The 115343-nt window shown below is 40.6% G+C and carries 102 protein-coding genes, 3 tRNA genes and 1 pseudogene (2 of these 106 only partly in view); 83 read left to right on the top strand and 23 right to left on the bottom strand.

Translation table 11 applies throughout. The annotated features are described in order from the left end of the window. On the bottom strand, nt 1–165 hold the 5' end (the start) of the coding sequence (locus tag TZ97_RS08670; protein WP_045760068.1) for a ParB/RepB/Spo0J family partition protein. The gene continues 597 nt to the left of window position 1, outside the view; the window shows 165 of its 762 coding nt (coding positions 1–165); the start codon lies at nt 163–165; its stop codon lies beyond the left edge, outside the window. A gap of 71 nt (nt 166–236) precedes the next feature. Continuing rightward, the gene (locus TZ97_RS08665; protein ID WP_045760067.1) at nt 237–1418 is read right to left on the bottom strand and encodes a S1C family serine protease; all 1182 of its coding nucleotides are present in this window, start codon (nt 1416–1418) and stop codon (nt 237–239) included. 204 nt (nt 1419–1622) lie between these two features. Here TZ97_RS08665 and rlmH point away from each other — a divergent pair, with 204 nt between their 5' ends. The 6 genes from rlmH to TZ97_RS08635 all read left to right on the top strand — a co-directional run bounded on the left by rlmH (nt 1623) and on the right by TZ97_RS08635 (nt 4867). Next, nucleotides 1623–2102 carry a 23S rRNA (pseudouridine(1915)-N(3))-methyltransferase RlmH gene (rlmH, locus tag TZ97_RS08660; RefSeq protein WP_045760066.1) on the top strand — a complete coding sequence of 160 codons (480 nt, stop codon included), beginning with the start codon at nt 1623–1625 and terminating at the stop codon, nt 2100–2102. A gap of 42 nt (nt 2103–2144) precedes the next feature. Continuing rightward, nucleotides 2145–2218 (top strand) — tRNA-Arg (locus TZ97_RS08655). A 349-nt stretch (nt 2219–2567) separates the two neighbouring features. After that, nucleotides 2568–3908, top strand: coding sequence for a sensor histidine kinase (locus TZ97_RS08650; RefSeq protein ID WP_045760065.1), 1341 nt, complete (start codon nt 2568–2570; stop codon nt 3906–3908). Then, a complete protein-coding gene (locus TZ97_RS08645) occupies nt 3905–4663 on the top strand; it encodes a response regulator transcription factor (RefSeq protein ID WP_003009229.1) in 759 nt (252 codons plus the stop codon). Before TZ97_RS08650 ends, TZ97_RS08645 begins: the two co-directional genes overlap by 4 nt. A 50-nt stretch (nt 4664–4713) precedes the next feature. Next, a tRNA-Glu gene (locus tag TZ97_RS08640) sits at nt 4714–4785 on the top strand. A gap of 8 nt (nt 4786–4793) precedes the next feature. Next, nucleotides 4794–4867 (top strand) — tRNA-Asn (locus TZ97_RS08635). Nucleotides 4868–4965: 98 nt separating this feature from the next. On the opposite strand, the gene TZ97_RS08630 is transcribed toward TZ97_RS08635, so the two are convergent. After that, the gene (locus TZ97_RS08630) at nt 4966–7533 is read right to left on the bottom strand and encodes a YfhO family protein (RefSeq protein ID WP_045760064.1); all 2568 of its coding nucleotides are present in this window, start codon (nt 7531–7533) and stop codon (nt 4966–4968) included. A gap of 49 nt (nt 7534–7582) precedes the next feature. Beyond that, entirely contained in the window at nt 7583–9208 is a 1626-nt protein-coding gene (locus TZ97_RS08625; RefSeq protein ID WP_045760063.1) for an ATP-binding cassette domain-containing protein, read from the bottom strand. Between the two features lie 205 nt (nt 9209–9413). Here TZ97_RS08625 and trpS point away from each other — a divergent pair, with 205 nt between their 5' ends. Then, nucleotides 9414–10442, top strand: coding sequence for a tryptophan--tRNA ligase (gene trpS / locus TZ97_RS08620; protein ID WP_045760062.1), 1029 nt, complete (start codon nt 9414–9416; stop codon nt 10440–10442). Nucleotides 10443–10585: 143 nt separating this feature from the next. Continuing rightward, the gene (gene guaB, locus TZ97_RS08615) at nt 10586–12067 is read left to right on the top strand and encodes an IMP dehydrogenase (protein WP_031574797.1); all 1482 of its coding nucleotides are present in this window, start codon (nt 10586–10588) and stop codon (nt 12065–12067) included. A gap of 45 nt (nt 12068–12112) precedes the next feature. On the opposite strand, the gene recF is transcribed toward guaB, so the two are convergent. Continuing rightward, nucleotides 12113–13207, bottom strand: coding sequence for a DNA replication/repair protein RecF (recF, locus tag TZ97_RS08610; RefSeq protein WP_031574793.1), 1095 nt, complete (start codon nt 13205–13207; stop codon nt 12113–12115). Then, nucleotides 13207–13569: a S4 domain-containing protein YaaA gene (yaaA, locus tag TZ97_RS08605; RefSeq protein ID WP_024054765.1), complete on the bottom strand. Its 363-nt coding sequence runs from the start codon at nt 13567–13569 to the stop codon at nt 13207–13209. The genes recF and yaaA overlap by 1 nt, the downstream gene beginning before the upstream one ends. Nucleotides 13570–13724: 155 nt before the next feature. Here yaaA and yfmF point away from each other — a divergent pair, with 155 nt between their 5' ends. From yfmF to TZ97_RS08565, 8 genes are all read left to right on the top strand, one after another. Continuing rightward, nucleotides 13725–14972 (top strand): EF-P 5-aminopentanol modification-associated protein YfmF, encoded by a 1248-nt coding sequence (gene yfmF / locus TZ97_RS08600; protein WP_045760061.1) that lies wholly within the window; start codon nt 13725–13727, stop codon nt 14970–14972. Nucleotides 14973–14980: 8 nt separating this feature from the next. Continuing rightward, a complete protein-coding gene (yfmH, locus tag TZ97_RS08595) occupies nt 14981–16255 on the top strand; it encodes an EF-P 5-aminopentanol modification-associated protein YfmH (RefSeq protein ID WP_045760060.1) in 1275 nt (424 codons plus the stop codon). 26 nt (nt 16256–16281) lie between these two features. Then, nucleotides 16282–16689 carry a helix-turn-helix domain-containing protein gene (locus tag TZ97_RS08590; protein WP_045760059.1) on the top strand — a complete coding sequence of 136 codons (408 nt, stop codon included), beginning with the start codon at nt 16282–16284 and terminating at the stop codon, nt 16687–16689. Nucleotides 16690–16720: 31 nt separating this feature from the next. After that, entirely contained in the window at nt 16721–17260 is a 540-nt protein-coding gene (gene pgsA / locus TZ97_RS08585; RefSeq protein ID WP_003009208.1) for a CDP-diacylglycerol--glycerol-3-phosphate 3-phosphatidyltransferase, read from the top strand. Then, nucleotides 17261–18085: an energy-coupling factor ABC transporter ATP-binding protein gene (locus TZ97_RS08580; protein ID WP_003010767.1), complete on the top strand. Its 825-nt coding sequence runs from the start codon at nt 17261–17263 to the stop codon at nt 18083–18085. Beyond that, nucleotides 18070–18912 (top strand): energy-coupling factor transporter ATPase, encoded by an 843-nt coding sequence (locus TZ97_RS08575; protein ID WP_021154152.1) that lies wholly within the window; start codon nt 18070–18072, stop codon nt 18910–18912. Before TZ97_RS08580 ends, TZ97_RS08575 begins: the two co-directional genes overlap by 16 nt. After that, nucleotides 18905–19702, top strand: coding sequence for an energy-coupling factor transporter transmembrane component T family protein (locus TZ97_RS08570; protein WP_045760058.1), 798 nt, complete (start codon nt 18905–18907; stop codon nt 19700–19702). Before TZ97_RS08575 ends, TZ97_RS08570 begins: the two co-directional genes overlap by 8 nt. A gap of 157 nt (nt 19703–19859) precedes the next feature. Continuing rightward, nucleotides 19860–20510 (top strand): LysM peptidoglycan-binding domain-containing protein, encoded by a 651-nt coding sequence (locus TZ97_RS08565; protein ID WP_003002250.1) that lies wholly within the window; start codon nt 19860–19862, stop codon nt 20508–20510. A gap of 24 nt (nt 20511–20534) precedes the next feature. Here TZ97_RS08565 and TZ97_RS08560 read toward each other — a convergent pair whose 3' ends face one another. Genes TZ97_RS08560 through sdaAB form a run of 3 tightly spaced genes read right to left on the bottom strand, consistent with a single transcriptional unit; the run spans nt 20535 to nt 22719 of the window. Then, nucleotides 20535–21164, bottom strand: coding sequence for an HAD hydrolase-like protein (locus TZ97_RS08560; RefSeq protein ID WP_045760057.1), 630 nt, complete (start codon nt 21162–21164; stop codon nt 20535–20537). Nucleotide 21165: 1 nt separating this feature from the next. Further along, nucleotides 21166–22038, bottom strand: coding sequence for an L-serine ammonia-lyase, iron-sulfur-dependent, subunit alpha (gene sdaAA, locus TZ97_RS08555; protein ID WP_045760056.1), 873 nt, complete (start codon nt 22036–22038; stop codon nt 21166–21168). Nucleotides 22039–22047: 9 nt separating this feature from the next. Then, entirely contained in the window at nt 22048–22719 is a 672-nt protein-coding gene (gene sdaAB / locus TZ97_RS08550; RefSeq protein WP_003002135.1) for an L-serine ammonia-lyase, iron-sulfur-dependent subunit beta, read from the bottom strand. A gap of 228 nt (nt 22720–22947) precedes the next feature. Here sdaAB and apf point away from each other — a divergent pair, with 228 nt between their 5' ends. The 12 genes from apf to rpsD all read left to right on the top strand — a co-directional run bounded on the left by apf (nt 22948) and on the right by rpsD (nt 35173). Beyond that, nucleotides 22948–23490 carry an aggregation-promoting factor gene (gene apf, locus TZ97_RS08545; protein ID WP_045760055.1) on the top strand — a complete coding sequence of 181 codons (543 nt, stop codon included), beginning with the start codon at nt 22948–22950 and terminating at the stop codon, nt 23488–23490. A 204-nt stretch (nt 23491–23694) separates the two neighbouring features. After that, nucleotides 23695–24816 carry a tRNA 2-thiouridine(34) synthase MnmA gene (mnmA, locus tag TZ97_RS08540; RefSeq protein WP_045760054.1) on the top strand — a complete coding sequence of 374 codons (1122 nt, stop codon included), beginning with the start codon at nt 23695–23697 and terminating at the stop codon, nt 24814–24816. Between the two features lie 137 nt (nt 24817–24953). After that, nucleotides 24954–25409 (top strand): NUDIX hydrolase, encoded by a 456-nt coding sequence (locus tag TZ97_RS08535; protein WP_021154145.1) that lies wholly within the window; start codon nt 24954–24956, stop codon nt 25407–25409. A gap of 8 nt (nt 25410–25417) precedes the next feature. Next, nucleotides 25418–27328, top strand: coding sequence for a tRNA uridine-5-carboxymethylaminomethyl(34) synthesis enzyme MnmG (gene mnmG / locus TZ97_RS08530; RefSeq protein ID WP_045760053.1), 1911 nt, complete (start codon nt 25418–25420; stop codon nt 27326–27328). A gap of 198 nt (nt 27329–27526) precedes the next feature. Then, a complete protein-coding gene (locus tag TZ97_RS08525) occupies nt 27527–29503 on the top strand; it encodes a DHH family phosphoesterase (RefSeq protein WP_045760052.1) in 1977 nt (658 codons plus the stop codon). Beyond that, nucleotides 29500–29952: a 50S ribosomal protein L9 gene (rplI, locus tag TZ97_RS08520; protein WP_003002156.1), complete on the top strand. Its 453-nt coding sequence runs from the start codon at nt 29500–29502 to the stop codon at nt 29950–29952. Before TZ97_RS08525 ends, rplI begins: the two co-directional genes overlap by 4 nt. Before the next feature lie 25 nt (nt 29953–29977). Beyond that, a complete protein-coding gene (dnaB, locus tag TZ97_RS08515; protein WP_014714093.1) occupies nt 29978–31336 on the top strand; it encodes a replicative DNA helicase in 1359 nt (452 codons plus the stop codon). Between the two features lies 1 nt (nt 31337). Continuing rightward, nucleotides 31338–31610 carry a Veg family protein gene (locus TZ97_RS08510; RefSeq protein ID WP_003009183.1) on the top strand — a complete coding sequence of 91 codons (273 nt, stop codon included), beginning with the start codon at nt 31338–31340 and terminating at the stop codon, nt 31608–31610. Nucleotides 31611–31820: 210 nt separating this feature from the next. Continuing rightward, nucleotides 31821–32579 carry an ABC transporter permease gene (locus TZ97_RS08505; protein ID WP_045760051.1) on the top strand — a complete coding sequence of 253 codons (759 nt, stop codon included), beginning with the start codon at nt 31821–31823 and terminating at the stop codon, nt 32577–32579. A 57-nt stretch (nt 32580–32636) separates the two neighbouring features. After that, nucleotides 32637–33632, top strand: a complete 996-nt coding sequence (locus TZ97_RS08500; RefSeq protein ID WP_045760050.1) for an ABC transporter substrate-binding protein — start codon at nt 32637–32639, stop codon at nt 33630–33632. After that, a complete protein-coding gene (locus TZ97_RS08495) occupies nt 33625–34356 on the top strand; it encodes an ABC transporter ATP-binding protein (RefSeq protein WP_045760049.1) in 732 nt (243 codons plus the stop codon). Before TZ97_RS08500 ends, TZ97_RS08495 begins: the two co-directional genes overlap by 8 nt. 205 nt (nt 34357–34561) lie before the next feature. Next, complete coding sequence (gene rpsD, locus TZ97_RS08490; protein WP_003002210.1) at nt 34562–35173, top strand: 30S ribosomal protein S4; 612 nt, start codon at nt 34562–34564, stop codon at nt 35171–35173. 189 nt (nt 35174–35362) lie between these two features. Here the strand turns inward: rpsD and TZ97_RS08485 are convergent, their stop codons facing one another. Then, nucleotides 35363–35896, bottom strand: a complete 534-nt coding sequence (locus tag TZ97_RS08485) for a TetR/AcrR family transcriptional regulator (protein ID WP_003001962.1) — start codon at nt 35894–35896, stop codon at nt 35363–35365. A gap of 133 nt (nt 35897–36029) precedes the next feature. Here TZ97_RS08485 and TZ97_RS08480 point away from each other — a divergent pair, with 133 nt between their 5' ends. After that, nucleotides 36030–38825 (top strand): YhgE/Pip domain-containing protein, encoded by a 2796-nt coding sequence (locus tag TZ97_RS08480; protein WP_045760048.1) that lies wholly within the window; start codon nt 36030–36032, stop codon nt 38823–38825. An 86-nt stretch (nt 38826–38911) separates the two neighbouring features. Here the strand turns inward: TZ97_RS08480 and TZ97_RS08475 are convergent, their stop codons facing one another. Together TZ97_RS08475 and TZ97_RS08470 are read right to left on the bottom strand one after the other, a co-directional pair. Continuing rightward, nucleotides 38912–39595, bottom strand: coding sequence for a DUF4947 domain-containing protein (locus TZ97_RS08475; protein WP_052690161.1), 684 nt, complete (start codon nt 39593–39595; stop codon nt 38912–38914). A gap of 89 nt (nt 39596–39684) precedes the next feature. Beyond that, a pseudogene (locus tag TZ97_RS08470) lies at nt 39685–40931 on the bottom strand (carbohydrate-binding domain-containing protein). Between the two features lie 214 nt (nt 40932–41145). Here TZ97_RS08470 and TZ97_RS08465 point away from each other — a divergent pair. The 11 genes from TZ97_RS08465 to TZ97_RS08415 all read left to right on the top strand — a co-directional run bounded on the left by TZ97_RS08465 (nt 41146) and on the right by TZ97_RS08415 (nt 51935). After that, nucleotides 41146–41925 (top strand): polyphosphate polymerase domain-containing protein, encoded by a 780-nt coding sequence (locus tag TZ97_RS08465; protein ID WP_045760046.1) that lies wholly within the window; start codon nt 41146–41148, stop codon nt 41923–41925. After that, nucleotides 41918–42601 carry a DUF4956 domain-containing protein gene (locus TZ97_RS08460; protein WP_045760045.1) on the top strand — a complete coding sequence of 228 codons (684 nt, stop codon included), beginning with the start codon at nt 41918–41920 and terminating at the stop codon, nt 42599–42601. Before TZ97_RS08465 ends, TZ97_RS08460 begins: the two co-directional genes overlap by 8 nt. Nucleotides 42602–42693: 92 nt before the next feature. Continuing rightward, nucleotides 42694–43953, top strand: coding sequence for a S41 family peptidase (locus TZ97_RS08455; protein WP_045760044.1), 1260 nt, complete (start codon nt 42694–42696; stop codon nt 43951–43953). 169 nt (nt 43954–44122) lie between these two features. Next, nucleotides 44123–44251, top strand: a complete 129-nt coding sequence (locus TZ97_RS08450) for a teichoic acid D-Ala incorporation-associated protein DltX (protein ID WP_003002102.1) — start codon at nt 44123–44125, stop codon at nt 44249–44251. Nucleotides 44252–44269: 18 nt separating this feature from the next. After that, on the top strand, nt 44270–45820 hold the full coding sequence (dltA, locus tag TZ97_RS08445; RefSeq protein ID WP_003002048.1) for a D-alanine--poly(phosphoribitol) ligase subunit DltA: 1551 nt from the start codon (nt 44270–44272) through the stop codon (nt 45818–45820). Next, the gene (gene dltB, locus TZ97_RS08440) at nt 45817–47070 is read left to right on the top strand and encodes a D-alanyl-lipoteichoic acid biosynthesis protein DltB (protein ID WP_045760043.1); all 1254 of its coding nucleotides are present in this window, start codon (nt 45817–45819) and stop codon (nt 47068–47070) included. The genes dltA and dltB overlap by 4 nt, the downstream gene beginning before the upstream one ends. A gap of 15 nt (nt 47071–47085) precedes the next feature. Further along, nucleotides 47086–47325 carry a D-alanine--poly(phosphoribitol) ligase subunit DltC gene (gene dltC / locus TZ97_RS08435; protein WP_003002265.1) on the top strand — a complete coding sequence of 80 codons (240 nt, stop codon included), beginning with the start codon at nt 47086–47088 and terminating at the stop codon, nt 47323–47325. Next, nucleotides 47318–48586 (top strand): D-alanyl-lipoteichoic acid biosynthesis protein DltD, encoded by a 1269-nt coding sequence (dltD, locus tag TZ97_RS08430; protein ID WP_045760042.1) that lies wholly within the window; start codon nt 47318–47320, stop codon nt 48584–48586. The genes dltC and dltD overlap by 8 nt, the downstream gene beginning before the upstream one ends. 251 nt (nt 48587–48837) lie before the next feature. Further along, nucleotides 48838–49065, top strand: coding sequence for a hypothetical protein (locus TZ97_RS08425; RefSeq protein WP_045760041.1), 228 nt, complete (start codon nt 48838–48840; stop codon nt 49063–49065). Between the two features lie 97 nt (nt 49066–49162). Next, entirely contained in the window at nt 49163–50917 is a 1755-nt protein-coding gene (gene aspS / locus TZ97_RS08420) for an aspartate--tRNA ligase (RefSeq protein ID WP_045760040.1), read from the top strand. Nucleotides 50918–50993: 76 nt separating this feature from the next. Beyond that, nucleotides 50994–51935, top strand: coding sequence for a YitT family protein (locus TZ97_RS08415; RefSeq protein WP_003009152.1), 942 nt, complete (start codon nt 50994–50996; stop codon nt 51933–51935). A 29-nt stretch (nt 51936–51964) separates the two neighbouring features. Here the strand turns inward: TZ97_RS08415 and pulA are convergent, their stop codons facing one another. The 6 genes from pulA to TZ97_RS08385 all read right to left on the bottom strand — a co-directional run bounded on the left by pulA (nt 51965) and on the right by TZ97_RS08385 (nt 59523). After that, nucleotides 51965–54040 (bottom strand): type I pullulanase, encoded by a 2076-nt coding sequence (gene pulA, locus TZ97_RS08410; RefSeq protein ID WP_045760039.1) that lies wholly within the window; start codon nt 54038–54040, stop codon nt 51965–51967. 8 nt (nt 54041–54048) lie between these two features. Beyond that, nucleotides 54049–55032: a LacI family DNA-binding transcriptional regulator gene (locus tag TZ97_RS08405; protein ID WP_013904333.1), complete on the bottom strand. Its 984-nt coding sequence runs from the start codon at nt 55030–55032 to the stop codon at nt 54049–54051. An 11-nt stretch (nt 55033–55043) separates the two neighbouring features. After that, nucleotides 55044–55856: a DUF1189 family protein gene (locus tag TZ97_RS08400; RefSeq protein ID WP_045760038.1), complete on the bottom strand. Its 813-nt coding sequence runs from the start codon at nt 55854–55856 to the stop codon at nt 55044–55046. 143 nt (nt 55857–55999) lie between these two features. Continuing rightward, nucleotides 56000–56842, bottom strand: a complete 843-nt coding sequence (locus tag TZ97_RS08395) for a sugar ABC transporter permease (RefSeq protein WP_021154117.1) — start codon at nt 56840–56842, stop codon at nt 56000–56002. 1 nt (nt 56843) lies between these two features. Continuing rightward, the gene (locus TZ97_RS08390) at nt 56844–58139 is read right to left on the bottom strand and encodes a sugar ABC transporter permease (RefSeq protein WP_023919930.1); all 1296 of its coding nucleotides are present in this window, start codon (nt 58137–58139) and stop codon (nt 56844–56846) included. 127 nt (nt 58140–58266) lie between these two features. After that, nucleotides 58267–59523 carry an extracellular solute-binding protein gene (locus TZ97_RS08385; protein ID WP_023919928.1) on the bottom strand — a complete coding sequence of 419 codons (1257 nt, stop codon included), beginning with the start codon at nt 59521–59523 and terminating at the stop codon, nt 58267–58269. A 449-nt stretch (nt 59524–59972) separates the two neighbouring features. Between TZ97_RS08385 and malQ the strand changes: the two genes are divergently transcribed. The 5 genes from malQ to nrdI all read left to right on the top strand — a co-directional run bounded on the left by malQ (nt 59973) and on the right by nrdI (nt 68564). Beyond that, a complete protein-coding gene (gene malQ, locus TZ97_RS08380) occupies nt 59973–61499 on the top strand; it encodes a 4-alpha-glucanotransferase (protein WP_045760037.1) in 1527 nt (508 codons plus the stop codon). 72 nt (nt 61500–61571) lie between these two features. Beyond that, nucleotides 61572–63830, top strand: coding sequence for a glycogen/starch/alpha-glucan family phosphorylase (glgP, locus tag TZ97_RS08375; protein ID WP_045760036.1), 2259 nt, complete (start codon nt 61572–61574; stop codon nt 63828–63830). A 486-nt stretch (nt 63831–64316) separates the two neighbouring features. Next, complete coding sequence (locus TZ97_RS08370) at nt 64317–67106, top strand: GbpC/Spa domain-containing protein (protein ID WP_045760035.1); 2790 nt, start codon at nt 64317–64319, stop codon at nt 67104–67106. A gap of 425 nt (nt 67107–67531) precedes the next feature. Further along, entirely contained in the window at nt 67532–68047 is a 516-nt protein-coding gene (locus TZ97_RS08365) for an ABC transporter permease (protein ID WP_045760034.1), read from the top strand. A gap of 61 nt (nt 68048–68108) precedes the next feature. Then, entirely contained in the window at nt 68109–68564 is a 456-nt protein-coding gene (gene nrdI / locus TZ97_RS08360; RefSeq protein WP_045760033.1) for a class Ib ribonucleoside-diphosphate reductase assembly flavoprotein NrdI, read from the top strand. 240 nt (nt 68565–68804) lie between these two features. Here nrdI and TZ97_RS08355 read toward each other — a convergent pair whose 3' ends face one another. After that, the gene (locus TZ97_RS08355) at nt 68805–69050 is read right to left on the bottom strand and encodes a hypothetical protein (RefSeq protein WP_045760032.1); all 246 of its coding nucleotides are present in this window, start codon (nt 69048–69050) and stop codon (nt 68805–68807) included. A 153-nt stretch (nt 69051–69203) separates the two neighbouring features. Beyond that, nucleotides 69204–70892 carry an arginine--tRNA ligase gene (argS, locus tag TZ97_RS08350; RefSeq protein ID WP_045760031.1) on the bottom strand — a complete coding sequence of 563 codons (1689 nt, stop codon included), beginning with the start codon at nt 70890–70892 and terminating at the stop codon, nt 69204–69206. A 104-nt stretch (nt 70893–70996) separates the two neighbouring features. Here argS and argR point away from each other — a divergent pair, with 104 nt between their 5' ends. Next, the gene (argR, locus tag TZ97_RS08345; protein WP_003009125.1) at nt 70997–71437 is read left to right on the top strand and encodes an arginine repressor; all 441 of its coding nucleotides are present in this window, start codon (nt 70997–70999) and stop codon (nt 71435–71437) included. A 109-nt stretch (nt 71438–71546) separates the two neighbouring features. Continuing rightward, on the top strand, nt 71547–74096 hold the full coding sequence (gene mutS, locus TZ97_RS08340) for a DNA mismatch repair protein MutS (RefSeq protein ID WP_045760030.1): 2550 nt from the start codon (nt 71547–71549) through the stop codon (nt 74094–74096). 35 nt (nt 74097–74131) lie between these two features. Here mutS and TZ97_RS08335 read toward each other — a convergent pair whose 3' ends face one another. Further along, nucleotides 74132–74587 carry a DUF3021 domain-containing protein gene (locus tag TZ97_RS08335; protein ID WP_045760029.1) on the bottom strand — a complete coding sequence of 152 codons (456 nt, stop codon included), beginning with the start codon at nt 74585–74587 and terminating at the stop codon, nt 74132–74134. Further along, the gene (locus TZ97_RS08330) at nt 74581–75021 is read right to left on the bottom strand and encodes a LytTR family DNA-binding domain-containing protein (protein ID WP_003009119.1); all 441 of its coding nucleotides are present in this window, start codon (nt 75019–75021) and stop codon (nt 74581–74583) included. The genes TZ97_RS08335 and TZ97_RS08330 overlap by 7 nt, the downstream gene beginning before the upstream one ends. Nucleotides 75022–75268: 247 nt before the next feature. On the opposite strand from TZ97_RS08330, the gene mutL reads away from it, so the two are divergent. From mutL to TZ97_RS08160, 35 genes are all read left to right on the top strand, one after another. Beyond that, complete coding sequence (gene mutL / locus TZ97_RS08325) at nt 75269–77212, top strand: DNA mismatch repair endonuclease MutL (RefSeq protein ID WP_045760028.1); 1944 nt, start codon at nt 75269–75271, stop codon at nt 77210–77212. A gap of 20 nt (nt 77213–77232) precedes the next feature. Beyond that, nucleotides 77233–77826 carry a Holliday junction branch migration protein RuvA gene (ruvA, locus tag TZ97_RS08320; protein WP_045760027.1) on the top strand — a complete coding sequence of 198 codons (594 nt, stop codon included), beginning with the start codon at nt 77233–77235 and terminating at the stop codon, nt 77824–77826. Next, nucleotides 77826–78395, top strand: a complete 570-nt coding sequence (locus TZ97_RS08315; protein ID WP_045760026.1) for a hypothetical protein — start codon at nt 77826–77828, stop codon at nt 78393–78395. Before ruvA ends, TZ97_RS08315 begins: the two co-directional genes overlap by 1 nt. A 3-nt stretch (nt 78396–78398) precedes the next feature. Continuing rightward, the gene (locus TZ97_RS08310) at nt 78399–78953 is read left to right on the top strand and encodes a DNA-3-methyladenine glycosylase I (RefSeq protein ID WP_045760025.1); all 555 of its coding nucleotides are present in this window, start codon (nt 78399–78401) and stop codon (nt 78951–78953) included. A gap of 97 nt (nt 78954–79050) precedes the next feature. Next, a complete protein-coding gene (locus TZ97_RS08305; protein WP_045760024.1) occupies nt 79051–80319 on the top strand; it encodes a competence/damage-inducible protein A in 1269 nt (422 codons plus the stop codon). A gap of 119 nt (nt 80320–80438) precedes the next feature. After that, nucleotides 80439–81584: a recombinase RecA gene (recA, locus tag TZ97_RS08300; RefSeq protein WP_003002082.1), complete on the top strand. Its 1146-nt coding sequence runs from the start codon at nt 80439–80441 to the stop codon at nt 81582–81584. 87 nt (nt 81585–81671) lie between these two features. Further along, nucleotides 81672–82070 carry a transcriptional regulator Spx gene (gene spx, locus TZ97_RS08295; RefSeq protein WP_003009108.1) on the top strand — a complete coding sequence of 133 codons (399 nt, stop codon included), beginning with the start codon at nt 81672–81674 and terminating at the stop codon, nt 82068–82070. Between the two features lie 134 nt (nt 82071–82204). Then, nucleotides 82205–82801, top strand: a complete 597-nt coding sequence (locus TZ97_RS08290) for an SP0191 family lipoprotein (protein WP_045760023.1) — start codon at nt 82205–82207, stop codon at nt 82799–82801. Nucleotides 82802–82924: 123 nt separating this feature from the next. Then, complete coding sequence (locus TZ97_RS08285) at nt 82925–83191, top strand: IreB family regulatory phosphoprotein (RefSeq protein WP_003002070.1); 267 nt, start codon at nt 82925–82927, stop codon at nt 83189–83191. Beyond that, nucleotides 83191–83610, top strand: coding sequence for a Holliday junction resolvase RuvX (gene ruvX / locus TZ97_RS08280; RefSeq protein WP_023919889.1), 420 nt, complete (start codon nt 83191–83193; stop codon nt 83608–83610). The genes TZ97_RS08285 and ruvX overlap by 1 nt, the downstream gene beginning before the upstream one ends. Nucleotides 83611–83632: 22 nt before the next feature. Beyond that, complete coding sequence (locus TZ97_RS08275) at nt 83633–83938, top strand: DUF1292 domain-containing protein (protein ID WP_003001941.1); 306 nt, start codon at nt 83633–83635, stop codon at nt 83936–83938. Nucleotides 83939–84247: 309 nt separating this feature from the next. After that, entirely contained in the window at nt 84248–85480 is a 1233-nt protein-coding gene (locus TZ97_RS08270; protein ID WP_045760022.1) for a bifunctional folylpolyglutamate synthase/dihydrofolate synthase, read from the top strand. A 76-nt stretch (nt 85481–85556) separates the two neighbouring features. Further along, nucleotides 85557–85967, top strand: coding sequence for an SP_0198 family lipoprotein (locus tag TZ97_RS08265; protein WP_045760021.1), 411 nt, complete (start codon nt 85557–85559; stop codon nt 85965–85967). 276 nt (nt 85968–86243) lie between these two features. Continuing rightward, on the top strand, nt 86244–87779 hold the full coding sequence (gene cls, locus TZ97_RS08260) for a cardiolipin synthase (RefSeq protein WP_021154090.1): 1536 nt from the start codon (nt 86244–86246) through the stop codon (nt 87777–87779). 171 nt (nt 87780–87950) lie between these two features. Beyond that, nucleotides 87951–89789: an MFS transporter gene (locus TZ97_RS08255; RefSeq protein ID WP_045760020.1), complete on the top strand. Its 1839-nt coding sequence runs from the start codon at nt 87951–87953 to the stop codon at nt 89787–89789. Between the two features lie 122 nt (nt 89790–89911). Continuing rightward, entirely contained in the window at nt 89912–92122 is a 2211-nt protein-coding gene (gene nrdD, locus TZ97_RS08250; protein ID WP_045760231.1) for an anaerobic ribonucleoside-triphosphate reductase, read from the top strand. An 11-nt stretch (nt 92123–92133) separates the two neighbouring features. Continuing rightward, nucleotides 92134–92274 carry a hypothetical protein gene (locus TZ97_RS10845; RefSeq protein WP_148130199.1) on the top strand — a complete coding sequence of 47 codons (141 nt, stop codon included), beginning with the start codon at nt 92134–92136 and terminating at the stop codon, nt 92272–92274. Between the two features lie 37 nt (nt 92275–92311). Continuing rightward, a complete protein-coding gene (locus TZ97_RS08245) occupies nt 92312–92812 on the top strand; it encodes a GNAT family N-acetyltransferase (RefSeq protein WP_045760019.1) in 501 nt (166 codons plus the stop codon). Between the two features lie 4 nt (nt 92813–92816). Beyond that, nucleotides 92817–93422, top strand: coding sequence for an anaerobic ribonucleoside-triphosphate reductase activating protein (gene nrdG / locus TZ97_RS08240; protein WP_045760018.1), 606 nt, complete (start codon nt 92817–92819; stop codon nt 93420–93422). A gap of 187 nt (nt 93423–93609) precedes the next feature. Next, the gene (gene cpsA / locus TZ97_RS08235) at nt 93610–95079 is read left to right on the top strand and encodes an LCP family glycopolymer transferase CpsA (protein ID WP_045760017.1); all 1470 of its coding nucleotides are present in this window, start codon (nt 93610–93612) and stop codon (nt 95077–95079) included. Beyond that, a complete protein-coding gene (cps4B, locus tag TZ97_RS08230; RefSeq protein WP_045760016.1) occupies nt 95076–95807 on the top strand; it encodes a capsular polysaccharide biosynthesis protein Cps4B in 732 nt (243 codons plus the stop codon). The genes cpsA and cps4B overlap by 4 nt, the downstream gene beginning before the upstream one ends. A gap of 44 nt (nt 95808–95851) precedes the next feature. Next, the gene (locus tag TZ97_RS08225) at nt 95852–96547 is read left to right on the top strand and encodes a Wzz/FepE/Etk N-terminal domain-containing protein (protein WP_045760015.1); all 696 of its coding nucleotides are present in this window, start codon (nt 95852–95854) and stop codon (nt 96545–96547) included. Between the two features lie 12 nt (nt 96548–96559). Continuing rightward, nucleotides 96560–97252, top strand: a complete 693-nt coding sequence (locus tag TZ97_RS08220) for a tyrosine-protein kinase (protein WP_045760014.1) — start codon at nt 96560–96562, stop codon at nt 97250–97252. A 19-nt stretch (nt 97253–97271) separates the two neighbouring features. Continuing rightward, nucleotides 97272–98648, top strand: coding sequence for a sugar transferase (locus TZ97_RS08215; RefSeq protein ID WP_045760013.1), 1377 nt, complete (start codon nt 97272–97274; stop codon nt 98646–98648). Between the two features lie 38 nt (nt 98649–98686). Next, nucleotides 98687–99859, top strand: a complete 1173-nt coding sequence (cps2T, locus tag TZ97_RS08210) for a beta 1-4 rhamnosyltransferase Cps2T (RefSeq protein ID WP_045760012.1) — start codon at nt 98687–98689, stop codon at nt 99857–99859. A 2-nt stretch (nt 99860–99861) separates the two neighbouring features. After that, on the top strand, nt 99862–101010 hold the full coding sequence (locus TZ97_RS08205) for a glycosyltransferase family 4 protein (protein ID WP_045760011.1): 1149 nt from the start codon (nt 99862–99864) through the stop codon (nt 101008–101010). A gap of 1 nt (nt 101011) precedes the next feature. Then, nucleotides 101012–101653, top strand: a complete 642-nt coding sequence (locus tag TZ97_RS08200; RefSeq protein WP_045760010.1) for a DUF1919 domain-containing protein — start codon at nt 101012–101014, stop codon at nt 101651–101653. Next, entirely contained in the window at nt 101650–102615 is a 966-nt protein-coding gene (locus tag TZ97_RS08195) for a DUF6625 family protein (RefSeq protein ID WP_045760009.1), read from the top strand. The genes TZ97_RS08200 and TZ97_RS08195 overlap by 4 nt, the downstream gene beginning before the upstream one ends. Further along, the gene (locus TZ97_RS08190) at nt 102615–103685 is read left to right on the top strand and encodes a glycosyltransferase family 2 protein (RefSeq protein ID WP_045760008.1); all 1071 of its coding nucleotides are present in this window, start codon (nt 102615–102617) and stop codon (nt 103683–103685) included. Before TZ97_RS08195 ends, TZ97_RS08190 begins: the two co-directional genes overlap by 1 nt. 32 nt (nt 103686–103717) lie before the next feature. Then, nucleotides 103718–104866, top strand: a complete 1149-nt coding sequence (locus tag TZ97_RS08185; protein WP_045760007.1) for a polysaccharide polymerase — start codon at nt 103718–103720, stop codon at nt 104864–104866. Nucleotides 104867–104868: 2 nt separating this feature from the next. Next, nucleotides 104869–106284 (top strand): flippase, encoded by a 1416-nt coding sequence (locus tag TZ97_RS08180; RefSeq protein ID WP_045760230.1) that lies wholly within the window; start codon nt 104869–104871, stop codon nt 106282–106284. Between the two features lie 10 nt (nt 106285–106294). Next, complete coding sequence (gene glf / locus TZ97_RS08175; RefSeq protein ID WP_045760006.1) at nt 106295–107395, top strand: UDP-galactopyranose mutase; 1101 nt, start codon at nt 106295–106297, stop codon at nt 107393–107395. Next, the gene (locus tag TZ97_RS08170; RefSeq protein WP_045760005.1) at nt 107392–108384 is read left to right on the top strand and encodes a stealth family protein; all 993 of its coding nucleotides are present in this window, start codon (nt 107392–107394) and stop codon (nt 108382–108384) included. Before glf ends, TZ97_RS08170 begins: the two co-directional genes overlap by 4 nt. Nucleotides 108385–108394: 10 nt before the next feature. Then, entirely contained in the window at nt 108395–109447 is a 1053-nt protein-coding gene (locus TZ97_RS08165) for a sugar transferase (RefSeq protein ID WP_045760004.1), read from the top strand. A gap of 146 nt (nt 109448–109593) precedes the next feature. Then, a complete protein-coding gene (locus TZ97_RS08160; RefSeq protein ID WP_045760003.1) occupies nt 109594–112365 on the top strand; it encodes a GBS Bsp-like repeat-containing protein in 2772 nt (923 codons plus the stop codon). A 26-nt stretch (nt 112366–112391) separates the two neighbouring features. Here TZ97_RS08160 and TZ97_RS08155 read toward each other — a convergent pair whose 3' ends face one another. After that, complete coding sequence (locus tag TZ97_RS08155) at nt 112392–113255, bottom strand: RluA family pseudouridine synthase (protein WP_045760002.1); 864 nt, start codon at nt 113253–113255, stop codon at nt 112392–112394. Nucleotides 113256–113358: 103 nt separating this feature from the next. Here TZ97_RS08155 and pbp2a point away from each other — a divergent pair, with 103 nt between their 5' ends. Next, on the top strand, nt 113359–115343 hold the 5' portion of the coding sequence (gene pbp2a / locus TZ97_RS08150; RefSeq protein ID WP_045760001.1) for a penicillin-binding protein PBP2A. Its footprint extends 250 nt past the window's final position; only the first 1985 of its 2235 coding nucleotides appear in the window; the start codon lies at nt 113359–113361; its stop codon lies off the right edge, out of view.

Raw genomic sequence — 115343 nt, 5'->3', positions numbered from 1 at the left:
TTCAAAACCAATTATTGGAGATTTTCTGACAATAATGGGTTGAATTAAGCCATTTTCTTTGATTGACTGAGCCAGTTCTTCTAATTTTTCTTGATCAAATACTTTTCTTGGTTGGAAAGGATTGGTTCGAATGTCCTTTACCGCTATTTTTTCTAATTTTTCCATCTTATAAATAGAATAACACACCTTTACAAATTCGTAAAGGTGTGTTTACAAGTATGTCAAGAAAGTGAACGTTAATCGCTCAGATCCTCAGTTGATTTTGTCAACTTGATAGAAGTTGTTTGTTGTTTTCCATCACGATAGAATGTGACCTTGATCGTATCATTGATTTGGTGAGAATAGAGGGCGGATTGTAAATCTGCCGTTGACTCGATATCTGTATCATCGATCTTTGTGATGACATCATAACGTTGCAATTTATCTGAAGCAGGCATATTTTCAAGTGTTGAACGAACCAGTACTCCTCCAGAGATTTTTTCAGGAAGTTTTAATTGGCTTAAATCAGAAGTTGAAAGGTTGGATAAATCCATCATTTGGATTCCAAGAGCTGGTCGAACTACTTTTCCTTTTTCTTCTAGTTGCTTGATAATATTGACAACATCATTTGCAGGAATTGCAAATCCCATTCCTTCTACTGAAGTTTGTCCGTTATTTGAAATTTTACTTGAGGTAATCCCGATGACTTGTCCTTGAATATTGATTAATGGACCTCCAGAGTTTCCTGGGTTGATGGCTGCGTCTGTTTGTAAGGCGCGTGTAGAGATATTTTGTCCATTATCGGCTTTCAATTTCACATTGCGGCCTTGGCTGGAAATAATCCCTTGGGTAACAGAATTAGCATAATCTGTTCCAAGAGGGCTACCAATTGCAATTGCAGTCTCACCGACCGTTAATTGGTTTGAATCTCCGAATTCAGCTACTGCCTTTGCTTTATCCGCACTAATGCGAACGACTGCAATATCAGAATAGACATCTGACCCAACTACTTCTCCGGGGACTTTATTCCCATCTGCTAAAAGAATATCTACTTTTTTAGCACCATTGATTACATGGGTGTTGGTAACAAGGTAGGCATATTTTCCTTCTTTTTTATAAATGACCCCAGAACCTTCACTAGAAATTTGTGAATCAGAGTTTTCTTCTTTTTCAAATAACCCTTGATTCGAAGAATCAGAATAAGTAATCACAGAAACTACAGCATTTTTCACCTTATCTACGGCCTCACTAGTTGAGGTTGTATTTTTATAAGCTGTTTTAACAGTGGTTGAGTGTACTTGCTTACTTTCAGTATTTGAAGTAGAAGAATGAGAGGTTTGTAAGGTTAAAAAGGTTCCAAGAATCCCACCTAGAAAACCTACAACGAAAATAAGGGTTATGTTTCCAAGTTTTTTCAGTAAATTAGATGAAGATTTCATATTTTCCTCCTAAGGATATCAAATTGTCTAAAGTATAGAAAAACTTTCTTAATTATATCTTAAATAACTAAAGTTATCCACAAATTGTGGATAAGTTGTAGAATTTAGTTGAGAAATGGCTTTAAAAAGGACTTTATAGAATAGATTTCCTTTCTATAGCTGTGGATTATTTGTGGAATTGAAGAATTATGCTACAATAGGGGAATGAAAATTAAATTGATAACCGTTGGAAAATTAAAAGAAAAATACTTAAAAGATGGGATCGCGGAGTATATTAAAAGGCTTGGTCGATTTGCAAAAGTAGAACAGGTTGAGTTAGTTGATGAAAAAACTCCAGATCGTGCCAGTCAACTCGAAAATCAACAAATCCTTGAAAAAGAGGGGGAACGAATTCTCTCTAAGATTTCAGATAAGGAATATGTGATTGTATTAGCCATCGAAGGAAAACAATTTCCTTCAGAGAAATTTAGTCAAACGATTGACCAGATTATGACATCTGGTTATTCAAACCTTACTTTTGTTATTGGAGGCAGTCTTGGTCTGTCTCTTGAAGTGAAAAAAAGAGGAAATCTATTAATGAGCTTTGGTCAATTAACTCTTCCTCATCAGTTGATGAAATTAGTGTTGGTGGAACAAATCTATCGTGCTTTCATGATTCAACAAGGGAGTCCTTACCATAAATAACCTTGACGCTCCTTCCTTTTTCTGCTAAAATGAAGTAAGTTCGGTCTCATAGCTCAGCTGGATAGAGCATTCGCCTTCTAAGCGAACGGTCGCAGGTTCGAATCCTGCTGGGATCAAATGAAAGATGCAGCTTTTGCTGCATCTTTTCTTTTATGTAAAAATGTATAAATTTTCATTGTTTATTAATTTTTGTATACTTCACTATAGACAAATAGTAATGGAATGATTTATTAGGCATATTTTAAAAAAGAACCAATAATCCCTATATAGTGCAAAGTGTAGATTATATAAATTGTGTAAAATAGTTTTCATTCATGTAACAAAAACATTAAAAACATTACAATTTTACCTATTCCCTTTAATTTTAGGCTATTTTATATTATAATTTTTTGTATATAAAATTTTATTTTTTTATAATAATACTAAAGTATAATAAAATAGAAAAAACAAAGTGGGAGAATTTGTGTGATTCAGTCATTAATCTTGTCTTTTCTCTTGGGAGGGATCATTGTTCTGACGTTTGCATTAGTGGACGAAAAAATCTATCAGGAACATCAATTTGCATTTATCTTTCTGCTGAGCACCTTTGTTCTTCTTTTTGAAAGTCTCTTAGTATTTTTAGATGTGACTTTATTTTCAAATATTCGACTTTCTGATTTAAATATGCTCTTATGGCCGGTTTATTTATATCCTTATTATCATTATGCCAATCGGACGAATCGCTTGTGCGCCATTTTTTATTCTTTTTTTACTTATTTAGCGGTTGAAGGAACAGCAACTTTTATGACGATAATTGTCTCTTCAGTGTTGGGAGATGCTGTTGTAGCAGCTTACTTGATTGTCTACAATATGTGTATTCGTTTGTTTTCTTTAGGAATCATTTTGAAGTTAATTGACTTATTTGAATTTGATTTCACTCCTTTTTATGAGCAAGAATTTGAAAAATATTTAAAGAAACTCATCTGTGTCTATTTTGCTATATTTGTAGTGATTAATTTTGCTTTATGGATTAGTGAACAAGCGCAATTTAAAAATTTTGGGAGTATGTTGGCAACGATTTGTTTTTTCTCTTTTGTAGTCAGCTTATTCCATATGAAAATCGAGCGAGATCAGTATCGTAAAAATTTAGAACTGGAGTATAAAGAATTTTCTGAGCAACAAATGAGTCGGTATATGGCTGAAATTCAAAGTCTCTATTCTATTGTTAGGGGATTTCGTCATGATTTGGGAAATTTAGTTATTTCTATGTCATTAGCTATTGAGGAAGAAAATATTCCAGAAATACAGAGAATCCATAGAGAAGTATTGGAAAAAGGTTATAAAGAGATCAATACAGAAGCATTATCAGGATTCAACTTGGTCAATATCAAAGATTCTGCTTTACGAAGTATTTTGATTCGAGGTTGGTTGGATGCAAGAGATGCTGGGGTAGAAATGACCTTTGAAACGAGTGAACCAATCGAGCAACTACCAGTTGATTTATTGGATATCGTGAGAATCGTTGGGATTCTAGTGACAAACGCTTTGGAAGCTTCAAAAGAAGCAGAAGAAAAGAAAGTTCATATTGCTATTTTCTCTATTTCAAAAATTGTTTACTTAGTGATTCATAATACAACAAATGAAATCACTTTTGATATTAGAAAAATATATGAAGAAGGCTATTCGACAAAAGGAGAAAATAGAGGACTAGGATTAAATAATGTGAGAAAAATCTTAGCAAATTATGGAACGATGTTTTTAGAAACGGAATTGCAAGGAAATCGTTTTTTACAAGTTTTGAAGATTGGAGGATACGAACAAGAATGAAGATTTTTTTATTAGAAGATGAGCTCTCTCAACAGATACGGGTAGAAAAACATATTGCAGAAATTGCTAAGGAATTAGAAATTAAACTTGAAGTGATTTCTACCGGTAAAATTTCGGAATTTGAAAATTATATCCAACATTCGGATATCCACCAATTATATTTTCTAGATATTCATATCCAAGACAATGAGTATTGTGGGCTGGAAATTGCTCAAAAAATACGAGAAGCAAATCCTTATGCCATTATTGTTTTTATTACTACAAAATCAGAATTCGCTTCGATTACCTATCGTTATAAAGTATCTGCCTTAGATTTTATTGATAAAAATTTGAATGAAGATTTATTTAGATTAAAAATCAAGGAGTGTATTGAGTACCTAACAACTATTCAAATTGGAAATGATGATTTGACAGATTATTTTGAGTATGACTTTAAGGATAAAAAGATAAAAATTCCATTTAAGGATATTCTCTATATTGAAACTGTTGGTTCGGCTTATAAATTAAACTTAGTTGGGAAAAATTTTCAAAAAGAAATTGCGGGAAGTTTATCAGATGTCTTGGAGAAAGATGTGGAGGAGAGATATTTCAGTCCCCATCAATCTTTTATCGTGAATAGAAGTATGATCATTGGAATGGATAAGAAAAAGAAACAGCTGCTGTTGAAAGAAGGGTATTCTTGTCCAATCTCAAGAAGCAATATCAAACGTGCCAAAAAATTAATTGAAGAGCAAAATTTAGAATTTAGTGCTTGACAATTAGTTAAATTTTGATATAATGGGATATGTTCTGTTAATGAATATATGGTCCGTTGGTCAAGGGGTTAAGACACCGCCTTTTCACGGCGGTAACACGGGTTCGAATCCCGTACGGACTATATCTCATTCCGCCATAGCTCAGTTGGTAGTAGCGCATGACTGTTAATCATGATGTCGTAGGTTCGAGTCCTACTGGCGGAGCTAGTATAGCACCCATTTGGGTGTGTTTTTGTTTTGAAAAAGGCTAGGATAATGACTATCCTAGCCTTTTATTTATAAGTGAACGATGGTTAGATTCCTTAGCTTTTTCGTCTTTTTATTTGTCTCCATTCGTAGAGGAAAAAGAGAATGATTCCAACGAAAAAGGCAATGAGTCCTTCAATGAAGCCTTGGGGAACAAATGTTAAGGTGACTGTTCCGGATCCTTTTGAAACACGAACTCCCATCAATCCTTTCTGGATGCGATGAATTTGGATAGGCTTTCCATTTTGTTTAGCTGACCAGCCTTTATCATAAGGGAGTGTAAAAATAAGGGTAGTGTCTCTATTTGCGTTATAGGCTGCTACCAATTTGTTTTTCTTTTTGTGAATAGCAACTTCTTGCTGACGAATGCTAGCGATAGCTTGTGTGTATTGGTCAAGATCCAGAGCAAAAAATTCTGGTGTATCAAAGGAGACTGTCGAATTTTCTGGAAAACTCAAACGAATAGTAACTGTTTCCTCTGTGTCAAAATGGCCAATCGAAAAGAATGGAAAGGCATTATCAATGGTATAGCGTTGGGTCTGTCCATTGTAGCTGATTTCAATATCTTTCCGATCATCGTTTGAAAATTGTAAATTTGGAACATTGACATATAGTTGGCTATGGGCAGGAACCGTTACTTCATATTGAATACTTGCGTAGGATAGATGACTATCTTCTTCAATTTTTGCAGTTTGCAACGAAGATGTAGTATTTTGTGAAGTAGGCGAGAGAATATTTAATTTCTTATAAAATTTATATTTTTCATCTGTGATTTGATGGATGAATCGTGTCTGATTATCCAGTGTCAAATTCGTAAAGGAAGTATTTTTATAAGGTTTTGCTGACAGAAAGGCGATTGGTAAGGCATATTCGTTTTCTGAAAGTGAGACTCCATTTTTGGTTGCAATCTCTTTAAATCCAAATTTTTGAACAGGTTGTTGGCTTAAATTATAGCGAACACCAAATAGACTATCCATTAAAATAGAATTGTTTTGGTATCGAAGATTGAGGTTAGTTCCTTCAGATTTAAATCCTAGTTTGTCCAATGTCGAGCTAGCATCCGTATTTCGTACAGATGAAAATTGAGAAATTCCATTATAACCATACTTCATGCTATCATTGCCCGTTTGTGGATGTAGAATCTCAGTCCGATAATTTGAGTCTGTCTTCTCTCTTACTAAGGATTGGATGGCTTTTAAGTCGCGTTCGTAGGATGACCGAGAAGCAAAGATCCATTCATTCGCAATTCCTTCCATTTGATAATAACTATTTACCGATAATTCAAAAATGGAGAAAAAAAGGATCGAAAGATAGAAAAGTCTAGGCGGTATCTTTTTTAGGATAAATCCTAAACAGACCAAATAGAAAGCAATTAAAAATTCAAAAGTAACAATAAAATTGACAGCATCTAAAAATTTATAGTGACTGCTGTAAAGGACAGTTGCTCCAAATCCTAGAATAAGGAGGAAATTAGCAAGACTAAAACGAATCCAAGTGATCTCCTCTATTCGATTTAGTACTTCTCCTGCCATCAGAATAATCGTCAAAGAAAAGATCCAAGAGTATCGATGAAGAAACATATTTGGCGCGTGCATACCTTGCCAAAGGAGATCTAATAATTGAAAACGAAAACTCAAAATAAGAATGGTCAAGAGTATAAAGTAAGAAAGTTTCACGTGAAACTTGATCGACTTTACAAAGAAAAAGGTGATCGCTAATAGAAGTGGAAACAATCCCACGTAGATCATTGGAATTGATCCATATTTAGTAGTGTCAAAACTTCCAATGAAATTTTTTGCAAATACGTCAAGATACCAACTTTTTTCTGTAAAGATACTGTCAACCTTTGAAAAACTTTCTCCATGAGTGCGTAAATCTAAGAAGGTTGGATATAACATCACAAGGCTTGTTATAACTGATAAAAGAGATACAATCACAAAATGAAAGAAGCGTTTTCCAATTCTTTTGATGTCCCATGACAGTTGTGTCAAGTACCATAAAATAAGAAAAATAGACATCATAAACCCAAAATAATAATTTTGGATAAACAAGCTGGTTAAGCTGATAAAGTAGAGAATCTCTCCCTCATTGTAAATGAGTTTTTTGAATCCATAAAGAATTAATGGTGCTAGGATAAAAACATCTAGCCAAGTTTTGATTTCAATTTGGCTGATAGCAAAACTCATAAGAGCAAATGAGGTTGAAAGGGTAAGAACCAGGGATCTAGGAATTTTAGAAAACATTCCATGTAAACTAATATAAGTGCTTAACCCAATAGCTCCAAATTTAAGAAGAGTGATGAGGTAAACAGCATCCGGCATGGATTGTGCATTAAAGAAGTAGACAAGAGGAGAAAAGAAACTTCCTAGATAATAGCTACTGAGTGCATAGAAATTAATACCTAATCCACTTTGAAAACTGTAAAATAGGCTATCTGTCCCGTGTAAAATATTTCGAAGTGTGGTATCAAAAATGACATACTGATGATAACCATCTCCTAATAAGGGGGATGTATCACTGTTCCAGTAGATTCCTTGTGAGAGGTAAATAAAGAACATCATGATAGCTGGAATCAGGAAAGAAGATACTATAAAAAGGGATGTTTTTAGCTTTGTTTTATTCATATATTTCTACTGAAAGAGCCTGAAATAATGATTTCAGGGCTCTTTATTTTTATGATTGGCTCCAAAGTTCTTTCACTTTTGCTTGAACTTCTTCATTTTCAAGAAACTCATCATAGGTTTCATCAATACGATCGATTACGCCGTTTTTTGAAAGAACGATAATATGGTTGGCGAGTGTTTGAATGAATTCGTGGTCATGGCTGGCAAAGATAATCGATTCTTTAAAATTCTTCAATCCATCATTCAAACTTGAGATAGACTCCAAATCCAAGTGATTGGTTGGATCATCCAGTACAAGAACATTTGACTTGAGGAGCATCAATTTAGACAACATGACACGAACTTTTTCTCCCCCTGACAAGACGTTGACAGACTTGTTAACTTCGTCACCCGAAAAGAGCATACGTCCTAAGAAACCACGAAGGAAAGTATTGTCATCTTCTTCTTTACTTGCAAATTGACGAAGCCAATCAAGAATACTTTCACCACCTGCAAAATCACGACTGTTGTCTTTTGGTAGATATGATCGACTAGTTGTAACACCCCACTTGACAGTTCCATCATATTCAATATCATCCATCAAGGCACGGATTAAAGCGGTTGTTTGAATATCGTTCTGTCCGATAAGGGCGGTTTTGTCACCAGGACGTAAGATAAAGCTGATATTGTCAAGGATGGTTTCTCCATCAATCTTGACAGAAAGATTTTCAACTGTCAAGAGATCGTTACCAATTTCTCGTTCTGCCTTAAAGTTGATAAATGGGTACTTCCGACTAGATGGAACAATTTCTTCAAGTTCAATCTTGTCAAGCATTTTTTTACGCGAAGTTGCTTGTTTTGATTTTGAAGCGTTGGCTGAGAAACGTGCGACAAACTCTTGTAATTGTTTAATTTTTTCTTCAGCTTTTGCATTTCTATCTGCTTGTAATTTTGCTGCAAGTTCAGAAGATTCTTTCCAGAAATCATAGTTCCCGACGTAAAGTTTAATTTTTCCAAAGTCGAGATCCGCCATATGGGTGCAGACTTTGTTCAAAAAGTGGCGGTCGTGGGATACAACGATAACCGTATTTTCAAAATCAATCAGAAAATCTTCTAACCAGGTAATGGATTGAATATCCAATCCATTGGTCGGCTCGTCCAAAAGAAGGACATCTGGTTTACCAAAAAGGGCTTTAGCTAAGAGAACTTTCACTTTATCCCCATTGGCTAACTCGCTCATAGTTTGATAATGAAGGTCTTCTGAAATATTTAGATGTTGAAGCAATTGAGATGCTTCACTTTCTGCTTCCCATCCACCAAGTTCGGCAAATTCACCTTCAAGTTCAGCTGCACGGACACCATCTTCATCAGAGAAATCTTCTTTCATGTAGATAGCATCTTTCTCTTTCATAATGTTGTAGAGCTTCTCATTTCCCATAATGACAACATCGATGACCCGCTCGTCTTCATAGTCAAAGTGATTTTGACGCAAAACGGACAAACGTTCATCAGGACCGAGAGAAATATGACCAGTTGTTGGTTCAATATCTCCAGCTAAAATTTTTAAAAAGGTTGATTTTCCAGCACCGTTGGCACCAATGAGACCGTATGTATTTCCTTCTGTAAAGTTAATATTGACATCGTCAAACAATTTTCGATCACTAAAACGTAGTGAGACGTCTGATACTGTAAGCAATGATTTTCTCCTCTTTCTATAATGTCTTCATTTTACTAGAAAATAGGGGAAAATTCAACTTTTTTACTGTCAATTTATTTTTACAACTATGTAAACTAAATTGACAGTTTAGTAAAGTGTTAATTGCTTACAAACATAGAGGATAGACTAACATTTTCAACTAGAAAGTGCTATAATGATAGGTATAACGATTAAGGAGAAGAGTATGACAAAACCCATCATTTTGACAGGAGATAGACCGACAGGAAAACTCCATATTGGCCACTATGTAGGTTCTTTAAAAAATCGCGTCTTGCTACAAAATAAAGACGAGTATAATATGTTTGTTTTTCTAGCAGACCAGCAAGCTTTGACAGACCATGCAAAAGATCCAAAAACGATTGTAGAATCTATTGGAAATGTTGCTTTAGATTATCTTGCTGCAGGATTGGATCCTGAAAAGGTTACGATTTTCATTCAAAGTCAGATTCCTGAATTGGCAGAATTGACTATGTATTATATGAATCTGGTATCTTTGGCACGACTTGAAAGAAACCCAACTGTAAAAACTGAGATTTCTCAAAAAGGTTTTGGTGAGAGTATTCCAACAGGATTTTTGGTATACCCTATTTCACAAGCAGCTGATATTACAGCATTTAAAGCAAATTTTGTTCCAGTAGGAAACGACCAAAAACCAATGATTGAACAAACTCGTGAGATTGTTCGTTCCTTTAACCATGCTTACAACACAGATGCTTTGGTCGAACCAGAAGGGATTTATCCTGAAAATGAAGCAGCAGGGCGCTTACCTGGTTTAGATGGAAATGCTAAAATGTCTAAATCGTTGAATAATGGAATTTACCTAGCTGATGATGCAGATACTTTAAAGAAAAAAGTGATGAGTATGTATACTGATCCGGATCATATTAAAGTAGAGGATCCAGGAAAAATCGAAGGAAATATGGTATTTCATTACCTGGATGTATTTGGCCGTCCAGAAGATGCAACTGAAATTGCAGAAATGAAAGAACAGTATCAACGTGGTGGACTTGGTGATGTAAAGACCAAACGATATCTTTTAGAAATTTTAGATCGTGAATTAAGACCAATTCGTGAAAGACGCCTTGAGTTTGCAAAGGATATGGGGGAAGTTTACTCTGTTCTTGAAAAAGGAAGTGAGCGCGCTCGAAATGTAGCAGCTCAAACACTGGATGAAGTAAAATCTGCGATGGGAATTACCTATTTTAAAAAATAAAACGACTTCAGTAATAGCGAACATTTCTTTACTGTTCATTGATAATTTACCAATAAATGATTGACAAATTACGATAGAATGGTATGATATTAACAATAAAAATTCGAGCCTTGCTCAAATAAAAAGAAAAGAGGATCCAGCTAATGTCTAATTGGGACACAAAGTTTTTAAAAAAAGGGTTTACATTCGATGACGTGCTTTTGATTCCAGCAGAAAGTCACGTATTGCCTAATGATGCAGATTTAAGTACACAATTAGCAAGTAATTTACGCTTGAACATCCCAATCATTACTGCCGCAATGGATACAGTGACAGAAAGTCAAATGGCAATTGCAATGGCACGTGCTGGTGGACTTGGTGTGATCCATAAAAACATGTCAATTGAGCAACAGGCAGATGAAGTACGCAAAGTAAAACGTTCTGAAAATGGGGTTATTATTGATCCATTCTATTTGACACCTTCTCATACAATTGCAGAAGCAAATGAGTTGATGGGACGATACCGCATCAGTGGTGTTCCAGTTGTTGAAACACTTGAAAATCGTAAATTAGTTGGTATTCTTACCAATCGTGACTTGCGCTTTATTTCTGATTACAATCAACCCATTTCAAATCATATGACAAGTGAAAACTTGGTGACTGCACCGGTTGGAACCGATTTAGAAACAGCTGAACGTATTCTACAAGAGCACCGTATTGAAAAATTACCATTGATAGATGAAAATGGTCGTCTTTCTGGCTTGATTACAATCAAAGATATTGAAAAAGTTATTGAGTTTCCAAATGCGGCTAAGGATGAATTTGGTCGTTTGCTTGTGGCTGGTGCCGTAGGGGTTACTTCAGATACTTTTGAACGTGCAGAAGCTCTTTTTGAAGCTGGTGCAGATGCTATTGTCATCGATACTGCTCATGGACATTCTGCAGGTGTTCTTCGTAAGATCGCAGAAATTCGTGCTCACTTCCCAGATCGTACCTTGATTGCAGGAAATATTGCAACAGCTGAAGGTGCGCGTGCTTTATTTGATGCAGGGGTAGACGTAGTTAAGGTTGGAATTGGTCCAGGATCAATCTGTACAACTCGTGTTGTTGCAGGGGTTGGTGTCCCTCAAGTTACTGCTATTTATGATGCAGCCGCTGTAGCTCGTGAATATGGAAAAACGATCATTGCTGATGGTGGTATCAAGTATTCAGGAGATATTGTCAAAGCACTCGCAGCTGGTGGAAATGCGGTTATGCTTGGCTCAATGCTTGCAGGTACAGATGAAGCACCAGGTGAAACAGAAATCTTCCAAGGTCGTAAATTTAAAACATACCGTGGTATGGGATCTATTGCAGCAATGAAGAAAGGTTCTAGCGACCGTTACTTCCAAGGATCTGTCAATGAAGCCAATAAATTGGTTCCTGAAGGAATTGAAGGACGCGTTGCTTATAAAGGTTCTGTAGCAGATATGGTCTTCCAAATGATCGGTGGTATTCGTTCAGGTATGGGTTATGTTGGTGCAGCAACCATTCAAGATTTACATGATCATGCACAATTTGTTGAAATGAGTGGCGCAGGATTGAAAGAAAGTCATCCTCATGATGTGCAAATTACAAACGAGGCTCCTAACTACTCGGCACAATAAATTTACACATTTGTAAACAAAAATAACAGCATCTTGACAGTATTGTTAAGATGCTGTTTTGATATGACCGGCTTGAACAGTGAAAATTTTCAACTCTTCAGGTAGTTCTTTTAAATGATCGAGAGTGGTCGTTGTAATAAATGTTTGAATATTATTAGAGATGGTTTCAAGTAGTTGAAGTTGACGATAATTGTCAAGTTCGCTCATGACATCGTCAAGTAGTAAAATCGGCTTTTCTCTTGTGATTTCTTCCATTAATTCAATTTCTGCTAATTTTAGAGAGAGAACAACACTTCGATGCTGGCCTTGACTACCAAAGGTAGCATTCATATTATTGATAAAAAATGCCAAATCATCCCTGTGAGGCCCAATACTTGTTGTTTTCCTAAAAATATCCTTCTGACGGTTTTTTTCCAACATAGAGAGAAACTGCTCTTCTATATCATTTCCTTCTTCAGAAAAAGCAGTTGACTGATATTGAATTGATAGGTTTTCTTTGTTGTCAGAAAGTCGAGTATGTTTTTCTTTTGCTTTAGCTTCTAATTTTTTAATAAACTCAAGCCGATGATGGATGACGCGACTTCCAAAACTAGCTAGTTGTGAATCTAAGACCTCCAAAAATGTAGCATCAATTTTTTCCGAATTTTTTAGATAACTATTTCTTTGTTTCAGTACATGGTTGTATTGAGATAAGTCAGATAAGTAGAGAGGTTTCATCTGACCTAATTCAATGTCAATAAACTTTCGACGCCCTGCAGGTGATCCTTTGATCAGTTGCAAATCTTCGGGTGCGAAAAGGACAACATTCATATGGCCAATATAGTTCGATAATTTGGCTTGTTTCAAATGATTTACCTTAGTTATCCGACCTTTTGGTGTCAAGGAAATTTCTAATGGAAGGGGACCAGTTTCTCTTTGTAATTGACCAGAAACTTTGAAATCTGTGGATTCAAAATAGATGAGATCTCTATCATTTCGTGTTCGATGACTTCTGGTTAAAGCTAGAAAATAAATTGATTCGAGAATATTGGTCTTTCCTTGAGCATTTTGACCTAGGAAAATATTTAATCCAGGATGAAACTCGACTTCAAGTTCTTGATAATTACGAAAATGTTGAATGGATAAGTGTTTTAACCACATTAGGAGATACCAGGAAAGCGAATTGCTTTTTCTTTTTTGTTAGTCTTTGTCGGTTGTTTCTTTTGTTGTTGATTGAGTTGCTTGACAAGTTTAGCAACACGTTCCTTTTCTTCCTTCTCTTTAAGATGCTCTTCTATTTCTTCTTGAGAAGGTTCAAGAATGGTGATAGTCATGCTCAGTTCAGGAATGTCAATTTGATCATTGACACGAAGTTTACGGCCTCTCCGTTGTTCTAATTCACCATTAACAAAGACTTCTTTTTCTTGAAGAAAGGCTTTGATTGCACCACCACTCTGTATAATACCGAGTTCTTTTAAGATTGCTTGTAATGTAATAAAGTCATCAAATAATTTGTAATTCATAGTTCACCTCTTTGCGTGTTATTATACCATATTTTTAGTTTTTCTAGGGTAGAGAATGTTGAGTGATTTGAGGAGCTTTTTCACAGTTTGAATTAGGATTTTAGTGTGATTTCGTGTTATAATGAAAGTTACTATTGAGTAGAACGAGGATGAAAATGGAATTAGTAAAGGGCGTGAATCTTCACTTTCTTCAATCAAAAAAATTTAAAACCAATAAAATTAAGGTCCGTTTTTCATCGCCATTAGATGAAAATACCGTGGCTGCGCGTGTTTTAGTAGCCTGTATGATGGAAACTGCAAATCAAAAATATCCAACTTCACAATTATTCCGTGAAAAATTAGCGAGTCTATACGGGGTAGAATTGTCAACCTCAGTCTCTAAGAGGGGTCGTGTTCATTATGTTGATTTGAATATTTCCTTTGTGCGCGATGACTTTTTGAGCAAGAAAAATGTTCTTACTGATGAGGTTTTAGACATTATAGAAACTATCTTCTTTTCACCTTTGGTAGTAGAAGATCACTTTGACAGTGATACATTTGACGTTGAAAAAAAAAATACGATTTCCGATTTGGAGTCAGAAATTGAAGAGCCTTATTATTATGCACATGGGCAATTGAATCAACTATTTTTTGAAGACGAAACAATCGGGATGTCAAGATTGGGGAAAGTTGATTTAGTGAGACAAGAAACAGCTCAAAGTTCTCTTGAACAGTTTCATCAGATGCTCCAATTAGATAACATTGACTTCTTTTTCATAGGTGACTTTAATGAGGTCGCTATTGTGGATCGAGTGAACCAGTTTGAATTCAAGCCACGTGATAACAATTTGTCTGTCACCTATCAACAACCTTTTACAAATGTTGTAAGAGAAAAGTTAGAGCAAAAACAAAACCAACAATCTATTTTAGAATTAGGTTATCATTTTTCTACCCAGTATGGAGAATCTCTCCATATCCCTCTAGTTGTATTAAATGGGATGCTGGGAGCTTTCTCGCATTCGAGACTTTTTCAAATAATACGTGAGAAAGAAGGCCTTGCTTATACTATCTCAAGCCATTTTGATATTTTTACAGGCTTCATGAGAGTTTTTGCAGGCATTGATAAGGAATCTCGTACCAAAGTAATGACCTTGATTATGAGACAGTTGAATGATTTAAAAAGAGGCAAGTTTAAAGAGTCAGAGCTTCAATTGACAAAAGAAATGTTGGTGAATACGACCTTATTAGCACAGGATCGGCAAAATACCTTGATTGAAAGGGAATATTTGAAAACGATCCTAGGAACGAAAGTTCTTTCTCTAGAAGAGTGGTTAGAATCTATCGATAAGGTTAGTAGAGAAGAAATTATTGAAGTAGCAAAAACAATTAATTTACAGTCTGTTTATTTTATGGAAGGAAAGTAGTGTAAAGATTGAAAATTAAAGAAAAATATTATGAATCGGTTGGTGAGCAAGTTTACTTTACACGCTTGTCAAATGGGTTGACTATTCATTTAATTCCCAAAGAAGATTATTATGAAACCTATGGAATAATCACAACTAAGTTTGGCTCAGTGGATACACGAATTCTAGTGAATGGTGATGAAAGGCAATATCCTGCAGGAATTGCACATTTTCTAGAACACAAAGTGTTTGAAGATGAAAATGGTCAAGATTATTTAAAAAAATTCGTTCATTTAGGATCGGAAAGTAATGCCTTTACAAGCTTTACAAAGACAAGTTATCTTTTCTCAACAACTTCAAAAGTCCCTGAAAATATTCAATTGTTATTGGAGATGGTTTCAAATGTTTCCTTTACAGAAAAATCTGTATCTAAGGAAAGAGAAATCATTCAACAAGAAATTGGAATGTACCAAGATAGTCCAGACTATCGATTATTTTTTGGTGCTTTAGAAAATTTATATCCTGGAACACCGTTAGCAGATGATATTGCTGGAACTAGGGAGTCTATTTCTGACATTACAATAGATAATCTCCGTGAAAACTTTGATCTATTCTATCATCCCTCTCAAATGCATTTATTAGTGATCGGAAACTTTGATGTTGATGAAGTATTGCAAGTAGTAAAGAAATATGATCTGACTTCTCCTCGTCCTTCTGTGGAGTTAGAACGTTTTCCTGTAGAAAAAAATGAAGTAAGATTGAATCAATCTTGTAGAATGGAAGTTGCTACTCCTAAGTTGGCAATTGGAATTCGAGGAAATGATATCATTAAGGAAGAGGAAAAATTTCGTTATAAATTGATGTTGAAATTACTGTTTTCGATGATGTTTGGTTGGACTTCGCAACGGTTTCAAAGTTTATATGAAGCTGGGAAGATTGACAACTCATTGACACTTGAAGTCGAGGTTGAGGAATTATTTCATTTCGTTATTTTGACAATGGATACTCAAGAACCGGTGTCCTTATCTCATCAATTTAGGTCAGCGATCAAACAATTTGAAAAGGATCCAGATGTCAATCAGGAACATTTGGATACGATTAAAAGCGAAATGTTTGGTGATTTCTTACAAGGTTTAAATTCGCTTGAGTATAGTGCCACTCAGTTTGAATATTTTTCAGACGGTAGCACTTCTTATGATCTTCCAAAGATTTTACAAGGTATTAGTTTACAAGATATCATCAAATTAGGGCGTCAGTTCATCGACCAGGCTGAGATGGTTGACTATATGATTTTTCAAAAGTAGTAAACAATGTATCAAGAAGGGAAAACATGAAGAAGAGAACGATTGGTCAAGTGTTAAGACTGTCAAGAGTAAATTTACACTTAAGTTTACAGGATGTGTCAAATAAGACAGCCATTGAAATTCCTTATATAGAAGCGTTGGAAAACGATGAGTTTGATCTATTACCGAGTCCCTTTTACGCTCAGATCTATCTTAAAAAGTTAGCGTGGGCTTTGGGATTAGATGAGTCCATCCTATTGACAGCTTTTCGCGAAGGAAAAGAATTGTTATTTGATGAAGAAATACTTGTAGATGACGAAGAGCTTCATTCAAGAAAATTAAGACAGAAAGCGAGCGGGTTACCAATCCTGTATTATCTACTAGTTAGTTTTGCCATTCTTGGTTTTGTGATTTATATCGTATATTTTTATGAGTTTACAGCATCTGTAAAATAGATGTAAAGATAGTATATTTTTTGGAGGAAGTATGAAAAAAGAAAATATTCCTAATGCATTGACATTAATTCGGGTTGTGATGATTCCTATTTTTATTGCTATTTTAAGTTTAAGTCATTCTTACTTAGGACATATTGTAGCGGCAGTTATTTTTGCGATTGCTAGTATTACAGATTATTTAGATGGCTTTCTTGCACGAAAATGGAATGTAGTTAGTAATTTTGGTAAATTTGCCGATCCGATGGCAGATAAATTATTGGTCATGTCAGCCTTTATCATGATGATTGAATTAAAAATGGTTCCTGCTTGGATTGCAGCCGTTATCATTTGTCGTGAGTTAGCTGTTACTGGTTTGCGTCTTCTACTTGTTGAGACAGGTGGTACAGTTCTTGCTGCAGCTATGCCTGGAAAAATTAAAACCTTTAGCCAAATGTTTGCCATTATCTTTTTGCTTTGCCATTGGACTCTTCCAGGGCAAGTGTTGCTTTATATTGCATTGATTTTCACAATTTATTCTGGTTACGACTACTTTAAGGGAAGTAGCTATCTCTTTAAAGACACATTTAAATAAATGAAACAGATGATTGAGCTAAAAAATGTATCCTTTCGATACGATAAAACAGTAGAAGAGTATCAAATTGACACGGTTTCGTTTCACGTGAAACAAGGAGAGTGGCTTTCAATTGTTGGACACAATGGTAGTGGGAAATCTACAGTTGTACGTCTGATTGATGGTCTTTTGGAAGCTGAGTCTGGTGAGATTTACGTTGATGGAAAACAACTGACTCGTGAAACTATATGGGAAATCCGTAGTAAAATTGGGATTGTATTTCAGAATCCTGATAACCAATTTGTTGGTGCGACAGTAGAAGATGATGTTGCCTTTGGTTTAGAAAATCAAGGAATTCCACGGGAAGAAATGCTTCAACGTGTGGAGAAGGCTATTGAGCAAGTTGGTATGCTGGAGTTTAAAGATCGCGAACCATCTCGTTTGTCAGGTGGTCAAAAGCAACGGGTGGCTATAGCAGGTATTATCGCCTTGAGACCAACTATTATTATCCTTGATGAAGCAACTAGTATGTTAGATCCAGAAGGTAGAGAGGATCTAATGGCGGTAATGAGAGAACTTCAAAAAAAATTTCAATTAACAATTATCTCCATTACCCATGATTTAACCGAAATTGCCTTAAGTGATCGAACACTCGTGTTTCAAAAGGGAAAACTAGAGTCTTCTATGACGCCGCGGGAATTGTTTTCAAGAAATGACCTCAATGAGATTGGATTAGATAAGCCTTTTAGTAAGCAGGTCCAAGAATCTCTCAGCTCGCATTTTCCGCTAAAGCAGGACTATCTAACAGAAAGTGAGTTATTAGACCAACTATGGGAATCTCTTTAAAGAATGTCTATTATACTTATCAAGAGGGAAGTCCTTTTGAAGGGCAGGCGCTTTCTGATATTAGTTTGGAAATAAAAGATGGATCTTATACAGCCATTATCGGGCATACTGGTAGTGGCAAGTCTACTTTGTTGCAATTACTAAATGGTTTACTGCGTCCGACTAAAGGAACGATTCAATTTGAAGATTTTGTTTTAGATAATCATTCTGAGCCAAAAGAAATGAAGTACCTGAGAAAAAAAGTCGGTTTGGTTTTTCAATTTCCAGAAAGTCAGCTATTTGCGGAAACTGTTCTAGCTGATGTAGCCTTTGGACCACAAAATTTTGGGGTACCTAAGGATAAAGCGGAGGAAATAGCCAAAGAAAAATTAGCGATCGTTGGTTTAGAAGAGTCTATCTATGATAAAAGTCCATTTGAACTATCTGGTGGACAGATGAGACGGGTTGCGATCGCGGGTATTTTAGCTATCGAACCAGAGATTTTAGTATTGGACGAGCCGACAGCAGGGCTAGATCCTGCTGGAAGAAAGGAATTGATGGCGCTGTTTGAGACATTACATAAAAATGGGATGACCCTAGTTCTGGTAACTCATACGATGGATGATGTAGCAAATTTTGCTGATACCGTATTTGCTTTAGAAGCGGGAAAACTTGTCCTAAACGGATCCCCAAGGGAAGTGTTTCAACAGGTTGAGTATTTACAAAAACTTCAATTAGGAGTCCCTCAAATTACGAATTTTGCGCTTCAATTGAAACGAAGAGGACTTCCTCTGGACAGACTACCAATCAAAATTGAGGAACTAAAGGAGCTGTTACTTCATGAATAATATGATTTTAGGAAGGTATATTCCTGGAAACTCCATTATCCACCAACTAGATCCTCGTGGGAAGTTGCTCTCAATGTTTTTATTCATATTTCTTCTGTTTTGGGCAAATAATCTCCAGACAAATGTTCTTCTCTTTGGTTTTATTTTTGTTTTAATGTATCTAACGAGGATTTCGGTTAGTTTTTATATTAAAGGCTTAAAATCAATGATTTTTATCATTGCTTTTACAACTATTTTTCAATTATTTGCGACCTCTCAAGGAACTATTTTGTATCAATGGTGGTTTTTTAAATTAACCGACCAAGGATTGATGCAAGCCGCCATCATATTTTGTAGATTTATTTTAATCATTTTTTATTCGACGATTTTAACCGTGACGACGACACCATTGAGTTTAGCAGATGCTGTTGAAAAGATCCTCACACCACTAAAAATTATTAAGGTTCCGGCCCATGAGATTGGGTTAATGTTATCTATGAGTTTGCGCTTTGTTCCAACCTTAGTAGATGATACGAATCGAATCATGAATGCGCAAAGGGCGCGTGGTGTTGATTTTGGTGAAGGAAATCTATTAAAAAGGATCCGTTCCTTTATTCCAATCCTCATTCCTTTGTTTGCCTCAAGTTTTAAACGCGCAGATGCATTAGCAATTGCGATGGAAGCGAGAGGGTACAAAGGCGGTGAGGGACGAACACGCTATCGGACTCTGCAGTGGGGGGTAAAAGATACCCTAGCATTGCTCGTTATTCTGTGTCTCATGTTGATAGTTTTTTATCTAAAAAATGGATAGAGCTAGTTGTATTGGTTCAAAAATAAGGAAAAAGCGCTATACAAAGCGCTTTTTACATTAAATTCACATATTCTTGTAACATTTGTAATATATTCTACAATAAACTGTAACATTTTGTGTGTATGATAGAATTATGTTCGAAAGGAGAATAGAATTCATGAACAGTAAAAAGTTCCAATGGACAGTCACTTCCCTACTTTCAGCAGCATCACTTTTCATTTCTGGTATTGCTACAGTGAATGCTGAAACTTACGAAGTGAAGTCTGGAGATACTCTATCAAAAATTGCACTAGAAAATAACACTTCAGTAGAAAATATTATTGCATCTAACAATCTGACTAATGAAGATTTGATCTATGCAGGACAAATTATTGAGTTAGGTGAGCGTTCTAAATCTATGATTGATAAAGTTGCTCCACAAGAGCAAGCAAAACCTGCTGAAAGTGCACCTACAGCAACTGCAACAGCACAAACTGCTCAAAAACAAACAACTTATGCAGCAAATGCTGCAGTGACTTCTGCACAATCAACAAATGGTGGAATTGTTCTATCAAATGGGAATACTGCTGGGGAACAAGGATCTTATGCAGCTGCTCGTATGGCTGAAATGACTGGTGTACCTGCTTCTACTTGGGAAGCAATTATTGCCCGTGAATCAAATGGTCAAGTAAATGCAGCAAATGCTTCTGGTGCCAGTGGCTTGTTCCAAACAATGCCAGGTTGGGGTTCAACTGCAACAGTTGATGATCAAATCCAGGCTGCATACAATGCATATAGCTCACAAGGTTTATCAGCTTGGGGTTATTAAAAAATAGGTTTACAATTTGTAAACCTATTTTTTTAATGTCTCAAGAATATCAAGTGGAGAGTGACAAATAAAATCTGGTGAGTAGAGAAGTAGATCTTCAAGATCTCCAAATCCCCAAGTGACGGCCATGGTTTTTATGCCAACTGCTTGACCTCCAATGAGGTCAAATTTTGTGTCTCCAATAATCACTGTCTCCTCTTTTGGAAGGTCATTGATTGACAAGGCGTATCGAATGACATCGGCTTTGTGGATACGATCTGAATTTGATCCATAAATTCCTTTAAAGTATTTATCGATACCTAAATCTTGACACATCTGTAAAGCAACTGGTTCATGTTTTGAAGTAGTTACATAAAGAGGAATGTTTTCGTCTTGTAATGCTTTCAAAGCTTCTACTATCTGAGGAAACAGAGTTGATTTGTATTGACCTTTTTCATGATAATACTGGCGGTAGATAGTTACGGCTTGATCTACTAAAGTTTCAGGAAGGGTAGCTTCAAAACTAGAAATCAAAGGTGGTCCCATAAAACTACGGATAGTTTTGAGATCGGGTTGAGGAACCTTCAAAGTATCGAATGTATGTTGAAAGCTCTCTGTAATTCCCTTGGAACTGTCAACTAATGTTCCATCTAAATCAAAAGATAAGGCTTGCATGCTATTCTCCAAATATCTCTTTTTGTAATCTACGTCCGGTTGGTGTTGCTGCCAATCCTCCTTCAGCTGTTTCTCTAAAGGCAGTCGGAAGACTAGAACCAACTTGGTACATGGCGTCAATCACTTCATCGACAGGAATTTTTGATTCAATGCCTGCTAAAGCCATATCAGCAGCAATGAAGGCATAGCTAGCTCCCATTGCGTTCCGTTTAACACATGGAACTTCCACGAGTCCAGCTACTGGATCACAAATGAGCCCAAGCATGTTTTTGATGACAAAACAGACAGCTTGACTCGCTTGATAAGGAGTTCCTCCAGCAGCTAGTGTCAATGCAGCCGCACTCATAGCTGAAGCAGAACCGACTTCTGCCTGACAACCACCTTCTGCGCCTGAAATAGAAGCATTATTGGCGATCACTAAACCAAAAGCTCCAGCTGTCAGTAGAAAATCTAATTGTTGCTGACGGTTTAACCCTAATTTTTGAGTTGCTGCAGTGAGAACTGCGGGAAGGCAGCCAGCAGATCCTGCAGTGGGTGTTGCGCAGACCAGTCCCATCTTAGCATTGTGTTCGTTGACAGCAATAGCATTCTTCGCTGCAGTTAGGACGGTCAAGTCAGATAACGTTTTTCCTGATTTGATATAGCGATCTAATTTTGCGGCATCCCCACCAGTTAACCCACTACGAGAGTGGTTTTCATTTAACCCTAACTTTACAGAATCAATCATCACTTCTAAATTACGGGTCATTAATCGTAGGACTTCTTCTCGTTCACGACCAGTTAGTTCAAATTCAGTTGCAATCATTAACTCTGCGACGTTTCCTTGGTATTGCGTGCTTGCTTGTTCTACGAGGTCTACAATTGAATAAAACATATGAACTCCTTATTTGAAAAAGTTGACATTATGAAGATGAGGAATTTTACGGATATCTTCGATCGCTGCTTCACAACTCCTTGAGTCAACTTCTATAATCATAATCGCTTTTTCTCCAGCTTTTTCCCGCGTCACATTCATTTGCGCAATGTTAATATCATAGCGAGAAAGAGCTTCTGTCACATGAGCGATCATTCCAGGGACGTCCTGGTGAACAATGATAATGGTTGGAGTATTCATATTTAGCGAGATAGCAAAGCCATTTAACTCAGTAACCTGTATGTTCCCACCACCAATTGAGATTCCAGTGACAGAAATCGTTTTATGATCATTTTTAACAGTAATGGTTGTTGTGTTTGGGTGAGGAGCATTGCTTTCTTTTTGAATAGACCAAACAATCCGAATGCCTCGTTCATGTGCAATTTTTAGACTATCTGGGATTCTAGGATCATCTGTGTCCATTCCTAAGATGCCCGCTACTAAGGCTAAATCTGTTCCATGACCACGATAGGTTTTGGCGAAGGAATTAAATAATTGGAACTCAACTTCTTTTGGTTCCTCTCCAAAGATAGAAGAAACAATTTTACCAATTCGAACAGCACCTGCAGTGTGACTACTGGATGGGCCGATCATCACAGGTCCAATAATATCAAAAACTGATTGGAATTTTAAAGAGTTCATGCTCTGCTCCTTTGTGATCACTTTACTTCATTATATCAGATATGGCTGATGATTTCTTCTATTTTTCCCGAAATATCTGAGAAATCTTAAAGGGGGCTTAAAGCATTTATATTATCCTGGATTTTTAGTATTTCTAACATCTGACTGAAATATTTGACACATTATTTCAATAAATATGAAATATTTCTTGTGTAGTATAGAGGTATACCAATAAAGGAGTACATAATAATGAATAAAAAACAAATGATGAAACATATTATTGGACTTAGTTTACTTGCAGGACTTTTCCTTCCCATTGTAGCGAATGCAGATTCTTATACTGTAAAATCAGGTGATACTTTATCAGCTATTGCTAAAGAGAAGAACACAACGGTTGATGCGATTGCTAAGAAAAATAAGATTAGTAACGTGAACCTTATCTCAGTTGGTCAAGTTCTTGAGATTGAAGATGCAAAAACAACGCAGAAAACTACGGAGCAAGCTACTACTAGTAAAACTGATACTACACAAGCAACAACGACTGTCTCTGCTTCAGATGGCTTGAGTGCGGAAGATGCAGCTGCTAAGGAATGGATTGCCCAAAAAGAATCAAGTGGTAGTTATACAGCACAAAATGGCCAATATTATGGTCGTTACCAATTAACTCTCACCTATTTGAATGGTGATTTATCACCTGCAAACCAAGAAAAAGTGGCCAATCAATACGTTGTCAACCGTTATGGATCATGGTCAGCAGCTAAAAATTTCTGGTTGGCAAATGGCTGGTATTAAATTCGTTTAAAAAGAGTCCTTGAATAAGACTCTTTTTAAATTTACAGCTCTGTAAACGTATCATTAATTAGAGAGGACTAGGGCGGTCAAATGCTTGTTTTCTTCTATAAAGCGTGTTAAAATGGTAACTGCTCAAAACGACCTTCAATCGTTGAAGCAAACCACGACCTTCAATCGTGAGTAACGAAAAGATGGGAGAAACCTATGAGTGATAACTCGAAAACACGTGTTGTTGTTGGTATGAGTGGCGGTGTCGATTCATCTGTAACGGCTTTGTTGTTAAAGCAACAGGGTTACGATGTCATCGGCATCTTCATGAAAAACTGGGACGACACAGACGAAAATGGTGTCTGTACAGCTACAGAAGATTACAAAGATGTAGCAGCAGTTGCAGACCAGATTGGCATTCCTTACTATTCTGTCAACTTTGAGAAAGAATATTGGGATCGTGTCTTTGAATATTTCCTTGCTGAATACCGAGCTGGTCGGACACCAAATCCGGATGTCATGTGTAATAAGGAAATCAAATTTAAGGCCTTTCTAGATTACGCTATGACCCTCGGTGCCGATTATATAGCGACAGGGCACTATGCACGCGTGACGCGTGATGCGGATGGCGTTGTCCATATGTTACGTGGCGTTGACAATGGAAAGGATCAAACTTATTTCTTAAGCCAATTGTCACAAGAACAACTTCAAAAAACCATGTTTCCGTTGGGGCATTTAGAAAAGCCTGAGGTTCGCCGGTTAGCAGAAGAGGCTGGACTAGCAACGGCTAAAAAGAAAGATTCCACTGGAATCTGCTTTATCGGAGAAAAGAATTTCAAAGAGTTTCTCAGCAACTATCTACCTGCTCAGCCAGGCCGAATGATGACCGTAGATGGACGAGATATGGGTGAACATGCCGGTTTGATGTATTACACGATCGGTCAGCGTGGTGGTCTTGGAATTGGTGGACAACAGGGTGGAGACAATGCTCCATGGTTTGTAGTGGGGAAAGACCTTAGTCAAAATATTCTTTACGTTGGTCAAGGCTTCTATCATGATACACTGATGTCAACAAGTTTACAGGCTAGTCAAGTTCACTTTACACGAGATATGCCAGAAGAATTTGAAATGGAATGTACAGCAAAATTCCGTTATCGTCAACCTGATAGTAAAGTTACTGTAAAGGTTAAAGGTGATAAAGCAGAGGTTATTTTTGCTGAACCTCAGCGTGCTATTACACCAGGACAAGCTGTTGTTTTTTACGACGGGGAAGAGTGTTTAGGCGGTGGCTTGATTGATAATGCTTATCGAGATGGAAAAGTTTGTCAGTATATTTAAATTGACAAATTTTCTCAATTTGCTACAATAATAAAAGCAATAGAAATGATGGTCAAAGCTCATGGATGTTGCAGGCTTTTTTGTCCTGCACTTCTCAGAGTTTTGACTATTTTTGTGTGATTTTGAAAGGAAGTAAAATGAGGCAACAGGATTTTCGGACGAAAATAGGTTCTACTGTTTTTGGCGTGAGAGCGACTGCTTTGATTGTAAAAGATAATCGCTTGTTCGTCATAGAAGATGAGGACGGCTGTTATACAATTGGAGGTGCTATTCAAGTCAATGAAACTACAGAAGATGCTGTAGTTCGGGAAGTCAAAGAGGAACTTGGTGTCACATCTACAGCAGGTCCGTTAGCTTTCGTGGTTGAAAATCACTTTGAACAAGCTGGAATTCACTACCATAACATTGAATTTCATTATTTGGTGGACCTGCTGGAAGATGCACCTTTGGTCATGCAGGAAGATACAAAGCAATTACCTTGCCGCTGGATTGCTTTAGATGATTTACACACTGTTGACCTGAAACCAGCCTTTTTAAAATCAGCCCTACCAGAATGGGACGGAAAATTACGACACATCCATCTTGAGAAATAGGAGAAAAAATGACTTATAATTTTATTGAAGAATACGATATCATTGTAATCGGTGCTGGGCATGCAGGAGTAGAAGCCTCTCTAGCTGCTAGCCGTATGGGTTGCAAGGTCTTACTTGCGACTATTAACATTGAAATGCTAGCTTTTATGCCTTGTAATCCATCTATTGGTGGATCTGCTAAAGGGATTGTTGTCCGTGAAGTAGATGCACTTGGCGGAGAAATGGCGAAGAACATCGATAAGACCTACATCCAAATGAAAATGCTCAATACTGGTAAAGGTCCTGCGGTTCGTGCACTTCGCGCTCAAGCAGACAAAGAACTTTACTCAAAAGAAATGCGAAAAACGGTTGAAAACCAAGAAAATTTGACCCTTCGCCAAACCATGATTGATGAGATTTTGGTGGAGGATGGTAAGGTTGTTGGTGTAAGGACTGCGACTCACCAGGAGTATGGGGCAAAGGCTGTTATTGTCACTACTGGGACAGCTTTACGCGGAGAAATTATCATTGGAGATCTCAAGTATTCGTCAGGACCTAATCATAGTCTAGCTTCTATCAATTTAGCTGATAATCTCAAACAGCTAGGATTAGAAATTGGACGTTTCAAAACAGGGACGCCACCTCGTGTAAAGGCATCGTCAATTAATTATGACGAAACGGAAATTCAACCTGGAGATGAAGCTCCAAATCATTTTTCTTATACATCGCGCGATGAAGATTATGTAAAGGATCAGGTTCCTTGTTGGTTGACTTATACGAATGGTCATAGTCATGAAATTATCCAGAATAATTTACACCGGGCACCTATGTTTACAGGTGTTGTAAAGGGAGTAGGCCCTCGCTATTGTCCGTCCATTGAGGATAAAATTGTCCGTTTTGCTGACAAAGAACGTCATCAACTATTCTTAGAACCAGAGGGACGAAACACAGAAGAAGTCTATGTTCAAGGGTTGTCAACGAGTTTACCAGAGGATGTTCAGCGGGATCTCGTCCATTCTATTAAGGGACTTGAGAAGGCTGAAATGATGCGAACCGGTTATGCGATTGAGTATGATATGGTTCTTCCACATCAATTGCGAGCAACACTAGAAACTAAGAAAATCTCAGGTCTCTTTACAGCAGGCCAAACCAATGGAACATCTGGCTATGAAGAGGCCGCTGGTCAAGGGATTGTGGCAGGGATTAATGCTGCGCTGAAAATCCAAGGAAAACCAGAGCTCATCTTGAAACGGAGTGATGGTTATATTGGGGTCATGATCGATGACTTGGTGACTAAAGGAACAGTTGAGCCCTATCGTTTGTTAACCAGTCGTGCTGAATATCGTTTGATTCTTCGTCATGATAATGCAGATATGCGCTTAACAGAAATCGGTCGCGAGGTTGGTTTGGTTGACGATGAACGTTGGGCACGTTTTGAAACCAAGAAGTATCAGTTTGAAAATGAAATGAAGCGCCTTGACAGTATCAAGTTAAAACCTGTAAAGGAAACGAACGAGAAGGTTGCAGCACTAGGCTTTAAACCTTTGACAGATGCTGTCACTGCTAAAGAATTCTTGCGAAGACCAGAAGTCTCTTACCAAGATGTGGTAGAATTTATCGGTCCTGCAGCTGAAGAACTGGATGATAAAATCATTGAATTGATTGAAACTGAAATTAAATACGAAGGCTATATTTCAAAAGCAATGGACCAAGTCGAAAAAATGAAGCGTATGGAAGAAAAAAGAATTCCTGCGAATATTGACTGGGATGATATTGACTCCATCGCAACCGAAGCTCGTCAAAAATTTAAATTAATTAATCCAGAAACGATTGGTCAAGCAAGTCGTATCTCAGGTGTCAATCCAGCGGATATCTCTATTTTAATGGTTTACTTGGAAGGTAAATTTCGGAGTATCTCCAAAAACAAAGCAAACCACTAATCAAATGAGGCTGAGATGATGTTTCAGCCTCAATTTTATGGATTGAAATCTGTTGTTACTGTTTACACAGTTGTAAACCTTGTTTACAAAGTAGTGAAACCGAGGAAAAGCTTTTTACGGGTCAATCTTCTCTGTAATATAGAGAGAAACCTCGCTTTTTACCTCTATTTATGGTATAATTCCGAGAAGAGGTTTATGATGAAAAAATTTCGTTTATCGTTCATCCATTATGTGTTAATTGGTTTTATTTCATTTGCAATTTTAGCAATTTTTTTAAGAATCTTTGGCAAAGGCTATGTAACTCTTATTGCAATTTTTTTAGTCTTAGCTGGATTGATTGCTTTATTTGAATACCAGTTACAAATTTCAGAGTTAGATGAATTAGAACAAATACAATACGTTAACCATCAGGCAGAAAGCGGATTAGCATCCCTCCTTGATAAAATGCCTGTTGGAGTTATCAAAATTAATGAAGAGACAAATGAAGTAGAGTGGTTCAACCCTTATGCTGAGTTGATTTTTTCAACAGATAATGGGGACTTTGATGTTGAATCCTTGAAAAAGTTACTCAATACTCTGTTTGAGGATAAAGGTCATTATGTCACTGTAGCCGATAAGAAATATTCTGTTTACTTTGATCAGACGTCTAGTGTTGTTTACTTTTTTGATGTTTCAAGTGAGTATGAAGCAACTGTGGGATTGGTGACAACTCGTCCCGTTATCGGTATTATTTCTGTTGATAACTATGATGATCTAGAAGATGTCATTTCAGACTCTGATATTAGCAATATCAATAGTTTTATTGCCAACTTTGTAGAAGAGTTTACAGCTCATTACCATATGTTTTACAGACGTGTGGGGATGGATCGTTTCTATTTGTTTACAGACTACACGGTCTTAGAACAGTTGATGGAATCAAAATTTTCAGTCATCGATCAATTCCGTGAAGAAGCTAAAAATCGTGAGCTACCTATTACCTTAAGTATGGGATTCTCGTACGGTGATGGAGAGCATGATGAGATTGGTAAAGTGGCTCTCTTGAACCTAAACCTTGCGGAAGTTCGTGGTGGGGATCAAGCAGTTGTCAAGGAAAATGATGAACAGAAAAACCCTATTTTCTTTGGTGGGGGAACAGCTTCGGCTGTGAAGCGGACTCGGACCCGCACACGCGCTATGATGACAGCTATTTCGGATAAGATTAAATCCGTTGATCAAGTTTTCATTGTTGGGCATAGAAACTTGGATATGGACGCTTTAGGAGCGTCTGTGGGAATGCAGTTTTTCTCTAGCAATATTTTGGCTTCCTCTTATGTGGTCTATGACCCGCATGCAATGGCTAGTGATATTTCAAGAGCAATTGCGAAACTAGAAGAAGAGCAGGTGACGAAAATCCTTCCCCTAGAGGAAGCCATGCACATGGTGACGGATCGCTCTTTGTTAATTATGGTTGACCATTCTAAGACAGCCTTGACTCTTTCAAAAGAGTTTTATCAGGAATTTCAACAGATTATTGTCATTGACCATCACCGTCGGGATGATGATTTCCCTGAAAATGTTCTGATCACCTATATTGAAAGTGGAGCAAGTAGTGCGAGCGAATTGGTTAGTGAACTTATTCAGTTCCAGAAGTCGAAGAAAAATCGGTTAACGAAGATTCAAGCTAGTGTCTTGATGGCTGGGATTATGCTGGATACTAAGAACTTCTCCGCACGGGTTACGAGTCGGACCTTTGATGTGGCGAGTTACCTTCGTTCAAGAGGTAGTGATAGTGTAACCATCCAGGAGATCTCTGCGATTCAGTTTGATGAGTACCGCGAAGTGAACGAACTGATCTTGACTGGTGAAAAGATTTTGCCACATATCATCGTAGCTTGTGCCAATACGACTAAAGCCTATGATTCAGTAACTATTAGTAAAGCAGCTGATAGTATGCTAGCAATGTCTGAGGTGGAAGCAACCTTTGTCATTGCTTGTAATCAAAGTGGGACTGTCTCGATTTCTGCACGAAGTCGAAGCAAAGTCAATGTACAGCGTATCATGGAACAGCTTGGCGGAGGAGGTCATTTCAACTCGGCAGCCTCTCAAATTGAGGGTCAAGATTTGCTGAGTATTCGTCAACAATTGATTGAGACGATTGAAAACGAAGTAACTATTGAAAAGGAGAATGTAGAATGAAAGTTATTTTCTTAGCGGATGTAAAAGGTAAAGGTAAAAAAGGCGAAATTAAAGAAGTGCCTACTGGTTATGCACAAAACTTTTTGATCAAGAAAAATCTTGCGAAAGAAGCCAATGCCCAAGCAATCGGTGAACTTCGTGGAAAGCAAAAGTCAGAAGAAAAAGCGCATGCTGAATTGTTAGCAGAAGCGCAAAAGATTAAAGCGAAATTAGAAGAAGAAGCAACTGTTGTTCAATTCACTGAAAAAATTGGGCCAGATGGCCGAACTTTCGGCTCTATTACCAATAAAAAGATTGCAGAAGAACTTGAGAAACAATTTGGCATTAAGATTGATAAACGTCATATCCAAGTTTCCTCTCCAATTCGTTCAACAGGTTTGATTGACGTCCCTGTAAAAATTTATCAAGATGTTACAGGTGTGATTAATATTCGTGTAAACGAAGGGTAAGCACGATCGATAGAAAGGTTTTTTTATGGCTGAGATAGAGGAATTACGAACACAACCTCAAGATATCCAAGCTGAACAATCAGTGTTGGGAGCCATTTTTATTGATGAGGGGAAATTGGTCTTTGTTCGTGAATATATCGAGCCGGGCGATTTCTTTAAGTACTCGCACCGTTTGATTTTTAAAGCCATGATCGATCTAGCTGACCGCGGGGATGCGATTGATGCGACGACTGTTCGAAATATTTTAGATAGTCAGGGGGATCTCCAAAATATTGGCGGTCTCTCCTATTTGGTAGAAGTCATTAATTCGGTACCAACTTCAGCTAACGCGGAGTATTACGCGAAGATTGTTGCCGAAAAAGCTGTCTTACGTCGATTGATCTCTCGATTAACGGAAAGTATTAATCAAGCTTATGATGGCGCAAGTCCTTCAGATGAAATCATTGCGGGTGCTGAAAAAGCTCTGATTGATGTTAGTGAAAACGCAAATCGTAGTGGATTTAAAAATATTCGAGACATCTTGAATATAAATTTTGGTAGCTTAGAAGCTCGTTCGCTTCAAACCTCTGATATTACGGGTATTGCGACAGGCTATCGCGATTTGGACCATATGACGACGGGGCTACATGAGGAAGAGTTGATTATTTTAGCGGCTCGTCCTGCAGTAGGGAAAACAGCCTTTGCTCTAAATATTGCTCAAAATATCGGAACAAAGTTGGATAAGACAGTGGCTATTTTCTCATTAGAAATGGGTGCTGAAAGTTTGGTAGACCGGATGCTAGCTGCTGAAGGCTTGATTGAATCCCATTCGATTCGTACAGGTCAATTGACGGATGAAGAGTGGCGAAAATATGCCATTGCTCAAGGAAATTTGGCCAATGCGAGTATTTACATCGATGATACCCCGGGAATTCGGATCACTGAGATTCGTTCGAGAGCAAGAAAATTAGCGCAGGAAACAGGAAATCTCGGTCTTATTCTGATTGACTACCTGCAGCTGATTACAGGGACTGGAAGAGAAAACCGTCAACAGGAAGTTTCAGAAATTTCTCGTCAGTTAAAAATTTTGGCTAAGGAACTAAAAGTTCCCGTCATTGCTTTGAGTCAGCTGTCACGTGGCGTGGAACAGCGCCAAGATAAACGTCCGGTTCTTTCTGATATTCGTGAATCTGGATCGATTGAGCAGGATGCGGATATTGTTGCTTTCTTGTACCGTGATGATTATTATGATCGAGCTGGTGAAGAGGAAGAAGATGGAATGCCTAATAATACGGTTGAAGTGATTATCGAGAAAAACCGTTCAGGTGCGCGTGGGACAGTCGAATTAATATTCCAAAAGGAATACAATAAATTCTCAAGTATTTCAAAGAGAGAGGATCAATAAGATGAGTGATGCATTTACAGATGTTGCAAAAATGAAAAAAATTAAGGAAGAAATCAAGGCCCATGAAGGACAAGTGGTTGAAATGACACTTGAAAATGGACGGAAACGTCAAAAAAATAAATTTGGACGCTTAATTGAGGTCTATCCTTCTTTATTTATTATCGAGTATACGAACGACAATAGCTTACCAGGTGAACCGGCCAATACATACGTGGAGTCTTACACCTATTCAGATATTTTAACAGAGAAGAATTTAATTCGTTATTTGGATTAATTTCTTGCTTTTATCGTCAAAATCAGTTATTATAATAAATACATATGGGAGTCTGTGTACAGTCTGAGAGGAAGTGTAAGCTTCGACCGCACCTGATCTGGGTAATGCCAGCGTAGGAAACAAATGAAATGTATTTTTCGTTATGAGTGACCTTGTGCAATCCGTCTCCTATTTTGGAGGCGTTTTTTATTTGTGAGAAAGGAGGTTACGATGTCTCTTGTAAAAAGATATTCAAAACAATTGATAGGATTTGCAGGTTTTAGCAGTCTTCTTGTCTTATGGCAGTTAGCAGGATTTTTAAATATCCTCCCCAAATTTGTATTACCAACGCCACTTGAAATTGGGAATGCCTTTGTACGAGATCGAGCTCTCCTGATTCATCACAGTTTGTCTACCCTTCAAGTGGCCTTGATCGGACTTGTTATAGGGGTTCTTCTTGCTGCTGGCTTTGCGATTCTCATGGATAGTTTTCAATGGGTGAATGATCTGGTCTATCCTTTTATGGTTGTTATTCAAACCATTCCGACGATTGCCTTGGCCCCTATCCTGGTTCTTTGGTTTGGTTATGGTATGCTTCCAAAACTGGTTTTGATCATTATTACGGTGGTATTTCCCATCGTAGTTAGTTTCTTAGACGGTTTTCGGCATTGCGATCAAGACATTCTGAGATTGTTTCAGATTATGCAAGCCAATCGCTTTCAGACCTTAGTTCATTATAAAATTCCTGCAGCGCTTCCTTATTTTTTTGCAGGCTTACGTGTGAGCGTTTCCTATGCTTTTATCAGTACGGTAGTTTCAGAATGGTTAGGAGGTTTTGATGGATTGGGGGTCTATATGATCCAATCGAAGAAGTTATTTCAGTATGATACGATGTTTGCGATCATTGTATTGATTTCTGCTATTAGTTTACTCGGTATGTTTCTCGTTGACCAATTAGAACGAACCATTCTAAAATGGAAAAAGGATTGACAAACTTGTAAGTGGTGTAAAAATTAAATTGACAAAAATGTAAAAGAGGTATAGCTAATGAAAAAGTCAATAGGTTTATTTTTCTCAATAATATTGGGATTTGTTTTCTTGAGTGCTTGTCAAAATTCTGTCAAGCAATCGTCAAGTGGTTTGAAAAAGATTGATTTTATTCTAGATTGGACCCCGAATACCAATCATACGGGTCTCTATGTAGCAAAGGAAAAAGGGTATTTTAAAGATGCAGGACTGGATGTAGATATAAAACTTCCGCCGGAAGACAGTAGTTCTGATTTGATTATTAATGGGAAAGCTCCATTTGGTATTTATTTCCAAGATTCTATGGCCAAGAAATTGGATAAAGGTGCGGGGATTACCGCTGTTGCAGCTATCGTCGAACACAATACGTCAGGGATTATTTCAAGAAAAGATGCAGCGATCACAAGTCCAAAAGATTTGGTTGGTAAGAAGTATGGTACCTGGAATGATCCGATTGAGTTGGAAATGATCAAATCGATGATGAAAAAAGAGGGGGCTGATTTTAATCAAGTAAAATTGGTTCCAAATAGTGATTCAAATTCCATTACTCCGATTGAAAATAAGGTCTTTGATGCTGCTTGGATTTATCACGGTTGGGATGGAATTTTGGCTGAGCAAAAGGGAATGAAGACCAATTTCTTCTATATGAAAGATTTTGTTCCTGCATTTGACTACTATTCGCCTGTTATTATTGCTAACAATGACTATTTGAAGTCTCATAAAGAGGAAGCAAAGAAATTCATTCAAGCGGTGAAAAAAGGCTACCAATATGCTATAGAGCATCCAGAAGAAGCAGCGGATATCTTGATTAAACAGGCCCCTGCCTTAGCTAACCAGCGTGATTTTGTACTCGCTTCCCAAAAATATCTTTCTAGTCAATATGCTTCAGACAAGGATAAATGGGGGCAGTTTGATCCTAAGCGGTGGAATGCTTTTTATGCTTGGGCAAAAGAGCAAGGATTGGTTTCAAATGACTTAGAAGACAAAGGTTTCACAAATGAATTGGTAGGTGACTGATATTTTAACCGTAAAAGATGTAAGTTTCTCTTTTGGAGAAAAAGCAGTTTTAAATAATGTATCACTAGAAGTGCAAAAAGGAGAAATCGTCTCTATTCTAGGTCCGAGTGGGGTAGGGAAATCAACCTTGTTTAATTTAATTGCTGGGATCCTTCCCATACAAAAGGGCGCAATAGAAGTAGATAATGCCCCGATCTCCTTTGGGAAAGTCAGCTATATGCTACAAAAAGATCTTTTGTTGGAACATAAGACAGTATTGGGAAATATTATTCTTCCCCTTCAATTAAAAAAGATTCCTAAGGAAGAGGCGACATCTACAGCTCTAAAATTGTTAGATGAATTTAAATTAGGAAGTATCGCCAACCTTTATCCCAATGCGCTGAGTGGGGGGATGCGGCAACGGGTGGCGCTATTGAGAACCTATCTTCTGGGTCATTCTGTCTTCCTATTAGATGAAGCTTTTAGTGCCTTAGATGAATTGACAAGGCAGGATCTTTATCACTGGTATCTAGAAAGTAAGGAACGTCTTGGTCTCACCACTCTGGTGATCACTCATAGTATCGAAGAAGCTTTGACATTGAGTGACCGGGTCTATATCTTGAATCATAATCCCGGTGAAATTATTGCAGATCTTCCTTTAAAATGGGATCCAGCAACGGATAGGGACTGGCAACAATTGCAATATAAAAAACGAATCATAGAATTGTTAGCTGAATTTCATTGAAATTGTTTTGAAGGACTTTACAAAGTTTCTATTCCGTGATAGAATAGAATTTGTGCGAAATGACAGCAGGACAAAATGAAGCTCGTCAACAGGAAGTCAGCTAGAAAAGTAACCTTTGCTGTTTGGGCGAAGGCTTTCTGAACGAATCAGGTTTGTCTAAAACGTTATTTCCTACAAAAATTATTTTTATAGGAGGACATTTTAAATGTCACGTTATACAGGACCATCTTGGAAACAATCTCGCCGTCTTGGCTTGTCACTTACAGGTACAGGTAAAGAATTGGCACGTCGTAACTACGTACCAGGTCAACACGGACCAAACAACCGTTCAAAATTGTCAGAATACGGTTTGCAATTAGCTGAAAAACAAAAACTTCGTTTCTCTTACGGACTTGGTGAAAAACAATTCCGTAACTTGTTCGTACAAGCTACTAAAGTTAAAGAAGGAACTGTCGGTTTCAACTTCATGCTTCTTTTGGAACGTCGTTTGGATAATGTTGTTTACCGTCTTGGACTTGCGACTACTCGTCGTCAAGCTCGTCAATTCGTTAACCACGGTCACATCCTTGTTGATGGAAAACGCGTTGATATCCCTTCATACCGTGTAACTCCAGGTCAAGTGATCTCAGTTCGCGAAAAATCAGCTAAAGTTCCAGCTATCCTTGAAGCTGTTGAAGCTACAGTTGGACGTCCAGCATTTGTATCATTCGATGCTGACAAACTTGAAGGTTCATTGACTCGCCTTCCAGAACGCGATGAAATCAACCCAGAAATCAACGAAGCACTTGTCGTTGAATTCTACAACAAAATGCTTTAATTTCAAGAAAAAACTTGCAAAAAGCCTACAACAGTGGGCTTTTTGTTTTGTCTTAAAGGGTTGATTTCTGGGTTTGTTCAGTTACAAATTTTCTAAAGCTGTTTCATTAAATGAGAAAGTTTTTTGTTTTCTTAAAACCTAAACCTGCTAATAAAAAAACTCCTGATCTAGATCGATCAGGAGAGACTGTTACCGTAACATTTTCATTAAAAATTCAGCCATTTGTTGAGGGCTTTCTTTTTTTCCGCGAGAAACCCACATTTGACAGACTCCGAAGAAGGCATTGGTCAGATAGACAGAACTGTAGACTCTTTCAATATCTGTTAATGATTTATGACTATAGCGCTCTTGCAAACTATCAACCAGAAGAATCTGTAATTTATGTCGTAAGAAGGTCTGGATCTCCTTGGTTCCATTCTCTGTCAGAAGAACCGCGAAGAGTGGCTCCTTGGTTAGAAATTCGAACACTTCTGTAATCGCTTGGCGCTTGTCATCTTGGTGTTTATCAAAGATATATTCAAGCTTGTGAAAGAGTGCTTGTTGGTAGCGCTCGATCATGTCATACTTGTCTCGATAGTGGGTATAAAAGCTAGAGCGACTAATGCCGGATTCTTGTGCTAACTCAACCGTCGTGATTTGGTCGAATGATTCCTTTTCGAGTAGTCGAACCATCGCCTCCTCGATATTTCGTTTTGTTTTTAATCGTTTATTGCTCTCAGTCATCTGTTAATCCTTTTTGCACAAAATTGTACACAGTGTCTAAAAATAAGATTTTCTACTTGTGAAAATTTCTAAAAACTGTATAATCTATTATATCAGAAATTTAGACAATGTGTATAAAAAGGAGACAAAAAATATGATGAAAGAATGGAAGGCTGTTCTTAAAAAGCCAACATTTATCATTGTCATGATTGGAGTTGCGTTGATTCCAGCTCTTTATAATATTATTTTTCTATCTTCCATGTGGGATCCATATGGAAAGGTTTCGGATCTTCCTGTAGCGGTTGTCAATAAGGATCAATCTGCTACATATAATGGACAAAAGATGGAAATTGGAAAAGACATGGTGTCCAATTTGAAGGACAATGACTCACTTGATTTTCATTTTGTAGATGAGAAAGCTGCGAAAGATGGTCTCAAAAATGGCGATTATTATATGATTGTAACCCTGCCTGAGGATCTTTCAAAAAAAGCTAGCTCCATCTTAACCAATCATCCGGAACAGATGACCATTGATTACCAAACGTCCAGTGGTCATAGTTTTATCGCAGGAAAAATGAGTGACACTGCGATGACAAAAATGAAGCAGTCAGTGGCTGAAAAAGTGACCAATACTTATACAACAGCTTTATTTTCTAAAATGGGATCGCTTAAAACTGGTATGGGGACAGCGGCAGATGGAAGTGCTAAATTAGCAGATGGTGCAAGTAAATTGGAAGATGGTGGTCAAACACTGTCTACTAATTTGAATACATTGGCTCGTTCAAGCTTAGCATTTTCAGATGGTGCAACCACTCTTCGTACAGGTCTAGCAGCCTATACAGATGGTGTTGGTCAATTAGGAAATGGTCTCAATCAAATGGCTGGTCAACTTCCAAACTTGGTATCTGGTGTCAATCAATTAAATAATGGGTTTGGTACTTTTAATACAGGCTTGATGGCTTACGCTACCGGAGTGGATCGATTAGGAAATGGTCTCAATCAAATGGCGAGTCAAACCCCTCAGTTGGCCTCAGGAGTTGGTCAATTAACCAGCGGTATGGGGACCCTCAATGATGGTCTTGGGAATTATACCAATGGCGTGCGTCAATTGAATTCGGGCCTATCTAACTTTTCAAATGGTTTAGCAACCTATACAAATGGAGTCGCTACTTTATCAGAAGGAGCGGGTCAATTAAGTAGTCAATCTGCTACCCTTCGAAATGGGGTTTCTCAATTAGAATCAGGTATTCAAACATTATCAAGCCAGCTACAAGCTTCTACAAGTCAATCTGCTCAGATTGATCAATTGGCAGCTGGTTTAAACCAATTAAATGCAGCGATTCAAAATGCTACAGTAGATACCAGTCAACTTTCGTCTGGATTGACGAGTATTGCGAATTCAGCTCAATCAATCCTTGCTTCAGCCCAAGCGGATCGTGCAAATGCCCTTGCAAGTGTGCAAGGAACAGCAGCCTATCAAGCAATGACAGCTGACCAACAAGCGGAAATCAATGCGGCAATCTCATCGAGCCCAAGCTCGAGTGAAACGGCGGCTCAAGGAATCTTGACTACGATTCAAACGATCCAAGGTAGTTTGAATACAGGAAATAGCTTGACACAACTGCAAACGGCAGCCAATCAAGTTTTACCGACAGCTTCTTCTACCTTGACAGACTTGTCAAGTGGCTTGTCTAAGATCCAATCCGCAGTTAGTGGACAATTGTTGCCAGCTAGTCAAACCATCAGTCAAGGGATCAGCGCTTATACAGCTGGTGTCGATAAAATCGCTAATGGAGCAACCCAACTTCAGACGAATAGCAGTACTTTAACAAATGGGGCTAGTCAGTTAGCAGCAGGTGTTGGTCAACTAGATAGTAAATCATCAGAATTACTTGCAGGAAGCAATCAATTGGCTTCTGGTCTAGGTGAGTTAAATGGGAAGATGCCTGCCTTGACATCAGGTATGAATCAACTGGCTTCAGGAGCGACCCAATTAACAGGTAAGTCGGGTGAATTGGTTGCTGGTGCTGGAAAATTAGCTGACGGTGTAGGACAATTGAACAGCAAGACTCCAGAGTTGGCAGGTGGTGTCAACAAACTTGTCACTGGTGTCAATCAGTTGACAGAAAAATCAGGTCAATTGGTGACTGGTGCTGATAAACTAGCCGACGGTGCAAATCAAATCTCAGATGGGTCCAGCAAATTAGCAGCAGGTGGCCAAACATTGACAAATGGTTTAGGTGAATTAGCAACAGGAAGCCAAACCTTGAGTCAAGGATTAAACGATGCTAAGGGACAATTGAATGTGGCTACAACTGAAAAAGAAAACGCTAAAACCTTAGCAGATCCTGTCACTTTGTCTAAAACAGACCATGACAATACCCCTGTGAATGGTGTCGGAATGGCTCCTTATATGATCTCGGTAGCTCTCTTTGTTTGTGCCTTGTCAACCAACATGATCTTTGCAAAACTACCATCCGGCAGTCATCCTGAAAGTCGCTGGGCATGGTTTAAATCTCGCTTTGAGGTCAACGGAACGATTGCGGTGATTGCAGGAGTCTTGGTCTATGGTGCCGTTCACTTGATTGGTTTATCAGCTAATCATGAGATGGCTACTCTCTTCCTTTGTGTGATTGGTAGTGTGGCCTTCATGTCTATCGTGACTGCTTTGACAACATGGCAAAGAAAGATCGGTGCTTTCCTTTCCTTGATCCTCTTGCTCTTGCAATTGGCTTCTAGTGCAGGAACCTATCCTCTTGCTTTGACAAATGGCTTTTTCCAAGCCATTCATCCATTCTTGCCAATGAGTTATACCGTTTCTGGTCTTCGTCAAACGATTTCGATGACAGGAGAAATTGGAAATCAAGTGGCCTTCCTTCTGATGACTATTGTCCTTTTTGCAGGACTCGGAATGTGGTTCTATAATCCAAAAAAATATGAAGAGGACTAATCTTCAGGAACTCCCAACAGAATGTGTTGGGAGTTTTTTATTTCATGTGAAACAAAAATTCTCGCTTGTTTAAGCGAGAATGTTTATTATTTAAAGAAGACGACATCAGGATTTGGAGTAATATAGAGAAGTTGGTCGTTTTCAAAGACCAGTTGGATGGTGTTGTTTTTATAGGTGTAAATGGTATAGTCTACTCCGGATTTAGAAGCTTGTTTGAGATCAACAGCTCCCATCAAAAAGGCGTGAGCTTGTTCCCCTGTGATTTTCCCCTCGTGGTAGAGCCCTTTAATATTTTCTAATTCGGTATTTTCAAAAGATTCAGCAATATAAGCAGGGTCTGTTATTTGTTTCTCTGGATTCCCAAGGATCTTTTGGACAAGGGCAGTGGTATACCCTTCATAATCCGGCGTCTGGGCAAAAATAGTATCGTCATTTCTAGAGTAAGCTACTTTTAGGTTCCCTGTTGCATAAATCTTATCTTTTGGAGCTTCTTGAGCATTTCTAGGGAGTCCTTCGGTTGTGACGATGTCAGAAGTGGTTTCCGTAGTAGTTGAGGGAGAGCTAGAGGAGTTGCTTGAGCTATTTGAACTGGTTGAGCGACTCGGGAGGCTAGAACGACTCGAGCTACTTTTTTTAAAGGTTTTCTTTTTTGAGCTGGTAGTAGTGGGTACTTTTTTAAAGTTGATCTTAAGGTCCGGCATACAGGCTGATAGAAAAAGAAGAGACAGCAACAGTGTGAAGAAAAGAGGGAGTGTTTGTTTTTTCATCATGTTCCTTTCGATAAGCTGATTGATTTTCTATTCTATCATAAAAAGGGTAACAAAAAAAGGTCAGGAAGAAATCCTGCCTTTATTTGTTATTATGGATGCCCACCTCCAGGTCCACCGCCTTGAGGTCCGCCACCACCTGGAGCCCCACCGCCTCCAGGCATGGAGTTGACAATTTCCGTTTGTTTTTCACCGTTGATATAGATGTCTCCGCCAGTGTAGGTAGCAGTACCATCAAAGTCGAATCCAGATTGTCCCGTTAATTTAATGGTTCCTCCGGTAACAGTGATATTTCCATTCGAATCAATTGGATCGGTATCACCTTGGCCAACTTCAACGTTGAGGGTTCCACCATTCATAGTGAAGAAAATTTCATCTTGGTTAGCATTGGCATTGGCCGCATTGACACCGTCATCGGTTGCATAGATGGTGATATCTCCACCGTTGATGGTGATCGATTTTCCTTCTAGACCTTCGACAGAATCGGTTACCTTGTAGGTTCCGCTATCGATGATCAGATCACCAGAAGCATGGATTCCATCGTCTCCTGCGGTGATGGTCATTTTGTTGTCTGAAAGATACATGGTTCCGACCGAAGTATCTTCATCATTATCCACCTTGACTGCATCTTCATCTGCATCGATGGTCATGGTCGTACCAGTGATATTGAGTTCGTCATTGACGTTGAAGGCATCTCCTACAGCCGTGATCTTATAGGTTCCACCTGTGATATGGAGAGTGTCATTAGCCTTGATACCATTGTTCTTCTTGGCATCAATGTTGAGCGTACCTGAACCATTGATGGTGAGGTCGCCTTTAGAGAAGATCACTGCATCGGCATCTTCATCATTATTTGAACTTGAATCAGACAAGGTATTGATCGTGCCATCTGCTAGGGTAAGGTAGACATGACCTGCTTTCGTAGCAGAAATTAGCGCGTTGGTGTTGGTCATGGTAACGCCTTTCAAGACGATGTGACATCGTCTGAGTCACCCGCTTCGACCTTGATTTGAACCCCATCGGATTCACCAGAGATGACATAGGTTCCAGGCTTTGAGATGGTCACAGTTGATCCAGATACAGCTACGCCGTCACCTGATACACTTGCAGACGAACCAGACAGTTTTACAGTAGAGGCTTTGCTTTCATCATAAGAGCTGTCCTTGTCCTTATCTGTAAAATAGTTGGAATTGTTTGTTTTATTTTTTGAAGTAGAAGTAGCGGTTGTTTGTGCAGTATTGCTTTTTGTAGCTGATTGTGATGACGCCTGGGTGCAAGCTGTCAGTAAGGTGAGGGTTGCGGCCCCCGTTAATAAAAATTTCCATTTGTTTGATTTCATGAGCTTTTCCTCTCGTTCAATTGATATGCTCCTAGTCTAAAGTTGCTAGCTGAAAGTTTCCTAAAGTTTTTCTGAAAGGAACCTTAACTTTAGTTTTCTTTAAGTTTGGCTTAATGACCAGTTAAGAAAGTCCCATTAAACTAGAAAGCACGTAAGTCGTATTCATACTTACCGAAGGTTAGAAACAATAGATCCCCCTTAAAGGAGAAGAAACATGAAAAAAACAATTGAGACAAGTTTCAAACGAATCGAAACAAAATATATCGTCGCAAAAGATGACGTGAAGGACTTGATCAAAGACTTAAAAGAATACGTCGTAGAAGATAATTACCCAACCTCAACCATTTCAAAAATTTATTTTGATACGGAAAATTTTGATGTCATTCAAGATGCTCTTGCCAAACAACACCGCCGTGAAAAAATTCGGATGCGGACATATATAGAAAAACCTCAAGCAGACAGTCCAGTATTTCTAGAGGTGAAGTCAAAAGATGAAGAAGGAATTGGCCATAAATTCCGTCTAGTCGCCACTTCGCAAGCCATTATCAACTTGATGACAGATGGGAAAGTAGATCATCAGATACAAGATCCAGACTTAGTGCAAGAGATTCAGAGATTGCGCAAACGTTATGGTCATCGATTGGAACCACGGATGTTCATTTACTATGATCGTCTGTCTCTCAAAGAAAAGAAATCCATTCAGGGTTATCCTTATCAGAAGATTCGCGTGACAATCGATCAAAACTTAGTCTTTCGAGACCAGGCTGTTAGCCTTTTTGATGGGAAGAAAGGAGAACCTCTACTAGAGGATGACTTCGTGATCATGGAAATTAAGGCTCCTGGGCAAGAACCTCAATGGTTAAAGGATATTTTAGAGAAGTATGGTTTGGTGAAACAGAAATTTTCAAAATATAGCTGTGCTTATCATAAATCACAAGGCTTGGATTATGCCCCAAGACCAGTTCAAGAAACGGTAGGTGCTGCCTATGTCTAATCTATTTGATTCTATTTTTAATAATGCTACAGCAACAGTGGATCCCTTGCGCTTACTGCTGGCCCTTTTGGTCAGCCTCTTTCTAGGGCTGGCCCTATCTTGGACCTATAAATACCGGACACTTTACACTCGAGAGTTTGTCATTAGTTTGACCTTGCTTCCTTGTATGATGACCTTAGTGATCTTTTTGGTCAATGGAAGTTTGGGAACCTCGATTGCAGTGGCAGGGACCTTTAGTTTGATCCGTTTCCGGTCAGCTACGAGTGGTTCTAGAGAGTTGATTGCGATTTTTCTTGCCATGATTATAGGACTAGCGGCAGGTTCGGGCTATCTTTTATTGGCCATTTTATCAACCCTTTCTTTACTAGGAGTGTGGCTGGTATTAGAGAACAAACAGAGTAAGGCAGACCATCAACGGCGCCGTCATTTGACCATAACTGTCTCAAAACAAGATTCTGTTGCAGAACAAATCAGCCAGTTGTTGGATCAAAGTTGTTCAGAAATTGACTTTATTTCTGTCACAACGGCCCAAGCTGGAGAACAACTGACCTTGAACTATGAGGTAAATATGGAATCGAACATCGATGATTTTGCCCTTGCCAATCTATTGATTAGCAAGATTGAAAATTGTGATGTCGCTCTGACAAAGAAAGCGAAGAAAAGAAAGAATCTATAACGGCTATCCTACTTTAGGATAGTTTTTTAGGGTTTTAAGAACTTTTTAAGAAAAAGTGGTATACTGTTTCTAAAAAATGGAAGGAATCCTTTATGAAAAAGACTGCTATTTTTGAAGATGTCGTCTCTATTATGACCCATGATTCATCTACCATCAAGGATCGAAAAGGATGCGATCCAGAGCCTTTTCGAGAAAACATTACAGATGATATGACAGATGATGCCTTTCTCTATCAAGTGAAGACTTACCTAGCTAGTTTTGGGGTGATCGGGCATGTTTCCTTTCGAGATAAAAAGGCCAGTCAAAAAGGGTTTCTTTTGAGAATAAATGGACAGAAACTGTATGTTGAGGAAGCTAATGAAGATACGGGTCTTCAAGTAGGAGATCAAATCCTAGCTCTGGATGGAAGTGACTTGGATCAGATAGCTTCTCTTCATAAAGACTATTTTATCAGCAAGACCCCTGAAAGACACTACCGAGAATGGGCAGATTTGGTCTCTCAGTCAACGAGTGTCACCCTGCTTCGAGAAGGGGTAGAAAAGACCATTAAAGTAGTACCCAGTCGAGAATCGATCCAAGATCATATCTTTTGGAAACGATTAGACGATGAGATTCTTTATCTTCGTCTAGATAACTTTATGGATGAAGGATCTTTGGGTCGTTTATATCAAGAGTGTTTACCGATGATGACGGAAGTCAAGTTTCTTCTCATTGATGTGAGACGTAACAGTGGGGGGACAGATTCTTTATATTTCCCTCTATTACATCTAGGCTTAGAAAAGGATCAGGGCTATGATTCGCTTGACTGGGATGATGATGGCATGGAAATTCTCTACACGGAACGTAATGTTGACCTGCGCTTGAAAGATTTTGAGAACTGGATGCAACAGGAAGAAATTAGTCCTGAAACAGTTAAGCTGCTTGAAGATATGAAAGAGGATTTGCTCCGCCATAGGGGAAAAGGCTATGTGGCATATAAGGAAGAAAGCGAGGAATTCTTCCCAGAGGTTAGAGGTGGCCACTATCCTGAACAAATCTTTATCTTATCAGATATTTATTGTGCTTCATCTGGGGATAACTTTGTTCAGATGATGAAGCAGTTTAAGAAGGTAACGGTGGTGGGTCGACCAACTCTCGGAATTCTAGACTACTCTAATTGTTGTACGGTTGATTATGATAATTTTTGTTTAATGTTTCCCACTTCTCGCTGTTTAAGCGTGGATCAAGGGAAAGGAATGACGGATCAGGGTGTTCTACCCGATATAGAGATTCCTTGGACACCTAGCCATTTCGAGAGAGATGTGGATCTGGACAAGTGTCTGGAGTTGATTCATCAGGGGACTGTGAGATAGAATAGGATTTCAACCAGAAAACTGATTAAAGAAAAATGCTATCGTTAAACGGCTTGAATGATCTGAAATGATAACGTTTTCTACGACATTCTCACTATGTTTAAAATTGCTTACTTGGTATAAAAAATGGTAAAATAGTGAATAACAATCAAAATGAAGAGTGAAACTTATGAAACATAAAACACTTTATAAATTTATCGGGCAGACGGTCTTGTATTTTGCCATTTTCCTAGCCCTACTTTATTTCTTTAGTTACCTTGGTCAAGGTCAGGGTGGCTTTATCTACAACGAATTTTAGAAAAGGAGACTCCTAGCCGTGTCAAACCAACCAATTACTGATATGATCGAGACAATTGAACGTTATGCGCAACTACAACCAGACTATCCTGTCTACAATGTCCTTGGTGAGGAGCATACCTATGGCCAATTGAAGGCTGATTCAGATAGCTTGGCTGCCCACATTGACCAAATGGGACTTCCTGAAAAGTCACCTGTTGTGGTCTTTGGTGGACAAGAATATGAAATGTTGGCAACCTTTGTGGCCTTGACAAAATCTGGTCATGCCTATATCCCAATTGATAGTCACTCTGCCTTGGAGCGCGTGTCTGCCATTGTTGAAGTAGCAGAGCCAAGCTTGATTATTGCCATCAATGAATTTCCATTGGAAAACCCAGCTGCTCCAATCATGTCCTTGGAGCAAGTGCGTGAAGCTTATGCGGCTCAGAATGCGTATGACTTGCAACATCCGGTCAAAGGGGATGATAACTACTACATCATCTTTACCTCAGGGACAACTGGGAAACCAAAAGGGGTGCAAATTTCGCACGATAACTTACTCAGCTTTACCAACTGGATGATTACGGACAAGGAATTTGCAACGCCAGAGCGTCCGCAAATGTTGGCGCAACCACCCTATTCCTTTGATTTGTCTGTCATGTATTGGGCACCGACCTTAGCTCTTGGAGGAACGCTTTTTGCTCTTCCATCAGCCATTACTCAAGACTTCAAACAACTCTTTGCGACGATCTTTTCTCTTCCGATTGCTATCTGGACTTCAACACCATCTTTTGCAGATATGGCCATGTTGTCTGAAGATTTCAATGCTGAAAAGATGCCAGGAATCACCCATTTCTACTTTGATGGAGAAGAGTTGACCGTTAAAACCGCTCAAAAATTGCGCGAGCGTTTCCCAAATGCGCGTATCATCAATGCTTACGGGCCAACAGAAGCAACTGTAGCTCTTTCGGCTGTAGCCGTAACAGATGAGATGTTAGCGACTTTGAAACGTCTACCAATTGGTTATACCAAAGAAGATTCTCCAACCTTCATTATTGATGAGGCAGGAAACAAATTGCCAAATGGTGAGCAAGGGGAGATCATCGTATCTGGCCCAGCCGTTTCAAAAGGTTATATGAATAATCCAGAGAAAACAGCAGAAGCCTTCTTCGAATTTGAAGGCCTTCCAGCCTACCATACGGGAGATGTCGGAACCATGACGGATGAAGGTCTCCTTCTCTATGGTGGACGGATGGACTTCCAAATCAAGTTTAACGGTTATCGTATCGAGCTAGAGGATGTCTCTCAAAACTTGAACAAATCGAAGTATATTGACTCAGCAGTCGCTGTACCGCGTTATAATAAAGATCACAAGGTCCAAAATCTCTTGGCCTATGTCATCTTAAAAGAGGGCGTCAAAGAACAATTTGAGCGCGAAATTGATATCACGAAAGCCATTAAGGAAGATTTAGAAAACATCATGATGTCTTATATGATGCCTTCAAAATTCCTCTATCGTGACAGCCTGCCATTAACACCAAACGGGAAAATCGACATCAAAGGGTTGATTAGCGAGGTTAACAACCGATGATCGAGTTTTTGAAACAGCTCCCTCATTTAGAACACTATGGAACACCGATCTATTTTATCTACCTCATTCTAGCTTTTTTGCCGATCTTTGTGGGCCTCTTTTTCAAAAAGAGATTTCCGATCTATGAAGGACTGGTGAGTCTGATCTTTATCATTTTGATGCTGACAGGTTCAAATCTCAAGCAAATTTATGCCCTGCTCTTTTACGTAGTCTGGCAAATCTTGATTGTGTATTCCTACAAGATCTATCGTCAGAAAGCGGACAACAAGTGGATTTTCTATCTTCATTCCTTCTTGTCTGTCTTGCCCCTGATCTTTGTTAAGGTAGAGCCAGCAATCAAGAATGGGCACCAATCCTTGTTTGGATTTTTAGGGATTTCGTATTTAACCTTCCGGGCTGTCGGAATGATCATCGAAATGCGAGATGGTGTCTTGAAAGAATTCACACTCTGGGAATTCTTACGCTTTATGCTCTTTATGCCGACCTTCTCAAGTGGGCCGATTGATCGTTTCAAGCGTTTTAATGAGGATTATAACGCTATTCCTGAGCATGAAGAATTATTGGATATGTTGGAGCAAGCTGTTAAGTATATCATGTATGGCTTCCTTTATAAATTTATCCTAGCTCATATTTTTGGCCACTTATTGTTAGGTCATGTGCAGACCTATGCCTTGTCTCAAGGTGGATTCTTCAATATCGGAACGCTGGGAGTCATGTATGTTTATGGCTTTGACCTCTTCTTTGACTTTGCGGGCTATTCCATGTTTGCTTTAGCAGCTTCCAATTTGATGGGGATTAAAAGTCCCATCAACTTTGACCGTCCTTTTAAATCACGTGATTTAAAGGAATTCTGGAATCGCTGGCATATGAGTTTATCTTTCTGGTTCCGTGATTTTGTCTTTATGCGTCTCGTAATGGTACTGATGCGCAATAAAGTGTTCAAGAGCAGGATTACCACCTCAAATGTTGCCTACATTATCAATATGTTGGTCATGGGCTTCTGGCACGGGGTGACCTGGTACTACATCGCTTATGGGCTCTTCCATGGGCTTGGACTGGTCATCAATGATGCTTGGATTCGTAAGAAAAAGACCATCAATAAAGAAAGAAAAGCAAAAGGATTGGATCCTATACCGGACAATCGTTGGACCAAAGCTTTAGGGATCTTTATCACCTTTAACACAGTGATGCTGTCCTTCCTGATTTTCTCAGGATTCTTGGATCAACAATGGTTTCCAAAATTGAAATAAAAGGAGAATAGAAAAATGGATGTAAAATCACAAGTAATTGAAATTATTGACGAATTGTTTATGGAAGATGTCTCAGACATGATGGATGAGGATCTCTTTGATGCGGGTGTCCTTGATAGTATGGGAACAGTCGAATTGATTGTAGAACTGGAAAATCGCTTTGGCATCCGTGTTCCTGTATCTGAATTTGGACGTGATGATTGGAATACTGCGAACAAGATCGTAGAAGGTGTAACGGAGCTTCAGAATGCTTAAGCGTTTGTGGCTGATTTTAGGGCCCGTATTTTGCGCGCTCCTCATGGTAACAGCTTTATTATTCTTTTATCCAATCAATCATAAGCACAACTATACCGAAGAGAAAAAAGCTGCGGTTAGTCTGAATGCAGAAGGATTCAAGAGCCGTACAAAGAAGCAAGAAGCGCTTTCTGATCCACAGCATCGCTTTGTCCCTTATTTCGGCTCCAGTGAATGGTTGCGCTTTGATGTGGTGCATCCAGCAGTTTTGGCTGAAAAATATGACCGCAATTATAGACCCTACTTTTTAGGAGAACGTGGTGCGGCTTCTTTGAACCAGTATTTTGGGATGCAACAGATTTTGCCAGAACTCAAGGACAATACAGCTGTTTATGTAGTTTCTCCGCAATGGTTCACCAAGAAGGGCTATGATTCCTCTGCCTTTCAACAATTCTTTAATAGCGATCAGTTGAATAGCTTTATTGCCAATCACCAACAGGATGCTGCATCCCAGTATGCTGCAAAGCGTCTGTTACAACAGTATCCAAATGTCGCCTTTCAAAGTGTTGTAACGAATATTTCTCAAGGAAAGAAAATTTCAGGATTTGATCAGTCTTTAAACCAGTTTGTTTCCCATCTGGTTCAGCGCGAAGATGCCTTGTTTAGTAATCTTGCAACGCGTACAAACGGGAATTACGATAAGAAGGTCAAAAAACGTCTACAAGATTTGCCAGACCAATTCTCATATGAGAAATTGGAGGAAATTGCAACGGCTGAAGCAAAAGTCAAAACCAATAATAACGACCTTGGAATCAGCAATCATTTTTACAATACTCGTTTAAAAATGAAGTTGAAGAAACTAAAAGGTTTCCAAAAGAACGAATCCTATGTTCAATCTCCAGAGTACAATGACTTGCAATTGGTTCTAGACCAGTTTGCTAAATCTCGGACCAATGTCATCTTTGTCATTCCTCCAGTCAATGCCAAATGGATGAAATACACAGGCTTGAGTCAAGAAAAGTATGAACAGGCTGTTCAAAAGATTCGTTACCAATTAGAAAGTCAAGGTTTCACTAATATTGCAGACTTTTCTAAAGATGGTGATCAGCCCTACTTTATGGAAGACACGATTCATATGGGATGGAATGGTTGGCTAGCCTTTGATAAAGCGGTCAATCCCTTTGTCACAAAGGCTGAAAAAGCACCAACTTACCATCTAAATGATCGCTTCTTCAGTAAAGATTGGGCCCAATATAAAGGAACACCAGACGAATTTAAATAATGCTTGATCAAAGGGGGCAGGATCGAATCCTGGCTCCTTGATTTGTGAGGAAAGGGACGGAAAGTCACAAGTAAGCAAGATAGTTATCCACAGGCTGTGGGAAACTTACTTGTAAATGGATGAAAACAGGTCCTGATGCTGATGAACCTTCCTCTTTTAAGGGGAAAATAGGTAAAAGTTATCCACATTTCTGTGGATAAGTGATGAAAAACAGTGGATAAGTCAGCTAGCATGTGAAAAGGAGAAGTAGTGTGAAAAAAATTTGGTTTTACGCAATTGTTCAGGGGATTGTTATCTTTTTTATTGTGGGTGGCATGACCTACGCACTTAGGGGAGATTTCTTTTTCCGTTACTTATCCCCTATTTTTGGACTAGCAGCAGCTGTCTTGAGATTTGGGACAGCGACTTTAATGAAGGTGATAGCCCCCACTCTCTACGATGATCCCAAAAAGAAGGAAGAAGTTGGCCACGATAACTAAAGAAGTTGGTAACTGAAAAAGTTGAGCTAAAGGCCACTTTCTGCTGGTCTTTATGGTAAAATAGAAGGAAGAATATTAGTTTGGAGATTAATTAGAAATGAAACGTTCAATGTATGCTGGACGTGTTCGTGAAGAACACATTGGAACTCATATTACCTTGAAAGGATGGGTTAGCCGTCGTCGTGACTTGGGTGGTTTGATCTTTATCGATCTACGCGACCGCGAAGGAATCATGCAATTGGTGATCAATCCAGAAACAGTTAGTGCAGAAGTGATGGCCACAGCTGAAAGCATCCGCAGTGAATATGTTGTAGAAGTGACAGGTCTTGTGGAAGCTCGTGAACAAGCTAATCCGAACTTGCCAACTGGAGCAGTAGAACTCAAGGTAGAGGCTATTACGGTTCTTAATACTGCTAAAACAACACCATTTGAAATCAAGGATGGGATTGAGGCCAATGATGATACCCGTCTTCGTTACCGCTACTTAGACCTTCGTCGTCCTGAGATGTTGGAAAATCTCAAACTCCGTGCAAAAGTAACCCATTCGATTCGCAATTACTTAGATGAATTAGAATTTATTGATGTGGAAACGCCGTTTCTTTCTAAGTCAACTCCAGAAGGAGCACGTGACTACTTGGTTCCTTCCCGTGTCAATAAGGGTCATTTCTATGCCCTTCCACAAAGTCCTCAGATTACAAAACAATTGTTGATGAATGCCGGTTTTGATCGCTATTATCAAATCGTGAAGTGTTTCCGAGATGAGGATTTACGGGGAGACCGTCAACCTGAGTTTACACAGGTCGACTTGGAAACTTCTTTCTTGAGTGATCAAGAAATCCAGGATATCACAGAAGGCTTGATTGCACGTGTCATGAAAGAAACTAAGGGAATTGAAGTAACACTCCCATTCCCACGGATGAATTATGATGATGCTATGGCCTTGTATGGTTCAGATAAACCAGATACACGTTTTGACATGTTGCTCCAAGACTTGACAGAACTTGTCAAGGGTGTAGATTTCAAAGTCTTCTCAGAAGCTCCAGCAGTTAAGGCGATTGTTGTCAAAGGTGCAGCGGATCATTACTCTCGTAAAGACATCGATAAATTGACAGAAGTTGCGAAGCAATACGGTGCAAAAGGTCTTGCTTGGGTGAAATATGCTGAGGGTACTTTGAACGGTCCTGTTGCGAAGTTCTTGACAGACTTGACAAGTGACTTGACAGCTGCTTTACAGTTAGAAGACAAAGATCTAGTTCTCTTTGTAGCAGATACTCTTGAAGTAGCCAATGCAACGCTTGGTGCTTTGCGTGTTCGTCTTGCGAAAGAGCTTGACTTGATTGACAACAATCAATACAACTTCCTTTGGGTAGTGGATTGGCCAATGTTTGAATGGTCTGAAGAAGAAGGCCGTTATATGTCTGCTCACCATCCATTTACACTCCCACAAGCTGAAACAGAGCATGAATTGGAAGGAGATCTTTCAAAAGTTCGAGCAATTGCCTATGATATCGTCTTAAATGGCTATGAATTAGGTGGAGGAAGCCTACGGATTAATCATAAAGATTTACAAGAACGGATGTTTAAGGCACTTGGATTTACAAAAGAAGCTGCCAATGAACAATTTGGTTTCTTGTTGGAAGCAATGGATTATGGTTTCCCACCACATGGAGGATTGGCAATTGGTTTGGACCGCTTCGTGATGCTTCTTGCAGGTGAAGATAATATTCGGGAAGTCATTGCCTTTCCTAAGAATAACAAGGCGACAGATCCAATGACACAAGCTCCTTCTGTCGTTTCTGAAAAGCAATTGGATGAGTTAGATCTTCAAGTAGAAGTAGCAGAGCAAGAATAGGACAAGAGAGAAAAGGGAGAGTCTAGGAATCAGTTGCTCTAAGATTTTCCTTTTTCTTCTAATCGATGGATTGAAAATGAAAAAAATTCGCTTTCATAAGCTATTTCGCTATCATGTGCGGCGACTAGCTTATAACATTAAATTATTGCGCGTGCTGAAGAGCATCTCCCGTGAGAAATACGATGAAAAAGTGTCAGCTTCCTTGCTGTATGGTTTTCTATCAGCGATTGCCGTCAACTTCTTCTTTCAACCAGGACATGTATACTCCAGCGGTGCAACAGGTCTAGCTCAGATTTTATCTGTTCTGAGCCAACGCTTTATTGGCTTTACGATTCCCGTTTCCTTGACCTTTTATGCCATCAATATCCCTTTGATGATTGTGGCTTGGTATCAAATTGGCCATAAATTTACCATCTTTACCTTTATTACGGTTTCGATGAGTTCCCTCTTTATTCAGTTCGTGCCAGTGATTACGTTGACCAACGATCCGATCATGAATGCCCTATTTGGTGGGGTTGTCATGGGAACAGGGATTGGTTTTGCTCTTCGGAACAACATTTCCAGTGGAGGAACGGATATTGTTAGTTTGACGATTCGAAAACGGACAGGAAAGAATGTCGGCAGTATCTCCTTTTTGGTCAATGGGACCATCATGTTGATTGCTGGTCTGACCTTTGGTTGGAAGTATGCTCTTTACTCTATGATTACCATCTTCGTATCGAGTCGAGTAACGGATGCTGTCTTTACCAAGCAAAAACGGATGCAGGCAATGATCGTAACGAGCCAACCAGATGCCATTATTGAAAAGATTCATAAAAAATTGCATCGTGGAGCGACCATTATCCACAATGCAGAAGGAACCTATAACCATCAGGAAAAAGCGGTTCTGCTGACAGTTATTACGCGTGCAGAGTTTAATGAATTCAAATATATTATGAAAAAAGCTGATCCTCAGGCTTTTATCACCATTTCAGAAAACGTTCATATCATTGGACGCTTTGTGGAAACAGAAGAATAAAAATAAAGGTCACCACATTGTGGTGACCTTTATTTTGTTGATTCAGTTTCGTGGAGAAGGAGCCAACTATGGGCAGGAATAGAAAGTTCCTTGCCTTTAGGAATAGGCGCTTGTAGGTTGGCATGAGGATAGGCAAATAGCAGCTGACTATCGCTCGGATGTTGATAGGTCTGTTCTTGATCACCGATATTGACGAGAATCGTTATTTTTTCACGATCTTTCTCAATCGTGTAGATCAAATGATGATCAGACAACCATTTGACATCACAGTAGTCGCGAATCTCTTGCCCTTTTTTCAAACGAAGGAGTGGCTGTGATTTCCGATAAGCAATCAATTCTTCAAGAAAAGCAATTTCTTCTTGGCATTTTGAAAGGGATGTCCAGTCCAATTGGTTGAGACTATCTGGTAAGTTATAGGTGTTATCTTCGAGCTCTTTTGTGCGATAAAATTCTTGGCCGGCATGGATAAACGGCACTCCTTGAGATAATAGTACCAAATGAAGAGCTAATCGTGAGAGAGCTTTTCGATCTTCTAGACGAATCTCTTCCTTTTCAAGTTGGAAATAATCAAAAACAGTTGCATTGTCATGGCATTCGACGTACTGAATGGCTTGTTGAGGTTGGGTGAAATGAGCAGGCCCTAGCTTCCCGACATTCGCCGTTAGAATGTTCGCAAAATCATTCGCAGGATGTTGACTCTCACGACGGTGACCAGCTACAAGTGTTCTCTTGATCGTATCCCGGAAGTTATCACTGAAAAAGCCAAAGGCTGGTAATCGTTTCGAATTATATTGGTGAGCGAGCTGATCTTCAGAGAGGCCTGTATCCATCTTCCACCCTTCCCCATAGAGATAGATGTTAGGATAGATTTCACGGAGTTCTTCTGCAATCTCTGTCATGGTTTGAATGTCTAGGATTCCCATCAAATCAAAGCGGAAACCATCAAAGCCGTAGAGGGAAACCCATTGTTTGAGAGATTGCTTGATATACTGTCTCACCATGGAGCGCTCACTTGCCACGTCATTTCCGCAGAAGGTTCCATTGGTCCGCTCTCCCTCTGCATTATAGCGGTAGAAATAACCAGGAACGATCTGTTCAAAAGCGTACTCATCTGCTTGGTAGACGTGATTGTAGACTACATCCATGATGACACTCAGATTGGCCCGGTGATAGGTGTCAATGGTGTCTTGGAGCTCTAGGATTCGTGCATAAGGATCGTTAGGATCACTCGCATAGCTGCCTTCTGGAACATTGTATTGAACAGGATCATAGCCCCAGTTGTAGGCTTTCCATTGATCCTCTTCATCGACACTACCGAAATCATAGACAGGAAGTAACTGTACATGGGTAATGCCCAGTTTTTGAAGGTAATCAAATCCAAGAACCTCACTATTTAGTTGGGGCGACTCTGTCAAGCCTTTAAACTTACCAGGGTGCTTAAAGCCAGCCTCTTTTTGGACAGAGAAATCCCGAACGCTCATCTCGTAGATGATTGCTTCTGTCGGATCTAATTGACGAGTGGCACGCCTGATAGGACGTGTGATTTTCTTCCGGTCGATGACCAAGCTATCTCCAGAGTTCGCTAAAGAGGATAGAGCATAAGGATCATGAATCCGGCGTTCTAGGCCATTGACACGAAATTCATAGTGGTAGGCAGCTCCTTCCCAATCCCCTTTGAGCAAGACTTCCCAGCCACCGTTTTCTGTACGATTCATCGGATAGACCTGATCTTCGATATGGAGACTCACATCTTGCGAAATCGGTGCCCAGAATTTAAATTGCGTCTGACGTGGTGTGTAGAAACTTCCTAGATCTTCTCCACTATAGGTGAAGGTTTGATCGAAAATGGGTTTGCGAACGATGTTTCGATAGTGGAGTATAGAAGAATTTCCAGTAGCATCGTAGATGGTGTACTCTTCTCCGAGTTCAAGTGGAATAGGGCTTAAGAAATAGTCTCCTGTGTCAGTCGCTGCACTTGACGTTTTGACAGGGATTAAGGCAAGATGACCTTGGTTCGTTTTCAAATAAAAAGGAAGGATATGCTCCTCTCCCTTTTGGATACGAATCAGGTCTTGGTCATCTAAATAAGCAGTAAATGTAGACATAAAGACTCCTAGAGTTTCGTAATGGTATGGTCAATCAATTGACGGTAGCAAACGGTTTTTCCTTCTTTGTGATCTTTGATAATTTGTAGAATCGTCCGAACAGATTCACGTCCGAGTTCCACCGCATTGATGTCAATATAGGCTTCAATATCGAGTCGTGGTTTGATCGAATCAAAGGAAATAATCGGGATTGTCAGCTGGTGTTCTAATAGGTATTGGCGCACCCCTTCAGCAACGAGAATATCGGTTGTCATGATGGCATCTAACTCTGCTAGGGGAAGGCTCTCCATCATTTGATAAGAATTGTCTTCCAACATAAACCCAAATGAGAAATGAACCAGTTTTTCATCGAGAGGAATCCCTGCTTTTTGGAGGGCTTCTTTATAACCTTCGTAGCGGTCTTGAGATACGAACAGTTCTTTGTTTCCCCCGATAAAAGCAATTTTTCGGTAGTTTTGTTGAATGAAATAATCCGTCGCATCAAATGCAGCCTTGATATTATCATTATCCACTAGCGATACAAAAGGTGAAGCTGCCTTTCCGAGAATGAGGAAGGGGAACTTGTCTTTGATCGCAAATTCAACGAGGGGATCATTCGGGTTGGAATAAAGGAAAATCAAACCATCTACACGATTTCCGTAGATGAGTTGTTTGAGGTTGTCGAGCCGCCGTTCTTCATTTTGCCCCGTACAGATTTGGATGGCATAATCATTGTCTGACGCGATCTGGGTAATCCCTCTTAAAACAGTTGGGAAGAAAGGATTCTGGTAGAAGACGTCACTGTCGATTGGTAGGACCAAAGCAATGACTTGACTAGATTGGCTGACAAGGCTGCGAGCATTAAGATTGGGATGGTAGTCCAATTCGACCATGGCCTCACGGACACGTTTTTTTGTTTCATCACTAATCGTGGATTTGTTTTGGATGACGCGCGTGACAGTTGAAGGCGCGACGCCAGCGAGTTTCGCCACATCTTTGATGGTAACACGCATGAGAAAACCTCCTAGCGGTGATAGTCTGGATCACGGAAGTGGGTCTTATAAAATACCATAGCAAGATAGAGTACAAATAAGACATTTTGGATCATGATCGTCGTAGTAAATACTTGATGGAATAGTAAACTGATGAAGACACTCAGTAAAATAGGGAGTCCCAAGCAATTCAGAATACAATTGAAACATTCCTTGAAAGTTTGTAGTGAAAAGAGTCGAGATTTTCGTGTCAAGTAGAGGAAGAAAGATGCCCCTAGGATGAGAATCAAATAATTGACTGTCGACAAGAAGCCAGAGAAAATCACGAGAAAGAGACTGACAGGGAGTCGATTGTCGCGGAACCAATCGCTAGAGATAGCTTGAGTGAAGCTTTTTTTATCCCGGAGGCTCTCTTGATTGATAGCCTGGTATGAGACGGTAGCGAGTTCTTTATTCTCTTTTGAGATAATCAATTGTTTGCGATCAAAATGGAGTGTTAACTCCTTGCCTTCACTAGCCTTTGCCTCTTGGCCTAAGATAACCTGTCCTTTTGAAGTCTTGTGTACAGGGTTAGTCCCTGTATAGGTGAGCTCTTGGTCTTTGATCACGACGTGTTCTTGGATATCTTTCATAACGTCTGTTGATAAAGGATCAAACACATCGCTGACAAAGGTTGTCAAAGGATAGGTTTTGAGTTGAGCATTTTGCAGAGCCACAGGTAATAGTGTGATAGAGATTAGAAAGAAAGAAGTAAAAATCATTTGGAACCAGCTCAGTTTTTTGCGGTTTGCAAAAGAAGAGCGGAAATTGAAGATACTTGCGAAATAATTAAAAGGATAGGGCATGAGATGACCTTTCTAAACATAAGAGAATCAGAGATGCAAAGAGGAGTCTCTTTGATTGATTTTATTCTTAACGAAGGGTAGTAAAGCATCCACCATACTACCCTCAACTTAAAAATAAAATGTGCTTGAAATAAGATTCTATTTTATCCTTTATCTCCACCAGCTGTCAAGCCTGAAACAAAGTTCTTTTGTAGGAAGAAGAATAAGATACAGATTGGAACCGCGATCAAAATAGCACCGGCTGCAAAGAAGGCGATTTTTTGATTTTTTTGGTCACTGATAAAGGTTTGAAGACCAACGGCTACCGTATAGTTCACTTCGTCACGAAGCAAGAATTTAGACAAGATATAGTCTCCGAAAGGCCCCATGAAAGCCCAAAGTGCTTGAACGGCAATCATTGGACGAACAAGAGGAAGGACGATTTGCCAGAAGCGACGGAAGTGTCCAGCTCCATCCAATTTCGCAGATTCATCGAGGGAAATTGGAACAGTATCAAAGTATCCCTTCATCAACCAGGCATTCATTGGAATACCACCACCAACATAAAGGAAGATCAAGAACCAAGGTTGGTTCAAGGCATTCAGCATCAAAGCCATAACGAAGAAGGCTGTGAGGGCTGCCATGGTTGGGACCATTTGAATAATCAAGAAGAAGACCAAACTTTGTTTACGCGCCAAGAAATTGTAACGGCTGTATGCGTAACCTGCGAAGGTAACGATACTTGTTTGTACAATCATGGTGATAATGGCGATAACCAAGGTGTTCATATACCAAGTGCCATAATGGGTTTCAGAGAAAAGTTTTGAGAAGTTATCAAAACTAAGATTGCCACTAAAATCAAGTGTAAAGGCACTGACATTCCCTGATTTGAAGGCTGATAGAACCGTAATCAACAATGGATAAATGATAACGATTGAAAGAACCACCATGTACAGGTAAGTCAAGAAATGATTGAGGCGGCGTTTAAATTGAACTGAATTTTTCATTTTATACATCCTCCATATCAAATGCATGTAGTTTCTTGAAGGCAACCATAGAGATTGAGATCACAATCACAGAGATAATCAAGGTTACCGCTGCAGCCATTGAATATTGAGGAGAAGAATTGGTTGTCAACTTGTAGATCCATGAGATCAAGATATCTGTAGATCCGGCGTTTCCTCCGACAGAACCAGGTCCCCCATCGTTAAACAAGTAAATGATGGAGAAGTTATTAAAGTTGAAGGTATATTGACTGATCAAAGTTGGAGCTGCAACAGCCATAATCATTGGGAAAGTGATGCTGCGGAATTTTTGCCAACCGTTGGCACCATCAATATAAGCAGCTTCGTAAAGATCGTTTGGAATAGATTGAAGAATCCCTAAAGTCAAGACGTAGATGTAAGGGAAGCCGAGCCAACCTTGCATCATAATCAAAGCAATTTTTGTCCAGGTAGGATCTGTTTTCCAAGGAATCAAAACGCCATCTAAGAATGGGAAGATCTTCGCAAACAATGGGATAACTTGTGCATTGATAGCACCGACACTATCGTTAAACATATTTGAGAATGTAAGGATCGTGATGAAGGCTGGAACAGCCCAAGGAAGCAGAAAGATAACCCCAAAGATTCGTTTTCCTTTTACGAATGGTTGGTTTGCAACAATAGCGGTCAAGATACCGAGTACGATTTGAAGAGTAGAAGCTGCGAGGGCCCAAATCAAGGTCCAGCCAAGAACCGATGTAAAGGCTGAGCGGAAGGTACTCAAGGTCCACATATTAGTGAAGTTTTGGAACCCGATCCAATCAAGCAAGGTTGTTGGAGCGGTATGTTTGAAGTCGTAGTTGGTAAAGGCGATCATCAAAGTTACTAAAACTGGGAAGATAATCGCAAAGGTCATAGCAATGTATGAAGGAATAATCAATAAATATGGGAAGCCATTTTCATAGATGGCTTGAACCATTTCTTTCAAGGTTTTTGGAACGGCGATGCCATTGTTGATACGTTTAGCAACTGTTCCAGCATCCTTAATATTTAAGGCATAAAATAGGAAGTAAACAACAGTGATGATCAAGTGGAAGGCGCCACGAATCAAGATAAAGAGAGAATTATCTTGTCCACGGACGGTTCCAAGTGTAACCAATTTCGCTAATTCTCCAGCTCCAATTCCTAGGAAATAGGCGAGAAAGAGAATGGTTACGGCAAGAAAAATATAGCCTTTGGTTTTTTGTTTGTTATAAATTTGCCCAAGACCCGGGATCAAAGAGAGCCACATAGCCTTTTTAGGGTTTTGTTCTGTAGTCATTCAAATCTCCTTATAATGTCCTTGCTAGAGAGCAAGAAGACAAGTCAGACAGTAAGTTGTGCTTGAAAATTGAACATAAGAGGTTGGGACTTTGTCTCCAACCTCTTACTCACACCTAAAAACTGTCTTATTTGCTACCGAATTTTTGTTCGATGGTTTCTTTAATCAATTTCACTGCATCGTCAGCAGATGCTTTTGCAGATTTTTTACCACTTACAGCATCGAAAAGCATAGTAGCAGCTGGATCCCAAACAGCACTCATTTCTGAGATATTTGGCATTGGTTGAGCATTCTTGAATTGATCAACAACGGCAGTTGTCAATTCATCGTTTTTGCTAACCGCATATTTACGAGCTTCTGTGTTGGCAGGAACTTCATTGGTCTTGTCAAACAAAGCTTTTTGTTGGTCAGTACTTGTCAAGAAGTCAATGAATTTTTGAGCGCCATCAAGGTTTTTCGCACCTGCAGGGATAACCCAAGCTTTACCACCACCAAAGGCAGAGTATTGTTTTCCGTTTGGAAGAGTTGGAATCGTTGCGACACCGTAGTTTACTTTAGCTTCTTTCAATGAAGCAGCTTTCCAAGGACCATCGATGATAGCAGCTGTTTTACCTTCTTGGAATTGTGTTTGGATGAAGTTAGCAGCAGCTTTTGTATCTTGCAAACCTTTTGGCCATTTAGCATACCAAGTTTTTGCATATTCGATACCATCGATAGAACCTTGGTTGTTCAATCCAATATCTTTAGGATCTGTACCGTCTTTACCAAACACATAACCGCCGTTACCTGAAAGTAAACCGTAAGTGTAGTAGAAGTTTGTCCAGTCAGCTAAGAAGGCAGTTGTTTTACCAGGTTCGCTAGCGAAGTCGTACTTGCTATCTTTTGCAAGATTTTCAAGATCACCAAATGTTTTTGGAGCTTCGCTTACAAGATCTTTGTTATAGTAGAGAACCAATGTTTCGATGACAGCAGGTGCACCGTAAACTTTACCACCGTTTGTTACAAGAGCTTCAGTTGTTTTATCTGTATGGCTATCTTTGTTTAATGTCACTTCAGCCAATTGACCATCGCTACCAAGACCACCTACACGGTCGTATGGAGCCATCATTACGTCTGGAGCTTTTTTAGATTGGTTATCAAGAGAAAGGTTATCCAATCCACCAAGAGCATCACCAGTCTTGATGTTAATTTTTACGCCATTTTCTTTTTCAAAAGCTTTTGCAGCTTCTTCAACATAAGATTTGTAGCCTTTGTCTACATAGACGTTGATTTCTTTACTTGCCTCAGAAGAACCTGATGAGTTATTGCTACAAGCAGCAAGTAAGAAGCCGGCAAAACCAACTGTACCAAGTACAGCAGCACTACGTAAAATTGTACGTTTCATGATTTATTCCTCCTAAAGAATAAAAAAAGATAATAATTAGAAACCGTTTTAGACAAACGTTTTCCTAAAACGTCTTAAGTATATCACAAGGCGAAAACGTTTGCAAGTAGTTTTAAACAATTTTTTTAAAAATATTTTAATTCCGAACTTTCTTCTATAAAATGCATCAAATTTGTTGACATTAGCCAAAGGAAAGAATACACTAAGGGGGTGAGGACATTCTGAAAAAAGTTAAAAAAGTTTTTAAGAAATCCCTTGCAGAAAATAGGGAAAAAGTTTATAATAACATGGTACGCAAACGTTTTCGCAAAAATTGCGTAAACTGAGTTGCGCCTGTTCGATTTTTAACAAAGAGTAGAGCCGCTTGAGAGCTGGATACGACTCTGCAACGATACCCATACCGTGCACCGAATCGCAGGCTTCAAAGAAATAAAAAAAGGTGGTAACCCATGAAAAAACGTCAAAGTGGTGTTTTGATGCACATTTCTTCCCTTCCTGGACAATACGGGATCGGATCATTCGGTCAATCAGCATATGATTTTGTTGATTTCCTCGTTCGGACCAAGCAACGTTACTGGCAAATCTTGCCGCTTGGTACAACTAGTTATGGAGATTCTCCATACCAATCTTTCTCAGCTTTTGCTGGGAACACTCATTTTATTGATTTCGATCGTTTGATCGAGCAAGGTTTGTTGACAGAAGCAGACCTTAAAGGAGTGGACTTTGGTCAAGATCCTACTCAAGTGGATTATGCAAAGGTTTTCGAACAACGTCGTCCGCTACTTGAAAAAGCCGTTGCGAACTTCTTGAAATCAGGTGATCAAAAAGAATTCCAAGCCTTTTGCGAAGCCAATGCTTCTTGGTTGGAACTCTTCGCAGAATACATGGCTATCAAAGAACACTTTGATTTAAAAGCCTGGACAGAATGGCCAGATGCAGCTATTCGTGCACGTGAACCAAAAGCTTTGGCTCAATACCGTGAAGAATTGGCGGATCAATTGACTTACCATCGTGTGACTCAATTCTTCTTCTTCCAACAATGGTTGGCCTTGAAAGCTTATGCCAATGACCACCACATTGAAATTGTGGGAGATATGCCAATCTATGTAGCGGAAGATTCAAGTGACATGTGGGCGAACCCTCATCTCTTCAAAACAGATAAAAACGGGAAAGCGACTTGCATCGCAGGATGCCCGCCAGATGAATTCTCAGCAACTGGTCAACTTTGGGGGAACCCAATCTATGACTGGGAAGCAATGGACAAAGATGGCTACCAATGGTGGATTGAACGCTTGCGTGAAAGCTTCAAGATCTACGACATCGTGCGGATCGACCACTTCCGTGGTTTTGAGTCTTACTGGGAAATCCCTGCTGGATCAGGTACAGCAGCACCAGGTAAATGGGTGAAAGGTCCTGGCTACAAACTCTTTGCAGCTGTGAAGGAAGAGCTCGGTGATTTGAACATCATCGCTGAGGACCTTGGCTTTATGACGGATGAAGTCATCGAACTTCGTGAACGCACTGGCTTCCCAGGAATGAAGATTCTTCAATTTGCCTTCAATCCGGACGATGAAAGTATCGATAGCCCTCACTTGGCACCAAACAATTCTGTGATGTATACAGGAACACATGATAACAACACAGTTCTTGGATGGTACCGCAATGAAATCGACGATCCAACTCGTGAGTACCTTGCTCGTTATACGAACCGGAAAGAGTACGAATCTGTACCGCATGCGATGCTTCGTACAGTCTTTGCTTCCGTCAGCTTCATGGCGATTGCTACTATGCAAGACTTGCTCGAATTGGATGGTTCTGCTCGGATGAACTTCCCATCAACTCTTGGTGGCAACTGGTCATGGCGTATGACAGAGGATCAATTGACTCCAGCTGTCGAGCAAGAATTGCTTGATTTCACTACGATCTATCGTCGTGAAAACAAAGACTTGAAAGAAGTTAAGAAAGCAGAAAAATAATCGTTTTAGGAAGTTTGCTGATTTCAGCAAACTTCCCCCTATTAAATTGTTGAAACAAAGGAGATACCCAACATGGAATCATTACAAAAATATGTGATTGATCATCAGAAAAAAACAATTGCAGAATGTTCAAATGAAGAATTGTACATTGCTTTGCTTAATTACACCAAGCAAGCAAGTGCCCAAAAGAAATTGAATACTGGTAAGAAAAAAGTTTACTACATCTCAGCTGAGTTCTTGATCGGTAAACTCTTGTCTAATAACTTGATCAACTTGGGTCTTTACGACGATGTTAAAAAAGAATTGTCAGATGCTGGTAAAGACTTGATCGAAGTAGAAGAAGTGGAATTGGAACCATCACTTGGTAATGGTGGTTTGGGACGTTTGGCAGCCTGCTTTATCGACTCTATTTCAAGCCTTGGTTTGACAGGGGATGGAGTTGGTTTGAACTACCACTTTGGTTTGTTCCAACAAGTATTTAAAAACAATCAACAAGAAACTATTCCAAATGCATGGTTGACTGACCAAAGCTGGCTTGTTCGTTCAAGCCGTAGCTACAAGGTGCCATTTGCACACTTCACATTGACTTCTACCCTTTATGACATTGATGTTCCTGGTTACAAGGTTGATACGAAGAACCGTTTGCGCTTGTTCGACTTGGATTCAGTTGACTCATCTATTATTGAAGATGGCATTAACTTTGACAAGACAGATATCGCTCACAACTTGACCCTCTTCTTGTATCCAGATGATAGTAACCGTCAAGGAGAATTGCTCCGTATCTTCCAACAATACTTCATGGTATCAAATGGTGCTCAATTGATCATCGACGAAGCCATCGAAAAAGGAAGCAACTTGCATGACCTTGCTGACTATGCTGTTGTACAAATCAATGATACTCACCCATCAATGGTCATCCCTGAATTGATCCGTCTTTTGACAGAACGTGGTATTGGAATGGATGAAGCGATCTCAATCGTTCGCAGCATGACAGCTTATACCAACCACACGATTCTTGCGGAAGCCCTTGAAAAATGGCCACTTGAGTTCTTGCAAGAAGTGGTCCCTCACTTGGTTCCGATCATTGAAGAATTGGACCGCCGTGTACGTGCTGAATACAAAGATCCAGCTGTTCAAATCATCGATGAGAATGATCGCGTACACATGGCGCACATGGATATCCACTATGGATTTAGCGTAAACGGGGTAGCAGCACTTCACACAGAAATCTTGAAGAATTCTGAGTTGAAAGCCTTCTACGACATTTACCCTGAAAAATTCAACAACAAAACAAACGGTATCACATTCCGTCGTTGGCTCATGCATGCCAACCCAACCTTGTCACACTACTTGGATGATATCCTCGGACGTGACTGGCACCATGACGCATCTAAATTGGAAGACCTTCTTTCTTATGAAGATAAAGATGCAGTCAAAGCAAAATTGGAAAACATCAAGTCTCACAACAAACGGAAATTGGCTCGTTTCTTGAAAGACCATCAAGGTGTGGAAATCAATCCTAACTCTATCTTTGATACCCAAATCAAACGTCTTCACGAATACAAACGTCAACAAATGAACGCTTTGTATGTGATCCACAAATACTTGGACATCAAAGCAGGAAATATCCCTGCTCGTCCAATCACTGTTCTCTTTGGTGGTAAAGCAGCTCCTGCCTACACTATTGCACAAGATATCATCCACTTGATCCTTTGCTTGTCTGAAGTGATTGCAAACGATCCAGCAGTAGCTCCACACTTGCAAGTCGTTATGGTAGAAAACTACAACGTGACTGCTGCAAGCTACTTGATTCCAGCTAGCGATATTTCTGAGCAAATCTCCCTTGCTTCTAAGGAAGCTTCAGGTACTGGTAACATGAAATTCATGTTGAATGGTGCGTTGACACTTGGTACGATGGATGGAGCAAACGTGGAAATCGCTGAATTGGTTGGACGTGACAACATCTACATCTTCGGTGAAGATTCAGAAACTGTAATCGATCTATATGAGAAATCAGCATACAAATCAGCGGATTTCTATGAACGTGAAGCTATCAAACCATTGGTAGACTTCATTATCAGCGATGCCGTTCTTGCAGTTGGTAACAAGGAACGCTTGACTCGTCTTCACAAGGAATTGATCAACAAAGACTGGTTCATGACTCTTCTTGACTTGGAAGACTACATTGTAACCAAAGAACGCATGTTGGCTGACTACGAAGACCGTGATGCATGGTTGGATCAAGTTATCGTAAACATTGCTAAAGCAGGATTCTTCTCATCTGACCGTACGATCGCTCAGTACAATGAAGATATCTGGCACTTAAACTAATGATTAGTTGTTAGACCAAGGTCCATAAGACCTTGGTCTTTTTCATTACTTCTTATTTTGGAAAAGAAATGGAGCTAGTTTAGGGGATGGACACTCTGCAAAAAGTGTTGTTTTTTTGAATTTTGCCACCCCTAAAGGGAAAAAATTACATAAATTTTTATTTCAGTCTTCAAATCTAATTTATTGGTATAAAAAAATACTTCCCTTTAAAAAGCCTTCCGGTGAAATTTATAAAAAGAGAAAGCGTCCTGAAAACCCTTGAAAATAAAGGTTTTTTCAAAGGCGTTTACATATATTTTCAACTAAAAGATGGGGAAGGCAAGGAAGGTTTGGGGATTCAAGTTGTTATATATTTAAAGTAAAATAAAAAATTAAATTAACAAATATGTAGAAATGGTTGATTGTGATACAATGGAGTTAACTGAAAGTAGCATATTTTTGCCTCTACAGTGAGATTTTTTTAAACAAAAAAGGAGAGTTTTGAAAATGAAAAGCTATCGTGAACATGTTTCGAAGCAGGAAAAATTTTCAATTCGTAAGTTATCAGTCGGTGTTGTTTCATTGGCCATCGCTGGATTGGCTACTGTTAATACCTACGGAGCAGAAGTGAAAGCAGATGAAGCAACAGCACCTGCAACTGAAGCGACTACTACGGATACAGCAACAAGCGATGCAGCTGTTGCAACAAGTTCTAAGTTGACATCTACAACTGTGACAGAAGGAAATAAAACAGTTACGACGACTTATGTAGAATCACCAGAACTTGAAAAAGCAAAAGCTGATGCGGCTACAGAAGGTGTGACCGTTACAGAAGAAGCTGAAAAAGTCCAACCATCTACCGCAGCAGCAGAAGCAGATAATAAAGCTCAAACAGCTGAAATCAACACAGTCGTTGAAAACTACAAAAAGGCAAAAGCTGAGTATGAAGCAAAATCTCAAGAAATCACATTGATTGAAAAGAGAAATGCAGAAGCAGAAGCGGCATACAAGAAACAAGTAGAAGACTACAATACCCAACAAGCAGCTTATGATAAAGCTCTAGAAGAGTACAATGCTAAAAAGGCAGCCTACGATGCTAAAGTAGCAGAAAAAGCAGCAGCGGATAAGGCCAATGCAGAAGCAAAAGCTAAGTATGATGCAGAAATGGCTGTTTATAATGCAGCTAAAGCACAATACGATAAAGATTTACAAGAGTACCAAGCTAAGAAAGCACAGTACGATAAAGATAAAGCAGCTTATGATCAATTGGTAGCGAAGAAGGCGGAAGAAGATGCTGCTAAAGCTAAGTATGAAGTGGAGCTTGCCAAATACAATGTAGACTTAGAGCAATACGGCAAAGATTTTGCTACCTACCAAACAAAACTTGCTGAATATCAAACCGCTTTGGCACAGTATAAAGATGCTAAAGAAGCCTATGATAAATACATGAATGACCATGGTTTCCAAGATCTAAAAGATGTTGAAACTGTTCAAGATTTGACCTTCCAACGTGAAGGTGGTGCAACTCACACCATTGACGGCATCAGTACTTACCTCACTCGCGATGCTCAAGCTCGTTTGAATACAAGCAATGTACATCAATATGATTCCAATAAATTGGAAGCTTCAGATATTGTAGCAACTAGTCCTTGGGCGAATAATGAAACTGAATTTATTCAAATTAAAGAAGGTGACAAATTTGTTGTAACCTATGATAATTTGAATCAGTCCAGCATGCGTGAAAATACAGATATGCATCCTATCAAGCGCGTGATTTACCGTTATGAGATTCTAAGTCTTCCATCAAATGATGGCAAAGGGATTGCAGCTGTTAGTGCGGACCCAACTGTAACTCTTACAGTCGGTGCTTCAACAGACCAAAACAAACCCGTTAAGGTTGCTGTTGATGTTGAATTCTATGATGGTGATGGCAATCAATTTGATTTGACCCAACACAATGCGATTGTAGCGTTGAACTCCCTCAACCACTGGACAGGTGCTTCTTATGTGGATAGTGGAGATAAACCTCGTGCGCTTACGGTAGAAGCTAAAGACAAAAATGGTAATACCGTTCGTGGAACTTGGAATCCATATGCAGATGGGTCATCCATGAGCATTGAAAACAATGCCGTAGTTGTTAAAAATGGAACAGCTGACTTTGGGACTGCGGACGTCACTATTTCTGCTGAAAATCCAGTTAAGATTGTGGCTCAAAAAGCGACATGGAATGGTAGTGAATTTACAGTCAGTGAAGAAACTGTAATTGATACATCATCTGTTAATGCTTCAGGTTCTGGAAATGGACACTCTATCGGAACAGATGAGTTCACTTTCGAAGGTAAAGATGATGTCATCGGTTCTTATACAATTGATCCAACATCAGGTCGAATCATCTTTACTCCTAAGAAGAAGTTTGAAAATGTGGAGCACCAAGAGTCTGTAAATATTGGCAATAATAAATATATTCCAATTCCAAATTCAAGTGTTTCTTATGATGCTGCTACTAAAGAGGTAACCTCATTTAAAGATAACCAATATATTGAACATGGCTCTATCTTCAATGGCGAGTCTTCAGCCACCCTTGAAGGTTGGGATAATCCATCTTCTCCATACCTTTATTATGGCGGAGCAGGATTGAAGATGTCTGATGGTCACCTAGTCTTTACGGCTAATGGTGCCAATGCGGCTGGTCAGCCAACGGTATATTGGTTTGCCATTAACTCAAATGTTGGTATTCCAAAAAATCCAGGTGAAGCACCAAAAGAGCCAACAGCTCCTGAAGAACCAAAGGCTCCAACTCCACCGACGATTACAATTGAAAAACTACCAGCAGAGCCAACGAAACCAGAAGAACCTAAAGGTCCTACGGCTCCAAAAGAACCTAACTACACTGTGATCACGGTTGATGTGAAGGAACCAACAGCTCCAACTCCGCCAACCCAACCAACCCCACCGACTCCTGAAGTCGTTCCAAATACAAATCCGGTGAAACCAGAAGCTGAAGTGAAATGGCATAAGAATAAAGTGGTAACGGAAACAGACATTCCAACCCCACCGACACCAGTTCCTCCGACTCCACCAACACCATATAACCCACCAACACCAATCGTTCCACCAACTCCAGAGGTTCCAACAGAACCAACTCCTGAAGTTCCAGAACAACCTGTACAACCTGCGCAACCACAAACACCTGCGCTTCCAAATACAGGTACAGAAAGCTCAACTGTAGCTGTTCTTGCAGGTGCGATGGCTGGATTGCTTGGATTGGGTCTTGCTCGCAAGAAAAAAGAGAATTAATTCTTAGTTCTTTCGTTCATTCATCTAAATAAAGAAAGTCAGAAGGCAAGTCCTTCTGGCTTTTTTGATAGAGTGATAACCAAATGGTTGCGAAAAAGGACCGAATAGTTTTTGTATGAGGTAAGGGAATGCCTTTTTTAGACAAAATAGTGTCCAAATGAAGCAGAATAGAAATGGATGACACAAGAAGAAAAGAATGAGATATACTGGTGGTGTTCGAATGAAAGTTTATAGGACTCCGTTATATCTCTAATCATTCCAATGATACAGTTGCGATGGCTTTTCATCTTTTGCACACATTATTTTCCAAATGAATTTCATTTGAACGTATCAGTGATCAGGCAAGTGCTTCCACGGTTTTGAGGCGCTTGCCTTTCTATCTGTATCGCGATATAATAGGGTGTAAGAAATGAAAAGGAGTTTGTATGAAAAAGAAACCTATCTATCTTTACATCCTGTTATTTTTCTCTACGGTTGGAACCCTAACATCAGCTGTTTCTACCTTTGGAGCTTCAAAGAGTTTTGAGTTGACAGATGATTTTGCTAAACAACTTGGTTTAACAACGGCTCAAGACAAGGCTGACTATGTGACATATTATGAGAAATCAGCCCAACTCAATCAGTCTCCACTAGCCTTTTTATTTGTTTCCCTGATTCTGATTGCCTTGCTTGCAACTTTCTATTTCCTCTTTATGAAGCAGGATCTGTTAACAACACATTATACTTATATGGGACAGATTTTGTTAAGTCAAGCCTTCTCTTTTTATAATTATTTTGCAGGACGTCCGCTATTGGCTAGTTTTTCAAACCAAGCACTTCGCCAACGATATCTGGCATCTTCGTCCATTGCTTTGTTACTCTTGACGGCGTTTGCTCTTCTTTTCTTTGGAATTATTTTGTATAAAACCTTGCGTTTGAGAAAAGCTCAAGCGACAGCGTAATAGATGATTATGAATGGGGCTCTCTTAGAGGATAAGAGAGCTTCTTGATTGGAGAAAAAAGATGAAAGTATCCTTTGTTTATATTAGTCTGAGTGGGAATACAGAGAGTTTTGTCCGCCGTTTAAGTGACTATTTGCTGGAAGCCCATCCCGGACTTGAAATCGAGAAAGTTCATGTGAAAGACCTGGTCAAAGAGGGCCAGCCCTTCTTTGAAATGACCAATCCTTTTATTACTTTTTTGCCAACCTATTTGGAGGGTGGAAATGGTGTTGACAACGGCGATGTGGAAATTTTGACGACAGATGTTGCGGATTTTATTGCTTACGGAGACAACGCCAGCAAGTGCTTAGGAGTGGTTGGATCAGGCAATCGGAATTTTAACAATCAATATTGTTTAACTGCTAAGCAATACAGCCAACGTTTTGGTTTCCCTATGTTAGCCGATTTTGAAATGCGGGGGATGTTGGGAGATATTAAAAAAGTAGCTGCCATTGTAGAAGATTTGTATCATCTTTAAAATAAAGAGAGTGGGACAGAAATCGGTAATTCGTTAGAATTCGATTTCGTCGTCCCACCTCCGCACAGTTGAGTAGGGCTGTAAAAGCTGATGAAATCAGCGTAGTAGAGGCCACTCAACCACTGCGTCTTGCTCGACAATCCAAAAATAATTGAGAGGCTAGGACTTTTGTCCCAGCCTCTTATTTGTTGCGACTGAATAGAAGAGGAGTCACATTTTATATGACTCCTCTTCTATGGCTTATTTTAATTTTTCTGTGATTTCTTTAGCAAGTAGGAGCCCCAATCGATAGTCTTTATTGATGTCATGGATGACATCGTTGATATTGTCGGTCTCTTGGATTTTTTCCTTGATGCTATCTTTGAAAGCTTGATCTTTCAAGAGTTGCTCTTGTAAGAGCCGTTGTAGTTTTTCTCTTTCGTACTTGTTAAATAAAAAGAGAACCACTAAACTGATGAGGATTAAGATGTAAACGGTTTGATTCATAGATTTCTCCTGTATATAAAGGAACTGAAAATGTAGAGAATGAAGGGCATTGGGCATGAGAAAAGGAGTGAGAAAGAACTAAATTGAATCTCATTTAGTTTCTCCTCTCACTCCCATAAGAGATGTTCTACTTATCAATCATTAGATAAGAAATTACATTTTCTCAGGTGCATCGACACCAAGTAAGCGAAGAGCTTCTTTTAAGACTACTGCTGTTGAGTAGCTAAGAGCAAGACGGCTTTCGCGTTCTGGGCTTTCATCCAAGATACGAGTGTGTGCATAGTATTTGTTGAAGGCTTGAGCCAAGTTGATAGCATATTTTGCGATCAAGGATGGATCATAGTTTTCAGCGGCACGTTTGACAACACGAGAGAAGTCTTGGAGAAGCTTGATGATTTCCCAGCTTTCAGGATCGCTCAAGCTGTATGTCGCATCTGTAGATGGTGTGAAGTTGGCTTTGCGAAGGATGGATTGGATACGAGCGTAAGCGTATTGAACGTAAGGTCCAGTTTCTCCTTCAAAGGATACCATGGCTTCGAGGTCGAAGTCATACCCATTGCGACGGTCTGTCTTCAAGTCGTAGAATTTAACCGCACCAACACCGACTGCATGTGCCACTTCTTCCTTGTTTTCCAATTCAGGATTCTTTTCTTCGATCTGAGCTTTGGCACGAGAGATGGCTTCTTGAAGAGTTGGCTCGAGAAGGATGATATTTCCTTTACGAGTTGACAATTTTTGGCGGTTTTTTGTCACCAAACCAAAGTCAACGTGAACCATATCGTCGCTCCAGTCAAATCCCATTTTCTTCAGAACAGCTTTCAACTGACGGAAGTGGTTGGATTGTTCTTGCCCTACAGCATAGATGTTTTTCACAAAGTTGTAAGTCCGTGCACGGTAGATAGCGGTTGCGATATCACGCGTGATGTAAAGAGTGGCACCGTCTGATTTCTTAATCATAGCTGGTGGAAGGTTCACATCATCCAACTCAACGATGCTAGCCCCTTTAGATTCTTTCAACAAGCCTTTGTCTTCAAGGATTTGAACCCCTTCGTCCATCTTGTCGTTGTAGAAAGCTTCCCCGTTTAAGCTATCAAACTCAACACCGAGGAGTTTGTAGATACGGTTGAATTCTACCAAGCTTTCGTCACGGAACCATTGCCACAATTCAGTGGCTTCTGGATCCCCATCTTCCAATTTTTTGAACCATTTACGTCCTTCTTCATCAAGCTCAGGATCGTTTTCGATTTCAGCGTTGATTCGAACGTAAAGTTTTAGCAATTCATCGATTGGGTTGGCTTCGACAGTTTCCTTGCTGCCCCATTTTTTGTAGGCCACCATCAAGAGACCGAACTGTTTACCCCAGTCCCCCAAGTGGTTGATTTTAATCGTGTTGTAGCCCATTTTGCGGAAGATGTTTGAAAGAGCATCCCCGATAACGGTTGAGCGCAAGTGACCAACTGAGAATGGTTTTGCGATGTTTGGGCTTGAAAGGTCGATGGTAATGTTTTGGCCATGACCTTCGTCTTGTTGGCCATAGTCTGCACCTGCTTCGATGACGGATTTGATTACTTGATCAGAGATCTTAGATTTGTCTAAGAAGAAGTTCACGTAAGGTCCAGTTGCAACGACTTTTTCGAAGGCACTTTGGTCGATCTTTTCAGCAATATCTGCAGCGATTGCTTGAGGAGCCTTGCGTTCCACTTTTGCAAGTGAGAAGGCTGGAAAAGCAATGTCACCAAGATCAGATGATTTTGGTTGTTCAAGCAAGTTTAAAATAGCATCTTGGTCAAGAGAGTCAATCACTTTGGCCAATTCACTAGCAATGAGTTCTTTATTGTTCATATTAGCTCCTTAGTCCTTTTAACTATTATTTTAACACAATTCTGAGCGAATTTTCAATTTTTTTGGTATAATTTAAAGTATATTTATTCAAAAGTGGAGGTCCAATGAAAAAGACAGAACGTCACCTTTTGATTCAACAAATGATTCGAAATGAAAAATTGTCGACTCAAAAAGAGATTCAGGATCGATTAGAAGCAAAAGGAATTGCTGTAACGCAAACAACTCTGTCACGAGATTTGCGCGATCTGGGTCTAGTCAAGGTGAAACGAAAAGACCAGTTGTATTATATTTTGCCCAATGAGCCTGAGGTGGCAGAGATTTATATTATGTTGTCCAGCCACGCCAAGTCTGTCTCACGAGCAGAATTCACCTTGGTCTTGCGGACAGAGCTAGGAGAAGCAGCTCTCTTGGCCAATGGTGTAGATGAAATGTCAGATGAGCGTATTTTGGGAACTGTAGCAGGGGCTAATACCCTCTTGATTGTCTGCCGTGACCAAGATGCAGCCATTGAAATTCAAAATGAAATTTTAGGGATGATGCAGTAATCAAGCCCTGTTAAGATGTCAAAAGGAGGAAGATAGTGAGCTATCTACTCCTGTTTTCATCTATGGGGCTTGCGTCAGAAAATGATGCAAGAGTAAGGAATAAAGAAGTATGGCAGTAGAGAAAATATCCCCTGGAATGCAGCAGTATCTAGATATCAAAAAAGATTATCCGGATGCCTTTTTGCTGTTTCGAATGGGAGATTTTTACGAATTATTTTATGAAGATGCAGTGAATGCGGCTCAAATTTTAGAGATTTCCTTAACCTCACGGAATAAAAATGCAGAGAATCCGATCCCTATGGCGGGTGTTCCCTACCACTCGGCCCAGCAGTATATTGATGTTCTCATTGAACAGGGGTATAAGGTCGCGATTGCAGAACAAATGGAAGACCCCAAAGAAGCCAAGGGGGTCGTTAAGCGTGAAGTCGTACAGGTGATTACGCCGGGTACAGTGGTGGATTCGACCAAGCCAGATAGTGAGAACAACTTCCTGGTTGCTTTGGATCGTTCAGGAAATGAGTATGGGCTAGCCTATATGGATCTGGTGACAGGGGAGTTTCAGGTGACGACCCTCAATGACTTTAGCATGGTTTGTGGAGAAATCCGCAATTTACGTGCGCGTGAGGTGGTCCTGGGTTATGAGTTGCCAGAACAGGAAGAGCGTGTGTTTGTGAGCCAGATGAATCTCTTGTTGTCACATGTAGAGACGGCGCTCGACGATGTTCAACTCTTAGGGGATCAGTTGAGTGAGCTCGAAAAGAAAACGGCTGGAAAACTTCTCCAGTATGTCTACCAGACACAAATGCGGGAATTGAGCCACCTCAAAAAAGCCCATCATTATGAGATTTGCGATTTCTTGCAGATGGACTTTGCGACCAAGGCTAGTCTTGATTTGACAGAGAATGCGCGAACTGGGAAGAAACATGGTAGCTTGTATTGGTATTTGGATGAAACCAAGACGGCCATGGGCGGTCGTTTGTTGCGGTCCTGGATTCAGAAGCCCTTAGTCGATTTGAAACGGATTCGAGAGCGACAGGACATCATTCAGGTCTTTATGGATCATTTCTTTGAACGGAGCGATTTGACCGACAGCCTCAAAGGGGTCTATGACATTGAACGCTTAGCGAGTCGGGTTTCCTTTGGCAAGATCAACCCTAAGGATCTCTTGCAGCTAGGAGATACTCTGGGGCATGTGCCGACGATCAAGTCGATTCTACTGGGGATTGGTGATCCAGTCTTAGATGTCTTAATTGCACGCTTGGATGAACTTCCTGAGTTGCACCGCTTGATTACCTCAGCTATTGCTCCGGAAGCGTCTGCTGTTATTACGGAGGGAAATATCATCCGAACTGGGTTTGACGAGCAATTGGACCAGTACCGTGTCGTTCTTCGGGATGGTACTGGTTGGATTGCTGAGATTGAGGCCAAGGAGCGCGAAGCCAGCGGCATTACAGGTCTAAAAATCGATTACAACAAGAAGGATGGCTACTATTTCCATGTCACCAATTCTCAATTGAGTCACGTTCCTGCTCACTTTTTCCGCAAGGCGACCTTGAAAAATTCAGAACGCTTTGGTACGGAGGAATTGGCTCGCATCGAAGGAGATATGCTAGAGGCGCGTGAGAAGTCTGCTAATCTGGAATATACGATTTTTATGCGGATTCGGGAAGAAGTTGGCAAGTATATCCAACGTCTGCAACAATTAGCTCAGGCGATTGCAACGGTTGATGTTTTACAAAGTTTAGCCAGTGTCGCTGAGTCGCAACGGTTGAATCGTCCCCTTTTTCATGAAGAACGACGAATCGCAATCGACAAAGGCCGCCATCCGGTTGTTGAGAAAGTGATGGGAGCCCAGTCCTATATTCCTAATAGCATCTTTATGGATGAAGAACGGGATATTCAGCTGATTACGGGACCAAATATGAGCGGGAAGTCTACCTATATGCGCCAATTGGCGATCATTGTGATTCTTGCCCAAATTGGCTCCTATGTACCCGCGCAAAAGGCCGAGTTGCCAATCTTTGATGCGATTTATACCCGAATCGGAGCTGCTGATGACCTGGTATCGGGGCAGTCTACCTTCATGGTGGAAATGATGGAGGCCAATCACGCCATTCGCAAGGCAACGACCCAGTCCTTGATTTTGTTTGATGAGTTGGGACGGGGAACGGCGACCTATGATGGGATGGCCCTCGCCCAATCCATCATCGAATATATCCATGATCGGACTGGTGCCAAAACCTTGTTTGCGACCCATTACCATGAATTGACGGCTCTTTCAGAAACCTTGTCTCGCTTGGAAAATGTCCATGTTGCGACCTTGGAGCGAGATGGTCAGGTTACCTTCTTGCACAAGATTGAACCCGGCCCAGCAGATAAGTCCTATGGGATTCACGTGGCCAAGATCGCTGGTTTGCCAGAAGAATTGCTGAAGCGGGCGGATGCGATTTTGACCAAGCTCGAAGGACAAGCCCAGCAAGTACCGCTTGCGGATGCAACCCCTAAAAAGGAAGTACCTTCACAGGTTGTTGAACAAATGTCCCTCTTTGAGGAAGAGCCAGAACATACAGCGATCACAGAATTGAAGAATCTGGATCTCTACAATATGACTCCGATGGAAGTCATGATGGCAGTCGCCGAATTGAAAAAGAAATTGTAAAAAGAAGATCCTCGTAATAGCGAGGATCTTTTCTCTTAGTGGTTAGCAATGCTTTGATTGATTTCCTTAACTTGTTTTTTATAAAAATGATGGGAGACCAACCAGATGATCACGTAAACGAGGGTGAATTCGACAACGAGTGAGAGGTAAAAGCCAAGTCGTGCTGGAAACCAGCCGGCTAACGTAGCTAGGGGAATAAAGCCAAGCAACATGAGCAAGTAATGGCTCAGAGTAGCCCGTAAGAGGGTCCAGTCTTTTTGAAAGAGGAGACTTCCGAAGCTAAAGAGGACCCCAATTGCACCCCAAACGAGAGCACAATAGAGCATGACCAGTGAGCCGTGAACATGATGCAAGAACATCCAGCGGCCGACTGTAGAGTTGGGACTTAAGGGAAGGTACAACTCAGGTGAGAAGAGATAGGAAAAGAAGATGGATAGGATGAGCCCGATGAAAATCCCTTTTAGGGCGTCAGAAAAAGATTGTTTTAGCATGATAATTTCTCCTTAATGGCTTTTAAATAACGACGGGAGGAGTAGGTCAGACTCCCGTTTTTAAGATAGATTTGAACGGATCCTCCACTGGTAAAGTGCAGGTGATCGATTTCTTTTGTGTTGATAATTTCAGATTGGGAAATTTTGAGAAAGAAGGTCGGCAAGTCTTCAGATAACTGATAGAGTGGCCCAGTCAGAATAAATTGATCTGTCATAGTCTCGCCAATTACTTGCCGATTTTCAATGTAAAAACGTTGGAATAGTTGGCTTTCGATCAGGTAAGCTTCCCCATCCTTTTTGGCACGTAAGCGCCCTTTTTGATCCAATTCTTCCACAAAGTCACGGATTTTCTTTACACGCGCAGACAGTGCAGGTGCTGTGATCATCACCGCTTCTTCTTGGAAGTGGGAATCAATGTGTACTTCAACTTTCATAAGATCGTTTCTCCCTCCTTTGGGTAAAGTCGGTTGGCCTGCTAGCCCGGCTCCTTCTTTACACTACTATTAAACACTTTTTCCAAAGGGAAGACAAGGGGATTTGTCTATGTGGTCATTTTCATTGCCTATGCGGTTTTTAAGGAAGAAGATGGGCCAGCCTCTATTTTTTAAGAAAGGGAGTCTTGTGGATCTGTGGTATAATAGAGCTACAAGTATCGGTGAAAAAATAGGTAAAGGAGCAGACATGTCACAGATTATTGAATTGCCAGAAGTCCTCGCCAATCAGATTGCGGCAGGTGAAGTGATTGAACGACCTGCTAGCGTGGTCAAGGAATTGGTTGAAAACTCGATCGATGCTGGGGCTAGCCAGATTGTTGTCGAAATCGAAGAAGCAGGATTGAAGTCGATTCGAATCACAGACAATGGGGAAGGAATTGCCCACGATGAGGTCGCTTTGGCCCTCCGTCGACATGCGACCAGCAAGATCAAAAGTCAAGCGGATCTTTTTCGTATTCGAACGCTTGGTTTTCGTGGTGAGGCCATGCCTTCCATTGCTTCTGTCAGTATTCTAACCCTTCTAACGGCGCAAGAAGGAGCTGCCCACGGGACCAAATTGGTCGCAAAGGGTGGCGAAATTGAGGAAGTGGAGCCAGCGACAAGCCCTGTCGGGACCAAGATCACAGTGGAAGATCTCTTTTTTAATACACCTGCTCGTCTCAAGTATTTAAAGAGCCAGCAGGCAGAGTTGTCCCATATCGTGGATATTCTCAACCGCTTGAGTTTGGCTCATCCTGAGATTGCCTTTACCTTGATCAATGATGGAAAAGAAATGACCAAAACAGCGGGGACTGGTAATCTCCGGCAAGCGATTGCGGGTGTCTATGGCCTCGCGTCTGCCAAGAAGATGGTGGCCATTGAAAATCGCGACCTGGATTTTGAAGTGACGGGCTTTGTATCTTTGCCTGAATTGACTCGTGCCAATCGTAATTACATCAGTCTCTTTATCAACGGCCGTTATATCAAGAATTTCTTGCTCAATCGAGCTATTTTAGACGGCTACGGCAGTAAACTCATGGTGGGGCGCTTTCCACTCGCGATCATTAATATCAAGATCGATCCTTACTTAGCGGATGTCAATGTTCACCCCACTAAGCAAGAGGTTCGCATCTCCAAAGAACGAGAACTAATGGCCTTGATTTCCCAAGCCATTGCGAACGCTTTGAAAGAGCAGGACCTAATTCCGGATGCTCTAGAAAATCTAGCCAAGTCGACCATTCGTCGAACAGAAAAGCCAGTACAGACGACCCTGCCTTTAAAAGAAAACCGCCTCTATTATGACCGAGAGAGTCAAGATTTCAAGCTTCGACCAGAAGTGGCAGATCCTCAACGGCCTCTGACAGATGAGGTAACTGCTGATTCTACAAGCCAAGAAAACCCAGCAGAAAAACCGACAAGCGCGATCAAGTTTGCGGAAAGAAAGACTGCGGTTTATGATGAACTGGATCACCCAGAGTTGGATCTGGCTAGTCTAGACAAGGCCTATGATAAGTTGGATGGGGAAGAACATTCGACCTTCCCAGAGTTGGAATATTTTGGTCAGATGCATGGAACCTATCTCTTTGCCCAAGGAAATGGGGGCCTATATATCATTGACCAGCACGCGGCCCAAGAGCGGGTCAAATACGAAGAATACCGTGAGAGTATCGGGGACGTAGACGGCAGTCAGCAACAACTGCTGGTGCCTTATATCTTTGAGTTCCCTACAGACGATCTGATCCGCCTGCAACAGCGCAAGCACCTCTTAGAAGAAGTGGGCGTCTACTTAGAAGAATACGGAGCTAACCAGTTGATCTTACGGGAGCATCCGATCTGGATGAAGGAAGAAGAGATCGAGTCGGGCATCTATGAAATGTGTGATATGCTCCTTTTGACCAAGGAAGTGTCCATCAAGAAATACCGGGCTGAGTTGGCCATCATGATGTCCTGCAAACGCTCCATCAAGGCCAATCACACACTGGACGATTACTCCGCACGAGATCTGATCTACCAATTGTCCCAATGTGACAACCCTTATAACTGCCCTCACGGTCGTCCGGTCTTGGTCAACTTCACCAAGTCGGATATGGAAAAGATGTTCCGACGCATTCAGGAAAATCACACCAGTTTACGGGAATTGGGCAAATATTAATCAAAAAATAAAGGAATCTTATGTACGAATACATTAAAGGAATCTTAACAAAAATTACTGCTAAATACATTGTGGTAGAAACGGCTGGGATCGGCTATCTCTTGCATGTGGCCAATCCCTATGCCTACTCTGGCAAAATGAATCAAGAGGTGCAAGTCTACCTGCACCAAGTGGTCCGTGAAGATGCCCACCTTCTTTATGGTTTTGCGACCGAAGAAGAGAAACAGCTCTTTTTAAACTTGATCTCAGTCTCTGGGATTGGACCTGTCTCAGCTCTGGCTATCATTGCTGCAGACGACAATGCAGGCCTTGTCCAAGCCATCGAAAGCAAGAACATCACCTACTTGACCAAGTTTCCAAAGATCGGCAAGAAAACAGCCCAACAGATGGTTTTGGACCTAGAAGGTAAGATCAATCTTGATCTAGAAGATGCACCGGCTCAATCCAAAGCCAAAGCAACAGAAGAAAACCAAGCTCTTGAGGAAGCCATGGAAGCCATGTTGGCATTGGGCTACAAGGCAACGGAACTTAAGAAAATCAAGAAATTCTTTGAAGGAACTTCTGATACTGCTGAAAACTACATCAAGTCTGCCCTTAAGATGTTGGTGAAATAATGGGGATTGCTCGAATCAATCTAGTTGAAGCAAAGAACAGTAGCAACCATATTAAGATAAAGTTTAAAAATGGGAAGATTGATACACTATGGCTACACTGTACCGTTTTTCCATTGTTTTGTAAAAATTGTCAACAGAGCCAAACAGGATTATTCTTGCATAGTGGATCTCGCTATGGTCAAGTTGGCTCACTTCCTTGTGAATTTTGTGGTGCGAGTATTGCCATAGTAGATCATGACAATATAGTGGAAAGTATAAAGGTGAATGATGAACCTTGTTCTTTCGAAAAACTCTACCTGTTAAGTGCAGACTCTATCGAATGGTTTGAAGAATGGTATGGGATAACATTGGCTCCTGAAAACTTATTTGAAGGTTGGACTGATTGGGTGTCTGTAGACCAGCTGCGAGAACAGATTGAAACATTAACTGGAATAGAAACAGATGATGGTGTAAGGTATCAAACGGACGAGAGATTTAACCCTCTGCCACCAGAGATTAATCGTTGGATTAATTTATTAGACACGTCCACGGTCCCCTTACCTAACTATGTTTCAAAGATTGGAGAATAGCCTATGTCGAAACGTTGTGGCTGGGTCAAAATGACCAATCCGTTATATGTAGCTTACCATGATGAAGAATGGGGTCGGCCCCTCCATGATGACCAGGCGCTTTTTGAGTTGCTCTGTATGGAGACTTATCAAGCCGGTCTATCTTGGGAAACGGTCCTCAATAAACGGCAGACTTTCCGAGAATCTTTTCATGGTTACCATCTTCAACGCGTCGCAGAGATGACGGATGAAGAACTGGAATCCTTGTTAGACAATCCAGCTATCATCCGAAATCGTGCCAAGATCTTTGCGACACGGGCCAATGCTCAAGCCTTTCTACAAGTCCAGGAGGAATTTGGATCGTTTGATGCTTATCTTTGGTCTTTTGTCAATGGGAAAACCATCGTCAATGATGTCCCGGATTACCGACAGGCTCCTGCCAAGACAGCTCTTTCTGAGAAGTTAGCCAAGGATCTCAAAAAACGTGGTTTTAAGTTCACAGGACCAGTCGCAGTTTTATCCTACCTACAAGCAGCAGGCCTGGTCAATGATCATGAGAATGATTGTGATTGGAAATAGGAACAATAAAAAGTCGCAGGTTGCGACTTTTTTAAATAATTTAGGAAATTGTGTTAAAATGAAATGAAAATTACGAATAGTATAAGTAGGAGGCACCATGAAGGCGGAAATTATTGCAGTTGGAACGGAAATTCTAACAGGACAAATTGTGAACACCAATGCTCAGTTCTTGTCTGAAAAATTGGCTAGTTTAGGGATTGATGTCTATTATCATGTGGCGGTAGGAGATAATGAAGGTCGTCTCTTCTCGACCATTGAGACAGCTTCAAAACGCAGTGATTTGGTGATTTTATGTGGTGGACTTGGGCCAACAGAGGATGATTTGACCAAGCAAACCCTTGCTAAGTTTTTAGGGAAAGAACTGGTTTTTGATCCAACAGCGCTTGCCAAACTCGACACCTTCTTTGCAAGTCGCCCTGATTATGTCCGGACGCCCAATAATGAGCGACAAGCACAATTGATTGCCGGTTCAATCCCCCTTCAAAACCGTACAGGTCTCGCGGTTGGAGGTTTGATTGAAGTCGATGGTGTGACCTATGTCGTTCTACCTGGTCCACCAAGTGAGTTAAAACCCATGGTCAATGAACAATTGGTGCCTCATTTGACAACAGGGGAGCAGCTCTTTTCAAGAGTCTTGCGCTTCTTTGGGATTGGGGAAAGCCAGCTGGTTACGATCCTAGCAGATATCATTGAAAAGCAGAGTGATCCGACGGTGGCTCCTTATGCCAAGACGGGAGAAGTGACCTTGCGTCTGTCTACAAAGGCGAAGGATCAAGCCTCAGCAGATGCGAAGCTCGATGTCTTAGAAAAGGAAATCTTATCACGCCACACCCTGGACCATCAACCCTTGCATGAGTTGTTTTATGGTTATGGGGATGATAATTCGATGGCCAAGGTGGCCTTTGATCTCTTGAAACGGACTGGTAAGACCATTACAGCTGCAGAAAGCCTGACGGCTGGCCTCTTCCAAGCGACTTTGGCAGATTTTTCAGGGGCGTCTAGCATCTTTGCAGGTGGTTTTGTCACCTATAGTCTGGAAGAAAAAAGCAAGATGTTGTCTATTCCAGCTCAAGAGTTGGAGCAACATGGAGTGGTGTCTCATTTTACAGCTCAAGCCATGGCTTCACAGGCCCGTAAGTTAACAGGATCCGATTATGGTGTTAGCCTGACCGGAGTTGCGGGGCCAGATAGTCTAGAAGGGCACCCAGCAGGGACTGTCTTTATCGGACTTGCGACTCCAAATGGAGTGGATAGTGTCCAAGTTAATATCGCTGGACGTAGCCGGGCGGATGTCCGCGAAATTGCAGTTCTTCATGCCTTTAATTTGGTGCGCTTGGCTGTATTAAATGGTGAAAATTTGGTATAATGAAGCTTGTGCCAAATGAAGAATAATTCTAAAAATGGATAGGAAATGTGCCTTTCAAAGACCGGAAAACGTCAGTGAGTTGCATGCATTTCCTGTATAGTAAAAAATAGGAGAAAAGAATGGCGAAAAAACAGAAAAAATTAGATGATATCTCTAAGAAATTTGGAGATGAGCGTGAAAAAGCGCTCAATGATGCCCTGAAATTGATCGAAAAAGACTTTGGTAAGGGATCGATCATGCGTTTGGGTGAACGTGCAGAGCAAAAAGTACAAGTCATGAGCTCTGGTTCCTTGGCGCTTGATATTGCCTTGGGTGCTGGTGGTTATCCAAAAGGTCGGATCATCGAAATCTATGGTCCAGAATCATCTGGTAAAACAACCGTTGCCCTCCATGCAGTAGCGCAAGCACAGAAAGAAGGAGGCATTGCTGCCTTTATCGATGCGGAGCATGCCTTGGATCCATCTTATGCAGCAGCTCTTGGGGTCAATATCGACGAACTTCTCTTGTCTCAACCAGACTCAGGGGAACAAGGACTTGAAATTGCTGGTAAATTGATCGACTCTGGTGCGGTAGATTTGGTGGTTGTCGACTCTGTTGCAGCCTTGGTACCTCGTGCGGAAATCGATGGAGATATCGGGGATAGCCACGTTGGTTTGCAAGCTCGGATGATGAGCCAAGCGATGCGTAAGCTTGGAGCTTCGATCAATAAGACCAAGACCATTGCTATCTTTATCAACCAATTGCGTGAAAAAGTTGGGGTCATGTTTGGGAACCCTGAAACCACACCTGGTGGTCGTGCCCTGAAATTCTATGCTTCGGTTCGTTTAGATGTCCGTGGAAACACTCAAATCAAGGGGACTGGGGACCAAAAAGATACCAACGTTGGTAAGGAAACCAAGATCAAGGTTGTGAAGAACAAGGTAGCTCCACCGTTCAAAGAAGCCATGGTCGAAATCATGTACGGGGAAGGAATTTCACGTACAGGTGAATTGGTGAAGATTGCAACAGATTTGGATATCATCCAAAAAGCGGGTGCGTGGTACTCCTATAATGGCGAAAAAATTGGTCAAGGATCTGAAAATGCTAAGAAATTCTTGGCTGACCACCCAGAAATTTTTGACGAAATCGACCACAAGGTTCGGGTTCATTTTGGTTTGATCGAAGAAGACGAAGCAGTGAAAACCCTTGATAAAACTGAAGAAGCAGCTCCTGTCGTAGAAGAAGTAACTCTAGATTTAGATGACGCGATTGAAATTGAAGATTAATTTTTTTCAAAATAGGTCGCTAGACTGATGGTTTTTGTGTTATAATTTAATACGATAGTATTATCGTGTAGCGAAAGGAGTGCATGCATGATTAAAATTTATACAGTGTCAAGTTGCACCAGCTGTAAAAAAGCAAAGACTTGGCTCAACGCTCACCAGCTAACTTATAAAGAACAAAACCTCGGTAAGGAAGGGATCACCAAAGAAGAATTATTGGATATCCTTACAAAGACTGAAAATGGAGTGGCAAGTATTGTCTCTTCAAAAAATCGATACGCTAAAAATCTAGGAGTGGACATCGAAGACTTGAGTGTCAATGAAGTCATTGACATCATCATGGAAACACCTCGTATTCTTAAAAGTCCGATCTTGGTAGATGACAAACGTCTCCAAGTGGGCTACAAAGAAGACGATATTCGTGCCTTCTTGCCACGATCAGTTCGAAATGTAGAAAATGCAGAAGCGCGGATGCGTGCAGCTCTTTAAAGCGAATGAAAATCAGAAACAATTGTTTCTGATTTTTTCTTGTTAAAAAACGGAATGAAAAGAAGTTTACTGCGCCATTTTACGAAATCTATGATACAATATTTTAGAAAACAATAACTAGTAAGGAATGGAAAATGAAAAGGAAAATCTTCTTATTGGGTGCGCTTGTATTGTGTTTGACTGGATGCGGTCAAAAAAAACAAGCGAAAACGCCAAATTCAAGTGAGCAAAAGGCAATCCAAGCAAAAGCAGAGCAGCTACAAAAGGATAATAAGAGTATTCTGCAAAAAGCTGAAGAAAATAAGGTCATCACTAGAACCTTTGTCTTTCCAAAAGATGATAAGGGGACACAACAGACGCAAATTGTCACCTATGTGGGGAACACCTTTAAAAAATTGGAGACCATCAATGTGACGGCAACCGATGAGGAGTTGAAAAAAGGGATCCAACAGGTTGGAATAGAGGAAGCGCAAAAGCAATTGAGAGAATCCTTTAACAAGGACGATGCCTTTAAGGAAGCTTTGACAGTGCCAGGTTTCACAGCTGATTTAACCTTGGAAAATGAGAATGAATACAAGGTAACCATTACCTATGATTTTGAAGCGATGGATGTGAAGAAGGCCGAAGGCATGACTTACTTCAAAAACAATCACTTACCAGAGTTGTTGAAGCTGACACCGAGTCAATTTGCGGATAATCTTATCAATGCTGGAGCAAGTGAGCAAAAATAAAAAACAGTTTAGCTAAAATAGCTCAAAAATGCTTGAAAAAGCCGTAAAATCAAGGGCTTGGCCGTTGTGGAAAACTCTTAATTATGGTATAATAGTAATATTCTAAGGAAAGAGGGTGTTCTTGTGGGATTTACAGATGAAACAGTACGTTTTAATCTTGATGATTCAAATCGTAAGGAAATTAGCGAGACCTTGAAAGATGTTTACTTGTCACTGGATGAAAAAGGCTACAATCCAATTAATCAAATCGTAGGATACGTACTCAGTGGTGATCCTGCCTATGTACCTCGTTATAATAATGCACGGAACCAAATTCGTAAATATGAACGAGATGAGATCGTGGAAGAATTGGTACGTTATTATTTGAAAGGGCAAGGAATAGACCTCTAATGAGAATTATGGGATTGGATGTTGGCTCAAAGACCGTTGGGGTTGCTGTGAGTGATCCTCTCGGCTTTACAGCTCAGGGTCTTGAAATCATCCAAATCGATGAAGATAAAAAAGAATTCGGTTTGGAGCGCTTAGCTGAATTAGTGGCTCAATACAAGGTGGACCGTTTTGTTGTGGGCTTGCCGAAAAACATGAACAACACCAGCGGACCGCGTGTGGAAGCCAGTCAGGCTTATGGCGCCATGATTGCTGAAAAGTTTGGGTTGCCAGTCGACTACCAAGATGAACGGTTGACAACAGTTGCTGCAGAGCGGATGTTGATTGAGCAAGCAGATATTAGCCGTAGCAAACGCAAAAAAGTCATTGATAAGTTAGCGGCGCAGCTTATTTTACAAAATTATTTAGATCGCAATTTTTAGAAAGAAAACGAGGAAGAATAGTATGGCACATGATCATAACCACGACCATGAAGAACGTGAATTAATCACATTGGTGGACGAACAAGGAAATGAAACCTTGTTTGAAATTCTTTTGACCATTGATGGCAAAGAAGAATTTGGAAAGAACTATGTCCTTTTGATCCCTGCAAATGCAGAAGAAGATGAAAACGGCGAAGTTGAAATCCAAGCTTATTCATTTACAGAAAACGAAGACGGAACAGAAGGCGACCTTCAACCAATCCCAGAAGACTCAGATGCAGAATGGGATATGATCGAAGAAGTCTTCAACAGCTTTATGGAGGAGTAAAAACATCCAGTGCATGTTTTTACCCCAACTCCAAGAAATTAGAAAGAGTTGGTAAGTCCGGGGGACGTTTTTAGCCCAGCTCCTTGAAATACGAGAGAGCTGGTAAGTCTGGTAGACTGTATCAGCCCAACTCCAAGAAACTGGGAAGCGTTGGTAAGCCCTGTGGATGTTTTTAGCCCTGCTTCAAGAAACAAGAAAAAGCAGGAAGTCCGATGGACTTGCTGTAAAAATGAGAAAGAAATAACCACAAAAGAAAGGAGCGCAAACGTCAGAAGAGGTTTTGTCGCTTTTTTCTTTTAGGAGGAAGATGTGAATAAGATTGAGCAATGGATGAATAGTCGGATCGGTCTGAATTTTCGATCGGGACTGGATCGTATGGAGCAGGCAGTGAGCCTTTTAGAGAGGCCGGATAAGGCTTATCCGATCCTTCATGTGACAGGAACCAATGGGAAGGGATCCACAATCGCCTTTTTGCGTCAATTATTGATGGCTCACGGAAAGAAGGTTGGAACCTTTACTTCTCCTCATATGATCAGTATCCATGATCGGATTTGTATTGGGGATCAGCCGATTTCAGATGAAGATTTTACTCGGATTGGCCAAGAAGTCCAACAAATGGAGCAGACCTTGCTTCAAACCCAGGACCAACTCTCTTATTTTGAGATTATCTGCCTCATGGCCCTCTTGTATTTTAAGGAACAAGCTGTGGACGTGGTCTTATTGGAAGTTGGTATCGGTGGGCTTCTAGATACCACCAATGTAGTGACAGGAGAGATCGCAGTGATCACTTCGGTTGGCCTGGATCACCAAGAAACACTGGGAGGGACTGTTGCGGAAATCGCCCAGCAAAAGGCAGGGATCTTTAAGAAGGGCAAGAAAGCTGTTGTGGGTCCCTTGTCGGATGATGCTATAACTGTTTGTCAAGAAAAAGCGAAGCAATTGGATGTGGATCTCTACGCCTTCCAGAACGATTTTGGCTTAGAGCAGGATCGTTTTTGGAATGAAAACGTGGAACTTGTCTTGCCGTCTCTGGGTTTGAAGGGTGATTACCAACGGGAAAATGCTGCAGTAGCTTTGGAGGCCTTTTTCCTCTATATGGAGGGCCTAGATCAAGAAGTGGATATGGAGCAGGTCAAACACGCCTTGCAAGAGACAAGGTGGCCGGGCCGTCTAGAGTTATTTGGCGACCAGGTGTATCTGGATGGCGCTCATAATCCTCATGCTATGTTGCGCTTGATCGAGTTTGCCAATAGCTTAGCAGGAAAGCGCGTGAAGATTTTATTCGGTGCTCTCAAACGAAAAGATTATAGTGGGATGCTCCAAACGCTTCAAGCGGGATTGCCAGAAGCTGAATTGATTTTGACGACCTTTCATTACGGTGAAGTGGTGGCGCAGGGTGATCGACAAGACCTGCCTTATGTGGCTGACTACAAGGCCTATATCAAAGAGTTTATGGATCAGAGCCATCCAGATGAGGTTTTATTTGTGACAGGTTCCTTGTATTTTATTGCAGAAGTAAGGGCATTTTTATTAGAGGGGTAAACAATTGACCTAAAGACTTTCTTGGCGTATACTGGTGGTAGATAGTATACGGTTATGGCGAAAGGAGTCGATCTTAATGAAAAAAATCATGTCTATACTGACCTTGGCGGTAGCTCTTTTCCTGACTGCTTGTAGCCAGCAAGAAAAAGCGACACAGACTTCGAGCAAACAGACGTCTGCTTCATCACAGACTGTGACGTCAGCGAGTGAAGAACAGAAAGAAGGGGTGTCCATAGATGGCAGTTATCGTGGACAGGACGAGGAAAATACGATCCTCTTGGTGGTGACGGGTCGAAAAGGCACGTTTACGGTGCAAGATGCTGATGGAGAAGAAGAGGGCAAAGAGGTTAGTATTGATCCGGTCAATCAATCCATGCGTATCGGAGATGAGCCTTATCGCTATCGGATCGAAGGAAATCAGTTGTCGCTAGAAGACTTGGAACAAGCAGAGGATGATCAAGGGATTATTGTCCTGACCAAGCAATAAGGGACGAGACAAGAGAGAGTGGGACAGAAATCGGTAATTCGTTAGAATTCGATTTCGTCGTCCTACCTCCGCAAAGTTGAGTAGGGCTGAAAAAGCTGACGAAATCAGCGTAGTAGAGCCCACTCAACCACTGCGTCTTGCTCGACAATCCAAAAATAATTGAGAGGCTAGGACTTTTGTCCCACTCTCTTTTTGTTTGTCTAGAAGGGGCTTGGTTGGTCGTTGCAACGGGTAAAAAGAATTGGTATACTAGTAGAAAGAAAAAAGGAGGATGCTGTGACCTTTCGAAAATTACGTCTATTAATGTCCAAATATGGATTTAGTATTTTGTTTATGGGCTTTGAACTATGGGCATCCTTTGCGGCCTTCTTCTGGCTCAATAGATGGTTCCCTCATTGGCTATCTGTTGCAGTCATTGGGCTCTTATATGTGTCGACAATCTTAGCTATTGTTAATCGAAATACCCCGCCTGAAAATAAGGTGACCTGGCTCTTGATTGCCGTCATTCCTGTCTTTGGATCGCTTTTATACCTCATGTTTGGAGAGCGACGTTTGTCCAAAAAGGAAATGATCCAGCTGAAAAATATGGAGTCCATGAAGTTTCGAGAGGACAATAGTCATCAGTTGCGTAAGGAGCTCAAGCAAGAAAGCAAGGCGGTTTATGGCTTGGTCAAGTCGATTTTATCCATGGACCACAATGCGGATCTCTACAATGGGACGGCATCAACCTTTTACCCTCTAGGGGAGGAGATGTATGAGCAACTACTAGAGGATCTGAGAGCGGCGAAAAAATTTATCTTCATCGAGTTTTACATCATTGATGAGGGTTTGATGTGGAACAGTATCCTAGAAATTTTAGAGCAGAAAGTGAAAGAGGGGGTCGAAGTCAAACTCCTTTATGACGATATCGGCTGTATGGCAACCTTGGCTGGAAACTATACCAAACGATTGAGAAAGATGGGGATTGATGCCCATAAGTTTAACAAGGTGATTCCCCGCTTAACGGTGGCTTATAATAACCGAGACCACCGAAAGATTCTGGTCATTGATGGGCAGATCGGCTATACGGGTGGGGTCAATCTGGCAGACGAGTACATCAATCACATTGAGCGGTTTGGTCACTGGAAGGACAGTGCCATCCGTTTAGATGGACGAGCTGTTAAGGCCTTGACCCGACTTTTTCTCATGAACTGGTACATCAACCGTGGAGAAATAGAAGATTTTGACCGTTACCATATTGAAAACAAGGCGGTCGAAGGTGAAGGATTATACATTCCCTATGGAAGCGGTCCTAAACCGATTTACAAGTCGCAGGTTGGAAAGACGGTCTATCAAAATATGATCAACCAGTCGACAGATTACGTCTATATCACGACTCCTTACTTGATCATCGATTATGATTTGACAGAGGATATCCGCAATGCAGCCCTTCGTGGGGTGGATGTTCGCATCGTGACCCCGCATATTCCGGATAAAAAATTGATCCAAATTGTTACGCGTGGGGCTTACTTGGATCTGATGGATGCTGGTGTGAAAATCTATGAGTACACGCCTGGTTTTGTCCATAGCAAGCAAGTTCTTGCCGATGATGAAATGGCGGTTGTAGGGTCGATTAACTTTGATTACCGCAGTTTAGTCCATCACTATGAAAATGCTGTCTGGATGTATCGGACGCCTGCTCTGAAAGAGATTCGGGCGGATTTTGACCACATCTTTGAAGTATCCCAAGAAATCACGGAAGATACCTTCCGCTTTACATGGCACCAAAGCTTAATCAAGGAAATTATGCAATTGTTCGCACCGATGTTGTAATAGGTGTGGGAATACAGAAGAAAGAGTCAGAAGCTGAGAGATCTGACTCTTTTTCCATAGGACTATGTGGCAAGAGGCTGACAGGGTCGGCAGAATTTGGTATACTAGAGAAGATAATGGGCTTTTTTCTAAAAGGAAAGAGCAGAGGAATAGCGAAGAAAAGGAAAAAGAATGAGCGAAAAAGAGCAAGAAATGACTTCGAAAAAGTTAGGGCTTCACGTGGGAGACAGTTTTCAGGATACACGTGAAATTCGCGAAGTGCTAGATAAATCAGTCTTTCGTGAAGAAGAGCCGACTCATAGCCAGCAGGCAGAAGTCTTGGAGGAGCCGGTTGCAATGGAGGCATCAGAGGAAATTAGTGATGCCAAGCCAGAAGCAATAGCAGAACCTACACAAGAATTGGAACAGGAAGCGGAGCAACCGCTCAGTCGGATGAGTCGTCGTTCGCGTAAGGCGGGAGTTGAAGCGGCAAAAGCGGAAGCATCGAAGGTAGAAGAGAATACGGAAGAGCTAGAAGCAGATGTGGCAGTTGAGCCGATCCGTCGTCAAGCTATGCGTCCAGTCCCCCTAGCGATTCCTTTTGTGTTGAGTCTCTTGATTAGTTTGCTGCATGTCGGGGTGCCATTTTTAACCCGTTTTGCAACCAATCAACAATCGCAAAACTTGTATGCTGGCTGGGCAATGACCAAGGGGCAAGTACCGTTTGGTGATTTTTACGGAACCAATGGTCTGCTCTATTATGCAATCAACTGGTTGGGAAGTTTAGCTGGTGGACATTGGATCTTGATGATCCTCCAAGCGATTGCCCTCTTCTTTGCGGGTACCTATCTCTATCGGGTTGTGCGCTTGCTGGTGTCTGATAAAGATACAGCGAAGAATGTCCAGTTACTCTTTTATTTCTTGGTGCTAGGCCTTGGTTTTGGAGGAACTTATGTGACTCTCTTTAGTCTTCCAATCCTATTTGCCAGCATGAATTTCATTTTGGCTTATTTGATTGGGCATCGTAAGGATGAAGGCTTTATCCTTTATGGTGCGATTGCAGCTGTGGCTTTCTTGATTGATCCGATGACCAGTGCCTTGTTTTATTTGTTGGCCTTCCTTGGATTAACAGCCTTTAACATCAAGCAGAAGAGATGGGCGCGTGGCTTTTATCAACTGCTAGCAGCTCTCCTTGGTTTTTCACTCGTCTTTTATCCAATTGGCTATATCACCGTTTTGAATCAGACTTTTGGCTATGCCATTAACCAAGTAACCTATGTCTTTAATGCCTTGAATTTTAGCAATGGACAGACCTTCAGTAATGCCATTTATTATGGACTGTTGGCGCTGGCCTTTGGCCTAGTCTCTGCCTTTTTGATGTCTTTTACGAAGCAAAATAGCAGTGCTCGCCGGATCTTCCGCTTTATGGGATGGGCAGGTAGCTTGGTGGTCCTCATTGTGTCGATTGGTCTTCCTGAACAAGGCGCTTACCAATTGTTACCGATGTTGCCATTTGTTCTTCCTTTGTTTGCGATCTGGTTCTCACGAGATGGGGAAGAAAACGATGGGATCGAACGTCGTGGTCGGAAGAAGAAAAACAAGGAAGTTTGGGCCGCTTACTTTACGAGCCAAGTTTTCTTACCGCTAGTAGCCCTTGTCTATCTGTTGGCGAATCCAGTGGTTCAAGATGTCGTGCTTCAGTCTGGTCAATCGAGTGAACGGAGCGCTATTGCCAGCTACATTAAACATCACACCAAGTCGCAAGATACCATCTATGCTTGGGATACGACAGCTACTCTCTATCAAGAAAGCGATCGTTTGGCAGCTTCTGCCTTATTGACCCCAACGTCTTATCTGGGAATTAATGAAAATCGGACCAATGTGATCCAACAAATCGATCGGTCTGAACCCAAGTATATTGTGGTCAACAATCAGGTAGAATTGACCTCCAATATGAAGGACTTGCTCAAAGAAAATTATCATCTCGTTGAGAAGAAATACCGTCATTTCAAACTCTATCAACGCTCTTAAGAAAATCAATATCTTGTGCTTTAGAAAGTTTTTTATAAAATTTTCCACAAGATATTGATTTTTATTTTTGGAGTGGTATAATACAACTTGTATGTAAATAAATGAAGAGAGGCATGTTTGGTATGATCACCTTGAGAGAAGAAAAACTGAGAATGGCCCCGGATATTTTTGTTGAAAAACGAGATGGCCGTCGTGTTCCATTCGATGTTGAAAAAATTTATAAAGCCTTGTTGAAGGCGACAGAAGAAGTGACTTCTCTCACTCCCGTGATGGAAGCCAAACTAGAAGCCATTGTCGATCGTGTGATCGCAGAGATTTTGGAACGTTTTCCAAATGGCGTGAAAATCTATGAGATTCAAAATGTCGTCGAGCATGAATTGCTTCAAGCTAATGAATATGCGATTGCAGAGAGCTACATTACTTATCGCACCCAGCGGGATTTTGAGCGCTCAAAAGCGACGGATATCAACTTTACGATTGGCAAACTCCTCAATAAGGACCAAGCCGTCGTCAATGAAAACGCCAATAAGGACAGTGATGTCTTTAACACGCAACGGGACTTGACGGCAGGGATCGTTGGTAAGTCTATTGGTCTTAAAATGTTGCCTAAACACGTAGCCAATGCCCACCAAAAAGGGGACATCCACTACCATGATTTGGACTATAGCCCTTATACACCGATGACCAACTGTTGTTTGATCGATTTTGAAGGCATGCTCAGAAATGGCTTTAAGATCGGGAATGCAGAAGTAGAAAGTCCTAAGTCTATCCAAACTGCAACGGCACAAATCTCGCAGATTATTGCCAATGTGGCCTCTAGTCAGTATGGCGGTTGCTCAGCAGACCGGATCGATGAAGTCTTGGCCCCTTATGCAGAAAAGAACTACCAAAAACATTTAGCGGATGCCAAAGAGTGGGTACTTCCTGAAAAGCAAGAGGACTATGCTTGGAGTAAGACTCAAAAAGACATCTATGATGCCATGCAATCGCTAGAATATGAGATCAATACCCTCTTTACTTCAAACGGGCAAACTCCTTTCACTTCGCTTGGTTTTGGTCTTGGAACCAATCGCTTCGAGCGGGAAATCCAAAAGGCGATTTTGGAAATCAGAATCAAGGGACTTGGATCGGAACATCGGACAGCGATCTTTCCAAAACTGATCTTTACCCTCAAGCGGGGGCTCAACCTAGAACCTGGAACCCCTAACTATGATATCAAGCAATTGGCCTTGGAATGTGCAACGAAGCGTATGTATCCAGACGTTTTGTCTTATGACAAGATTGTCGAGTTGACAGGCTCTTTCAAGGTGCCGATGGGATGTCGTTCTTTCCTTCAAGGTTGGAAGGATGAAAATGGTGTGGAAGTTAATTCTGGCCGGATGAATCTAGGGGTTGTGACAGTCAATTTACCTCGGATTGCCTTGGAATCGGGAGGAGACAAGGAGAAGTTCTGGCAAATCTTTAATGAACGGATGAACATCGCTGAAGATGCCTTGGTTTACCGGGTGGAACGCACCAAAGAAGCAACACCAGCCAATGCGCCGATTCTCTACCAATATGGGGCTTTCGGGAAACGCTTGGGCAAATATGACCAGGTAGATCAGCTCTTCCGTCATCGCAGAGCAACCGTTTCTCTTGGCTATATCGGACTCTATGAAGTCGCAACCGTCTTTTATGGTCCAAATTGGGAACACAATCCAGAAGCCAAACAATTCACGATCGATATCATCAAGGATATGAAAGCTCGCGTGGAAGAATGGTCTGACCAGTATGATTACCACTTCTCTATCTATTCGACTCCGTCAGAAAGCTTGACAGACCGCTTCTGTCGCCTAGATACGGAGAAATTTGGTAAGGTTCGGGATATCACAGACAAGGAATACTACACCAATAGTTTCCACTACGATGTTCGTAAGAACCCAACGCCATTTGAGAAGTTGGATTTTGAAAAAGTTTATCCTGAAGCTGGAGCTTCTGGTGGCTTTATCCACTATTGTGAATACCCTGTGCTCCAACAAAATCCAAAAGCCCTTGAGGCGGTTTGGGATTATGCCTATGATCGGGTCGGTTATCTCGGAACCAATACGCCGATTGACCGTTGTTACAAGTGTGATTTTGAAGGAGATTTCACGCCGACTGAGCGCGGATTTGCTTGTCCAAACTGTGGCAATAGCGATCCGAAAACGGTTGATGTGGTCAAACGGACCTGTGGTTATCTAGGAAACCCGCAAGCTCGTCCCATGGTCAATGGCCGTCATAAGGAAATCGCTGCGCGGGTCAAACACATGAATGGATCTACTATCAAATCAGCTGGGCACCAAGTGACAGATTAGAAAAGGATATTATGGGAAAATACCAATTAGATGATAAGGGTAAGGCTCAGGTTCAACGATTCCACGAGAAGCATTCAAAGGGTGGAATCAATAAAAAAGACCAAGTAGCCAGCCTGAGAGAACAATTTTTAAATAAGAATAAGAAAAAGTGAGAGTTCGCTCTCGCTTTTCTCTTATGGGGAGGGAATGATGGAATTACGCAGACCGACTTTAGCAGATAAAGAAACTATTTTAAACATGATGGCAGAGTTCGAAGAGACCCGATCAGCGCACGACGGCGGCTTTTGGGATGCTGAGAACTTTGATTATGAGGAGTGGCTAGAAACTAACCTTAATAAAGAAATGGGAATAAATTTGCCTGAAAATCGCGTTCCATCAATTCAGTTCGTATTGTTTGATGAATCAGGTCATGCTTTAGGTTTTTTGAATCTACGGCTGAGACTAAATGAGGGATTGCTGAATTATGCTGGTCATATCGGTTATTCCATCCGCCCTTCTGAAAGAGGCAAGGGTTATGCCAAGGAGGCTCTCCGTCAAGGTCTGCAAGTAGCTAAAGAAAAGAACATCCATCGTGCTCTGGTGACTTGTAGCACGGACAATCCGGCCAGCCGAGCGGTTATCTTAGCCAATGGCGGTCAATTTGAAGATGTTCGAAATGGAACGGAGCGGTATTGGATAGAGGTGGAGTAGAAGGATGACATGGAATACACCAAAACCAGGCGAATGGAAGAGTGAGGAACTGAGTCAAGGGCGCATCATTGATTACAAGGCTTTTAACTTTGTCGATGGCGAAGGGGTGCGCAATTCCCTTTATGTGGCCGGGTGCATGTTTCACTGTGAGGGTTGTTACAATGTAGCGACCTGGTCTTTCAATGCAGGCATTCCCTATACCCAAGAGTTAGAAGAGCAGATCATGGAAGATCTGGCCCAACCCTATGTCCAAGGCTTAACCTTGCTAGGAGGAGAGCCATTTCTTAATACAGGTATTCTTTTACCCCTTGTAAAACGTATTCGGAAAGAATTGCCGGAAAAAGATATCTGGTCATGGACGGGCTACACTTGGGAAGAAATGATGTTAGAAACGCCTGATAAACTGGAGCTCTTGTCGCTGATTGATATCTTGGTCGATGGACGGTATGATAAGAGCAAACGCAACCTCATGTTGCAGTTTCGTGGGTCTTCCAACCAGCGGATTATTGATGTTCAAAAATCATTGAAAGAAGGAAAGGTTGTCATCTGGGACAAGCTCAATGATGGCAAGGAAAGTTTTGAGCAAGTCAAGCGGGATGATCTTTTGTAGGATCTTCAAAAACCGGGTGTTTCACCCGGTTTTTTTGGATTCTCTGCATAAGTATACAAGGGATTTTGCTTATTTTAGAAAGCGCTTACTTCCCAAATGTCCATAACGGACAAAAAAGTGATAATTAATGCATTTTTTGCTAAAAATATGTTACAATAAATATGATTAGGACTAATTGGAGGTATTTATGTCACAAAGGAGACGGAGTCGTCGTTCAGAGCATAAGTGGGGGCAATTGCGAATCGTTAATTCCGTATTGCTTATTTTTTTGCTTATGACCGTGAGTTGGGCGACCTATACCATGTTGGCCAATAACATCTTGGCTTTTCGCTATGTCAATGTTCTCGTGATTGCACTACTAGCTCTTCTCTTGCTCTTGTCAGCTTGGTTTGTGATCAAAAATCAGGCCAAAAAGACAACTTTGGTCCTGCTTCTTGTCGGCTTATTGGCTAGTTCAGGAGTTTTGTTTGCTAGTCAACAGCTGCTGAATCTGACCAGTAATGTCAATGGCCACTCTAACTATACAGAGTTTGAGATGGCTGTCTATGTCAAGAAAGACAGTGATATCAAAGATATCAAAGAAATCAAGGAAGTGGTGGCACCAAAGGGCAACAATAACGAAGCCAATCTCACTGCCCTCTTGGACAACATCAAAAAGACCAAGGGTCAGGAAATTTCTGTAGTGGATGCACCGACTTATCTAGATGCCTATAAGAGCTTGCAAGAGGGTAACGCTTCTGCCATGGTGCTCAACAGTACCTTTGAAGATACTATCGCTGCTGAAGATGCCGACTATGCAAAGAAGTTGAAGAAAATCTATTCCTACAAGATCCGAAAAGAAGTGGCAGCGACGAGCAAGGTATCTGCCAATGCGGATGTCTTTAACATCTATGTCAGCGGGATCGATACCTATGGGCCGGTAACCTCGGTTTCTCGTTCAGATGTCAATATCATCATGACCGTCAATCGGAAGACCAAGCAAGTCCTATTGACAACGACACCACGGGATGCCTATGTACCGATTGCAGATGGTGGTAACAACCAAAATGATAAGTTGACCCACGCGGGGATCTACGGAGTGGATGCTTCGATCCATACTCTTGAGAATCTCTATGATATTAAGCTCAACTATTATGTTCGTCTCAATTTCACCTCCTTCCTCAAGTTGATTGACCTTCTAGGGGGAATCGATGTGGAAAATGACCAAGAATTCACGAGTCTTCATGGCAAGTTCCATTTCCCAGTTGGAAAGGTTCATTTGAATTCAGAGCAAGCCCTCGGTTTTGTCCGAGAACGCTACTCTCTCCAAGGTGGCGACAATGACCGTGGGAAAAACCAAGAAAAAGTCATTGCGGCCATTATCAAAAAGTTGACCTCTACCAAGGTCTTAAGCAACTACAATGAGATTATCGGAAACCTCCAAGATTCTGTCCAAACCAATATGCAGTTGCCGACTATGATGAACTTGATCAATACCCAGTTAGAAACGGGTGGTTCTTATGAGGTGACTTCTCAAGCGATTACTGGTCAAGGACGAAATGACTTGCCGTCTTATGCTATGCCTGGTTACAACCTCTATGTCATGGAGTTGGATCAAGCTAGCTTAACCAAGGCCAAGGAAACCATTCAAAAAGTAATGGAAGGAAAAGAAAAATGATTGATATCCACTCGCACATCGTCTTTGATGTGGATGATGGACCAAAGACAAGAGAAGATACGCGTGCCTTATTGGAAGAAAGCTATCGCCAAGGGGTACGGACCATTATCTCCACTTCTCATCGTCGCAAGGGGATGTTTGAAACTCCCGAAGAAAAGATTTCTGAAAATTTTCAAGAAGTGAAAAAAATTGCGGCAGAGGTCGCGCCAGATTTGACGATTCATTACGGGGCAGAGATCTACTTTACCAATGATGTCTTGAAAAAACTGGAAGAAAAGATCATTCCACGTTTGGCAGAGACGCGCTTTGCGCTGATTGAATTCAGCATGGGAACACCTTATAAGGAGATCCATACGGCCTTGGACCGTTTGCTCCATCTAGGTGTGACACCGGTGGTGGCCCATATCGAGCGCTACAAGTGCTTGGAGAAAAATGAGGAGCGCGTGCAAGAGATGATTGACATGGGCTGCTACATGCAGATCAATAGTTCCAGTGTTCTCAAGCCTCGCCTCTTTGGGGATGAGCAAAAACAACTGAAAAAACGAGCTCGGTACTTCTTAGAAAAAGACTTGGTACACTTTGTGGCCAGTGATATGCACAATGTGGATAAACGACCGCCTTATATGGCAGAAGCCTATCGCTTGATCAAGGAAGAATACGGAGAACAACGAGCACAAGCTCTCTTTGTCAGCAATCAAGAACTCTTGTTAGCGGATGAATTAATCTAACCAGGAAACAGGTGGAGAGATCCACATGAAGGAGTAATTAGGAAATGAACAATCAAGAAAATCAAGCAGTGGAAATTGATGTTTTCGCTATGCTGAAGACCCTATGGAAACGCAAGTTTTCGATCGTTTTGGTCGCTCTTGTCTTTGCCATTGCAGCATTTGGCTACAGTGCCTTTTTAGCCAAGAAAGAATACCAAAGTACTAGCCGGATCTATGTGGTCAGTCGTCAAAACCAAGACAACAATGCCTTGACAAACTCTGATTTGCAGGCTGGTTCTTACTTGGTTAAGGACTACCGTGAGATCATTCTTTCTCAAAATGTCTTGAGCCAAGCTATCGAAGAATTGAAACTCGATATGACACCTGGTGAGTTGTCGAAAAAGATCAGTGTGTCTGTTCCGACAGATACTCGTATCCTTTCGATCACGGCTAAGGACGGAGATCCAAAAGAAGCAGCTCGTATTGCCAATGGCCTTCGAAATGTAGCAGCTGAAAAGATCATCTCTGTGACCAAGGTGTCAGATGTTACGACTTTGGATGAAGCAGAAGTGCCTCAATCACCTTCTTCACCAAATATCCGACGCAATGTCCTTCTTGGCTTTATTGCTGGAGCTGGTTTGATGGTGGTTCTCATGGTCGTAGTAGAAGTCTTGGACGATCGTGTCAAGAGACCAGAAGATATCGAAGAGTTGATGGGCTTAACCTTGCTTGGTATTGTGCCAGATATTAAGAAACTGTAGACTGGGGATCGCATGAATACGTTAGAAATTTCAAAAAACAAATTGCAAGAAGTTCGGAAGGCCGAAGAGTACTTTAATGCCCTGGCGACGAATATCCAATTGAGTGGGGTAGACTTAAAAGTCATCGCCATCTCATCTGTTCAAGAAAATGAAGGGAAATCAACCACTTCAACCAACTTGGCCGTTGCCTTTGCGCGTGCGGGTTACAAGACACTTTTGGTCGACTGTGATATCCGAAACTCTGTCATGACAGGGATTTTCCGTAGCCGTACCAAGATCCAAGGTTTGACCGACTTTTTATCTGGTCGTAGCCAATTGGACCACATCTTGTATGCGACTGATTTTCCAAACTTGGATATCATCGAGTCTGGACAGGTAGCGCCAAACCCAACGGGTCTCTTGCAAAGCAAGAACTTCACCGTGATGATGGATGCCCTGCGTGAGCATTTTGACTACATCATTGTCGACACGCCTCCAATCGGGGTCGTGATCGATGCGGCCATTATCGCCCAACGCTGTGATGGAACTGTCTTGATCACGGAATCTGGCGCCAATGGACGCAAGGCTGTCCAAAAGGCCAAGGACCAATTAGAACAAACAGGCACACCTTTCTTAGGAGTGGTGCTCAATAAATTTAACATTAAAGCTGCTGAGTATGGTTCATACGGTGGATATGGATCTTACGGAGAGTACGGGAAAAAGTAAAGAATAGGATTGAGGGAAAATGGGAGAAGAAAGAATCGAACTGGAAAAACTAAATATTGTTCTCTTTCAAAGTTTAGCTGTCCTATTTTCAGCTTACATTGTGAGTCTTTTTAAGGATGCAGAATACACGTCACAGACGATCGCCATTCTCTATCTCTTGCATTTTGTAGCCTTTTACATTAGCAATATTGCCTATCGTTTTTATAGCAGAGGCTATCTAGATGAGCTCTTTCAAGTCTTGAAATACAATGTATTTTTCGCTGTTGGGATCACCTTTACCTCTTTTATGCTCGATGGGGTCTTTTCCATCTCTCGTCGGGGGATGATCTACTTCTTTCTTTTTAATACGTTTTCCGTCTATATCATGGATCTCTTGCTCAAGAGATACCGGAAGTCTGTTTCACCGCGGCGGAAAAGTTCGCGAAAGATTTTCCTGATTACAGCGACCAGTCGGATGGAAAAGGTATTTGATATTCTGCATTCGCCTAGCCTTTATCATGGGGAATTGATCGGTGTCACTGTCATGGATGATACGGATTTTGCTCATTCAGGTGTACGGGTGGTGCAGCCAGATCAAATGATGAACTTTGTGACCAAGGAAGTGGTGGATGAAGTGTTTATTAATCTGCCAAGTGAGGATTACAATATTAGTGATTTCGTCTCGGAGTTTGAGAGTATGGGGATCGATGTATCGGTCAATCTCAATGCCTTTAACTTCGCTTCTTTGGGCAATAAACGGGTTCGAGAAGTCGGGGGACTAAGTGTCGTCACTTTCTCAACCAATTTCTACAAACCGAGCCACGTATTTGCCAAACGTCTCTTGGACATTGCAGGAGCCCTCTTTGGTCTCTTGATTTGTGGACTAGTGAGTATCGTTTTGGTCCCTCTAATCCGCAAAGATGGCGGACCTGCCTTCTTTGTACAGAAGCGGGTCGGAAAGAACGGACGGTATTTCAACTTCTATAAATTCCGCTCCATGCGCGTGGATGCCGAAGAGATTAAAAAAGATCTCATGGATCAAAATACCATGACAGGTGGGATGTTTAAGATGGAAAACGATCCACGGGTAACACCAATCGGACGCTTTATCCGTAAGACCAGTCTGGATGAATTGCCACAATTTTACAATGTTCTGATCGGTGACATGAGTCTAGTCGGAACTCGTCCTCCAACGGTAGACGAATACCAAGACTATACGCCAGCCCAAAAACGCCGCCTCAGCTTCAAGCCCGGTATTACCGGACTTTGGCAAGTGAGCGGACGCAGTGAGATTACAGACTTTGACGAGGTAGTCAAACTCGACGTTGCGTACATGGATGGTTGGACGATCTGGAGAGATATTCAGATCCTGCTCAAGACCGTGAAGGTTGTACTTAGAAAAGAAGGAGCGAAGTAGGAAAATGCCTACTTCGTCCTTTCCATGTTAGGAGAAAAATGACACAATCAATTTATATCGTTGGTTCTAAAGGGATTCCAGCAAAATATGGTGGTTTTGAGACCTTTGTTGAGAAGTTAACCGAATTCCAACAAGACAAAAATATCCAGTATTATGTAGCTTGTATGCGGGAGAATTCAGCCAAATCAGGGATTACTGCAGATACTTTCGAGCATAACGGCGCAATCTGTTACAACATTGATGTCCCTAATATTGGTCCTGCGCGTGCCATTGCTTATGATATCGCAGCCCTCAATAAGGCGATTGAGATCGCAAAAGAAAACAAAGATCAAGCACCGATCTTTTATGTCTTGGCTTGTCGGATTGGTCCCTTTATTTCAAGGATTAAAAAGAAAATCAAGGCTATCGGAGGAACTCTGATGGTCAATCCAGATGGTCATGAGTGGCTTCGTGCCAAGTGGAGTCTTCCAGTCCGCAAGTATTGGAAGTTTTCTGAGCAACTCATGGTCAAACACGCCGACCTTTTAATCTGTGATAGCAAGAATATCGAAGCCTATATTCAGAAGGACTATGCTAAGTATCAGCCACAAACGACCTATATCGCCTATGGAACAGATACAAGCAAGTCTATCCTGAACAAAGAGGACGAGAAAGTACGGACTTGGTTTGCAGATAAGCAAGTTACTGAAGGGGACTACTACCTTGTTGTGGGACGCTTTGTGCCGGAAAACAACTATGAGGCCATGATTCGTGGCTTTATGCAGTCCAATTCACAAAAAGATTTTGTCCTGATTACCAATGTAGAACAAAACAAGTTCTATGAACAGTTGCGTAAAGATACTGGATTTGACAAGGATCCTCGTGTGAAATTTGTTGGGACTGTTTATGACCAAGAATTGCTCAAATACATTCGTGAGAATGCCTTTGCTTACTTCCATGGTCATGAGGTAGGCGGGACCAATCCATCCCTTCTTGAGGCGCTCGAGTCTACTAAACTCAACCTCTTGTTAGATGTTGGTTTCAACCGAGAAGTCGGTGAAGAGGGGGCTCTTTATTGGAAGAAAGATCAATTGGCACATGTCATTGATCAAGCTGAGCAATTAGACGCTCAAGCCATCGCAGACCTCAATGAAAAATCAAGTCAACGGATTGCAGATGCTTTCACTTGGGAAAAGATTGTCACGGACTACGAGAAAGTATTTAAAGGTTAGAAATGCAGAAAATTTTATATCTCCATGCTGGTGCCGAAATGTATGGTGCTGACAAGGTGTTGTTGGAGCTTATTAAGGGTTTGGATAAAAATGCTTTTGAAGCACACGTTATTTTACCCAACGACGGTGTCTTAGTGGGTGCTTTAGAAGAGGTCGGTGCAAAGGTTAAAGTTATTGATTACCCAATTTTGCGCCGGAAATATTTTAATCCAAAAGGGATTCTTGAGTACTTTGGCTCTTATAATCGTTATTCAAAGCAAATTGCTCAATATGCTAAAGAGAATGGCATTACCCTTATTCACAACAATACGACTGCGGTACTTGAGGGAATTTATCTCAAACGTAAGTTGAAACTTCCTTTGATTTGGCATGTCCATGAAATTATCGTCAAACCAAAAGCGATTTCTGATTTCATCAACTTTTTGATGGGGCGCTATGCGGATAAGATTGTGACAGTTTCAAATGCCGTTGCTAATCATGTCAAACAGTCTCGCTATGTCAAAGATGACCAGGTTCAAGTTATTTATAATGGGGTCGACAATGCCGTCTATCATGAAATCGATGCTAGCTCTGTCCGTGACCAATTTGGGATCGCACAGGATGCCTTGGTTATCGGTATGGTTGGTCGAGTGAATGCCTGGAAAGGGCAAGGCGACTTCCTAGAAGCTGTGACGCCAATCTTACAGGCCGATTCAAAAGCAGTAGCCTTTTTAGCAGGTAGTGCATTTGAGGGGGAAGAGTGGCGTGTCGATGAGTTGGAAAAAGCTATTTCAGACTCACCAGCAGCTAGCCAAATCAAGCGAATTGACTATTATAGCAAGACGGCAGAGCTCTATAATATGTTTGATATCTTTGTCTTGCCAAGTACCAATCCAGATCCACTACCAACAGTCGTCCTAGAAGCCATGGCTTGTGGCAAACCTGTAGCCGGCTACTGTCATGGCGGTGTCTGTGAGATGGTCAAGGAGGGCGAAAACGGCCTTCTTGCTACACCGAATCAGCCTAGAGAATTGTCTAAGGCTATTCAAGAATTAGCTAACAATACCGAGAAGAGAGAGCAATTTGGTAAGGCATCGGTCAAACGTCAAAAAGAACTCTTCTCATTACAAAGTTATATTCTGAATTTTTCGGAGCTGTATAAGAAATATTAAGATGAATACTGAAACAATTAAGAACAAATTAAAACCAATCGTTTATCCAATTATTAACTTTATTCCTCGGCGAAGACTCAAGAATAAGAATTTCACGATTATTTGTGATAATTGTTGGGCAGGAAAAGTTTATCAAGAATTGGGTTTACCTTACCAAACGCCATTTGTAGGGATGTTTATCTTTTCACCTGATTACATTAAGATGCTTAAGAATTTAAAACATTATTTGAGCGGAAACATCCCTTTGAAATTTGTTAAGGAATCAAAATATATCAAAGACTTTGATAATGCCTATCCTCTAGCATTCCTTGATGATATTGAACTTCATTTCCTGCATTATGCAGATGAGGAAGAAGCAATTCAAAAATGGAACCGTCGTTTAGAAAGAATTCATTGGGATCATTTATATTTCAAGTTCAATGACAATGATGCTTGTACTTATGAATTGATGAAAGAGTTCGAAGAGCTTCCATACAAGAGTAAGGTTATTTTCTCTTCAAAGAATTATAGTGATTTACCTTCCTTAGTTCATTTCAAATCAGCTGAAAAGCAAGGACACGTTGGCATCGACTTGAAAACATATCATCGCTATTTTAATGTTGTAACTTGGCTGAATAAAGGTGGAGAGGATCTAACTAAATGAAAAAGATAAGACTAATTATTCCATATTTTGGAAAACTTCCAACCTTTTTTCCTTATTTTTTGTTGACTGCTAAACGTAATCAAAAAATTGATTTCTTAATTTATACGGATCAAAAGGTTGACCAATTTGAAATTTTAAATGCTAAAAATATAGAATTTGTAACTCTTTCTTTTGATGATTTAAGAGAAAAAATCCAGTCTAAGTTTGATTTTAAAATTTCTCTCAAAACACCTTACAAATTATGTGACTATAGGGTTGCTTACGGGCTTATTTTTGAAGAAGAATTAAAAGAGTATGATTACTGGGGATTTTGTGATACAGATGTCTTACTTGGTGATATTTATCAATTTCTGGAAAAGCATAGCTTTTTTGAGAATGATTATGCTCGATATGGCCTTTTTGGTCACCTCCAAATATTTAAAAATTCACAAGAAGTTAATCGTATATTTATGTCTGGTAAAGGTTTAAACTATCGATTGGATTATCAAAATGTCTTCACTAATGAGCAAAGTTTTATTTTTGATGAGGCAAACGGTATCCAAAAGATTTTTGAAAAAAGTAATTTCAAACAACTGCAAGATAAGTTTTTTGATGATATCGATATTAGTCATTTCTCATTTCGAGAATATGGTGAAAATGAACCTAAACGCTATTATTTTTGGTCAGAGGAAAATGGTTTGGAATCAATAAATTTAATCGATGGTAATATAGAGATTAATCGTCCTCTATATGCACATTTTCAAAAGAGAGTGATTAAGTGTCCTGAGTTTAGACTAGTAGATTCATTTTATGTTATACCAAATCAATTAGTTATTGGAGAGAAGATTTCTAAGGAAGAGTTTTTAGAAGTAACAAGAAATAAATTCTATTGGGCATATGTTAAATCAACAATTTTAAAGAAGTTTAAAAAAGAGAAATGGACACTAGAGTTTATTCGTCATAAATTAAGGATGAAGGGTTAATGGATAATATAGATTTGAGCATTATTGTTCCCGTATTTAATGTTGAAGGTTATTTAAAAAGAGCCCTAGATTCAATACTTTTGCAACCGTCATCAATCACATATGAAATTCTGCTAATTGATGATGGTTCAAATGATAAAAGTGGTGCGATTTGTGATGAGTACCAAAGTAATTTTTCGAATATTTTTGTTAGTCACATTGAAAATAACGGAGTGGCAGAAGCGAGGAATTTAGGTATTTCTCTCTCGGGGGGGAATTATTTATACTTTATGGACCCAGACGACTTCGTATCTGAGGATTTCTTTGAAAAAATATTTCCTAACCTCAATGATAAATGGGATGTTCTTTGTTTTGGCTACAATGAAATTAAAGAAAATAAGGACACTATTTTGTCTTGTCGCCCTCATTTTTATACGCATTGTGGTCTTCTTGGAAAGAATGAATTTAGAAATAAATTTATAGAGCTTTTCAAAACTGATATGATGTATAATGTTTGGTCGAGAATCTATAACAAAGAATTCATTCTAAAAAATAATATTAAGTTTCCTAGTAAACCAATAGGAGAAGATACTTTATTTAATTTCCAAGTTTATCAACAATTAGATAACATTCTTTTTATTGATTCGACTCTTTATAATTATATTGCAGGTAGAAGTGGTTCTGCACTGACGAGTTTTCATCCTAGAAGAATTGAAATTCAATTAGATGAACTTCAAATATTGCAAAAATTACTTAAAAAGTTCCAACTAGAAGATGCTACGTTAATTCAAGAAATTAAGACAAAAATCATTGTAAGTGCAACCTTTCAAATTTCTAATTTAAATGCGAGAAGGAAAGAAAAGATAAAATTACTGCGATCTATTATCGATAATAAAGCTTTTTACGATATCTTTTCAGGAAACAGGAATCAAATTATTGGGTCTTATAAGACGTTATTGAGACAGCGAAATATTTCTTCTTTTCTTAGAAGATTGAGTATTGATCTTCTCACCAAAAGAAAATTTCGGACAGTCATCTTTATTGAAAAAATGAAAATGAATCCAATTTTACGTAAAATTGCTTTTAAATAGGTGTAGCTATTTTATTAAGAGAAAAAGGGATTATGTTAAAAATTAAGTTTGAGAACCTTTTGGTTATTCTAGTATTGACTCTCATTGTTGGGTACGATACTCTTATGACAACAATGTTAAACAGAATAATCCCAAACCTTCCGGTTGTTTTATTAATCTGTTTTTCATTATTATTATGTTTTAGATTTTTGTATATAAAAAAATTCACGTTCTTTTATATCTTAACTGCTATTTTATTACTACTAACAAGTTCTGTCGTATTCATGCATACGGGCGGGACTAATTTCCTACTTTATTCATTATTGATTTTGTTATTATATGATGCAGATATTGATGTTATCTTAAAAACATACGTTATTGTGTCAGGAACGATAGTGTTCGGAGTGTTCTTACTTTCAATTCTGGGAGTTATTCCTAATTTACAATTTGCTCAGGTCCGTTCGTCTGGCCTTGTGATTAGAAATTCCTTTGGTTTCATTTATCCAACTGACTTTGCGTCTCACTGTTTTTATTTATTTATTGCTTGGGGATATGTACTACGGAAAAGGTTCATCATACTACGAACCTTGGTAGGTATTAGTTTAGCATTTTTTATCATCAAATTTTGTGATGCTAGGTTAAATGCCCTTTCTGTACTTGTAGCAACTGTCATTTTTATTGTTATGTATGTTACTAAAGAAAGAAAATTTAAAATTTATGGGATCCTACCTTATTTTGCAGCTATATTTTCTTTCTTAATGTTTTACTTATCGTATTTCTTTACCTGGTCTTCTTCATTATTTGTGAGTTTGAACAACTTATTCAGTATGAGGTTATTTTTAGGGAAAAATGCAATAGAGACCTATGGATTACATTTGTTTGGAGCAACCGGGGTTAAGTTTATAGGATATGGTGGCACAACAGAATCAGTATACAGTTATAACTATGTAGATTCCTCTTATATTCAAATGTTATTTTACTACGGAGTTGTTCCTGTAGTATTACTGGTATTGATTTATGTACTTGCATCAAAGAGAATTTATAAACAGGGTATGTTCCTATTCTTAGCTTTATTATCGCTTATTACAATTAATTGTATGATAGAAGCTTTTTGGATAAGACCAGGATATAATATTTTTATTTTTACACTTTTTGCTAGCCTTGTGCCAGTTCAATACAAAATAAAAGATAGAATTGAATGATCATGAAAGTTCTTAAAAATTACGCCTATAATCTCTCCTACCAGTTACTGGTGATTATCTTGCCGATTATCACCACCCCTTATGTGACGCGGGTCTTTAGTTCAAATGACTTGGGGACCTATGGCTATTTCAACTCCATTGTTACTTATTTTCTCCTTTTGGCGACGCTAGGAGTGGCCAATTATGGAACTAAGGAGATTTCAGGACACCGGAAAGATATTCAAAAGAATTTCTGGGGGATTTATACCCTTCAGTTGGGGGCTACGATTTTATCCCTTACCCTCTATGTTCTTTTATGTCTAACCCTTCCTTCTATGCAAAACCCTGTGGCCTATATCTTAGGACTCAGTTTGGTTTCAAAGGGACTCGATATTTCCTGGCTTTTTCAGGGATTAGAAGATTTTCGCAAGATTACGGTTCGGAATATCACGGTCAAACTGGTTGGAGTCATCTCCATCTTCTTGTTTGTCAAATCTGCCAATGATCTGTATCTCTACGTATTCTTGCTCACCATCTTTGAGCTCTTAGGTCAGCTCAGCATGTGGCTACCCGCTCGGGAGTTCATTGGGAAAGCCCATTTTGATATGGCTTATGCACGGGTACATTTAAAGCCGGTCATTCTGCTCTTTCTACCGCAGATCGCCATTTCCCTCTATGTCACCTTGGATCGGACCATGCTTGGGGCTCTCGCCTCTACAAAGGATGTGGGGATTTACGACCAAGCCTTAAAACTCGTCAATATTTTGTTGACCTTGGTGACCTCACTGGGCAGCGTCATGTTGCCTCGGGTATCGAGCCTCTTATCCTCAGGGGACCAAAAGGCTGTTAACAAGATGCACCAAATGTCCTTTTTGATTTATAATTTGGTCATTTTCCCGATTATTGCCGGTATGCTAATCGTCAATGATGATTTTGTTCAATTCTTCCTAGGGAAGGACTTCCAGGATGCGCGTTATGCCATTGCCATCATGATTTTTAGAATGTTCTTTATCGGATGGACCAATATCATGGGGATTCAAATTCTAATCCCTCACAATAAAAATAAAGAATTTATGATTTCGACTACTGTACCTGCCATTGTCAGTGTCGGATTGAATCTCATCTTCCTACCAAAACTGGGCTTTATTGGAGCTGCGATTGTGTCAGTGTTGACAGAAGCTTTGGTATGGGGGATTCAACTCTACTTCACACGAACTTATCTTAAAGAAGTGCCGATTATGGGCTCAATGATGAAGATTGTGTTCGCTTCAGGCCTCATGTATGGTCTTTTGCTACTAGTCAAGTTCATCGTCCACCTTTCGCCGACGCTGAATGTCGTTCTATATGCTGGCCTAGGTGGGGTCATCTATGGAACCTTGATTTTACTCTTCAAGGTAGTGAATGTGAAAGAGTTGAAACAGCAATTAATAAAAAAATAGGGAGACAACTATGTACGATTATCTGATTGTTGGTGCTGGTCTATCGGGGGCAATTTTTGCTCATGAGGCAACCAAGCGTGGCAAAAAAGTAAAAGTGATTGATAAACGGGACCACATTGGTGGTAATATCTATTGTGAAGAAGTTGAAGGAATCAATGTTCATAAGTACGGTGCCCACATTTTCCATACCTCAAACAAAAAGGTTTGGGATTATGTCAACCAATTTGCTGAATTTAACAACTATATCAATTCACCGGTAGCTAATTACAAGGGCAGACTCTACAATCTTCCCTTCAACATGAATACCTTCTATGCCATGTGGGGGACAAAGACTCCTCAAGAAGTCAAAAACAAGATTGCGGAGCAAACGGCGGATATGAAAGATGTTGAGCCTAAGAACTTGGAAGAACAAGCGATCAAGTTGATTGGTCTGGACATCTATGAAAAGTTGATCAAGGGCTATACGGAGAAGCAATGGGGACGTTCTGCAACAGACCTGCCTCCTTTCATCATTAAGCGCCTCCCAGTGCGTTTGACCTTTGATAATAACTACTTTAACGACCGTTACCAAGGGATTCCAATTGGTGGTTATAATGTCATCATTGAAAACATGCTGGGTGATGTAGAAGTAGAGCTTGGCGTTGATTTCTTTGCTAATCGTGAAGAACTGGAAGCTTCAGCTGAAAAAATTGTCTTCACAGGGATGATCGACCAGTACTTTGACTACAAGCATGGAGAGTTGGAATATCGTAGCCTTCGATTCGAACACGAAGTTTTGGATGAGGAAAATCATCAAGGTAATGCTGTGGTCAACTACACCGAGCGTGAAATTCCATACACTCGGATCATCGAGCACAAGCACTTTGAGTATGGGACTCAACCGAAGACGGTGATTACCCGTGAATACCCAGCTGATTGGAAACGAGGCGATGAGCCCTACTATCCAATCAATGATGAAAAGAACAATGCCATGTTTGCCAAGTACCAAGAAGAAGCATCCAAAAATGACAAGGTCATCTTCTGTGGACGCCTAGCAGACTATAAATACTACGATATGCATGTGGTTATTGAGCGTGCTCTAGAAGTCGTTGAGAAAGAATTTATTAAATGACACAAGAAAAAATTGATATCGTGGTTCTTTGGGTCGACGGAAGTGATACTGAGTTTATCCGCGAGAAACAAGCCGTGACAGGTCAAATGTCAAAAATAGACCAAGAAATCGACGGAGAGCAACGTTATCGTGATTACGGTATTTTTAATTACTGGTTTCGAATGATTGAAAAGCATGCTCCTTGGGTGAATAATGTTTATCTAATTACCAACGGGCAAAAGCCTGACTGGTTAAATTTGGAGCATCCAAAACTTAAATTGGTCACTCATAAGGAATTTATGCCTAATGAATATCTACCTACCTATAATTCAGCGGCTATTGAGCTTAATCTTCATCGGATTGAAGGATTGTCGGAGAACTATTTGTATTTCAATGATGATATGTACTTGATTAGAGATAGTCAACCTTCAGATTTTTATAAAAATGGTCAACCCAAGCTTTTAGCAGTATACGATGCTTTAGTTCCATGGTCACCATTTACAAATACTTATCACAATAATGTTGAGTTGATTTATCGCCATTTTCCTAATAAGAAGGCTATGAAATCCTCTCCTTGGAAATTTTTTAATTTTCGTTATGGTTCCTTGGTTTTGAAAAACTTGTTACTCTTACCATGGGGACCGACGGGTTATGTGAATCAGCATTTGCCTGTACCGATGAAGAAGAGTACTTTGTCACATTTGTGGGACATCGAAGGTGAAACTTTGGATAGAACATCCAGAAATAAGATTAGAGATTATGGGGTAGATGTCAATCAATACGTTTGTTCTAACTGGCAAATTGAAAGTAATCAGTTTTATCCTATGTCTAAAAATTTCGGAGAAACAATTGGTTTAAATCAAGTGGATAAGCTGGAATCTATCTTTACAGATAGACGTAAAAAACTGCTTTGTGTCAATGATGATGGTGACTTTAGGGAAGAAAACATCATTCATTTCAAGCAAATTTTAAATGAATATTATCCTAAAAAATCAGCGTATGAAAAATGAGAAGTAAGAGATGAAATACTATTTAAAAGAAGAATTTTTACACGACAATAATGCTAAAAATGCGGGAAATAAAGCACGTAATGACGTTGAAGCAATTTTAAATAAATTAGGTTATTCTCCGTTGAAAGTTTTGGTGGATGACTGGTATCAAATGAATGTTCTTAGGGCACAGATTCATAAATATAGAGCTCTCTTTAGAGCTTTCAAAGACCTAAAGAAAAATGATGAGATCATAATTCAATTTCCTTTGTTACATCATTCTTTGTTTCTTAACCATTTACTAAAAAAACTTAAAAACAGGGGTACGGACGTCTATTTTTTAGTTCATGATTTGGAAACACTGCGTTTTGTGAATGATAAAACCTTACCATTTAGAATGAAGTTACGGATGAAACTAACTGAAAGTGATACGTTCCGTAGTGTTACAGGAATTATTGCTCACAACCCGGTTATGAAATCTGTTTTAGTGGATAAGGGGGTTGTAGAAGATAAGATTGTCAGCCTTGGTATTTTTGACTATTTGATTCCAGATTTTCAAGAAAAGAGTGGCCAAACAAAAGACCAGCCGATAATTGTGGCAGGTAATTTGGCCAAGGAAAAAGCTGGTTATCTTTATACTCTTCCAGAAGCACCGGCTTATAACCTCTATGGTGTTGGCTTTGATGAGACTAGAGCACTTGCAAATGAAACCTACTTTGGTTCTTTTCTACCTGATGAGCTTCCTGCAGCCCTTGAGGGCGGTTTTGGTCTGGTCTGGGATGGAGATAGCGTTGAGACCTGTAGTGGTTTTTTTGGAGAATACCTCCGTTACAACAACTCCCACAAGGCATCGCTTTATCTAGCATCGGGCTTTCCGCTTGTGGTGTGGAAACAGTCAGCCTTGTCTCACTTTGTGCTTGAGAAGGGCTGTGGGATTGCAGTAGAATCTCTTCATGACTTGAAGGAGGCAATCGACAATCTTTCAGATGCCGATTACCAAGACTTGGTAGACAATGCCAAGCGTGTCGGTCAGGAAATCCGAGAAGGTCACTACTTAAAGACGGCCTTAAAGCATTTAGTATAAGGTCAAAAGAAGTCAGACGGACTTCTTTTTTTGGTTTTTTCAAAAAAATATCACTAATTTCAAAAATTTGCCTTATAAAACTTTTCATCGCTGAAACCGTATGGTAAAATGATTAACGTATAAAATTTGTATAAAGGGAAGTTTATATGAAAAAGAAAGATCTTATTTTTTATGCTGGGACAGCCGTTTTGTTGGCTTTTTCGACACAACAAGTCAAAGCCGATGAGCAACATGCGTCCGATCAAACACCAGAAAAAACATCAGCTGTCGTTGCAACAACAACTTCATCAGAAGCTCAGAATACTGTAAGCGAAGGAGTGGGAGTTGAGAAAGGTATTCAGACAGAAAACGCTGTTGGAGTAGAGACAGCACCTAATACACCGACTCTTAGCAATAACGAGTCTTCTGACAAGGGCACTAGCGACAAGGTTGTATCAGAGCATCCAGTACCTGCCGTGGTAGCTAGTCGTGCTCCCTACGGCGCACGGGCACGAGTGATAGAAGCAGAAGATAATAGTATACCAACAGAAAAAGTACAGAAACCGAGTGGTACTCTCTCAATTGAAAACAATGATCAAACTACCGGTGCATTTGATGCAGTTGTTAGTAATATCACAGCACCACTAAGTGTGAAAGAAGTTTTGGTACCATCATGGAGTCTTGAAAATGGCCAAGATGACCTCATTTGGCACAAGGCAACGCGTCAAGCAGATGGTTCTTATCGTGTGACTATCAAAGCAACGGATCATAAGGATTCAACTGGCAATTACCGTGCTGATGCCTACATTGTAGATGATTCCAACAACCGTCATTATATTTCTGAAAAAGTAGTTTCGGTAGATTACGTTCGACCAAGTGGAGTTCTGACGATTGAAAACAATAACCCAGTAGCAGGTACCTTTGATGCGGTTGTTAGTAATATTGTTTCACCGACTGGTCTAAAAGAAGTTTTAGTACCATCATGGAGTCTTGAAAATGGTCAAGATGACCTCATTTGGCACAAGGCAACGCGTCAAGCAGATGGTTCTTATCGTGTGACTATCAAAGCAACGGATCACAAGGATTCAACTGGGAATTACCGAGCTGACGCCTACATTGTAGATGATTCAAATAATCATTTGTTTTTGACTGAAAAAGTAGTTGACGTTCAACAAGTCAAACCAAGCGGTACAGTAACGATTGAAAATAACAATACTGAGACAGGAACCTTTGATGCGGTTATTCGGAATGTAGTCGCTCCAACTGGTTTGAAAGAAGTTTTAGTCCCTACTTGGTCTAACAAAAATGGTCAGGACGATTTGATTTGGCATAAGGCAGTGCGCCAAAGTGATGGCAGCTACCGTGCAACCATTAAAGCATCTGATCATAAGAATGACACAGGTGAATTTAATGTTCATATTTACTACGTAGATCAAAATAATCAGAAAGCCTACATCACAAAGACAACGACAGAAGTACGTGAAGTTAAACCAAGTGGCACTGTCACAATTGAGAACAACAATACTGTAACAGGCACATTTGATGCCGTTATTCGTAATGTTGTTGCTCCAAATGGCTTGAAAGAAGTTCTGATCCCAACATGGTCAGATTCAAACGGGCCTGATGATCTAGTATGGCATAAAGCAGTCCGTCAAAGTGATGGAAGCTACCGTGCGACCATCAAAGCCTCAGATCATAAAAATGAGGATGGTAAGTACAATGTCCATGTCTATTATGTAGATCAAACTAATCAACGAAATTACATCACAGAAACCACGACAGAGGTGCGTCAAGCCCGCCGTTCTGGTACGATCCTAATCCAAAACAACAACAAGGATACAGGTACCTTTGACGTCATCATTAAGGATGTCTACAATCCTAAAGGTGTGCGAACTGTGCAAGTCCCTACTTGGTCTGATAAGGACGGCCAAGATGATATTCGCTGGTATGAAGCGACTCGCCAATCAAATGGAGACTACAAGGTATCGGTCAAAGCGAGCGATCACAAGAACTCTACTGGTAAGTACCATATCCACCTCTACTATATCCAAAATGATGGTTCTCGTGTAGGTGTTGGTACCACGACTACAGAAGTGGAGTTCCGAAATGCCATGACTAAGACGCAAGCTTCTATTAAGAATGTCAATTCTGGTGCTGGAACCTATACGGTAACAGTGGATCAAGCGCCTCAGGGACGTCGGATTAAGAACATCCGTGTCGCAGCCTGGTCTCAAGCGCACCAAGAAAATCTTTTCTGGTATTCAACAGCACCTTCTGGTATGCATACAGAAGTGCAGGTCTCTGCAGCAAATCACCAGTACCAATCAGGTAACTATACCACTCACGTCTATGTGGATTATGTCGATGGTGGCGTTGAAGGCTTTAACCTTGGTCAAACAGCCCTTCATCCCCGTGCGACAGTAGATCAAACTGCTTTTAGTCCTCGTGTAACGAATGGACAACGGGACCGTGTCTTACGGGCAGCAGCTAGTCTAGTGGGCGTTCGTGGCGGCACTGCAGCTCACCATCAATTGGTCAATGATTACAACAGTGTCAAACCACTTCCAGTTGGTTATGCAGTGAAGACGACCGATGACTGGTGTGATATCTTTGTCACAACAGTCTTCCAGCGGGAAGGTTTGAGCGGTTTGATTGGTCGTGAATGTGGAGTCGAACGTCACATCCAGATCTTCAAACGCTTGGGCATCTGGAATGAAGATGGTACCACTACACCAAAAGCAGGGGACATCATCACCTTTAACTGGGATCAAAATAGCCAACAAAACAATGGCTTTGCGGATCACATCGGAATTGTCGAAAGCGTCTCAAACGGAATCATTCATACCATTGAAGGAAACTCCAACAACCAAGTCCGTCGCAATACCTACCGAATCGGACATGGCAATATCCGTGGATTTGCAACTCCTCGCTATCAATAAAAAAAAGAAGCCGCAGGCTTCTTTTCTTATTTTTTCAACCCTTCTTCGAAACTCTTGGAAGGGGCCTCGACTTGGATGGTTTCAAGGGTTAATGGATTGGTGAAGGTCAAGCGGTGAGCATGGAGCATGAGTCGCTCTCCGCGTGCAGGGTTATAGAGAGGATCCCCGACAATCGGGTGGCCATGATGGGAGAGATGAACCCGGATCTGATGGGTACGCCCCGTTTTGAGCTGGCATTTGACCAGGCTGTTTCGTCCGATTTTTTTCAGTTGCGTCACCTGAGTTTCTGCATACTGTCCCTTGCGTGGATCGACCAGGCGCTTGCGCCGATCGTGGCGATCGCGTCCGATTTTATCCTTGTAGACGATAGTTTTTTGTGCTAAGCTGCCTTGGATAAAGGCCCAGTACTCGCGTTGGATGTTTTTATCTTCTAAAATGCGGTTGAGAATGGGCAGGATAAAAGGATTTTTGGCAAATAAAATCGCTCCGCTGGTTTCCTTGTCTAAGCGGTGCACGACGTAGCAGGTAGATCCAACATAGCTGGAAACATGGTTGAGAAGAGCAATTTCTGTCGGCTCATTGGCATGGGTTTTCATGCCTTCAGGCTTATTGACGATGATGACATGCTCATCCTGATAGAGTTCTTCGACCAGACTCGGGTCTCCGGCTGGGAGCTCTTTTTCAGGGTAATCGTCCGCGTCAAAGATCAGCTGGATCTGGTCTCCTTTTTGAACGGGGCTCTGCCAGTTGATGGTCTCGCCATTGACCAAGACGTGTTTCTTGGTTCGTAAAAAATGCCGAATCTTACGGGGAATGAGGAAGTAGTCCTCAAGCAACTCTTTCACAGTCATCTGGGGAAAGGATTGTGGAATGGTAAATTGATAGTTCATGACCCTATTGTAGCAAAATCTAAGCTTAAAGAAAACTAAATGGGAGAAGGGGATGAGCTATCTTTTCTTGCTAGGACAAGGATAAGGTGTTACAATAACAGGTATGAATAGAATAAAAGAATTATTTGAAAACCTGATCACTTTTTTTAGAAAGGATCATCCGCCCAAAGCGGTGGCAGAAGAAGTGCCAGACACGGAACTACCGGAAGAGACAGTAGAGCCGACCTATAGTCGCTCAGGCAAGCACAGAAACAAGCCTCTCTCTCAGCATCCTTTCCGTCGTTTTTGGCGCAGATTCCATTTGACCAAGATTCTCCTGATCATTGGGCTAGGCTTTAGCCTCTTGACAGGGGGCTATCTCTTCTATCTTGCTAAGACGACCAACGTCAAGGATTTGCAGAATGCACTGAAGGCGACTACCATTATCTATGATAAGAATGGGGACCAGGCGGGAAGTTTGACCGGGCAAAAAGGAACCTACGTCGAACTCGATGCCATTAGTGAGAATCTGCAAAATGCCGTGGTCGCAACAGAGGACCGGAGCTTTTACAAGAATAGCGGGATCAACTATGGTCGCTTCTTCTTAGCGATTTTGACCCTGGGTCGCTCAGGTGGTGGGTCGACCATCACCCAGCAGCTAGCCAAGAATGCTTACCTGTCTCAGGACCAGACGGTGGAGCGTAAGGCCAAGGAATTCTTCCTGGCGCTTGAAATCAATAAGAAATACAGTAAAAAAGAAATCCTCACCATGTACCTCAACAATGCCTATTTTGGAAACGGGGTTTGGGGAATTGAGGATGCTTCCAAGAAGTATTTTGGGGTTTCAGCCAGTCAATTAAGCCTGGATCAGTCTGCGGTTCTCGCCGGTATGCTCAAGGGGCCGGAAATCTATAACCCGCTCTATTCGGTAGAGAATGCGACCAATCGCCGTAATACGGTCCTCCAAAATATGGTGGCGGCTGGTTATATTGATCAGAAAACAGCTGATCAGTCGGCTGCTGTGGATATCCATGGCCAGCTGGTCGATGCCTATGAAGGCAAGTCAGAGGACTACCGCTACCCATCCTATTTTGATGCGGTCATCAATGAAGCGGTCAATGAATATGGCCTGACCGAAGAAGACATTGTCAAAAATGGCTACCGGATCTACACCGAGCTGGATCAGAATTACCAAGCAAGCATGCAGGTGATCTATGACAATACGGCCCTCTTCCCAGTAGCGGAAGACGGCACGCGCGCGGAATCTGGTAGTGTGGCGCTTGATCCTAAGACCGGAGGGGTTCGGGCCCTCGTAGGGCGTGTCGGAAGCGATCAAAATCCAGGTTTCCGTAGCTATAACTATGCGACCCAGGCTGCCCGTAGTCCAGGATCAACCATCAAACCTTTAGTCGTCTATAGCCCAGCTGTTGCTGAAGGTTGGTCGACCAATAAGGAGTTGGACAATAGTACCACCCAATATGGAAGCTATGAGGTCAATAACTATGCGGGAATCCAGTCTAGCCCAACGGTACCGATGTACCAGGCCTTGGCAGAGTCCCTTAACCTTCCAGCCGTAGCGACCGCTAATGATTTGGGTCTCGATACGGTCTTTGAATACGGGAAAAAATTCGGCCTCAACATGGACAAGGTGGACAAGTCGCTTGCCGTTGCCTTGGGAGCTGGTGTGACAACCAATCCGATGCAGATGGCACAAGCTTATGGAACCTTTGCCAATGGAGGGGTCATGAATGATGCCCACCTCATTACCAAGATCGAAAATGCTAGTGGCCAAGTGGTCAAGAGCCACAGCCAGAAATCAACCCGAGTGCTTAGTGGTTCAACGACAGATAAGATGACCAATATGATGCTTGGTACCTTTAGTAATGGTACAGGGGTTAACGCTGCGCCTTATGGCTATACCATGGCAGGGAAAACCGGTACGACAGAGACCAGCTTTAACAAGGACCTCTCTGGAGACCAATGGGTGATCGGCTACACGCCAGATGTGGTCATCAGTCAGTGGCTTGGTTTCCCAACGACCGATGAAAATCACTACCTGACGGACAGTAGTGCTGGAACGGCATCCGAGATCTTCCGCAATGTTGCCAA

Origin of the sequence: Streptococcus parasanguinis (assembly GCF_000963275.1) — a bacterium.
Classification (GTDB): Bacteria; Bacillota; Bacilli; order Lactobacillales; family Streptococcaceae; genus Streptococcus; species Streptococcus parasanguinis_B.
The sequence above is the reverse complement of the archived record's forward strand: the minus strand, read 5'-3'. Positions and strand labels throughout refer to the sequence as shown.

Excerpts from the sequence above, each read along its gene's own strand:
- sdaAA (WP_045760056.1), bottom strand. The coding sequence starts at position 22,038 with ATGTTTTATTCAATTGTAGACCTCGTAGAACAAGCAAGCACGCAATAC.
- TZ97_RS08305 (WP_045760024.1), top strand. The coding sequence starts at position 79,051 with ATGAAGGCGGAAATTATTGCAGTTGGAACGGAAATTCTAACAGGACAA.
- TZ97_RS08580 (WP_003010767.1), top strand. The coding sequence starts at position 17,261 with ATGAAACAGATGATTGAGCTAAAAAATGTATCCTTTCGATACGATAAA.
- TZ97_RS08195 (WP_045760009.1), top strand. The coding sequence starts at position 101,650 with ATGAAAAAGATAAGACTAATTATTCCATATTTTGGAAAACTTCCAACC.
- TZ97_RS08185 (WP_045760007.1), top strand. The coding sequence starts at position 103,718 with ATGTTAAAAATTAAGTTTGAGAACCTTTTGGTTATTCTAGTATTGACT.
- TZ97_RS08480 (WP_045760048.1), top strand. The coding sequence starts at position 36,030 with ATGATGAAAGAATGGAAGGCTGTTCTTAAAAAGCCAACATTTATCATT.
- cps2T (WP_045760012.1), top strand. The coding sequence starts at position 98,687 with ATGACACAATCAATTTATATCGTTGGTTCTAAAGGGATTCCAGCAAAA.
- TZ97_RS08405 (WP_013904333.1), bottom strand. The coding sequence starts at position 55,032 with ATGCGTGTTACCATCAAAGATGTGGCGAAACTCGCTGGCGTCGCGCCT.
- TZ97_RS08355 (WP_045760032.1), bottom strand. The coding sequence starts at position 69,050 with ATGAATCAAACCGTTTACATCTTAATCCTCATCAGTTTAGTGGTTCTC.
- ruvX (WP_023919889.1), top strand. The coding sequence starts at position 83,191 with ATGAGAATTATGGGATTGGATGTTGGCTCAAAGACCGTTGGGGTTGCT.
- ruvA (WP_045760027.1), top strand. The coding sequence starts at position 77,233 with ATGTACGAATACATTAAAGGAATCTTAACAAAAATTACTGCTAAATAC.
- TZ97_RS08560 (WP_045760057.1), bottom strand. The coding sequence starts at position 21,164 with ATGCAAGCCTTATCTTTTGATTTAGATGGAACATTAGTTGACAGTTCC.
- TZ97_RS08330 (WP_003009119.1), bottom strand. The coding sequence starts at position 75,021 with ATGAAAGTTGAAGTACACATTGATTCCCACTTCCAAGAAGAAGCGGTG.
- TZ97_RS08165 (WP_045760004.1), top strand. The coding sequence starts at position 108,395 with ATGAAATACTATTTAAAAGAAGAATTTTTACACGACAATAATGCTAAA.
- TZ97_RS08575 (WP_021154152.1), top strand. The coding sequence starts at position 18,070 with ATGGGAATCTCTTTAAAGAATGTCTATTATACTTATCAAGAGGGAAGT.
- pgsA (WP_003009208.1), top strand. The coding sequence starts at position 16,721 with ATGAAAAAAGAAAATATTCCTAATGCATTGACATTAATTCGGGTTGTG.
- TZ97_RS08525 (WP_045760052.1), top strand. The coding sequence starts at position 27,527 with ATGAAAAAATTTCGTTTATCGTTCATCCATTATGTGTTAATTGGTTTT.
- TZ97_RS08385 (WP_023919928.1), bottom strand. The coding sequence starts at position 59,523 with ATGAAACGTACAATTTTACGTAGTGCTGCTGTACTTGGTACAGTTGGT.
- TZ97_RS08245 (WP_045760019.1), top strand. The coding sequence starts at position 92,312 with ATGGAATTACGCAGACCGACTTTAGCAGATAAAGAAACTATTTTAAAC.
- TZ97_RS08310 (WP_045760025.1), top strand. The coding sequence starts at position 78,399 with ATGTCGAAACGTTGTGGCTGGGTCAAAATGACCAATCCGTTATATGTA.
- TZ97_RS08570 (WP_045760058.1), top strand. The coding sequence starts at position 18,905 with ATGAATAATATGATTTTAGGAAGGTATATTCCTGGAAACTCCATTATC.
- glgP (WP_045760036.1), top strand. The coding sequence starts at position 61,572 with ATGGAATCATTACAAAAATATGTGATTGATCATCAGAAAAAAACAATT.
- TZ97_RS08265 (WP_045760021.1), top strand. The coding sequence starts at position 85,557 with ATGAAAAAAATCATGTCTATACTGACCTTGGCGGTAGCTCTTTTCCTG.
- TZ97_RS08485 (WP_003001962.1), bottom strand. The coding sequence starts at position 35,896 with ATGACTGAGAGCAATAAACGATTAAAAACAAAACGAAATATCGAGGAG.
- TZ97_RS08190 (WP_045760008.1), top strand. The coding sequence starts at position 102,615 with ATGGATAATATAGATTTGAGCATTATTGTTCCCGTATTTAATGTTGAA.
- glf (WP_045760006.1), top strand. The coding sequence starts at position 106,295 with ATGTACGATTATCTGATTGTTGGTGCTGGTCTATCGGGGGCAATTTTT.
- TZ97_RS10845 (WP_148130199.1), top strand. The coding sequence starts at position 92,134 with ATGGGAAAATACCAATTAGATGATAAGGGTAAGGCTCAGGTTCAACGA.
- TZ97_RS08255 (WP_045760020.1), top strand. The coding sequence starts at position 87,951 with ATGAGCGAAAAAGAGCAAGAAATGACTTCGAAAAAGTTAGGGCTTCAC.
- sdaAB (WP_003002135.1), bottom strand. The coding sequence starts at position 22,719 with ATGAACTCTTTAAAATTCCAATCAGTTTTTGATATTATTGGACCTGTG.
- nrdD (WP_045760231.1), top strand. The coding sequence starts at position 89,912 with ATGATCACCTTGAGAGAAGAAAAACTGAGAATGGCCCCGGATATTTTT.
- nrdI (WP_045760033.1), top strand. The coding sequence starts at position 68,109 with ATGAAAGTATCCTTTGTTTATATTAGTCTGAGTGGGAATACAGAGAGT.
- mnmG (WP_045760053.1), top strand. The coding sequence starts at position 25,418 with ATGACTTATAATTTTATTGAAGAATACGATATCATTGTAATCGGTGCT.
- TZ97_RS08455 (WP_045760044.1), top strand. The coding sequence starts at position 42,694 with ATGAAAAAGACTGCTATTTTTGAAGATGTCGTCTCTATTATGACCCAT.
- TZ97_RS08370 (WP_045760035.1), top strand. The coding sequence starts at position 64,317 with ATGAAAAGCTATCGTGAACATGTTTCGAAGCAGGAAAAATTTTCAATT.
- TZ97_RS08335 (WP_045760029.1), bottom strand. The coding sequence starts at position 74,587 with ATGCTAAAACAATCTTTTTCTGACGCCCTAAAAGGGATTTTCATCGGG.
- TZ97_RS08450 (WP_003002102.1), top strand. The coding sequence starts at position 44,123 with ATGAAACATAAAACACTTTATAAATTTATCGGGCAGACGGTCTTGTAT.
- recA (WP_003002082.1), top strand. The coding sequence starts at position 80,439 with ATGGCGAAAAAACAGAAAAAATTAGATGATATCTCTAAGAAATTTGGA.
- TZ97_RS08460 (WP_045760045.1), top strand. The coding sequence starts at position 41,918 with ATGTCTAATCTATTTGATTCTATTTTTAATAATGCTACAGCAACAGTG.
- mnmA (WP_045760054.1), top strand. The coding sequence starts at position 23,695 with ATGAGTGATAACTCGAAAACACGTGTTGTTGTTGGTATGAGTGGCGGT.
- TZ97_RS08205 (WP_045760011.1), top strand. The coding sequence starts at position 99,862 with ATGCAGAAAATTTTATATCTCCATGCTGGTGCCGAAATGTATGGTGCT.
- TZ97_RS08500 (WP_045760050.1), top strand. The coding sequence starts at position 32,637 with ATGAAAAAGTCAATAGGTTTATTTTTCTCAATAATATTGGGATTTGTT.
- TZ97_RS08475 (WP_052690161.1), bottom strand. The coding sequence starts at position 39,595 with ATGATGAAAAAACAAACACTCCCTCTTTTCTTCACACTGTTGCTGTCT.
- pulA (WP_045760039.1), bottom strand. The coding sequence starts at position 54,040 with ATGTCTACATTTACTGCTTATTTAGATGACCAAGACCTGATTCGTATC.
- nrdG (WP_045760018.1), top strand. The coding sequence starts at position 92,817 with ATGACATGGAATACACCAAAACCAGGCGAATGGAAGAGTGAGGAACTG.
- dltB (WP_045760043.1), top strand. The coding sequence starts at position 45,817 with ATGATCGAGTTTTTGAAACAGCTCCCTCATTTAGAACACTATGGAACA.
- recF (WP_031574793.1), bottom strand. The coding sequence starts at position 13,207 with ATGTGGTTAAAACACTTATCCATTCAACATTTTCGTAATTATCAAGAA.
- rplI (WP_003002156.1), top strand. The coding sequence starts at position 29,500 with ATGAAAGTTATTTTCTTAGCGGATGTAAAAGGTAAAGGTAAAAAAGGC.
- TZ97_RS08465 (WP_045760046.1), top strand. The coding sequence starts at position 41,146 with ATGAAAAAAACAATTGAGACAAGTTTCAAACGAATCGAAACAAAATAT.
- trpS (WP_045760062.1), top strand. The coding sequence starts at position 9,414 with ATGACAAAACCCATCATTTTGACAGGAGATAGACCGACAGGAAAACTC.
- dnaB (WP_014714093.1), top strand. The coding sequence starts at position 29,978 with ATGGCTGAGATAGAGGAATTACGAACACAACCTCAAGATATCCAAGCT.
- TZ97_RS08565 (WP_003002250.1), top strand. The coding sequence starts at position 19,860 with ATGAACAGTAAAAAGTTCCAATGGACAGTCACTTCCCTACTTTCAGCA.
- mutL (WP_045760028.1), top strand. The coding sequence starts at position 75,269 with ATGTCACAGATTATTGAATTGCCAGAAGTCCTCGCCAATCAGATTGCG.
- TZ97_RS08170 (WP_045760005.1), top strand. The coding sequence starts at position 107,392 with ATGACACAAGAAAAAATTGATATCGTGGTTCTTTGGGTCGACGGAAGT.
- TZ97_RS08220 (WP_045760014.1), top strand. The coding sequence starts at position 96,560 with ATGAATACGTTAGAAATTTCAAAAAACAAATTGCAAGAAGTTCGGAAG.
- TZ97_RS08160 (WP_045760003.1), top strand. The coding sequence starts at position 109,594 with ATGAAAAAGAAAGATCTTATTTTTTATGCTGGGACAGCCGTTTTGTTG.
- dltC (WP_003002265.1), top strand. The coding sequence starts at position 47,086 with ATGGATGTAAAATCACAAGTAATTGAAATTATTGACGAATTGTTTATG.
- rlmH (WP_045760066.1), top strand. The coding sequence starts at position 1,623 with ATGAAAATTAAATTGATAACCGTTGGAAAATTAAAAGAAAAATACTTA.
- TZ97_RS08645 (WP_003009229.1), top strand. The coding sequence starts at position 3,905 with ATGAAGATTTTTTTATTAGAAGATGAGCTCTCTCAACAGATACGGGTA.
- TZ97_RS08590 (WP_045760059.1), top strand. The coding sequence starts at position 16,282 with ATGAAGAAGAGAACGATTGGTCAAGTGTTAAGACTGTCAAGAGTAAAT.
- TZ97_RS08200 (WP_045760010.1), top strand. The coding sequence starts at position 101,012 with ATGAATACTGAAACAATTAAGAACAAATTAAAACCAATCGTTTATCCA.
- rpsD (WP_003002210.1), top strand. The coding sequence starts at position 34,562 with ATGTCACGTTATACAGGACCATCTTGGAAACAATCTCGCCGTCTTGGC.
- malQ (WP_045760037.1), top strand. The coding sequence starts at position 59,973 with ATGAAAAAACGTCAAAGTGGTGTTTTGATGCACATTTCTTCCCTTCCT.
- TZ97_RS08505 (WP_045760051.1), top strand. The coding sequence starts at position 31,821 with ATGTCTCTTGTAAAAAGATATTCAAAACAATTGATAGGATTTGCAGGT.
- TZ97_RS08400 (WP_045760038.1), bottom strand. The coding sequence starts at position 55,856 with ATGCCCTATCCTTTTAATTATTTCGCAAGTATCTTCAATTTCCGCTCT.
- yfmF (WP_045760061.1), top strand. The coding sequence starts at position 13,725 with ATGGAATTAGTAAAGGGCGTGAATCTTCACTTTCTTCAATCAAAAAAA.
- TZ97_RS08315 (WP_045760026.1), top strand. The coding sequence starts at position 77,826 with ATGGGGATTGCTCGAATCAATCTAGTTGAAGCAAAGAACAGTAGCAAC.
- yaaA (WP_024054765.1), bottom strand. The coding sequence starts at position 13,569 with ATGAATTACAAATTATTTGATGACTTTATTACATTACAAGCAATCTTA.
- spx (WP_003009108.1), top strand. The coding sequence starts at position 81,672 with ATGATTAAAATTTATACAGTGTCAAGTTGCACCAGCTGTAAAAAAGCA.
- argR (WP_003009125.1), top strand. The coding sequence starts at position 70,997 with ATGAAAAAGACAGAACGTCACCTTTTGATTCAACAAATGATTCGAAAT.
- aspS (WP_045760040.1), top strand. The coding sequence starts at position 49,163 with ATGAAACGTTCAATGTATGCTGGACGTGTTCGTGAAGAACACATTGGA.
- TZ97_RS08390 (WP_023919930.1), bottom strand. The coding sequence starts at position 58,139 with ATGACTACAGAACAAAACCCTAAAAAGGCTATGTGGCTCTCTTTGATC.
- TZ97_RS08155 (WP_045760002.1), bottom strand. The coding sequence starts at position 113,255 with ATGAACTATCAATTTACCATTCCACAATCCTTTCCCCAGATGACTGTG.
- guaB (WP_031574797.1), top strand. The coding sequence starts at position 10,586 with ATGTCTAATTGGGACACAAAGTTTTTAAAAAAAGGGTTTACATTCGAT.
- TZ97_RS08395 (WP_021154117.1), bottom strand. The coding sequence starts at position 56,842 with ATGAAAAATTCAGTTCAATTTAAACGCCGCCTCAATCATTTCTTGACT.
- TZ97_RS08510 (WP_003009183.1), top strand. The coding sequence starts at position 31,338 with ATGAGTGATGCATTTACAGATGTTGCAAAAATGAAAAAAATTAAGGAA.
- argS (WP_045760031.1), bottom strand. The coding sequence starts at position 70,892 with ATGAACAATAAAGAACTCATTGCTAGTGAATTGGCCAAAGTGATTGAC.
- TZ97_RS08365 (WP_045760034.1), top strand. The coding sequence starts at position 67,532 with ATGAAAAAGAAACCTATCTATCTTTACATCCTGTTATTTTTCTCTACG.
- TZ97_RS08215 (WP_045760013.1), top strand. The coding sequence starts at position 97,272 with ATGGGAGAAGAAAGAATCGAACTGGAAAAACTAAATATTGTTCTCTTT.
- dltD (WP_045760042.1), top strand. The coding sequence starts at position 47,318 with ATGCTTAAGCGTTTGTGGCTGATTTTAGGGCCCGTATTTTGCGCGCTC.
- TZ97_RS08225 (WP_045760015.1), top strand. The coding sequence starts at position 95,852 with ATGAACAATCAAGAAAATCAAGCAGTGGAAATTGATGTTTTCGCTATG.
- TZ97_RS08415 (WP_003009152.1), top strand. The coding sequence starts at position 50,994 with ATGAAAAAAATTCGCTTTCATAAGCTATTTCGCTATCATGTGCGGCGA.
- TZ97_RS08275 (WP_003001941.1), top strand. The coding sequence starts at position 83,633 with ATGGCACATGATCATAACCACGACCATGAAGAACGTGAATTAATCACA.
- TZ97_RS08630 (WP_045760064.1), bottom strand. The coding sequence starts at position 7,533 with ATGAATAAAACAAAGCTAAAAACATCCCTTTTTATAGTATCTTCTTTC.
- mutS (WP_045760030.1), top strand. The coding sequence starts at position 71,547 with ATGGCAGTAGAGAAAATATCCCCTGGAATGCAGCAGTATCTAGATATC.
- TZ97_RS08180 (WP_045760230.1), top strand. The coding sequence starts at position 104,869 with ATGAAAGTTCTTAAAAATTACGCCTATAATCTCTCCTACCAGTTACTG.
- TZ97_RS08665 (WP_045760067.1), bottom strand. The coding sequence starts at position 1,418 with ATGAAATCTTCATCTAATTTACTGAAAAAACTTGGAAACATAACCCTT.
- apf (WP_045760055.1), top strand. The coding sequence starts at position 22,948 with ATGAATAAAAAACAAATGATGAAACATATTATTGGACTTAGTTTACTT.
- cps4B (WP_045760016.1), top strand. The coding sequence starts at position 95,076 with ATGATTGATATCCACTCGCACATCGTCTTTGATGTGGATGATGGACCA.
- TZ97_RS08535 (WP_021154145.1), top strand. The coding sequence starts at position 24,954 with ATGAGGCAACAGGATTTTCGGACGAAAATAGGTTCTACTGTTTTTGGC.
- cpsA (WP_045760017.1), top strand. The coding sequence starts at position 93,610 with ATGTCACAAAGGAGACGGAGTCGTCGTTCAGAGCATAAGTGGGGGCAA.
- TZ97_RS08290 (WP_045760023.1), top strand. The coding sequence starts at position 82,205 with ATGAAAAGGAAAATCTTCTTATTGGGTGCGCTTGTATTGTGTTTGACT.